Source organism: Acetobacter lambici, assembly GCF_011516885.1.
In the GTDB taxonomy this organism is placed as follows: domain Bacteria; phylum Pseudomonadota; class Alphaproteobacteria; order Acetobacterales; family Acetobacteraceae; genus Acetobacter; species Acetobacter lambici.
In genome coordinates this window covers 1-112,951 of the sequence record NZ_WOTD01000001.1, presented here as the reverse complement: position 1 = coordinate 112,951, position 112,951 = coordinate 1, and the positions used below count along the sequence as shown (strand labels likewise).

At 56.8% G+C, this 112,951-nt stretch carries 112 protein-coding genes and 1 tRNA gene; 54 read left to right on the top strand and 59 right to left on the bottom strand.

What is annotated here, in order from left to right; translation table 11 throughout:
• Positions 1–38 precede the first annotated feature (38 nt).
• The 8 genes from GOB86_RS00565 (at position 39) to GOB86_RS00530 (ending at position 7,842) form a co-directional block, all read left to right on the top strand.
• Positions 39–1,019, top strand: coding sequence for a lytic murein transglycosylase (locus GOB86_RS00565; protein WP_165990462.1), 981 nt, complete (start codon positions 39–41; stop codon positions 1,017–1,019).
• An 80-nt stretch (positions 1,020–1,099) separates the two neighbouring features.
• Positions 1,100–1,867 carry a septal ring lytic transglycosylase RlpA family protein gene (locus GOB86_RS00560; RefSeq protein ID WP_338421498.1) on the top strand — a complete coding sequence of 256 codons (768 nt, stop codon included), beginning with the start codon at positions 1,100–1,102 and terminating at the stop codon, positions 1,865–1,867.
• 9 nt (positions 1,868–1,876) lie between these two features.
• Positions 1,877–3,088: a D-alanyl-D-alanine carboxypeptidase family protein gene (locus tag GOB86_RS00555; protein ID WP_165990460.1), complete on the top strand. Its 1,212-nt coding sequence runs from the start codon at positions 1,877–1,879 to the stop codon at positions 3,086–3,088.
• A 3-nt stretch (positions 3,089–3,091) separates the two neighbouring features.
• On the top strand, positions 3,092–3,730 hold the full coding sequence (gene tmk / locus GOB86_RS00550; RefSeq protein ID WP_194300995.1) for a dTMP kinase: 639 nt from the start codon (positions 3,092–3,094) through the stop codon (positions 3,728–3,730).
• On the top strand, positions 3,723–4,682 hold the full coding sequence (locus tag GOB86_RS00545; RefSeq protein ID WP_165990459.1) for a DNA polymerase III subunit delta': 960 nt from the start codon (positions 3,723–3,725) through the stop codon (positions 4,680–4,682). Before tmk ends, GOB86_RS00545 begins: the two co-directional genes overlap by 8 nt.
• A complete protein-coding gene (metG, locus tag GOB86_RS00540; protein WP_165990458.1) occupies positions 4,679–6,217 on the top strand; it encodes a methionine--tRNA ligase in 1,539 nt (512 codons plus the stop codon). The genes GOB86_RS00545 and metG overlap by 4 nt, the downstream gene beginning before the upstream one ends.
• Positions 6,218–6,228: 11 nt before the next feature.
• On the top strand, positions 6,229–7,017 hold the full coding sequence (locus tag GOB86_RS00535; protein ID WP_165990706.1) for a TatD family hydrolase: 789 nt from the start codon (positions 6,229–6,231) through the stop codon (positions 7,015–7,017).
• Positions 7,018–7,035: 18 nt separating this feature from the next.
• The gene (locus tag GOB86_RS00530) at positions 7,036–7,842 is read left to right on the top strand and encodes an MBL fold metallo-hydrolase (protein WP_165990457.1); all 807 of its coding nucleotides are present in this window, start codon (positions 7,036–7,038) and stop codon (positions 7,840–7,842) included.
• 38 nt (positions 7,843–7,880) lie between these two features.
• On the opposite strand, the gene GOB86_RS00525 is transcribed toward GOB86_RS00530, so the two are convergent.
• A complete protein-coding gene (locus GOB86_RS00525) occupies positions 7,881–8,759 on the bottom strand; it encodes a universal stress protein (protein ID WP_165990456.1) in 879 nt (292 codons plus the stop codon).
• Between the two features lie 64 nt (positions 8,760–8,823).
• Entirely contained in the window at positions 8,824–9,462 is a 639-nt protein-coding gene (pdxH, locus tag GOB86_RS00520; RefSeq protein ID WP_165990455.1) for a pyridoxamine 5'-phosphate oxidase, read from the bottom strand.
• Positions 9,463–9,652: 190 nt separating this feature from the next.
• Here pdxH and fabI point away from each other — a divergent pair, with 190 nt between their 5' ends.
• Together fabI and aroC are read left to right on the top strand one after the other, a co-directional pair.
• A complete protein-coding gene (gene fabI, locus GOB86_RS00515) occupies positions 9,653–10,492 on the top strand; it encodes an enoyl-ACP reductase FabI (protein WP_165990454.1) in 840 nt (279 codons plus the stop codon).
• 8 nt (positions 10,493–10,500) lie between these two features.
• A complete protein-coding gene (gene aroC / locus GOB86_RS00510) occupies positions 10,501–11,574 on the top strand; it encodes a chorismate synthase (protein ID WP_165990453.1) in 1,074 nt (357 codons plus the stop codon).
• A 3-nt stretch (positions 11,575–11,577) separates the two neighbouring features.
• Here aroC and GOB86_RS00505 read toward each other — a convergent pair whose 3' ends face one another.
• The gene (locus GOB86_RS00505; RefSeq protein ID WP_165990452.1) at positions 11,578–12,012 is read right to left on the bottom strand and encodes an OsmC family protein; all 435 of its coding nucleotides are present in this window, start codon (positions 12,010–12,012) and stop codon (positions 11,578–11,580) included.
• Positions 12,013–12,288: 276 nt separating this feature from the next.
• Here GOB86_RS00505 and GOB86_RS00500 point away from each other — a divergent pair, with 276 nt between their 5' ends.
• Positions 12,289–13,788: a malate:quinone oxidoreductase gene (locus tag GOB86_RS00500; RefSeq protein WP_338421502.1), complete on the top strand. Its 1,500-nt coding sequence runs from the start codon at positions 12,289–12,291 to the stop codon at positions 13,786–13,788.
• 48 nt (positions 13,789–13,836) lie between these two features.
• Here the strand turns inward: GOB86_RS00500 and GOB86_RS00495 are convergent, their stop codons facing one another.
• Genes GOB86_RS00495 through bioB form a run of 4 tightly spaced genes read right to left on the bottom strand, consistent with a single transcriptional unit; the run spans position 13,837 to position 16,736 of the window.
• Entirely contained in the window at positions 13,837–14,361 is a 525-nt protein-coding gene (locus GOB86_RS00495; protein ID WP_165990450.1) for a 6-pyruvoyl trahydropterin synthase family protein, read from the bottom strand.
• On the bottom strand, positions 14,354–15,082 hold the full coding sequence (gene queC, locus GOB86_RS00490; protein WP_165990449.1) for a 7-cyano-7-deazaguanine synthase QueC: 729 nt from the start codon (positions 15,080–15,082) through the stop codon (positions 14,354–14,356). Before queC ends, GOB86_RS00495 begins: the two co-directional genes overlap by 8 nt.
• Before the next feature lie 2 nt (positions 15,083–15,084).
• Positions 15,085–15,729, bottom strand: a complete 645-nt coding sequence (gene queE / locus GOB86_RS00485) for a 7-carboxy-7-deazaguanine synthase (RefSeq protein WP_165990448.1) — start codon at positions 15,727–15,729, stop codon at positions 15,085–15,087.
• A gap of 8 nt (positions 15,730–15,737) precedes the next feature.
• Positions 15,738–16,736 carry a biotin synthase BioB gene (bioB, locus tag GOB86_RS00480; RefSeq protein ID WP_165990447.1) on the bottom strand — a complete coding sequence of 333 codons (999 nt, stop codon included), beginning with the start codon at positions 16,734–16,736 and terminating at the stop codon, positions 15,738–15,740.
• A gap of 184 nt (positions 16,737–16,920) precedes the next feature.
• Here bioB and GOB86_RS00475 point away from each other — a divergent pair, with 184 nt between their 5' ends.
• Positions 16,921–17,199 (top strand): putative hemolysin, encoded by a 279-nt coding sequence (locus GOB86_RS00475; protein WP_242012361.1) that lies wholly within the window; start codon positions 16,921–16,923, stop codon positions 17,197–17,199.
• 64 nt (positions 17,200–17,263) lie between these two features.
• Positions 17,264–17,371 carry a DUF1348 family protein gene (locus GOB86_RS16490; protein ID WP_338421501.1) on the top strand — a complete coding sequence of 36 codons (108 nt, stop codon included), beginning with the start codon at positions 17,264–17,266 and terminating at the stop codon, positions 17,369–17,371.
• A 188-nt stretch (positions 17,372–17,559) separates the two neighbouring features.
• On the opposite strand, the gene GOB86_RS00465 is transcribed toward GOB86_RS16490, so the two are convergent.
• Entirely contained in the window at positions 17,560–17,754 is a 195-nt protein-coding gene (locus GOB86_RS00465) for a hypothetical protein (protein WP_165990446.1), read from the bottom strand.
• A gap of 249 nt (positions 17,755–18,003) precedes the next feature.
• Between GOB86_RS00465 and GOB86_RS00460 the strand changes: the two genes are divergently transcribed.
• The 15 genes from GOB86_RS00460 (at position 18,004) to GOB86_RS00390 (ending at position 34,114) form a co-directional block, all read left to right on the top strand.
• Positions 18,004–18,963, top strand: a complete 960-nt coding sequence (locus GOB86_RS00460; RefSeq protein ID WP_165990445.1) for a threo-3-hydroxy-L-aspartate ammonia-lyase — start codon at positions 18,004–18,006, stop codon at positions 18,961–18,963.
• Between the two features lie 441 nt (positions 18,964–19,404).
• Positions 19,405–20,103 (top strand): phosphoadenylyl-sulfate reductase, encoded by a 699-nt coding sequence (locus GOB86_RS00455; protein WP_408737264.1) that lies wholly within the window; start codon positions 19,405–19,407, stop codon positions 20,101–20,103.
• 59 nt (positions 20,104–20,162) lie between these two features.
• Positions 20,163–20,957 carry a sulfate adenylyltransferase subunit CysD gene (gene cysD / locus GOB86_RS00450; protein ID WP_165990443.1) on the top strand — a complete coding sequence of 265 codons (795 nt, stop codon included), beginning with the start codon at positions 20,163–20,165 and terminating at the stop codon, positions 20,955–20,957.
• 26 nt (positions 20,958–20,983) lie between these two features.
• Positions 20,984–22,864, top strand: coding sequence for an adenylyl-sulfate kinase (cysC, locus tag GOB86_RS00445; RefSeq protein ID WP_165990442.1), 1,881 nt, complete (start codon positions 20,984–20,986; stop codon positions 22,862–22,864).
• A 122-nt stretch (positions 22,865–22,986) separates the two neighbouring features.
• Positions 22,987–23,838, top strand: a complete 852-nt coding sequence (gene cysT / locus GOB86_RS00440; protein WP_165990441.1) for a sulfate ABC transporter permease subunit CysT — start codon at positions 22,987–22,989, stop codon at positions 23,836–23,838.
• Positions 23,835–24,638 carry a sulfate ABC transporter permease gene (locus tag GOB86_RS00435; protein ID WP_165990440.1) on the top strand — a complete coding sequence of 268 codons (804 nt, stop codon included), beginning with the start codon at positions 23,835–23,837 and terminating at the stop codon, positions 24,636–24,638. The genes cysT and GOB86_RS00435 overlap by 4 nt, the downstream gene beginning before the upstream one ends.
• Complete coding sequence (locus GOB86_RS00430) at positions 24,635–25,699, top strand: ATP-binding cassette domain-containing protein (RefSeq protein ID WP_165990439.1); 1,065 nt, start codon at positions 24,635–24,637, stop codon at positions 25,697–25,699. Before GOB86_RS00435 ends, GOB86_RS00430 begins: the two co-directional genes overlap by 4 nt.
• An 81-nt stretch (positions 25,700–25,780) precedes the next feature.
• The gene (locus tag GOB86_RS00425; RefSeq protein WP_165990704.1) at positions 25,781–26,128 is read left to right on the top strand and encodes a DUF2849 domain-containing protein; all 348 of its coding nucleotides are present in this window, start codon (positions 25,781–25,783) and stop codon (positions 26,126–26,128) included.
• Between the two features lie 23 nt (positions 26,129–26,151).
• Positions 26,152–27,846 carry a nitrite/sulfite reductase gene (locus tag GOB86_RS00420; protein WP_165990438.1) on the top strand — a complete coding sequence of 565 codons (1,695 nt, stop codon included), beginning with the start codon at positions 26,152–26,154 and terminating at the stop codon, positions 27,844–27,846.
• On the top strand, positions 27,833–28,324 hold the full coding sequence (locus GOB86_RS00415) for a DUF934 domain-containing protein (RefSeq protein WP_165990437.1): 492 nt from the start codon (positions 27,833–27,835) through the stop codon (positions 28,322–28,324). Before GOB86_RS00420 ends, GOB86_RS00415 begins: the two co-directional genes overlap by 14 nt.
• A gap of 4 nt (positions 28,325–28,328) precedes the next feature.
• Positions 28,329–30,326: a glycosyltransferase N-terminal domain-containing protein gene (locus tag GOB86_RS00410; protein ID WP_165990436.1), complete on the top strand. Its 1,998-nt coding sequence runs from the start codon at positions 28,329–28,331 to the stop codon at positions 30,324–30,326.
• Positions 30,320–31,306, top strand: a complete 987-nt coding sequence (lpxK, locus tag GOB86_RS00405; RefSeq protein ID WP_165990435.1) for a tetraacyldisaccharide 4'-kinase — start codon at positions 30,320–30,322, stop codon at positions 31,304–31,306. Before GOB86_RS00410 ends, lpxK begins: the two co-directional genes overlap by 7 nt.
• Positions 31,303–32,214 carry a lysophospholipid acyltransferase family protein gene (locus tag GOB86_RS00400; RefSeq protein WP_165990434.1) on the top strand — a complete coding sequence of 304 codons (912 nt, stop codon included), beginning with the start codon at positions 31,303–31,305 and terminating at the stop codon, positions 32,212–32,214. Before lpxK ends, GOB86_RS00400 begins: the two co-directional genes overlap by 4 nt.
• A 172-nt stretch (positions 32,215–32,386) precedes the next feature.
• A complete protein-coding gene (locus GOB86_RS00395) occupies positions 32,387–33,187 on the top strand; it encodes an inositol monophosphatase family protein (RefSeq protein WP_165990433.1) in 801 nt (266 codons plus the stop codon).
• A gap of 87 nt (positions 33,188–33,274) precedes the next feature.
• On the top strand, positions 33,275–34,114 hold the full coding sequence (locus GOB86_RS00390; RefSeq protein WP_165990432.1) for a lipid-binding SYLF domain-containing protein: 840 nt from the start codon (positions 33,275–33,277) through the stop codon (positions 34,112–34,114).
• A gap of 45 nt (positions 34,115–34,159) precedes the next feature.
• Here GOB86_RS00390 and mltG read toward each other — a convergent pair whose 3' ends face one another.
• The 9 genes from mltG to GOB86_RS00345 all read right to left on the bottom strand — a co-directional run bounded on the left by mltG (position 34,160) and on the right by GOB86_RS00345 (position 42,049).
• Entirely contained in the window at positions 34,160–35,194 is a 1,035-nt protein-coding gene (gene mltG, locus GOB86_RS00385) for an endolytic transglycosylase MltG (RefSeq protein ID WP_165990431.1), read from the bottom strand.
• Positions 35,184–36,452, bottom strand: a complete 1,269-nt coding sequence (fabF, locus tag GOB86_RS00380; protein WP_165990430.1) for a beta-ketoacyl-ACP synthase II — start codon at positions 36,450–36,452, stop codon at positions 35,184–35,186. The genes mltG and fabF overlap by 11 nt, the downstream gene beginning before the upstream one ends.
• A 105-nt stretch (positions 36,453–36,557) precedes the next feature.
• Positions 36,558–36,797: an acyl carrier protein gene (locus tag GOB86_RS00375; RefSeq protein ID WP_025825175.1), complete on the bottom strand. Its 240-nt coding sequence runs from the start codon at positions 36,795–36,797 to the stop codon at positions 36,558–36,560.
• Between the two features lie 289 nt (positions 36,798–37,086).
• Positions 37,087–37,827, bottom strand: coding sequence for a 3-oxoacyl-[acyl-carrier-protein] reductase (gene fabG / locus GOB86_RS00370; RefSeq protein ID WP_165990429.1), 741 nt, complete (start codon positions 37,825–37,827; stop codon positions 37,087–37,089).
• A gap of 16 nt (positions 37,828–37,843) precedes the next feature.
• Positions 37,844–38,788, bottom strand: coding sequence for an ACP S-malonyltransferase (fabD, locus tag GOB86_RS00365; RefSeq protein ID WP_165990428.1), 945 nt, complete (start codon positions 38,786–38,788; stop codon positions 37,844–37,846).
• A 144-nt stretch (positions 38,789–38,932) separates the two neighbouring features.
• Positions 38,933–39,466 carry a YdcF family protein gene (locus tag GOB86_RS00360; protein ID WP_165990427.1) on the bottom strand — a complete coding sequence of 178 codons (534 nt, stop codon included), beginning with the start codon at positions 39,464–39,466 and terminating at the stop codon, positions 38,933–38,935.
• A 6-nt stretch (positions 39,467–39,472) separates the two neighbouring features.
• Positions 39,473–40,732: a class I SAM-dependent methyltransferase gene (locus tag GOB86_RS00355; protein ID WP_165990426.1), complete on the bottom strand. Its 1,260-nt coding sequence runs from the start codon at positions 40,730–40,732 to the stop codon at positions 39,473–39,475.
• A gap of 15 nt (positions 40,733–40,747) precedes the next feature.
• Positions 40,748–41,500, bottom strand: a complete 753-nt coding sequence (locus GOB86_RS00350) for a glycine betaine ABC transporter substrate-binding protein (RefSeq protein WP_165990425.1) — start codon at positions 41,498–41,500, stop codon at positions 40,748–40,750.
• 192 nt (positions 41,501–41,692) lie between these two features.
• Positions 41,693–42,049 (bottom strand): hypothetical protein, encoded by a 357-nt coding sequence (locus GOB86_RS00345; protein ID WP_165990424.1) that lies wholly within the window; start codon positions 42,047–42,049, stop codon positions 41,693–41,695.
• Positions 42,050–42,972: 923 nt separating this feature from the next.
• Between GOB86_RS00345 and GOB86_RS16305 the strand changes: the two genes are divergently transcribed.
• On the top strand, positions 42,973–43,665 hold the full coding sequence (locus tag GOB86_RS16305) for a cold shock domain-containing protein (RefSeq protein WP_165990423.1): 693 nt from the start codon (positions 42,973–42,975) through the stop codon (positions 43,663–43,665).
• A gap of 118 nt (positions 43,666–43,783) precedes the next feature.
• Here the strand turns inward: GOB86_RS16305 and smpB are convergent, their stop codons facing one another.
• From smpB to GOB86_RS00320, 4 genes are read right to left on the bottom strand one after another with little or no spacing between them, the layout of a single operon-like run.
• A complete protein-coding gene (smpB, locus tag GOB86_RS00335) occupies positions 43,784–44,281 on the bottom strand; it encodes an SsrA-binding protein SmpB (RefSeq protein WP_165990422.1) in 498 nt (165 codons plus the stop codon).
• Positions 44,282–44,283: 2 nt separating this feature from the next.
• Complete coding sequence (dapA, locus tag GOB86_RS00330) at positions 44,284–45,174, bottom strand: 4-hydroxy-tetrahydrodipicolinate synthase (RefSeq protein ID WP_165990421.1); 891 nt, start codon at positions 45,172–45,174, stop codon at positions 44,284–44,286.
• Positions 45,175–45,185: 11 nt separating this feature from the next.
• Positions 45,186–46,082, bottom strand: coding sequence for a prephenate dehydratase (locus GOB86_RS00325; protein WP_165990420.1), 897 nt, complete (start codon positions 46,080–46,082; stop codon positions 45,186–45,188).
• 6 nt (positions 46,083–46,088) lie between these two features.
• On the bottom strand, positions 46,089–46,823 hold the full coding sequence (locus tag GOB86_RS00320) for a 3-deoxy-manno-octulosonate cytidylyltransferase (protein WP_253543658.1): 735 nt from the start codon (positions 46,821–46,823) through the stop codon (positions 46,089–46,091).
• 107 nt (positions 46,824–46,930) lie between these two features.
• Here GOB86_RS00320 and GOB86_RS00315 point away from each other — a divergent pair, with 107 nt between their 5' ends.
• The 4 genes from GOB86_RS00315 (at position 46,931) to GOB86_RS00300 (ending at position 51,114) form a co-directional block, all read left to right on the top strand.
• Complete coding sequence (locus GOB86_RS00315) at positions 46,931–47,440, top strand: c-type cytochrome (RefSeq protein WP_165990418.1); 510 nt, start codon at positions 46,931–46,933, stop codon at positions 47,438–47,440.
• On the top strand, positions 47,437–48,234 hold the full coding sequence (locus tag GOB86_RS00310) for an inositol monophosphatase family protein (protein ID WP_165990417.1): 798 nt from the start codon (positions 47,437–47,439) through the stop codon (positions 48,232–48,234). The genes GOB86_RS00315 and GOB86_RS00310 overlap by 4 nt, the downstream gene beginning before the upstream one ends.
• 104 nt (positions 48,235–48,338) lie before the next feature.
• Positions 48,339–49,598 (top strand): phosphoglycerate dehydrogenase, encoded by a 1,260-nt coding sequence (gene serA, locus GOB86_RS00305; RefSeq protein WP_165990416.1) that lies wholly within the window; start codon positions 48,339–48,341, stop codon positions 49,596–49,598.
• A 22-nt stretch (positions 49,599–49,620) separates the two neighbouring features.
• Positions 49,621–51,114, top strand: coding sequence for a YifB family Mg chelatase-like AAA ATPase (locus GOB86_RS00300; protein ID WP_165990415.1), 1,494 nt, complete (start codon positions 49,621–49,623; stop codon positions 51,112–51,114).
• On the opposite strand, the gene metC is transcribed toward GOB86_RS00300, so the two are convergent.
• Together metC and GOB86_RS00290 are read right to left on the bottom strand one after the other, a co-directional pair.
• Positions 51,111–52,331 (bottom strand): cystathionine beta-lyase, encoded by a 1,221-nt coding sequence (gene metC / locus GOB86_RS00295; RefSeq protein WP_165990414.1) that lies wholly within the window; start codon positions 52,329–52,331, stop codon positions 51,111–51,113. The two genes, GOB86_RS00300 and metC, sit on opposite strands and share 4 nt — an antisense overlap.
• Entirely contained in the window at positions 52,324–53,175 is an 852-nt protein-coding gene (locus GOB86_RS00290) for a sulfurtransferase (RefSeq protein WP_165990413.1), read from the bottom strand. The genes metC and GOB86_RS00290 overlap by 8 nt, the downstream gene beginning before the upstream one ends.
• A gap of 219 nt (positions 53,176–53,394) precedes the next feature.
• On the opposite strand from GOB86_RS00290, the gene GOB86_RS00285 reads away from it, so the two are divergent.
• Both GOB86_RS00285 and GOB86_RS00280 read left to right on the top strand, forming a co-directional pair.
• A complete protein-coding gene (locus tag GOB86_RS00285; protein ID WP_165990412.1) occupies positions 53,395–54,483 on the top strand; it encodes an AI-2E family transporter in 1,089 nt (362 codons plus the stop codon).
• The gene (locus GOB86_RS00280) at positions 54,480–55,187 is read left to right on the top strand and encodes an endonuclease/exonuclease/phosphatase family protein (RefSeq protein ID WP_165990411.1); all 708 of its coding nucleotides are present in this window, start codon (positions 54,480–54,482) and stop codon (positions 55,185–55,187) included. Before GOB86_RS00285 ends, GOB86_RS00280 begins: the two co-directional genes overlap by 4 nt.
• Here the strand turns inward: GOB86_RS00280 and cls are convergent.
• On the bottom strand, positions 55,178–56,605 hold the full coding sequence (gene cls, locus GOB86_RS00275) for a cardiolipin synthase (protein WP_165990410.1): 1,428 nt from the start codon (positions 56,603–56,605) through the stop codon (positions 55,178–55,180). The genes GOB86_RS00280 and cls overlap by 10 nt on opposite strands.
• Between cls and GOB86_RS00270 the strand changes: the two genes are divergently transcribed.
• Positions 56,487–57,056, top strand: a complete 570-nt coding sequence (locus GOB86_RS00270) for a YraN family protein (RefSeq protein ID WP_242012360.1) — start codon at positions 56,487–56,489, stop codon at positions 57,054–57,056. The genes cls and GOB86_RS00270 overlap by 119 nt on opposite strands.
• Positions 57,057–57,105: 49 nt before the next feature.
• Here GOB86_RS00270 and GOB86_RS00265 read toward each other — a convergent pair whose 3' ends face one another.
• From GOB86_RS00265 to purB, 9 genes are all read right to left on the bottom strand, one after another.
• Complete coding sequence (locus tag GOB86_RS00265) at positions 57,106–57,423, bottom strand: hypothetical protein (protein ID WP_165990409.1); 318 nt, start codon at positions 57,421–57,423, stop codon at positions 57,106–57,108.
• Positions 57,424–57,493: 70 nt separating this feature from the next.
• Positions 57,494–57,832, bottom strand: coding sequence for a Grx4 family monothiol glutaredoxin (gene grxD / locus GOB86_RS00260; RefSeq protein ID WP_165990408.1), 339 nt, complete (start codon positions 57,830–57,832; stop codon positions 57,494–57,496).
• Positions 57,833–57,869: 37 nt separating this feature from the next.
• Positions 57,870–58,100: a BolA/IbaG family iron-sulfur metabolism protein gene (locus GOB86_RS00255; RefSeq protein WP_165990407.1), complete on the bottom strand. Its 231-nt coding sequence runs from the start codon at positions 58,098–58,100 to the stop codon at positions 57,870–57,872.
• Between the two features lie 15 nt (positions 58,101–58,115).
• Positions 58,116–60,320: a phosphoribosylformylglycinamidine synthase subunit PurL gene (gene purL / locus GOB86_RS00250; RefSeq protein ID WP_165990406.1), complete on the bottom strand. Its 2,205-nt coding sequence runs from the start codon at positions 60,318–60,320 to the stop codon at positions 58,116–58,118.
• The gene (gene purQ / locus GOB86_RS00245) at positions 60,317–61,018 is read right to left on the bottom strand and encodes a phosphoribosylformylglycinamidine synthase subunit PurQ (RefSeq protein WP_165990405.1); all 702 of its coding nucleotides are present in this window, start codon (positions 61,016–61,018) and stop codon (positions 60,317–60,319) included. The genes purL and purQ overlap by 4 nt, the downstream gene beginning before the upstream one ends.
• Positions 61,015–61,386 (bottom strand): Rap1a/Tai family immunity protein, encoded by a 372-nt coding sequence (locus GOB86_RS00240; protein ID WP_165990404.1) that lies wholly within the window; start codon positions 61,384–61,386, stop codon positions 61,015–61,017. Before GOB86_RS00240 ends, purQ begins: the two co-directional genes overlap by 4 nt.
• On the bottom strand, positions 61,383–61,625 hold the full coding sequence (purS, locus tag GOB86_RS00235; RefSeq protein ID WP_165990403.1) for a phosphoribosylformylglycinamidine synthase subunit PurS: 243 nt from the start codon (positions 61,623–61,625) through the stop codon (positions 61,383–61,385). Before purS ends, GOB86_RS00240 begins: the two co-directional genes overlap by 4 nt.
• Before the next feature lie 28 nt (positions 61,626–61,653).
• On the bottom strand, positions 61,654–62,421 hold the full coding sequence (purC, locus tag GOB86_RS00230) for a phosphoribosylaminoimidazolesuccinocarboxamide synthase (protein WP_165990402.1): 768 nt from the start codon (positions 62,419–62,421) through the stop codon (positions 61,654–61,656).
• 151 nt (positions 62,422–62,572) lie between these two features.
• Positions 62,573–63,922, bottom strand: a complete 1,350-nt coding sequence (purB, locus tag GOB86_RS00225) for an adenylosuccinate lyase (RefSeq protein ID WP_165990401.1) — start codon at positions 63,920–63,922, stop codon at positions 62,573–62,575.
• Positions 63,923–64,085: 163 nt separating this feature from the next.
• Between purB and GOB86_RS00220 the strand changes: the two genes are divergently transcribed.
• From GOB86_RS00220 to GOB86_RS00205, 4 genes are all read left to right on the top strand, one after another.
• Positions 64,086–64,694: a YjbE family putative metal transport protein gene (locus GOB86_RS00220; RefSeq protein ID WP_253543610.1), complete on the top strand. Its 609-nt coding sequence runs from the start codon at positions 64,086–64,088 to the stop codon at positions 64,692–64,694.
• Positions 64,695–64,777: 83 nt separating this feature from the next.
• Positions 64,778–66,754, top strand: a complete 1,977-nt coding sequence (locus GOB86_RS00215) for a lytic transglycosylase domain-containing protein (RefSeq protein WP_165990400.1) — start codon at positions 64,778–64,780, stop codon at positions 66,752–66,754.
• The gene (locus tag GOB86_RS00210) at positions 66,751–67,233 is read left to right on the top strand and encodes a phosphatidylglycerophosphatase A family protein (protein ID WP_165990399.1); all 483 of its coding nucleotides are present in this window, start codon (positions 66,751–66,753) and stop codon (positions 67,231–67,233) included. The genes GOB86_RS00215 and GOB86_RS00210 overlap by 4 nt, the downstream gene beginning before the upstream one ends.
• Positions 67,234–67,245: 12 nt before the next feature.
• Entirely contained in the window at positions 67,246–67,752 is a 507-nt protein-coding gene (locus tag GOB86_RS00205) for a CinA family protein (protein ID WP_165990398.1), read from the top strand.
• An 18-nt stretch (positions 67,753–67,770) separates the two neighbouring features.
• On the opposite strand, the gene GOB86_RS00200 is transcribed toward GOB86_RS00205, so the two are convergent.
• From GOB86_RS00200 to GOB86_RS00140, 13 genes are all read right to left on the bottom strand, one after another.
• On the bottom strand, positions 67,771–68,088 hold the full coding sequence (locus tag GOB86_RS00200; RefSeq protein WP_165990397.1) for a hypothetical protein: 318 nt from the start codon (positions 68,086–68,088) through the stop codon (positions 67,771–67,773).
• A 61-nt stretch (positions 68,089–68,149) separates the two neighbouring features.
• Positions 68,150–68,644 carry a type II toxin-antitoxin system RatA family toxin gene (locus GOB86_RS00195; protein WP_165990396.1) on the bottom strand — a complete coding sequence of 165 codons (495 nt, stop codon included), beginning with the start codon at positions 68,642–68,644 and terminating at the stop codon, positions 68,150–68,152.
• The gene (gene lipA / locus GOB86_RS00190) at positions 68,644–69,618 is read right to left on the bottom strand and encodes a lipoyl synthase (protein ID WP_165990395.1); all 975 of its coding nucleotides are present in this window, start codon (positions 69,616–69,618) and stop codon (positions 68,644–68,646) included. Before lipA ends, GOB86_RS00195 begins: the two co-directional genes overlap by 1 nt.
• A 140-nt stretch (positions 69,619–69,758) precedes the next feature.
• The gene (gene lpdA / locus GOB86_RS00185) at positions 69,759–71,171 is read right to left on the bottom strand and encodes a dihydrolipoyl dehydrogenase (RefSeq protein ID WP_165990394.1); all 1,413 of its coding nucleotides are present in this window, start codon (positions 71,169–71,171) and stop codon (positions 69,759–69,761) included.
• Between the two features lie 30 nt (positions 71,172–71,201).
• Positions 71,202–72,452, bottom strand: coding sequence for a pyruvate dehydrogenase complex dihydrolipoamide acetyltransferase (locus GOB86_RS00180; RefSeq protein WP_165990393.1), 1,251 nt, complete (start codon positions 72,450–72,452; stop codon positions 71,202–71,204).
• An 11-nt stretch (positions 72,453–72,463) separates the two neighbouring features.
• Positions 72,464–73,825, bottom strand: a complete 1,362-nt coding sequence (locus GOB86_RS00175) for a pyruvate dehydrogenase complex E1 component subunit beta (RefSeq protein WP_165990392.1) — start codon at positions 73,823–73,825, stop codon at positions 72,464–72,466.
• 6 nt (positions 73,826–73,831) lie between these two features.
• Positions 73,832–74,842 carry a pyruvate dehydrogenase (acetyl-transferring) E1 component subunit alpha gene (gene pdhA, locus GOB86_RS00170; RefSeq protein WP_165990391.1) on the bottom strand — a complete coding sequence of 337 codons (1,011 nt, stop codon included), beginning with the start codon at positions 74,840–74,842 and terminating at the stop codon, positions 73,832–73,834.
• A gap of 130 nt (positions 74,843–74,972) precedes the next feature.
• A complete protein-coding gene (moaC, locus tag GOB86_RS00165; protein WP_165990390.1) occupies positions 74,973–75,449 on the bottom strand; it encodes a cyclic pyranopterin monophosphate synthase MoaC in 477 nt (158 codons plus the stop codon).
• Between the two features lie 5 nt (positions 75,450–75,454).
• A complete protein-coding gene (gene trpC / locus GOB86_RS00160; protein ID WP_165990389.1) occupies positions 75,455–76,318 on the bottom strand; it encodes an indole-3-glycerol phosphate synthase TrpC in 864 nt (287 codons plus the stop codon).
• A 17-nt stretch (positions 76,319–76,335) separates the two neighbouring features.
• Complete coding sequence (gene trpD / locus GOB86_RS00155) at positions 76,336–77,445, bottom strand: anthranilate phosphoribosyltransferase (protein WP_165990388.1); 1,110 nt, start codon at positions 77,443–77,445, stop codon at positions 76,336–76,338.
• On the bottom strand, positions 77,438–78,034 hold the full coding sequence (locus GOB86_RS00150; protein ID WP_165990387.1) for an anthranilate synthase component II: 597 nt from the start codon (positions 78,032–78,034) through the stop codon (positions 77,438–77,440). Before GOB86_RS00150 ends, trpD begins: the two co-directional genes overlap by 8 nt.
• 58 nt (positions 78,035–78,092) lie before the next feature.
• Complete coding sequence (gene trpE / locus GOB86_RS00145; protein WP_165990386.1) at positions 78,093–79,625, bottom strand: anthranilate synthase component I; 1,533 nt, start codon at positions 79,623–79,625, stop codon at positions 78,093–78,095.
• An 8-nt stretch (positions 79,626–79,633) separates the two neighbouring features.
• Positions 79,634–81,550 carry a peptidylprolyl isomerase gene (locus tag GOB86_RS00140; protein WP_165990385.1) on the bottom strand — a complete coding sequence of 639 codons (1,917 nt, stop codon included), beginning with the start codon at positions 81,548–81,550 and terminating at the stop codon, positions 79,634–79,636.
• A 232-nt stretch (positions 81,551–81,782) separates the two neighbouring features.
• On the opposite strand from GOB86_RS00140, the gene tpiA reads away from it, so the two are divergent.
• From tpiA to kdsA, 4 genes are all read left to right on the top strand, one after another.
• Positions 81,783–82,523, top strand: a complete 741-nt coding sequence (gene tpiA, locus GOB86_RS00135) for a triose-phosphate isomerase (protein WP_165990384.1) — start codon at positions 81,783–81,785, stop codon at positions 82,521–82,523.
• 27 nt (positions 82,524–82,550) lie between these two features.
• Positions 82,551–82,895, top strand: a complete 345-nt coding sequence (gene secG, locus GOB86_RS00130) for a preprotein translocase subunit SecG (protein WP_165990383.1) — start codon at positions 82,551–82,553, stop codon at positions 82,893–82,895.
• Between the two features lie 143 nt (positions 82,896–83,038).
• Positions 83,039–84,673: a CTP synthase gene (locus tag GOB86_RS00125; RefSeq protein ID WP_165990382.1), complete on the top strand. Its 1,635-nt coding sequence runs from the start codon at positions 83,039–83,041 to the stop codon at positions 84,671–84,673.
• Positions 84,670–85,506, top strand: coding sequence for a 3-deoxy-8-phosphooctulonate synthase (kdsA, locus tag GOB86_RS00120; protein ID WP_165990381.1), 837 nt, complete (start codon positions 84,670–84,672; stop codon positions 85,504–85,506). Before GOB86_RS00125 ends, kdsA begins: the two co-directional genes overlap by 4 nt.
• A gap of 92 nt (positions 85,507–85,598) precedes the next feature.
• Here kdsA and gyrB read toward each other — a convergent pair whose 3' ends face one another.
• The 6 genes from gyrB to mutM form a co-directional block, all read right to left on the bottom strand.
• On the bottom strand, positions 85,599–88,037 hold the full coding sequence (gene gyrB / locus GOB86_RS00115; RefSeq protein WP_165990380.1) for a DNA topoisomerase (ATP-hydrolyzing) subunit B: 2,439 nt from the start codon (positions 88,035–88,037) through the stop codon (positions 85,599–85,601).
• Positions 88,038–88,130: 93 nt separating this feature from the next.
• A complete protein-coding gene (recF, locus tag GOB86_RS00110) occupies positions 88,131–89,243 on the bottom strand; it encodes a DNA replication/repair protein RecF (protein WP_165990701.1) in 1,113 nt (370 codons plus the stop codon).
• Positions 89,244–89,314: 71 nt separating this feature from the next.
• Positions 89,315–90,439, bottom strand: coding sequence for a DNA polymerase III subunit beta (gene dnaN / locus GOB86_RS00105; RefSeq protein ID WP_165990379.1), 1,125 nt, complete (start codon positions 90,437–90,439; stop codon positions 89,315–89,317).
• Between the two features lie 114 nt (positions 90,440–90,553).
• Entirely contained in the window at positions 90,554–91,990 is a 1,437-nt protein-coding gene (gene dnaA, locus GOB86_RS00100; protein WP_165990378.1) for a chromosomal replication initiator protein DnaA, read from the bottom strand.
• A 341-nt stretch (positions 91,991–92,331) separates the two neighbouring features.
• Positions 92,332–92,601 carry a 30S ribosomal protein S20 gene (gene rpsT / locus GOB86_RS00095; protein ID WP_165990377.1) on the bottom strand — a complete coding sequence of 90 codons (270 nt, stop codon included), beginning with the start codon at positions 92,599–92,601 and terminating at the stop codon, positions 92,332–92,334.
• A 138-nt stretch (positions 92,602–92,739) separates the two neighbouring features.
• Positions 92,740–93,579, bottom strand: a complete 840-nt coding sequence (mutM, locus tag GOB86_RS00090) for a bifunctional DNA-formamidopyrimidine glycosylase/DNA-(apurinic or apyrimidinic site) lyase (protein WP_165990376.1) — start codon at positions 93,577–93,579, stop codon at positions 92,740–92,742.
• A 29-nt stretch (positions 93,580–93,608) separates the two neighbouring features.
• Between mutM and GOB86_RS00085 the strand changes: the two genes are divergently transcribed.
• From GOB86_RS00085 to GOB86_RS00065, 5 genes are read left to right on the top strand one after another with little or no spacing between them, the layout of a single operon-like run.
• The gene (locus GOB86_RS00085) at positions 93,609–94,391 is read left to right on the top strand and encodes a class I SAM-dependent methyltransferase (protein ID WP_165990375.1); all 783 of its coding nucleotides are present in this window, start codon (positions 93,609–93,611) and stop codon (positions 94,389–94,391) included.
• A 6-nt stretch (positions 94,392–94,397) separates the two neighbouring features.
• On the top strand, positions 94,398–95,624 hold the full coding sequence (coaBC, locus tag GOB86_RS00080) for a bifunctional phosphopantothenoylcysteine decarboxylase/phosphopantothenate--cysteine ligase CoaBC (RefSeq protein ID WP_165990374.1): 1,227 nt from the start codon (positions 94,398–94,400) through the stop codon (positions 95,622–95,624).
• A gap of 39 nt (positions 95,625–95,663) precedes the next feature.
• Entirely contained in the window at positions 95,664–96,143 is a 480-nt protein-coding gene (gene dut, locus GOB86_RS00075) for a dUTP diphosphatase (protein WP_165990373.1), read from the top strand.
• Positions 96,140–97,885: an ABC transporter permease subunit gene (locus GOB86_RS00070; protein WP_165990372.1), complete on the top strand. Its 1,746-nt coding sequence runs from the start codon at positions 96,140–96,142 to the stop codon at positions 97,883–97,885. Before dut ends, GOB86_RS00070 begins: the two co-directional genes overlap by 4 nt.
• Before the next feature lie 15 nt (positions 97,886–97,900).
• A complete protein-coding gene (locus GOB86_RS00065) occupies positions 97,901–99,256 on the top strand; it encodes an ABC transporter ATP-binding protein (RefSeq protein ID WP_165990371.1) in 1,356 nt (451 codons plus the stop codon).
• Here GOB86_RS00065 and msrA read toward each other — a convergent pair whose 3' ends face one another.
• The 5 genes from msrA to GOB86_RS00040 all read right to left on the bottom strand — a co-directional run bounded on the left by msrA (position 99,257) and on the right by GOB86_RS00040 (position 105,579).
• Positions 99,257–99,796, bottom strand: a complete 540-nt coding sequence (gene msrA, locus GOB86_RS00060; protein ID WP_165990370.1) for a peptide-methionine (S)-S-oxide reductase MsrA — start codon at positions 99,794–99,796, stop codon at positions 99,257–99,259. It abuts the gene before it with no gap.
• Between the two features lie 59 nt (positions 99,797–99,855).
• On the bottom strand, positions 99,856–102,552 hold the full coding sequence (locus tag GOB86_RS00055) for a valine--tRNA ligase (protein ID WP_165990369.1): 2,697 nt from the start codon (positions 102,550–102,552) through the stop codon (positions 99,856–99,858).
• A gap of 137 nt (positions 102,553–102,689) precedes the next feature.
• The gene (locus GOB86_RS00050; protein WP_165990368.1) at positions 102,690–103,316 is read right to left on the bottom strand and encodes a DUF2497 domain-containing protein; all 627 of its coding nucleotides are present in this window, start codon (positions 103,314–103,316) and stop codon (positions 102,690–102,692) included.
• 30 nt (positions 103,317–103,346) lie between these two features.
• On the bottom strand, positions 103,347–104,786 hold the full coding sequence (locus GOB86_RS00045; RefSeq protein ID WP_165990367.1) for a TolC family outer membrane protein: 1,440 nt from the start codon (positions 104,784–104,786) through the stop codon (positions 103,347–103,349).
• Between the two features lie 124 nt (positions 104,787–104,910).
• The gene (locus GOB86_RS00040) at positions 104,911–105,579 is read right to left on the bottom strand and encodes a protein-L-isoaspartate O-methyltransferase family protein (RefSeq protein ID WP_165990366.1); all 669 of its coding nucleotides are present in this window, start codon (positions 105,577–105,579) and stop codon (positions 104,911–104,913) included.
• A 195-nt stretch (positions 105,580–105,774) separates the two neighbouring features.
• Here GOB86_RS00040 and GOB86_RS00035 point away from each other — a divergent pair.
• Together GOB86_RS00035 and GOB86_RS00030 are read left to right on the top strand one after the other, a co-directional pair.
• Positions 105,775–105,848: transfer RNA gene (locus tag GOB86_RS00035), tRNA-Cys, on the top strand.
• Between the two features lie 166 nt (positions 105,849–106,014).
• Positions 106,015–107,217, top strand: coding sequence for a tyrosine-type recombinase/integrase (locus GOB86_RS00030; protein WP_165990365.1), 1,203 nt, complete (start codon positions 106,015–106,017; stop codon positions 107,215–107,217).
• 8 nt (positions 107,218–107,225) lie between these two features.
• Here the strand turns inward: GOB86_RS00030 and GOB86_RS00025 are convergent, their stop codons facing one another.
• On the bottom strand, positions 107,226–108,041 hold the full coding sequence (locus tag GOB86_RS00025; protein WP_165990364.1) for a DNA adenine methylase: 816 nt from the start codon (positions 108,039–108,041) through the stop codon (positions 107,226–107,228).
• Between the two features lie 74 nt (positions 108,042–108,115).
• Between GOB86_RS00025 and GOB86_RS00020 the strand changes: the two genes are divergently transcribed.
• Both GOB86_RS00020 and GOB86_RS00015 read left to right on the top strand, forming a co-directional pair.
• Positions 108,116–108,499, top strand: a complete 384-nt coding sequence (locus tag GOB86_RS00020; protein ID WP_165990363.1) for a LexA family protein — start codon at positions 108,116–108,118, stop codon at positions 108,497–108,499.
• Positions 108,499–109,761: a Y-family DNA polymerase gene (locus tag GOB86_RS00015; protein ID WP_242012358.1), complete on the top strand. Its 1,263-nt coding sequence runs from the start codon at positions 108,499–108,501 to the stop codon at positions 109,759–109,761. Before GOB86_RS00020 ends, GOB86_RS00015 begins: the two co-directional genes overlap by 1 nt.
• A gap of 560 nt (positions 109,762–110,321) precedes the next feature.
• Here the strand turns inward: GOB86_RS00015 and GOB86_RS00010 are convergent.
• On the bottom strand, positions 110,322–111,641 hold the full coding sequence (locus GOB86_RS00010) for an RES family NAD+ phosphorylase (RefSeq protein ID WP_165990362.1): 1,320 nt from the start codon (positions 111,639–111,641) through the stop codon (positions 110,322–110,324).
• Positions 111,642–112,045: 404 nt separating this feature from the next.
• Here GOB86_RS00010 and GOB86_RS00005 point away from each other — a divergent pair.
• A partial coding sequence (locus GOB86_RS00005) for an IS1380 family transposase (RefSeq protein ID WP_165990361.1) occupies positions 112,046–112,951 on the top strand: 906 nt, incomplete at its 3' end.

The window sequence follows — 112,951 nt, the reverse complement described above, 5'->3', positions numbered from 1 at the left end:
GTAATTGCCTGTGTCGTCTGCAAAGCGGATCGTGCCTCATGTTACGTAGAAAATTTTTGTCCGGGGGCGGCACTCTGCTGGTGGCCCTGCCTGTTTGTGCGCGCAACGCGGCACATGGGGCGAGTGGCAGTTACACCGCATTTCTGTCCGGGGTCCGGCGGGAGGCACTGGCGCAGGGTGTGTCTTCCTCCGTGGTTGCGCAGGCATTTGCGCATGTGTCTGCTCCCAACCCTAAAGTGTTGCAGGCGGATCGGCATCAGCCTGAATTCACCCTGACATGGGCACAGTATAAAGATCGCGTTCTGAGCGAGAAAAAACTGAACGATGGCCTGTCCGCCATTCAGCAGCGGGCAGACCTGTTGGGGCAGATCAGCGGGCTGTATGGTGTTGGCGGGGGCGCCATTGCGGGCATATGGGGGCTGGAATCCGCTTACGGCACCCGCATGGGCACGTTTTCGGTCATCGATGCGCTGGCAACCCTTGCCTATGACGGCAGACGGGCCAGCTTTTTCCGCACGGAATTGCTCAAAGCGCTCCATGTGGCCGAGCAGGCGGGGGTGCCGCCAGCCCATATGCTGGGCAGTTATGCGGGGGCCATGGGGCAACCGCAGTTCATGCCCAGTGCGTATATGCGCTACGCCGCCAGTTACCCTGCGGGCGGGCGGGCGGATATCTGGCATAATGAGGGTGATGTCTTTGCCTCCATAGCCAATTATCTGGCCCGGTGTGGCTGGCAGGCCGGACAGCCTTGGGGGGAGGGCGTTGTACTGCCCGATTCACTGGAGCAGTCCCTTCTTGGTCGCGGCCATGTCAGGCCGCTTGCGTGGTGGGTGCAGCAGGGGGTAAGGCCCCGTGCTGGTGAGTTTGATATGTCCGTGGGTGAAGGTGCGGTTATCCGTCCCGATGGACCGGGCGGCGAGGCCTTTATTGTTTACCATAATTTCAACGTGATCCGACGGTACAATCCATCAGATTTTTATGCATTGGCCGTAGGGCTTCTGGGTGATGCCATAACGTGAAAAAAGTCGTTTTCTGGGGTTGTCTGCTGTTGGCGTCGTGTTCTCCCGCACCGTCATCCCATCCAGACGTGCATTATACCGTGGGTACCGCATGGCAGGTGCAGGGCCAGTGGTTCTACCCGCGTGAGGAATTTGCCTGGCAGGGAACTGGTCTTGCCGTGCGCCAGAATGGGCGGGAGGGGGAACTGACCGCCGATGGTGAGGTGCATAGCATGGCCACGATGACGGCAAGCCACCCCACACTGCAGTTGCCAGCCATTGTGACCGTGACAAATCTGGAAAACGGGCGGCAGGTGCGTGTAAGGGTGAATGACCGTGGGCCAGCACAGTCTGGCCGTGCGCTGGCCTTGTCCACGCAGGCGGCCAATCTGCTTGGCATGGGGCCTGACCCGGCTCAGGTCAGGATTGTGGAGGACGAATCCGCAAGCCGTCAGTTGGCTGAAATCCTGCCCGGAGGAGTTGCCTTGCAGATTGATGCCGCACCAAGGGAGCAGGTCGTTCAGTCCAGTCTTGGTGGGGCTGGTGGTGTTTCGGTCGTGGCGGTTGGTGGTGGGGCGGAGGCTCCCCCAACAGCATCAGGCGTAAGGCTGGCTGATATGCCGGTTGCCTATGCGCAGGGCTATGCGGCTCCGGGTATGCTGTGGGTGGAAACCATGGATTTTACCTCCCGCTCCGCCGCGATGATGCAGGCTGGCAGCCATGGTGGCGTGGTCAGGCCGGTAATGTCGGGCCAAAGCATGATGTGGGCTGTCCGGCAGGGACCGTTTGCGACTATAAGTGCCGCAGACGCAGCCCTTAAACGGGCATTGGCTAATGGTTTAAATGGTTCTCACATCGTCGTCGAATAGGGAATAGCTTTGCAGACTCGACGGTTTTTACTCGCAGGGGGCGCGGCCCTTTTCTCTGGTGGGCTGGGGGGGGCGGTAGCGCGTCCCCGGCATGGTGCGGCGTCTTCCGCCGTGCCTGCGGCTCCCGCGCCAGTTGGGGGCATTGTGCCCGAAACCCCTGCCTCCACTCCGGTGGGGCCAGTGGACACAATGGCGCGCTGGGCCTGTATTCTGGATTATGGCAGTGGCGCTGCCTTACTGGAAAAAAATGCGGATGAGCGCATGCCGCCATCCTCCCTGACCAAGATGATGACGGCCTATGTCACATTTGGCATGTTGCGGGCCGTGCGGCTCAAGCTTGACCAGATGTTGCCGGTCAGCGAGCGCGCATGGCGTATGCAGGGCTCCAAAATGTTTGTCCCGCTGGGGCAGAGCGTTGCCGTGCAGGACCTGATTCAGGGCATGGTCATCCAGTCCGGCAATGACGCATGTATTGTGCTTTCCGAAGGGATTTCGGGCTCTCAGGAGCAGTTTGTCGCGCTGATGAACGATACGGCGGCCAAGCTGGGTCTGACCAATTCGCACTTCATGAATGCAACGGGTTGGCCTGCGGACAACCACTATATGTCCGCGCGGGACGTGGCGTATCTGGCGTTGCGCCTGATCCATGACTTTCCCGAATATTACCATTTCTTTTCTGAAAAAGAGTTTGTTTTTAACAAAATCCATCAGGAAAACCGCAATATTCTGGTGGTCAAGGGACTGGCGGATGGCCTGAAGACTGGCCACACGGACGCTGGCGGGTTTGGTCTGTGCGCGTCCTCCGAGCGGGATGGGCGGCGTGTTGTCATGGCCATTAACGGTCTGCCGAGCGATGGTGCGCGTGGGCGTGAGGGTGAGCGTCTGATGGGGTGGGCGTTTGCTAATTTTGAAACCGCCCAGATCATTAACAAAGGTGAGATCGTGGAGCAGGCTCCTGTATGGATGGGGGCCAGCCAGACCGTACCTCTGGTTGCCGCGCAGGAGTTCAGAATGCTGCTGCCCCATGGGTGGAAAAACAGCACGCATGTGGCCATCGATTATGACAGCCCGCTGATTGCGCCAGTAAGCGAGGGACAGGTTGTGGGGCAGTTGAGCGTGGTTTTGCCCGGCGGTAGAAAAGCCAGTATTCCACTTGTGGCGGGGCAGGGCGTGCCAGCCCTCGGCCTGCTTGGGCGGGCCGCCAGACGGCTGCACCTTTAAGCCATGATGTCTGGTCTGTTCATAACGCTGGAAGGGGGGGAGGGCGTTGGCAAGTCCACGCAACTCCGCCTGCTCAGGGACGCCCTTCAATCGCAGGGGCACAAGGTGCTGGCTACGCGGGAGCCTGGTGGGTCCCCCGGAGCGGAGGACCTGCGGCAGTTACTGCTGTTCGGCAAAAATCCGCTCTCCCTCCGTGCGGAAATTCTTACGCATTTTGCCGCCCGTTTTGATCATGTGGACAAGGTTATACGTCCGGCACTGGCCGAGGGGCGGATTGTGCTGTGTGACCGGTTTACGGATTCCACCATGGCGTATCAGGGCTATGGGCGGGCGGAGGGTGACCCGGCCATTCTGGACCTGATTGCGGTGTTGCAGAACCAGTTGGGCCTGACACCGGACATGACTTTTCTGTTACAGGCGCCAAGGGATGTCACACGCCACAGGCTGGCCGTGCGCGGGGTGCCAACAGATCGCTACGAACAGGCGGATGAGGGCTTCCATGCCCGTATTGCCGCAGGGTTCAGGGCCATAGCCGAGCAGCAGACCGAACGCGTACAGAGTATTACAACAGCGAATTGCAGCGAAGAGGCTGTGAACAGCCTGATCATGAAGGAAATTTTGTCCAGATTATCCCATGTCTGATGCCCTCAGCCTGTCCCCTCGCATGGCATCGCTCCAGTTGCACGGGCATGGTGCGGAACTGGCGTTGTTTGTGGAAGCACTCGCCAAAGGCCGTATGCCCCATGCCTGGCTGGTGATTGGCCCGCCGGGTATTGGCAAGGCCACGTTTGCATTTGCGCTGGCGCGTATTCTGCTTGGCGGGGAGGCGGAGGAACACCCTGTTGGCCGCCGTATTTCCGCTGCAACCCATGCTGATCTGCTGGTGGTTGAGCGTGGTTATGATGAAAAAAAACAGCGCTACCGACAGGAAATCGTTGCTGATGATGTGCGGCCCATCAACGCCTTTTTGCGCCGTACGGCGGCAGAAGGTGGCTGGCGCGTGGTTATTGTGGATGGCGCGGAGTGGATGAACCGCAGTGCGGCCAATGCGGTGCTTAAAATTCTGGAAGAGCCGCCTCCGGCCACTGTTCTGGTGTTGACCAGCTCTGCACCGGGGCGTCTGCTACCCACCATACGGAGCCGTTGCCGCAGGCTCGAACTGGCCCCTTTGCCAGAGGCGGATATGCGCAGAGTGCTGCACACATTATGGCCAGACCTGCCCGAGCAGGATTTTCTGCGTATTTTGTCACAATCACATGGAGCGCCGGGTAAGGCTGTGGCATTGTTGGCCGATTCAGGTGGTGGTGTGGCCGCTCTGGTTGCCGAGGTCCTGCAGGGTGTTCCCGCCCTGCGCGGATACGAAATTGCCGAAACCGTCCTGCGTAAGGATTACGATTTTGGCCTCTTTTTTGCCCTGCTGGCGGACCAGTTGCAAAGCACGGCGCGGCAGGCCGCAAAGGCAGGCAGCAGCCAGTGCATAGCCCTTGCCGCTGCATGGGAGCAGATTATGCGCGTTCATACCGAGACGGAACGCTTTAATCTGGATAAACAAGAAGCACTTATTGAAGCCATGACGATTGCGAGCCCAGAATGACCCGTCGTTTCTATGTGACTACCCCCATTTATTACGTGAACGGAGCACCGCATATCGGCCACGCCTACACGTCCATTGCAGCGGATGTTATGGCGCGCTTCCATCGTCTGGCGGGGGATGATGTTTTTTTTCTGACAGGTACGGACGAACACGGGCAAAAGGTGGAGCAGGCAGCGCAGGCTGCTGGTGTGGCCCCGAAGGAATTTGCGGATAGTGTTTCGGCCAACTTCCGCTCCATGGCCGACGCCATGGCTATTTCGTACGATGATTTTATTCGCACAACGGAGCCGCGGCATATTGCCAGCGCACAGGCCCTTTGGCGCAAGGTGGCCGATAACGGTGCCATCTATCTGGACGCGTACGAAGGCTGGTACGCTCTGCGTGATGAATGTTTTTATGGCGAAGATGAACTGGTCACAGGCCCGGATGGCAAAAAAGTAGCCCCCACAGGTGCGCCTGTGGAGTGGGTTAAGGAGCCATCCTACTTTTTTCGTCTTGCCGATTATCAGGACCGCCTGCTCGAACTGTACGAGCAGCATCCGGAATTCCTTGGTCCCCATGGTACGCGCAACGAAATTATCAGCTTTGTCAAACAGGGGTTAAGGAACCTCTCCATCAGCCGTACGAGCTTTAAGTGGGGCATTCCCGTACCGGGGGATGACCAGCACGTTATGTATGTGTGGTTTGATGCGCTGGCCAATTACCTGAGCGCGCTCGGTTACCCCGATACAGATGCGCCACGTATGGCCTACTGGCCTGCCAGCCTGCACCTTGTGGGCAAGGATATTGCCCGTTTCCATGCCATTTACTGGCCTGCCTTCCTTATGGCTGCGGGCATTGACCTGCCCAAAAAGGTTTTTGCCAACGGCTGGTGGACCATTGAGGGCCAGAAGATGAGCAAATCCGTGGGCAATGTGGTGGACCCCAGGGAACTGGTTGCGGATTTTGGGTTGGATGCTGTTCGGTTCTTCGTGCTGCGTGAGGTGCCCTTTGGCGGGGATAGTGACCTGTCACGTAAAGCGCTGATCACGCGTAACAACGTGGAGCTTGCCAACGATCTGGGCAATCTGGCGCAGCGGACCCTCTCTCTGGTCGCGCGCAACTGTGGAGGCATTCTGCCCGAACGGCGGACGCTGACAGAAGAAGACCAGAAGCTGCTGGGGCAGGTGAGCGTTTTGCCGCAGCTTCTGGCCGCGCAGTTTGAACGGTGCGCACTGACCGATGCGCTCGAAGATGTGTGGAAGGTGATCCGCGCCTGTAACGCCTATATTGATCATCAGGCACCGTGGGCGCTGCGTAAGACCGATGCAGAGCGTATGGCCGATGTGCTGCGTGTTCTGCTGGATGCTCTGCGTGGGATAGCTACCATGCTTCAGCCCTTTATGCCGCATAGCATGGCGCGCATGCTGGACCAGCTTGGTGTGGGCGAAAACGAGCGGACATTTGCAGCTCTTGAGGTTGTTTTGCCCGGTGGGCGGCAACTGCCTGCGCCACAGGGTATTTTCCCCCGTTATGTTGAACCGGAGCCGTCATGACTGATGCAACCATGCCCGGACTGATCGACTCCCACTGCCATCTCGACCATTTTTCGGACGAGGAACTGCCGGTTCTGCTCAACGCCGCCAAAGAGGCGGGGCTGAGTGGCATGGTCACTATTGGTACGCGTCTGGCCCATGCGGCGGAGCAAAAGCGCCTGACCGGCTTCAGCCGCCCGGAGATGCGGGTATGGTGCACGGTTGGCACGCACCCCGACCATGTGGAGGAAACCCCGGTACCGCAGTTGCAGGATATTGTGGCGCTGGCAGATGCCCCGGAGGTGATTGGGATAGGGGAGACGGGTCTGGATTATTTCCATGGTCAGGACAATGTACGCCCGCTCCAGCAGGAAAGCTTCCGCAGGCATATTCAGGCCTCACGGGAGATGGATATTCCCGTCATCATCCATGCTCGGCAGGCGGATGAGGATGTAGCCGCTATTTTGGAGGATGAATCCGCCAAAGGCACGTTTCCTATTCTGCTGCACTGCTTTGCCTCTGGCCCTGATCTGGCCCGGAGGGTGGTGGCCCTTGGTGGGTATGTCAGTTTTTCAGGCATTGCGACATTTCCCAAATGTGAGGAAATCCGCACTGTTGCCCGGGAGTTGCCCATAGACCGTATTCTGGTCGAAACAGATGCCCCTTATCTGGCTCCCGTGCCACAGCGCGGCAAACGGAACCAGCCAGCCTTTGTTGCACACACGGCAGGCCGTATTGCGCGCGAGCGTGATCTGGATGTGGCGGTGTTTGCCGAGCACACAACACGTAATTTCCAGCGGTTGTTCCGCAAGGCGCGCTAGAGCGGGAGAGAGCGGGGTATGAAGGTTAATGTGCTCGGATGTGGCGGCTCATCTGGCGTGCCTGCCCTGGGTGGGGCGGATGGCTATGGCCAGTGGGGAGCGTGCGATCCAACCGAACCCCGGAACAGGCGCTCCCGTGCATCCATTTTTTTAAGGATGGATAATGGGGCGGGTATTCTGATTGATACAGGACCAGACCTGCGCGCCCAGTTGCTTGGGCAGGGCATCAGTACGTTTGAAAGCGTGATCTATACCCATGCCCATGCCGACCACGTTGCCGGAATTGATGAGCTAAGGGGCATTAACCGCCAGATTGGCAAAGCTATTAACGCCTACGGTACGTCCGAGGTGCTGGGCGAGTTGCAGGAGCGGTTTGGTTATGTCTTCAAGCCAAACACAACGCCCTATTTTTTTCGGGCCGCACTGGATGCCCAGCCTGTTGTGCTGAGGCAGTCGGTCAATATAGGGGGTTACGCGTTTACCCTGTTTGAGCAGAATCACGGCTATGTCACGTCCACGGGTATTCGTTGTGGCGCGTTTGCCTACAGCACGGATGTTGTGGAACTCCCTGAAGAGTCTGTGGAATGCCTGCGGGGGTTGCATACATGGATGGTGGACTGTTTTCAAAAAACGCCACACGGAGCCCATGCTTGGCTGGACCGGGTGCTGGAGTGGAAAGCTCTGATCCAGCCTGAGCGCATTATTCTGACCCATATGGGGGCTGATATGGACTGGGGCTGGATGCAGCACAATCTTCCACAGGGAATGGAAGCGGCGTGGGATGGTATGAGCTTTGAACTCCCCGATCCCCTTCATGCTTTGTAAATGAAGAGGGACGGGGAGTTTTATTCCCCAAATGGTATTTAGCGGCTCATCAGCACTGTAATGCTTGCGGTTTCCAGCACGTGGCGGGTTACACCACCCAGAATAAGCTGCCGCAGGCGGGAGTGTGAATACGCCCCCATGGCCAGCATGTCAGCCTCGAACTCCCGGCAGGCGGCCAGCAGGCCTTTGCCCACGTCGCGCTCAACTGGCTGAAACTCGACCGCATCCGCTTTAATGCCATGCGCGGCCAGGTATTCCACCACGTCTTTGGCGCTGGGACCACGGCGCTGGTAGTCGCCGCAGTGTAAAACCCGCACGGCTTCGGCTGTCTGGGCCCATGCCAGCGCGCCACGCAGGGCGGAGGAGGATTCCGCCGTGCCATTCCAGCCAATGCAGACACGTTTGATCAGCCCCACCGGCGCGGTGCGTGGAGCCATGACTACGGGGCGTCCGCTATCAAACAGAACCGCATGCAGCGTTTCGGAGGAGGAGACCTCATCCCCGGAATCGGGGTGGGGCACCAGAGTAAAGTCAGACAGGCGGGCCTGAGCGGGAATAATTTCGCTTTCGGGGCCACGCGCCACGGTAAAGCTTATGCTCGGGGCATCATCGGGGTAGGCGCTGTGCAACGGCACAACCTTGATGTCGGGGTTTTCGGCGGCATAGCGCTCGAACAGCGTATGGACGTCATGGGCATGGCGAGCACTTTCGTGATCAGCCGAGCGCATAAGGTCTTCCACCATGGCGCCGGACATGCCCTCGCCAGCGAGTGGGGCAATGTCGCGCCCATCGGGGCGAACGTGCAGAACGGCAAGATGCGCGCCAAAACGGCGGGCAAAGTTGCCACCACGCACCAGAGCGGCCTCGGCATTGGACGTGCTGGGGAGTGGAAGCAGAATTTTGCGGACATCTTTCATTGTGTCGCTCCTTTAATATCTGTGCGCGCGGCGCGCGGAATGGCGGAAGATATGGCCTGATCGCTTATGGATATAACCGTGTGACGTCCCAGCCGTTCCCTTGCTGTTCCCATATGGCTCTGTCATGCAGGCGGTATGGGCGCTCCTGCCAGAACTCAAAATGCTGCGGGCAGACCCGGTAGCCCGACCAGTTTTTGGGGCGGGGGATCGGGCCGTTGCCAAATTCTGCTTCCGCGTTTTTAAGGCGTTGCTCAAAAATATCACGGTCGGCAAGCGGGCGGGACTGGTCGGAGGCAATGGCCCCTAGGCGGGATATGCGGCTCCGACTCGCAAAATAGGCATCTGCCTCCTCGTTGGAGACTTCGGATATGGTCCCTTCGATTCGAATCTGGCGGCGCAGGCTCTTCCAGTAAAAGAGCAGGGATGCGCATGGATTGGCCTCGAGTTCGCGGCCTTTGCGGCTGAACATGTTGGTGTAAAAGACAAAACCCCTCCGGTCATGGCCCTTGAGCAGAACAACGCGCGCGGAGGGGCGGCCTTCTGCCGTGGCCGTGGCCAGCACCATGGCGTTGGGGTCACAGGGTTCCGCTTTTTCGGCGTCCTGCATCCATGCGTCAAAAAGCGTGAACGGATCCGCGCTCAGGTCGATCAGGGGGTGATCGGTAAAGGGAACGGAGGGGGCGGCTGTGTCTGTTTCCGGCATGGTTCGGACTCTTGTCTAAATGTCATGGAAAGGGGCGTTGCTCGCTTTCCTGTGTGATTCCATACTCCTGCCCGATGCGAGTTTAAAGCACGTCCATGCGTCTTTGGGCTTGTTTCACGCGCCGGTGTATGCGACCACGCCTACAGAAAACCCAGAATTTTTTCCGAAACAAGTAGGTTGAGGTTCCCACATGTCTTCTCCCAACGCCGAGCTGCCCGCAAAAGGTACGCTGATGAAGGGCAAAAAAGGTCTGGTGATGGGTGTTGCCAATGACCGCTCTCTCGCATGGGGCATTGCATCCGCAGTGGCCGCGCAGGGGGGCGAACTGGCATTTACCTATCAGGGCGAGGCGTTGGGCAAGCGCGTGCAGCCTCTGGCGGAAAGTGTTGGTGCCAAGCTGGTTCTGCCATGCGACGTAACCGATGATGCCGCCATAGACGAAACATTTGCCACGATTGAACGCGAATGGGGTGAACTGGACTTTGTTGTTCACGCCATTGGCTGGGCCGACAAGCAGTTCCTGCGCGGACGGTACGTGGATACCCCGCGTGATGCGTTCCTGACCGCACTGGATATTTCGTGCTATTCCTTTACGGCTGTTGCACGCCGTGCCGCAGGACTGATGAAAAACGGCGGTTCGCTGCTGACGCTCAGCTATCTGGGAGCCGAGCGCGTTATGCCCCATTATAATGTGATGGGCGTTGCCAAGGCAGCTCTTGAGGCGTCCGTGCGTTATATGGCCGCAGACCTTGGGTCTGAGGGTATTCGTGTGAATGCGGTTTCCGCCGGACCGGTCAAAACGCTGGCTGCCAGCGGTATTGGTGACTTCCGCTATATTCTGAAGTGGAACCAGTATAACGCACCACTCGAACGCAATGTGATGCTGGAAGAAGTGGGTGGGGCAGGGCTGTATATGCTCTCCGACCTGTCCTCTGGTGTTACGGGGGAAGTGCATCATGTGGACTGCGGGTACCATATGGTCGGCATGAAAAACCCGACCGCGCCCGATATCTCTGTTGCTGGAGACTAATCTCAGCCGTGTCCTACAATACTTTCGGGCATATGTTCCGGGTTACAACGTGGGGCGAAAGCCATGGCCCCGCGATTGGCTGTGTTATTGACGGCTGTCCGCCGCGCATTGCGTTGAGCGAGGCTGATATTCAGCCTTTTCTCGACCGCAGGCGGCCGGGGCAGTCGGCGTTTACCACGCAGCGGCAGGAGCCTGATCAGGTTCGCATTCTGTCCGGCGTGTTTGAGGGGCAGACGACAGGCACCCCCATCTCCCTCGTAATCGAGAACACGGATCAGCGGTCGCGCGATTATGGCGCTATTGCCCAGACCTATCGCCCCGGCCACGCTGACCTTGTTTATGACCTGAAATACGGTATCCGCGACTATCGTGGCGGTGGGCGCTCCTCCGCACGGGAGACGGCCTGCCGCGTTGCCGCCGGTGCTGTGGCCCGTAAGGTGCTGGGGAGTGGTGTGCGGGTGCGTGGTGCCCTTGTCCAGCTTGGCCCCAAGGATATTGACCGGACCCGCTGGGACTGGGCCGAGGTGGAGCGCAACCCGTTCTTTGTCCCGGATGCCGGTGTGGTAGAGGACTGGGCGGAGTATCTGGCTGGTATCCGCAAGGATGGTTCGTCCATTGGTGCGGTGATCGAGATTGTCGCCGATGGGGTGCCCGCAGGGCTGGGCGCTCCCATTTACGGCAAGCTTGATGCAGACATTGCTGCGGCGTTTATGAGCATTAACGCCGTAAAAGGGGTGGAAATTGGCGATGGCTTTGCCTCGGCCTCCCTGACCGGCCCGGAAAATGCCGATGCCCTGTTCATGCGTAATGGCGCGCTTGAGTTTGGCTCCAACCACGCGGGGGGTGTTCTGGGGGGTATTTCCAGCGGGCAGCCCGTGGTGGCCCGCTTTGCGGTCAAGCCGACCAGCTCCATGCTCACTCCCGTGCCGTCCATTACCAAGGATGGGGTGGAAACACAGGTCATTACCAAAGGGCGGCATGACCCATGCGTGGGCATTCGGGCAGTACCCGTTGGTGAAGCCATGATGGCCTGCGTGCTGGCCGACCATCTGCTCCGCCACCGTGGGCAGGTAGGGGGCTAACCCCTACCCGAGCAGGGTTGCATCCAGCGTAATCGGTGCCCTGAACAGCTTGGACACAGGGCACCCTTCCTTGGCTTTGTTGGCCAGTTCCAAAAACTGCGGTTGCGTTGCATTGGGTATTCTGGCCTTCAGGGTCAGGGCAATGGATGCAATTTCAAAGCCCCCATCCGTTTTGTTCAGACTAACATCCGCCTGCGTATCAATGGAGGTTGCGGTTAGCCCCGCATCCCCCAGAATGAGCGACAGGGCCATGGAAAAACAGGCGGCGTGCGCGGCTCCCAGAAGTTCTTCGGGGTTGGTGCCGGGTTGCCCTTCAAAACGGGTATTAAAGCCATAGGGCTGCTGGTTTAATGCCCCACTCTGGGTGGAAACGGTCCCTTTGCCAGTTTTAATGGCACCTTCCCAATGGGCGCTGCCATGTTTGGTAATGTGGCTCATACTGGCTGTATCCTTTGTCCGTTCGCCCATATATTTTCACAGGCATCCTATAGGGGAGCAACGCCTTGGTGGGTGATAAAGTTCACACCGGGTGCGCTGCTCTCGCAGAGATGAAAAGGTGTTTGGGTCAGAATGTGCCTATACTGCGTTCAATAATATGGTCGTGAACGCTCTGTAAAACCTTGCAAGCAGGCAGGAGTAGGGGCATTCCGGCTTATATCTTTGGCCCCGTTTCCATGCGCAGGCGCGGCGGGCGGGGCTGATAACGCGGAGACCATAATGAGTTCCACCACGACCGATACCGCTTCTTCCGTTGATGTCGTCCTGATCGGCGGCGGCGTCATGAGTGCTACGTTGGGGACATTGCTGCGGCAGCTCCAGCCTGACTGGAGCATCAGCGTTTTTGAGCGTCTGGGCAGCGTTGCGGAAGAAAGCTCCAATGCGTGGAATAATGCAGGGACCGGGCATTCCGCTCTGTGTGAACTGAATTACACCCCCCAAGGGTCGGACGGCACGGTGGATATTACCAAGGCCGTGGGGGTGAACGAACAGTTCCAGATTTCTCGCCAGTTCTGGTCCTATCTGGTGGAAAACCAGATTATTGTCTCGGCCAAAAACTTTTTAACGCCTGTCCCGCATATGAGCTTTGTCTGGGGGGACGACAACGTGGCGTTCCTGCGTAAACGTTACGAAGCACTCTCCCAGCACCCGCTGTTTTCGGGCATGGAATATACGGAAGATACAGCCCAGATCACGCAGTGGGCACCGTTGATCATGCGTGATCGGCCTGCCGGACAAAAACTGGCCCTGACCCGCAGCCTTAAGGGTACGGATGTCAATTTTGGCGCGCTTACCCGCCTTTTGTTCACCTACCTAGCCAGCACTCCGGCCTGCACACTGCACACCCAGCACGAGGTGAGTGATATTGCCCGTAATGGCAGCGATGGCTGGAAGCTGAAAGTACGCGACCTGCGCCAGAACACCCAGCGCGAGGTTAATGCCCGGTTTGTCTTTATTGGGAGTGGTGGTGGGGCTCTTTCCCTGCTGCAAAAAACAGGCATACCCGAGGCTCGTGGTATTGGTGGTTTTCCGGTGAGCGGGCAGTTCCTGCGTTGCACCAACCCGGACCTGATTGCTCAGCACCACGCCAAGATTTACGGCAAGGCATCTGTGGGTGCGCCCCCGATGTCCGTGCCGCACCTTGATACGCGTATGATCGATGGCAATCCCGCATTGCTCTTTGGCCCTTATGCTGGTTTTTCCACACGCTTTTTAAAGCAGGGCTCCCTTATGGATCTGCCGCTTTCTGTTCGGGCGGATAACATTGGCCCCATGCTGGCCGTTGCGCGTGACAACTGGGCCCTGACCAAATACCTGATCGAGCAGGTCATGCAGAGGCAGGGGGCGCGGATTAAGGCTTTGCAGGACTTCATCCCCAACGCGCAGGCCAAGGATTGGGAACTGGTTGTGGCAGGTCAGCGCGTGCAGATTATTAAGAAGGATGCCGCCAAAGGTGGTGTGCTGCAATTTGGCACGGAAGTGATCGCTAGCGAGGATGGTTCGGTCGCGGCTCTGCTGGGGGCATCGCCCGGTGCGTCTACTGCGGCACCGATCATGCTGAACGTTTTACAGAAATGCTTCCCGACCAAAATGCCGGAATGGACGGACAAGCTGTGCCAGATTATTCCATCCTTCGGGCAAAAGCTCTCGCGCCACCCCGATATGTGCGAAGAAATTTTTGATAAAACAACGCAGGTTCTTGGTCTTACCCAGTAATCTGCCTGCCCTCCGTATTCTGGCTATACGGGGGGCAAAAGCCTGATTTCAGTCGGACACGCTCATATCCGCGCGGTTCCACCAGTGGGTCTGCTGCGTGGCGGTGTGGGGAATAAAATCTGCCGGGTCGCCCTCAAAGCTGACTGTATTGGTGGGCGTTTCCTCAATGCTCAGTTCAGAGCAGTGTAAAACCCCACCCTCGGCTAGCAGAAAGGCGTTGACCTTGGCCATGAGCAGGCAGGTCATCAGTTCGGTTGTCGGGTCGCCGGGGGTGACCACAATGCGGGCCGCCCGTGCGGGTTCGTGTGCTTTAAACCACGCCAGAAGCGCGTCATCCCCCGCAAGCTGGAGTGCGTGGTCCAGCCGTTCATCCACAAAGCGGTGCCAGGTCTGTTTGGCTTTTTGGAAAGAGACCGGCATGTTCCCAGCCCCGTCCAGCCGGGTGAGGCTGGTGGGTTTAAGCCGAACGGTTACAAATTCGTTGTGTCCGTGGGGCAGGGCGCAGTTCTCGCTGGCACCGTGAATAAGGCGGTGTCCCATGGAAAAACGGCGTGTAAAAATAAGGTCAGGCATGCTGGTTTTCTGCTTTATAGGCTTCCCACCCCGTGCGTCGGAGTTGGCAGGCAGGGCAGGTGCCACAACCGTACCCCCATGCGTGGCGCACATTGCGTTCGCCCATATAGCACGTATGGCTTTCGTGGTTGATCAGCTTTACCAGAGGAGCTCCCCCCAGTTCTTCCGCCATGACCCATGTTTCGGCCTTATCCAGCCACATCAGGGGGGTATGCAGGACGTAGCGGCTTTCCATGCCCAGATTAAGGGCGACCTGCAGGGCTTTTATGGTGTCGTCCCGGCAGTCGGGGTAGCCGGAATAGTCGGTTTCACACACACCCGTTACAATGTGGCGTATGCTCCGGCGTGCAGCGAGTGCTGCTGAAAATGTTAAGAAAATCAGGTTGCGACCGGGCACAAACGTGTTGGGCAGGCCGCCCTGAGTCATTGCAATTTCGGCATCACGCGTGAGCGCTGTGTCAGAAATATCGTTCAGCGCATGCAGGGGCAGGGTGTGGTCTGGCCCCAGACGTTCTTTCCATTGCGGGTTCTGGGCTGCCAGCCCGTCCCGTATGCTCTGGCGGCATTCCAGTTCAATGGCATGGCGCTGGCCGTAGTCAAATCCCACGGTTTCCACATGTTTAAAGCGCGATAACGCCCATGCCAGACATGTTGCGGAATCCTGACCGCCGGAAAAAAGTACAAGAGCGGATTCGGTCTGTTCCTTGGAGGACAGGGGCATGATCAGGGTATTCCCGTCAACTTATGGGTTTGCAGGGACAGTGCCCATTGGGGGTTTTGCAGGCAGTAGGCAATAGCGGCCTGTGTATTGGCCGCCTGTGCAGGGCCATCCATGGGTTGGAGCCAGAAATGTGTAAAATCCAGCCCTGCCACATCAGCCGGGGCCAGCCCAGACTGAGGGTAGACCAGTTTGAGTTCAGCACCGTGGGTCTGTACGAGTGGTACCCCGGCTTTGGGGCTGACACACAGCCAGTCTATGCCTTTCGGGGCATGTATGGTGCCGTTACTTTCCACCGCGATAAAAAAACCTCTGTCATGCATGGCTGCAATCAGCGGTTCGTCAAGCTGGAGCAGGGGTTCTCCGCCTGTAAACACGACCAGACGGCGGGAAAGAGGAGTGGCGGCAGATTCAGGCCAGAACCCGGCAATGCGGTCCGCCAGTTCCCCAGCGGTGAGGAACCGGCCTCCGTTGCTACCATCGGTGCCAACAAAGTCGGTGTCGCAAAACTGGCAGGCGGCCTGTGCTCTGTCCTCTTCCCGGCCGGACCAGAGGTTGCAGCCAGTAAAGCGGCAGAACACGGCCACGCGCCCTGCCTGCCCGCCTTCGCCCTGCAGGGTCAGAAAAATTTCTTTAACAGAGTAAACCATTTAAAGTCTTACAGGCCGATCCCGGTCGTGTGCATGCCCAGACTGTCCAGCAAGGCCCGGTCGCGCTGGGCTTGCGGGTTGGGGGTGGTCAGCAGCCGTTCGCCATAGAAAATGGAGTTCGCACCGGCCAGAAAACACAGGGTCTGCGTTTCGTCATTCATGTTTTCACGCCCGGCGGCAAGGCGTACGCGGCTTTTGGGCATGGTAATCCGGGCTGCCGCAATCATGCGCACGAAGTCCAGAGGCCGTACTTCATCCGCTTTGGCAAGTGGCGTGCCTTCCACGCGTACCAGCAGGTTGATCGGCACGCTTTCAGGGTGGGCAGGCATGTTGGCCAGTGCGGCAATCAGGCCAGCACGGTCGGTTTCATTCTCGCCCATGCCGACAATGCCGCCACAGCAGACATTGATCCCCGCATCACGAACGTTGGAGAGTGTGTCCAGCCGTTCCTGATACGTGCGGGTGGTAATGATCTGGCCATAATATTCGGGGGAGGTATCGATATTATGGTTATAAAAGTCCAGACCGGCCTGTTTTAGCCTTTGGGCCTGTGCGTCATCCAGCATGCCAAGGGTTACGCAGGTTTCCATCCCCAGTTCTTTAACGCCTTCGATCATGGCGCAGACTGTTTCCATGTCCCGTTCTTTGGGGGTGCGCCACGCGGCTCCCATGCAAAAACGGCTAGCCCCGGCGGCTTTGGCTTTTTTTGCTTCGATCAGCACGTTTTCGACCGCCATGAGCTTTTCAGCTTTTACGCCGTCTTCATGCAAAGCGCTCTGGGGGCAGTAGGCGCAATCCTCCGGGCAGCCACCTGTCTTGATCGACAGAAGGGTGGAGATTTGAATTTCGGTCGGATCAAATGTTGCGCGGTGAATCGCTTGCGCCTGAAACATCAGTTCAGGGAACGGAAGATCAAGTAGCGCCTGCACTTCGGCAACGCTCCAGTCATGGCGGATGTCCAGAGCAGGAGAGGCAGGGCGGGAAAAGGAGGGCGAACCATCAGGCATGGAATATCAACCGAACCAGATATACTAGAGGAAAGAGCGGTCAGCATATCGTGTTTGCACCGTCAAAGCCAGTTTTTAGCGGACGCATGAAGGTGTGGCATCTGCACGCCCTGCCTTCACAACGGGCGCAAAGTGTTTGAATACTGGTGCCACGCTAAATCGAATATAAAAACTTAAGGTGGGTATGATGATAAAAACAAAATCGGTGCTGGGTGTGGTGCTGGCCATGGGCGCACTTGGCTCGCTTGCTGCATGTGACCATCAACCGCAGGAACGGTCGGGGCGTGGTGTGGGGCTTTTGCGCATGCCCAACCCTGCTTCGGTTTACTGCGTTAAAAAAGGCGGGGAGCTGAAGATGGAAACAACGGATAAGGGGCAGGTCGGTTATTGCCATCTCCCCGATGGTAGCGTGATGGAGGAATGGGCGCTGTTCCGGCAGGATAATCCCCGGCAGGGTAACTGACCTTTTGGGGGAGACGCAGGATTACAGGCAGGTCAAGGAGATTTCGGCATTCAGGTAAGATCGTATTATATTACGTTTTGCCTATGAATGGCGTAATGCGGCAGGCCTGTGGTTTCGCTTCTATGGGTACGAGAACAGGGAGCTTGATGCTGCCGGGTTCATGCCCCGGTAGCCGCTTCCATTAATGATCTGGCCGTTAGCTGTGCGGACAGGTGGTTTCTCTCTGGTCCAGGGGCCCCAGATCGGACGACCATCCGGGTCTGACCGCACGGGGGCTTGTAACTGGCAGAGGAGGCATAACGTGCCCGCCTTATGGTTATTGCCCCCAGCGCAAGCTGGACCAGATGTGGGCTGGCCCAATCAATCCAAGCCGGGAAAAAAGCATGGTAAGGGCAAACGTCCTGCCTGCACACCGGTGCGTAGGTCTACGTTCAGGTCAAGTGTAGACGTGTCTATAATGGCAAAGTTACCGCAAGCGAGCAGCAGGAGTTGCTGCATAGGTAGCTCGGTTATGCGGCCGACCAGCATGGTAAAAACAATGCTGAACGAGACCATGGCCATAACGCCCAGACGCAAATATGGACACGCGCAAAAAACGGCATGGAGGTTTGCCTTGCGGACGCTTGTTGAGCAGCAAAAACACGGATTGGGATGAACGCAGTGCCAGAGAACGGTTTTGGGTAAAATCTGCCGCCAAAAACCTGTCGTGGGGCATAACGTCAGGGGCATATTTGTGTTACGTAACCGCATTGGTCCAACTGAGCCCACATGCAAAATGCGGTGGATAAAACCGGAAAATTGAAGATGACAGTTCTGCCGACTTTCAGCGATGTGGTTGCGGCTTCTGCCAGAATAAAAGGGCAGGCCCATCGCACGCCAGTCCTGAGGTCCCGCTACTTCAATGCGCTGAGTGGTGTTGAACTGTTCTTCAAGGCGGAAAATTTTCAGCGGGTTGGGGCGTTCAAATTCCGGGGTGCGACCAATGCGATTCTGGCATTGCCAGAAGCTATACGGCGGAAAGGAATTGTGGCTTTTTCGTCTGGTAATCACGCACAGGCCATTGCCTGCGCCGCACGTGCTGCCGGAGTGCCCGCTGTTATTGTGATGCCAGCAGACGCACCAGCCATGAAGCTTGCCGCAACGCGTGGATACGGGGCGGAAGTGGTCACCTATGACCGGTATTCTCAGGACCGGGAGGAGATTGCGGCACGCCTTGTCGTCCAGCGCGGTGGAACATTGCTACCGTCTTTCAACCATCCGGATATTATTGCAGGGCAGGGAACCGCAGCACTGGAACTGCTGGAGGAAACCGGCCCACTTGATGCACTGTTTGTGCCGGTTGGTGGTGGTGGTCTGGTCTCCGGCTGCGCACTGGTTGCGCAGAAAGTGGCACCTGATTGCGCGGTTATAGGTGTTGAACCCGAAGCAGGGGATGATGCAAGGCAGTCCATGGAGGCTGGGCGCATCATAAAAATTGCCGCGCCACGCACAATTGCCGACGGTGCACAGACCACAAGCGTGGGGAGCATTACGTTTGCGATCATGCAGCAATATGTGCGCGGCATTGTTACGGTTGATGACGCCGCTCTGGTCGCTACAATGCGCCTTCTGGCTGAACGGATGAAGATTATTGTGGAGCCCACGGGCTGCCTGGCTCCTGCGGCGGCACTTGCGGCGGCCTCACAATGGCAGGGGCGACGTGTTGGTGTTCTTTTATCCGGTGGGAATATCGATCTGACGACATTCTCCCGGCTGGTTGGCTAAATCCATTCGACAGGCGGTGGTGTGCTTGCGGGTATGGGGTGGTTATGTGGCCTCCTCATGAGGCCGGATGCGCACACTCAAATATCGCATAAGATATATTATGCCAACAAAATGCAGCCATCATAAGGTCGGAGTGTGGTGCGTGCTTGCGGGGCAAATAGCTACCCATATCCACTTCGATTTATGAAGAAAATGATGCTCCTCTTCGGCAGCGCAGGCTCTGGATTGAACGCTGGAGCCTGCGCTGCCATCAATAATGAGAAATTGTGTCATCCCCCGGCCTTGCCTCGATTGGTATCCTGCTTTCCAAGCAATGCACATAATTAAATCGTGCAATGCGGGGTGCGGTTGGGAGGATTGTCTATTTTTATGTGTTGTTATTACCCGAATATATCTATAAGGGGTCGTTAAATAAGCTTCTGTCATTCACTGTGGTGGGTTGTGGATATTTTGTCTTCTGACAATACAGGTGTTGTAGAACAGTTACGCGCCGTGCAGGACGACCCCGTTCGTCTGCTGCGCAAGGCGCACGAACTGCTTGGGAACAGGCTGGCGATTATGTCGTCTTTTGGTGCGGAATCTGCCCTTCTGCTCGCCTTTGTGGCGGAAGCAGACCCGGATATGAAGGTTCTTTTCCTCAATACAGGCAAGCACTTCCCCCAGACACTCACATATCGCCGCGAACTGGCGGATGTTCTGGGACTGACAAATGTTGAGGATATAGGCCCCTCTCCAGAGCAGGTCAGCGACCGTGACCCCACGGGGGAACTCTGGGCCTTTGACCCCGATGCCTGCTGCAACCTGCGTAAGGTGGAGCCGTTACGCGTTGCATCCTTGCCGTATGACGTGCTGGTCACCGGCCGCAAGCGTGGGCAGGCCGCCACACGCGCCACAATGACCATTGTGGAAGAGCGTGATGACGGCCAGTTGCGGATTAACCCGCTTGCATTCTGGAGTGCGCAGGATATTGCGGCGGAAATGCAGCGCCGGTCCTTGCCGCCCCATCCACTTGTGGCAGAAGGATACTTGTCCATCGGGTGCGCGCCATGCACACGTCCGGTGGATGGGCGCGAAGATGCCCGGTCGGGCCGCTGGTCCGGCCTGAACAAAACCGAGTGCGGAATTCATATAGCGGGCTGACCTGCTATGCCGTGCTTGAGGAATTAGCCTTACCCGTCAAAACTACAGGGTCGTGGAACATGGATCATCTTGATCAACTGGAAGCTCAGAGCGTTTTTATTCTGCGGGAGGCTTATCGTAAGCTGAAGCCGCTAGCCATGCTGTGGTCATTGGGTAAAGATTCCAATGTTATGGTCTGGCTTGCCAAAAAGGCGTTCCTTGGGCGCGTCCCCTTCCCTGTTATGCATGTAGATACGGGGAAGAAGTTCCCCGAAATGTACCAGTTCCGCGATGAATACACCAAAAAATGGGAACTGGATTTGCTGCTGGGCGACTGCCCGCCAGTAGAGGAAATGGATCCCTCCCTGCCGCCCGCCGCCCGCTCTGCCGCGCGTAAGACCGCAGGTCTTGCCGCCATGATCGAAAAGCACAAATTGCAGGGTGTTATTGCCGGAATCCGGCGTGACGAGCAGGGTACCCGCGCCAAGGAGCGCGTATTCAGCCCGCGGGGTGCGAGCCACAAATGGGACATCCGCAACCAGCCGCCCGAATTCTGGGACCAGTATGCCACCCCGCATGAAGAGGGTATGCATATTCGTGTGCATCCGCTTCTGTCCTGGCGTGAGATTGATATCTGGCGTTACATCGAGCGCGAAGGCATTCCGCTGGTTGACCTGTATTTTGCCAAAAATGGCAAGCGGTACCGCTCCTTGGGGGATTCGGACATTACCTCTCCTGTGGAAAGTAATGCCGCTACTCTGGCGGAAGTGATCGCGGAGTTGGAAACAACCAAAACGTCTGAACGCTCGGGCCGGGCCATGGATCATGAATCCGAAGATGCCTTTGAACGCCTGCGTGTTGCTGGTTATCTCTGATAGAGCGTGGATCGGAAAAAACGAAAATGAGTGATACGATTTCTTCTTCTCAGGATGCCGCAACACCGATTGTAATCGTGGGGCATGTTGATCATGGTAAATCCACGCTTATCGGGCGTCTTTTGCATGACACGGATAACCTGCAGGACGGCAAGGTCGCCCAGATTATTGAGTCGTCCAAAAAGCGCGGCCTGAAGATCGAGTGGAGCTTTCTGCTCGACTCTCTCCAGATCGAACGCGATCAGGGCGTGACCGTTGATTCGACCCGCATTCCCTTCAAATTGGGTTCGCGCGAATATGTTATTGTCGATGCTCCCGGCCATCGTCAGTTCCTGCGTAACATGATCACAGGTGCTGCTGACGCAGAGGCCGCCGTGCTGGTGGTGGATGCGGTGGAAGGTGCGCGTGAGCAGACCCGTCGTCATGCCATGCTGCTGCATCTGATCGGGATCCGGCACGTTATTGTGCTGCTCAACAAGGTCGATCTTCTGGATTTTGATCAGGCCAAAATTGAGGCTGTTGAGGTCTCGGTTAACGAGCTTCTGGGCAAGCTGGGGCTGGAAGCCGCCTATTTTGTTCCGGCCTCCGCCCGTGATGGTGATAATATTGCCAGCCGCTCCGACCGTATGGCGTGGTACAAAGGTCCAACCCTGACCGAAGCACTGGCGCGTGTGCCAACACCCGCATCCCGCTCGGAACTGGCGCTGCGTTTTCCCGTGCAGGATGTGTACCGCTTTGGTGACAAGCGTTACGTGGCTGGCCGTATCGAGCGTGGCCGGGTACGTGTGGGTGACACTGTTGTCATTGGCACACAAAAGACCCCTGCCCGTATCGCCTCGATCGAAAGCTGGCATACGGCCCCACATGTCAGTGCTTCGGCTGGCCAGTCCATTGCGGTCACGCTTGAGCCCGATGTTATTCCCGACCGTGGCGATCTGCTGCACCACGTGGATACCCCGCCCACACAGGCATCACGCGTACGTGCCCGCCTGTTCTGGCTGCGGCAGGAGCCCCTTCGTGTGGGTGAGAGCTTCCGCCTGCGTCTGGCAACGGCAGAACATGCGGTGACCGTAACCAGCATTGAGTCCGTTGTTAATCTTGACGACCTGACCATGTATCCGGGCACGGAAGTACCCCCCGAAGGCTTTGCGGAAATTACGCTGGCCGCAGCGGAGAACATTCAGTTCGATGCATTCGCACCGGGTACGCCAGATGGGCGTGGTGTTCTGGTTGACCTGCAGCAGCGTATTGTGGGGGGCGCACCCCTTATTGGTCCGGCTGAAATTGCTGTGGGTGAAAAAGCCATTCATCCGAGTGCCAGCGCTGTTAGTACACAGGACCGCCAGCGTGTTAAAGGCCACAAGGGCAGCGTGTTTTGGCTGACTGGCCTGTCGGGTGCGGGGAAAAGCACACTGGCTCGCGCGGCAGAAAATGCTCTGTTTGCCGCAGGTGTGGACGTAAGCGTACTCGATGGTGATACGCTGCGTGCTGGGCTGTGCAAGGACCTTGGCTTTGCCGAGGCCGACCGGACCGAAAACGTGCGCCGGGCGGCCGAAGTGGCGCGTATTCTGCGCGATGCCGGACAGGTTGTGCTGGTAGCCCTGATCTCCCCCTTACGTTCGGACCGCGAACTGGCCCGCCAGATTATTGGTGAAGGGTTTGAGGAAGTGTTTGTAGATGCCGATCTGGGCACCTGCGAGCAGCGTGACCCCAAAGGCCTGTATGCAGCAGCCCGTGCAGGCAAGATTAGCGGCTTTACAGGGATTGATGCTCCCTATGAGGCGCCTCAGGCTCCGGCCCTGCGTGTAGCGACTGATAACGGAAGCGTGGAAAAAGCTGTCTCTCAGCTTGTGTCCTTCGTGGAAGGCAGTGTGCGCACAGGTGGCAACGCCCGCGTGCGTTCCTGACATGACAGCAAAAGTGGCTGTCAGGGGCTAAAGCGCCAGGCAGCCACTTTTCAGGTCGCGTTGTTCGCCTGTAAGGTATGATTTTCTAAAAGGTGGGCAGGCAGATATATGAGTGCTGTGTCATGACACTGTCACGTCTTGCTTTTTTTAAAGCTGGTGGTTCCGCCCTGCCCGGTTACAGGCTGTCATTAACGCTTACACTGGCGTGGACAGGCTTTTTTATTATCCTGCCATTGTCGACCCTGCTGGTTTATCCTTGGCAGGGTGGCCCTGCCGCCATGCTGGGTGCCTTGCATGACAGCCGCATGCTGGCGGCCTTGTGGACAAGCTTTTCCTGCGCCGCCATTGCCGCGGCCTGCAATATTCCCTGTGGGCTTTTGCTGGCATGGGCACTGGCGCGGGGGAACCTGCCGGGGCACCGTCTGGCGGATGCACTGATCGACCTGCCCCTTGCTCTGCCCACGGCTGTTTCTGGTATTACGCTGGCAACGCTGTATGGACCGCATGGGTGGCTTGGGTCCTTGCTGGCGGTATTTGGTGTCAGTGTTTCCTACAACAAGGCCGGTATTGTGCTGGCGCTCATGTTCGTTGGTCTGCCTTTTGTGGTGCGCGCGGTGGAGCCGGTTTTGCGCAATTTACCGCAGGATCTGGAAGAGGCTGCCCACCTGCTGGGGGCACGGCCATGGCAGATTTTTTTGCGGATTATTGCAGCCCCCATCCTGCCCGCCCTCATAACCGGGTTTGGTCTGGCGTTTGCCCGTGGCATCGGGGAATATGGGTCCGTTATTTTTATTGCGGGAAATCAGCCGTTTAAAAGCGAAATCGCGCCGTTGCTGATTGTGGTCAGGTTGCAGGAGTTTGATTATCCGGGTGCCACCGCCATTGCTCTGGTGCTGTTGTGTGTTTCGCTTCTGTCACTCGCATTGATTGGTGGATTTCGCCGTCGTTTTGCTTTGTGGAGTGAGCCAGCATGACCCGTTACGTTGTGTGGGTTGCAAGCTGGCTTTTTATTCTTGTTGTGCTGGTAACCCCCCCGGCACTGGTTTTGACAGAAGCACTCAAGGACGGTCTGGTGGCATCGCTTGCCACATTGTCCGACCCGGATGCGCAGTCAGCCATCTGGCTGACGCTCCGGGTCAGTGCCGTAGCCGTTACACTTAATACCGTTTTTGGTATTCTGGCGGCGTGGGTGCTGGTTAAATTCCGGTTTCCGGGGCGGCAGTTCCTGCAAATTCTGGTGGAATTGCCGCTGAGCATTTCCCCCGTTGTTTCTGGTCTTGTCTGGCTTTTGCTGTTTGGCGCGCAAGGCTGGTTTGGCCCCATGCTGGAGCGGTGGAATATCCATATTGCCTTTGCCGTGCCGGGTATTATTCTGGCCACGTTGTTTGTAACGCTGCCTTACGTCGTGCGCACGGTCATGCCGGTCATGGAGGTGCAGGGGCGCGACGCGGAGGAAGCTGCCGTATTGGCCGGGGCCGGGTTCTGGCAGGTTTTGTGGCACGTAACCCTGCCCGGCGTGCGCGGTGCCCTGCTGTCTGGTGTGCTGCTGACAACTGCCCGCGCACTGGGGGAGTTCGGGGCCGTTTCCGTTGTGTCTGGGCATATTCCGGGCGAGACGGAGACCATGCCGCTACATATTGAAAATCTGTACAACGGGTATCAGTCGGTAGCGGCCTTTACCATGGCAGCCCTGTTGGCCCTTATGGCCATGAGTGCTGTTCTGCTGAGGTCGGCACCAGAGTGGATTGCAAGATTGCAGGAGAAAAAGGCGTGAGTATTGAGGTCTGCAATCTGGTCCGTCTGGCACCGGGCGCCCAGCAGCGACTGCTGGATGACGTGTCGCTCAAGGTGCCCGATGGCGCCTTTGTTGCACTGGTCGGGCCTTCGGGGGCTGGTAAAACCACCCTGCTGCGCGCCATAGCCGGGCTGGATAACTGCAACAGCGGTTCCGTGCTGCTCGATGACAGACCCATGACCAGTGTAAAAGACCGTGCCGGCCGGATGGGGTTTGTATTCCAGAATTACGCCCTGTTCCCGCATATGACGGTTGCGCGCAATATTGCCTTTGGGCTGGACGTGCAACCTCGTGCAGAGCGCCCTGCCCGCGCCCAGATTGCCAAACGGGTGGAAGAGTTGCTGGAGCTTATGCAGTTGCAGGGCATGGGCGGCAAACACCCTGCAAAGCTGTCTGGCGGTCAGCGGCAGCGTGTAGCACTGGCCCGCGCACTGGCTACCGGGCCGCGTGTTCTGCTGCTCGACGAACCCTTTGGTGCTCTGGACCCTATTGTTCGTCGCTCCATTCGTTCGTGGCTGCGAGAGCTGCATGATACGCTGGGCCTGACTACCATTTTGGTTACCCATGATCAGGAAGAGGCGCTGGAGGTGGCGGACCGTATTGTGGTCATGCAGTCGGGCAGAATTGTGCAAGATGCCTCCCCCATGGATCTGGATGAGCAGCCCGCGACTGAATTTGTTATGGAATTTCTGGGTGAGGCGGTATCCTTTGCCGGAGAGGTCCGGCACGGCCGCATGATCCCCGATGATGCACTGGTGATCCCATTTGTAGTGCCCGAAGGTGTGACGGACGGGCCGGTTGTGGCCATGATCCGCCCCTACGAAATGGCCATACAAAAACCCAGTTCCGAGCAGGATGTGCTGAGCATTTATGCCGCCCCACGAGGTACGCGCAACGGCTACAGGCATTATACGCTCCAGCTTGGAGAACGGATTATTCCGTTCTATCGACCGGTTGATGAGGCCGATGTGCAGGTACAGGGGGTTGCGCTTGATATCAGTCGCTCCCGCCTGTTCCGGCAGGGGCTCTTGTGTGCATGATACGCCTCTGATGCGTGATATGTTGATAAAGACGAAAATTTATGTAATTTTCTGTCGTGGAATACGCGGAAAGGTATGAGCGTGGATCGCAGGAATAATCGTCGTGATACTGAGGGCTGTAGCGTTGTTACGGCTAACCGTCTGCTTGATGGCCGGATTGTCTGGCTGGACGCGCAGGGCAAGTGGCAATTGACCATTGCTCAGGCCTGCCTGTTCCCTAATGATGGAATGGAAGCCGTTCTACGCTCCCAGAATGCCCGCGCAGGCGCGGATAACGTTGTGGGTGTTTATGGCGTTCAGGTAGAACAGACCCGGCACGGGCCATGCCCCCGCACCACGCGCGAACGTATTCGTGCCGATGGACCCAGTGTTCATGCTGAATTTACGCCCCTATGGCAGCCCGCCCCCGCTGCTGTAAGTGGTTCTTGAATAAAACCGACGGACCCCAGACCATGCCCCACTCTTCCCAGCCCCCAGCAGACGTCGGCCGGTATGCATATGACACGGTTGACCGTACTTTCCTCAAACAGCGGGTCGAACAGTTCCGTGATCAAGTGCAACGTCGGATTTCCGGTGCTCTGAGCGAGGATGAGTTTAAACCCCTGCGGCTGATGAACGGCCTTTACCTGCAACTGCATGCCTACATGCTGCGGGTGGCTATTCCCTACGGTATTGTCAGCGCTGCCCAGATGCGGACGTTGGCCCTTATTGCTCGTCGGTATGACCGTGATTATGGGCATTTTACCACGCGGCAGAACATCCAGTTCAACTGGATCAGGCTGGAAGATACTCCCGATATCCTGAATATTCTGGCTGATGCGGAAATGCACGCTATCCAGACCAGCGGGAACTGCATTCGCAACGTGACATCCGACCAGTTTGCCGGTGCCGCGCGGGACGAGGTGCTGGACCCACGCGTGCATGCTGAAATCCTGCGTCAGTGGTCCACCTTGCACCCGGAATTTACGTTTTTGCCGCGTAAGTTCAAAATTGCCATCTCTGGCAGTGCGCAGGACCGGGTTGCTGCCCGTTTTCATGATATCGGGCTGCTTGCGCGCAAGGGTGACAACGGGCGTGCGGTGTTTGAGGTGTATGTTGGCGGCGGTCTGGGGCGTACCCCGATTATTGGCGTAAAACTGCGCGATGACCTGCCCGAAGAAGACCTGATTGCATATCTGGAAGCCGTTCTGCGTGTGTATAACGCGTATGGACGCAGGGATAATATTTACAAGGCCCGCATTAAAATCCTTGTGCAGGCTCTGGGGCTTGGGGCTTTCCGGGATCAGGTCAATGCCGAGTTCATGGCCATGGACCGCAGCCGTTATCGCCTGCAACCTCAGGTGGTGGCTGCCATTCGTGCACGTTTTGCAACTCCCGTGTTCGCGGCGGATGCGGCCGCGTCCTCTGCCCAACTGGCAACACAGACAAAAGCTGATCCGGCTTTTGCCGCGTGGGTTGGCACCAACACACACCCGCATCAGCAGGATGGGTATTGCAGTGTTACGATCTCCTGCAAACCATCAGGTGGTATTCCGGGGGATGTCACATCCGCCCAGATGGACCTGCTGGCCGATCTGGCGGAACAGTACAGCTTTGGTGAACTGCGCATAACCCATTTGCAGAATGTTGTGTTCGGGCATGTGCGCAAGGACCAGTTGTTCGCACTGTGGCAGGTATTGACCGCTCATGGTCTGGGGACAGCCAACGTCGGCATGATTACCGATATTATTGCCTGCCCTGGTCTGGATTACTGCGCACTGGCCAATGCACGGTCCATTCCCATCGCCCAAAAGCTGAGCCAGCGTTTTTCCAACGCGGCCTTGCAGCACGAAATAGGGGCGCTGCGCCTGAATATTTCGGGCTGCATCAATGCCTGCGGTCATCATCATGCCGGACATATTGGTATTCTCGGCGTTGATAAACGTGGGGAGGAAGCCTTCCAGATCACTCTGGGGGGGAATAGTGGGGAAGATGCCTCCATTGGCCAGATTATTGGTTCGGCCATGTCGGAAGATGAAACGGTTGATGCAATCGCCAGAATTGTTGATACCTATCTGGTCCAGCGCAAGCCGGGCGAACGTTTTATAGAAACCTGCCGCCGCCTAGGCGCCGCGCCATTCAAGGACGCAGCTTATGCCACTGCTTGAGAACGGTCAGATTGTACAGGACGGATGGACGCTGGTTCAGGACGATCAGCCATTGCCAGATGGTGACATTCTGCTCCCTCTTTCCCGGTTGTCCGAAGGGCTGGGGTGCAATGGCAACGGGCGTTTAGGCGTTGTTCTTAAGCCGGATGAGCAGGTGGATGCGCTTAAGGAAGCCCTGCCCCGTCTTGCTCTGGTCAGTCTGCATTTCCCTATTTTTCGGGATGGCCGGGCGTTTACGCAGGCCCGCTCACTGCGTGAGCACCTGCACTTCACTGGCGATGTGCGCGTAACCGGGCATTTTTTGCCTGACCAGTATGAGTTCCTGCTCCGATGTGGTGTTAGCCAGCTTGTTCTTCCCGATCAGAGCGATCTGGCGGTATGGCACAAGGCGCATGAGCGGATTACCATAGCCTATCAGCCCTCTGTTCTGACCGAGCGGGCGGAAGGATTTGCATTCAGGCGGTTCCTGTCTCCCTGAGTGCATGGTGGTGCCCAGAGTCTGGAAGAGCGTAAACGGGCTTATTCGTTCAGTCGCCGTGTGTTCCATACGGACTTATCTTGGGTTCGCATTGCGGACTACACGCTGGACATTCAGAATTGACCCGCAATCCTACCTCTACCTGACCAGTCAGGAGGGGCGCACCGCTGTTGTGGCTTTCTGGCATGAGGTGCTGCCCCTTACTCCGGCATTGTGGTGGTGGGCAGAGCGCCAGAACCCCGCCGTAAGCCTGCGCGTGCTGGTGAGCCGTAATAGCGATGGCCGGGTCATTGCCGATGTGGTGGCACCATGGCGGATATGGTCCATAGCCGGTTCTTCGGACACACGAGGAAAAAGCAAAGGCGGGGCTGCTGCCATGCGGCGCATGCGCGCCAGCCTGCTGCATGGTTGTCTGGTTGCCATTACGCCCGATGGCCCTTGTGGGCCACGCCGCCAGACCCGACGGGGGGCCGAGGCTCTGGCGCGTTTTGCTGGCAGGCCGGTTATTCCCATGGGAGCATCCTGTAGTGGCATACGCCTGAAATCATGGGATAAGATGGTGCTCCCACTCCCCTTTGGCCGTGGAGTGTTTGTAAGTGGCGCGCCAGTATGGCCTGCGGCTGTTACAGATCCTGAGCAGGAAACAGCCGTAAGCCTGCAAACACACCTGAACACACTGATGGATCAGGCGGCCCGGGAGGAACAACCCCGTACAGGCGAGCACTCTGTTGTTCTCAGGCCGCGTGCAACATGTCCTTCCCGCGTGTGGAAAGGGCTGGGAGTGCTATTGGCTCCTGTTCTGCCTCTCTATCTGCGTTGGCGGCAGGTCAAGGGAAAAGAGGTTGCCGGGCATGTACGTGAAAAAATGGGTTTCCCCTCTTGTCCTCGTCCGCGTGGAAAACTGTTGTGGTTCCACGCGGCCAGTGTGGGGGAGGCTTTGTCCATCCTGCCGCTGGTGCAGGCCTGTTTACGGCAAAAAGCAGATATAAATGTGCTGGTTACAACTGGCACGGTTACGGCCAGCCAGATTGTGGCGCAACGCTTTGTCCACGACCGGGTGGTGCACCAGTTTATGCCGCTCGATGTGCCAAGGTGGAGCCAGCGCTTTTTGGACCATTGGGCACCGCAGGTCGCAATTTTTACAGAGAGTGAATTATGGCCCACGGTGCTCGGGGCTTGTCACGCGCGCAATCTGCCAGTTGTGCTGGTTAATGGCCGTATGTCGGCATCTTCCTTCCGGCTATGGTGCCATTTACCCGGTGTTGCGCGGCGGATGCTGGAACCTTTTGCGTGGGTTTCCGCCCGGACGGAAGAAGATGCTCTGCGCCTGCGCTCCCTGGGCGCGGTTACCCAGTTCATGCCCGGTGATCTGAAAACCGCGGCCCCCGCCCTGCCTGTGGACGAACCCGAACTGGCGCGACTGCGGGCCATGATAGGTGCACGTCCCGTTTTTGTGGCCGCATCCACGCACGCGGGGGAGGAAGAGCAGGTTGCGCGTGCTGCGGATATTGTGCGCCAGATACACCCGGATCTGCTGACCATTATCGTGCCACGTCACCCAGAGCGGGGGGCAGATATTGCGAACGGGTTAAATGCCGCACCAAGGCGTGCCCAAAATGCGGTGCCAACCCCTGATGATGCCTTTTGGGTATGCGATACTCTGGGCGAGCTTGGGCTTTTTTTCAGGTTAGCGAGTTGTGTTTTTATTGGCAACAGCCTGCCCGGTTGCCATGGTGGGGGGCATAATCCGTTTGAACCCGCGCGGATGGACTGTGCCATGGCGACCGGCCCGCTCATTCATAATTTTGAGGAAGCTTTTCAGGCCCTGCGCGGTAGCGTTCAGGTTGTGCATGATGACCGTGCCATGGCGGCATGGGTCGGGCAGATGCTTGCCAGCCCCGAGGAGCGGATACGCATGGGCCAGCAGGCACAAAAAGTCGCAACGGTGAATGAGACTTTGCCCGATGATCTGGCAAAGCAGGTTCTCGCACTCGTATGGTAAGGCTGTCTCCACCGGCGTTCTGGGCTAACCCACAGGCCAGATTATGGCCAACTCTTCTCGCTCCCATTGCGTGGGGCGTTGGTGTTGTCGCGCGGCGCAGAATGCGTAGGTCCGGGTGGCGGGCTCCCGTGCCAGTGCTGTGCTGCGGCAATGTAACGGTGGGGGGAACAGGCAAAACCACTGTGGTGATTGATCTGGTGCAACGCCTGATTGCACGCGGGTGCTGCCCTCATGTTCTGACGCGTGGTTACGGTGGGCGGGAGGCAGGTGGTATCCGGGTTGATCCTGCCATTCATACAGCGCGGCAAGTGGGAGACGAACCCTTGCTGCTGGCGGGTTACTGCCCGGTATGGGTTGGGGGGGATCGCGCCGCAACTGCGCGGCAGGCCGTGCAAGCTGGGGCGGACTGTCTGATCATGGATGACGGGTTGCAAAATTCATCCTTGCAGAAAACGTTTTCGCTTCTGGTCGTCGATGGTGCGGTGGGGTTTGGCAATGGGCATGTTCTGCCCGCAGGCCCATTGCGGGAGCGGGTTGAAGATGCTCAGGCCCGGGTGGATGCGGTGCTGATGATCGGAGAGGACCAGACGGATGTCATCAGGCGGAGTGTCTCCCTGCCCGTATTATGGGCTGATCTGGAACAGGTTGGGCTCCCCCAGCGGATTACTGAACGCCCCTGTGTGGCCTTTGCCGGAATAGGACGGCCGGATAAATTTTTTGATGGGCTGCGTGCCGCCGGGCTGGTTCTGGCCCAAACGCTTCCTTTCCCCGACCATTATGCGTATAACCCGCGCGATATAAAACGGCTTCAGGCACTGGCCGATGGGCTGGGCGCACAACTTGTTACAACCCCCAAGGATGCCATGCGCCTGCCCCGCGGTTTTCGTCTTAATGTTGTAGAGGTGGGTGTGCGGCTTGTCTGGCAGAACCCGGAAGAGCGAGAACGCCTGCTGGATATGTTTTTGGCCACGTCGGTATGAGCCGCCGGATTGTTACCCTGCGCTACAGGTTGGAAGCTATGGTGGCCACTGGGTTGGTGCGCGTTCTGGAGCGCTTGCGCCCAGACCACTCTTCCAGCCTGCTCGGTCTTTTCTGCCGTGCTGTTGGGCCGCTTCTCCCGACGTCTCGGGTTATAGAACGTAATCTGGAACTGGCCATGCCGGAACTGGACCGCCCCGAACGCAGACGGATCGTACGGGGGGTCTGGGAAAATCTGGGCCGGACTTTGGGCGAATTACCCCATCTTGCCTCTCTTGAGGAAAATACCCTTACAGGGCCGGGGTTTGAGGTGCAGGGAGCCAAGTATCTGGAGCAACAGGCACTGTGTGATGGGCCTGTCCTGTTTGTTTCGGGCCATATCGGTAATTGGGAAATGCTGCCCCCAGCCGCAGCAAAGCATGGTGCGGCCTTTGCGTCCTTTTATCGTGCGGCCGGTAATCCGCTGGTGGATGCGCTGCTACGCACCCTGCGCAACAGGGCTATGGGGGGGATGTCTGTTCCGCTTTTTGCCAAAGGGGCCAGAGGTGCGCGGGAATCCTTGGCCTACATAGCTGCTGGTGGGCGTCTGGGCATGCTTGTTGACCAGAAAATGAATGATGGCATCGAGGCTACGTTTTTTAATCGTCCGAGCATGACGGCACCAGCCCTAGCCGCCATGGCGCTGCGGTATCGTTGCCCGGTTATTCCCGGTTATGTGGAGCGTTTGGGGCCAGCACGGCTGCGTATTGTTGTCGAACCCCCACTGGACCTGCCCAATACGGGAGATAAACGCAAGGATATGCATTTGTTGGTGCAAATGGTGAATGACCGGCTGGAGGTCTGGATCAGAAAAAACCCCTCAAGCTGGCTGTGGCTGCATCGGCGCTGGGCAAAAGACCTGTACCGGTAAGTGCGTATGCCAGCGTAACATCCGGCACCAACGCGGCTTTACGTCTGGTCCTAATTTTACTGGTTACAGAAATATCTGGCATGCGGAAGGATGCCGCATAAAGCGGGTCGCCCTGTAACGGGCTTGGCGGTATGGTGGCGGCGTTTGCATTTTTGTTGGAGTAGCCATTTCCATGTCAGCCCTCCCCAGCCCTGCCCTTGCCTACCGACTGGAAGCCGCGCGGGCTGTTGTGCATGACGCCGCCCGCATGGCCATGGCCATGCGGCCACCGCCGGGTGGACCGCAGGGGGAACTGAAGTCTGCTCAGGATTGGCTGACGGAAACAGATGGCGCGGTGGAAGCATTTATTGCACAGCGGATGCAGGCTCTCTTTCCTGAAGATGGCTTTCAGGGGGAAGAAGGTGGCGTAAGTCGCACAGGTAGCCTGCGCTGGGTTGTGGATCCTATTGATGGCACATCCAATTATGCCCGTGGCCGGTGCCGGTGGTGTGTATCGCTCGGTCTGATGGACGGGGATGAACCCGTAGCCGGTGTGATTGATGCTCCGGCATTGGGCGAGGTCTATACGGCCCTACGTGGGTATGGGGCTTTTTTGAACGGAAAACCTATCAAGGCATCCCCCATAAAGGACCCGGCCCGATCCATGATTGAAATGGGCTGGAGTGGGCGCGTGCCCAAGTCTGTTTTTATGGATAAAATGGACGCCATTATGGAGCTTGGCACAATGCCCCGCTCGGGCGGGTGTGGAGCACTGGCTCTGGCGGATGTGGCCAGTGGTCGGCTTGATGGCTATATTGAAATTGTTATCAACCTGTGGGACGTGGCCGCAGCCCTGCCGCTACTGGCCGAAGCCGGGGCTGTTGTTTCTCCATTCCTGCAAAATGGCGGGTTGACCGGAGGCGCTACCATTCTGGCCGCTAACCCGCACATTGGACCCGTTTTGGCCAAAGCGGTTTCCATTCCACTGGAATAAAAACAAAACAAAGACAGGCCTTTCTCGCGCCACAAAAGCATGCTTTTTTAAACGCCAATTTACCGGCTTATCGTGGAGAAACCCGGAATGCATTTCTTTAAACGGCTGTCTTCAGTTTCTCTGGTCCTTGCCGCGACCATGCTGGCATCTGGCGCACATGCGCAGACAGCTGACAGTGCGCAATCCACCGTTGATAAAGCGGCATTGAGCGTGCAGGACATTTTTCTTGGTGCAAATGGCCAGAGCCCGTTGGTGAGCAATCTGGCCAAGGCGCGTGCTGTGATGGTCTGCCCGGCCATGTTCCGGATGTCTATCGCTTTTGGTGGCGCGCATGGAGAATGCGTGCTGCTGGCAAAAGATGCCCGAGGCTCATGGTCTGATCCTGCGTTTTACAAGCTGAGTTCTGCTTCCTTTGGCATCCAGTTTGGTGTGCAGAGTTCCCAGATTGTTTTTTTCATCATGACCGATCGTGGTCTTCAGGCGCTGCTGGATAGCCAGTTCCAGTTTGGCTCCAATGCGGGTGCGTCCTTTGCCAATATGAGCACGGCCGTGGCCAGCTCCAATGCCGGTGCGAGCAATACGGATATTCTGGTCGCCCAGAAATCTCAGGGTGTGTTTGCGGGTGCGTCACTCGGCGGCAGCAAGCTGACAGTCTACAGTGACGAAAACCGAGCTTACTACAAACAGAGCGTTGGCCCGGAAGATATTGTTGTGAGCATGCGGGTCAATAATCCGGACGCTGACCCCTTGCGTAGTGTTCTCATGCGCTATGCCCGCAGAGCCCAGACATCAGCCACAACGGCTCCTCGCGTAGGTGGAAGTGCAGCCACGACTGATGCGATTGATAGCGATAGCACGGGCGTGACGGCCCCAAGTGGCGGAATCCAGCAGGAAAGCCTGTCCCCTGCCCGCTCCGGTACGCGCTAGAATACTCAGGGCCAGATCGTACCAGCCACCTAATGCCTTATGGTCTTAGTGGCTGGTTTTTTGTTTGCGTAAGAGCTGAACATTATGGTTGTGGTCCACTAATGTGGCCGCAAAATTATGCCCCCCAGTACCATTGGCTACAAAATACAGCATATCCCCTTTGGTGGGGTGAGCGGCTGCTTCCAGCGCGGCGCTGCCGGGGGAGCATATTGGTCCCGGCGGCAGCCCCGTATTGACATACGTATTGTACGGGTTGGGGGTTTGAAGGTCTACATGGGTTAGCGGCCTGTCCAGTGGTGGCCTACCCTGCGTAAGGGCGTAAATAACAGTGGGGTCAGTCTGCAAGCGCATGCCTTTTTGCAGACGATTGTAAAACACGCGGGCAACCGATGGACGCTCATCCGGTTGGGCGGTTTCTTTTTCAATAACGGAAGCCAGAGTCAGAAGGTCTTGTGGGCTTGTAAGTGGCAAACCGCTTTCTCTTTCCGCCCAGATATTTTTTAATGTCTGCTCCATACTCGCCTGCATGTGGGTGAGCAGGTCCTTACGTGTGCTGTTGCGCAGGTAGGTGTAAGTTTGCGGCAGTGTGCTGCCTTCGGCTGGCAGAGGAGTATCCCCCGTAAGCAATGGTGCGGCCTGAACCAGAGCCTGAATTTGCCAAGCCGCCAGCCCCTCGGGGATAGTCAGCTTATGCTGTACTGGTTTGCCATGCCGCAAGATCCATAATGCCTGTTGAATGGAAGCATAGGCTGGAAAGTGCAGTTCCGCAGCATGGAGTTGTCCATCCGCACGAGTGAGTGCAACCGCGCTTAAAAAGACGCGGCTACTCCACCAGTCTGCTGGAATAACACCTGCATTTTGTAATGTGGTTAAAGTGGTTGCGTAATTGCCATGAGGGACCACTATATCCTGCTCGGAGGATAATGGGCCGGGCGATGTGTAGCTCTGCCAGCCTAAAAAGGCGGCGAGGCCAACGCCTGCAAAAAGAGCAAAAACGCCTCCTCCAGACCATTTGAGAAAACAGGAAAGTTTACTATGGCCTGAAGGAGATGAGGGTCGTTTTTTACGTTTAGACGCCACGCACGATCAGGCTGGCATTTGTTCCGCCAAACCCAAAGCTGTTGGACAGGGCAATATTGATCGGACGCTGCTGCGCGGTGTGCGCTACGCGGTCGATCACGCTTTCGCGCGATGGGCTGTCCAGGTTGAGCGTAGGGGGTGCCACATTATCCCGGATGGCAAGAATGGAGAAAATAGCTTCCACCGCTCCTGCCGCCCCGAGCAGATGGCCCGTAGCGGATTTGGTGGAGGACATGGCTAGCTTTTTGGCGTCATCGCCAAACAGGCGTTCCACGGCTTCCAGTTCAAGGTCATCGGCCATGGTGGATGTGCCATGAGCGTTAACATAGTTAATGTCGGCCGTTGTCAGGCCAGCACTCTGCAATGCCGAACGCATGGCGCGGTATGCGCCATAATGACCTTCTGATGGTGCCGTAATATGGTAGGCATCGCCGGACATGCCGTAGCCGATAACCTCGCCATAAATTTTGGCCCCACGCGCTTTGGCGTGTTCGTATTCTTCCAGCACAACAATGCCAGAGCCTTCCCCCATGACAAAACCATCACGGTCCTTGTCCCATGGGCGGGAAGCCTGCTGTGGTGTTGCATTAAACCCGGTGGACAGGGCGCGCGCGGAGCAGAACCCGGCAATACCCAGTGGGCAGACCGTAGCTTCAGCACCACCGGCAACCATAACATCGGCATCGCCAAACATAATCAGGCGTGCTGCGTCACCAATGGCATGCACACCTGTTGCGCAGGCAGTTACAACCGAATGGTTAGGGCCCTGAAAACCGTATTTGATGGACACGTGCCCAGATACAAGGTTGATCAGGGCAGAAGGGATGAAAAAGGGCGAGAGCCGCTTTGCACGTCCTTCATGCACCGTAATAGAGGCGTCATAAATGGTTTGCAGGCCGCCAATACCAGAACCGATCATCACACCGGTGCGGCATTTTTCTTCTTCGGTTTGAGGTTTCCATCCGGAGTCCTCTACCGCTTCCGTTGCCGCGACCAGCCCCATATGGATAAAGCGATCCATTTTACGCTGGTCTTTGGTGGGGACCCACTCAGAAAGCGTGAGTTTCCCTTCCTCGCGCGGTCCGTTCGGGACTTCGCCCGCAACCTGCGCAGGCAGATCACTCGCATCGAACTGCGAGATTGTACCAATCCCGCTCTCGCCTGCGATCAGACGTGACCATACGTTTTCAACACCGAGGCCGAGAGGCCCGACGATGCCCATGCCGGTGACGACAACGCGTCTCCGTCCAGAATTCATTCCGGCCGAAAGCAACAAACCAGCCCGCTCCCCATTTGACACATATCTGGTCCCTCAGCCATCTGAGGGACCATAGTCCTGTAATTTAAGGCAGATGGCCCGAAATCAGGCGGCTTTCTGCTTTTCGATATAGTCGATGGCGTCTTTCACCGTGGTGATTTTTTCTGCGGCATCTTCGGGAATTTCGACATTGAAGGCTTCTTCAAACGCCATCACCAGCTCAACGGTATCAAGGCTGTCAGCGCCCAGATCGTCAATGAAAGACGCTTCCGGTGTGACCTTGCTTTCCTCAACGCCGAGATGCTCGACCACGATTTTTTTAACCTTATCAGCGATTTCGCTCATCTGTCTTTCTATCCCATATGCCTGCCTACCGAAAATGGCAGGTTGTTCAGGTGTTTAATCTGCGACGGACCTTGATGCTGGCAGAGATCAGGGTGGACAAGCGCCCGCCCGGTTCCGGCCCAGCAGTAAGGTGTTGCGCGCGATTAGCACGTTTTATCTCTCCCCGCCAAGGCAAACCAGACAAATACATCTGCGGTAAGCCCAAAACAGCGAGGTTGCGCTGCATGTGTGGCACATCTTAAAGCATTTTGCACCACCTGTTCTAGCTGCGCATATGCTTTTCATGTGCTCAGGCCATGACCATGCCGCCATTAACATGCAACGTAGCGCCAGTGACCCAGCGGGCTTCGTCCGATGCCAGATACAGCACGGCCGATGCAACGTCATCAGGCTGACCAAGGCGGGCAAGCGGAATGGAGGACAGAAGTTTTTCCTTCTGCGCGTCGGCCAGCACGTCGGTCATCGGGGTGACAATAAACCCGGGAGCGACAACGTTAACCGTAACGCCGCGTGGTCCGGCCTCCTGCGCTAAGGACTTGCTCATGCCCACCATGCCAGCTTTGGCTGCGGCATAGTTGGCCTGCCCGGCATTGCCGGTTGTCCCAATGACTGAGGCAATGTTGACAATGCGGCCCGCACGGCGGCGCAACATGCCTTTAAGTGCTGCACGGCACAGGCGGAACGGGGCGGCAAGGTCAACATTGAGAACCTGATTCCAGTCCTCGTCCTTCATGCGTATGGCGAGCATGTCGCGCGTAAGGCCTGCGTTGTTGACCAGAATATCCAGTGGCGCTCCGGCAACGTCCTCGGCCTTGGTGATCAGGGCTTCGGCCTCTGATGGTTCGCTCAGGTTTGCGGCGGCATAGAATGCCCCCTCCCCCAACTCTTCCGCCAGTTCGCGAATAACAGCCTCACGCGTGCCAGACAGAACTACTCTGGCGCCCTGAGCATGCAGTGTTCTGGCAATGGCGCTGCCAATACCACCCGAAGCACCCGTAACGAGTGCGGTTTTTCCATCCAGTCGGAACATGTTGTGCAAACCTGTTTTAGAGGGATTTGAGAAAGGTTTCGATATCCGCCGGGGTGCCGATGGAAAGGGTCGAAACTTCGGGGTCAATACGGCGGACCAGACCGGACAGGACCTTGCCCGCCCCGATTTCCACAAACGTATCAACGCCCATACCGGTCATGGTGGCTACACTCTCACGCCACCGCACGCGGCCGGTTACCTGCTGGACCAGATTGGAGCGAATCGTATCGGCGTCGGTTTCACGCTCGGCGCTCACGTTGGCAATAACGGGCACAACCGGTGCGGCAATATCCGCCTTGGCCAGTGCTTCGGCCATCGCGTCTTCCGCGGGTTTCATGAGTGAGGAATGGAATGGGGCGGAAACCGGCAGTTTGACCGCGCGCTTGATCCCCATTTCCTTTGCGATGGCGATGGCTGCATCAATTCCAGCCATTTTGCCTGAAATAACAATCTGGCCGCCACCATTGTCGTTGGCAATTTCCGTGCAGCCGCTAGCACTTGCGCGGGTGCAGACATCCTCTGCCTGAGCCAGAGTTACACCAATGAGTGCTGCCATGCCGCCTTCGCCCGCAGGTACGGCGCGCTGCATGGCCTGCCCACGCAGGCGCAGGAGCCTGGCGGCCTGTGCAACATCAAATGCCCGACCAGCGGCCAGCGCTGCGTACTCGCCCAGTGAATGCCCGGCAAGCAGGGTAACCCGGCCAGCCAGATCAAGCCCGCCATCCTGTTCCAGAACACGGATAACCGCCATGGAAACAGCCATAAGGGCGGGCTGGGCGTTTTCGGTGCTGGTGAGAGTTTCTATCGGGCCTTCAAAAATCGTTTTTGACAGATGTTCGCCCAGAGCATCGTCAACTTCCTGAAAAACCGCGCGTGCGGCGGGAAAAGCTTCTGCAAGCTCCTGCCCCATGCCAACGGACTGGCTACCTTGTCCGGGAAAAGTAAATGCGTAAACGGCCATGATACTCACTGTCTCAAAAAAACGACGCCCGGAGGCGGATAGATTGCAAGGAGTGGAAGGAAAGAACCCTCGGGCCGCAAACACATACCGCCCAATGGTTCCGCCCTTCCGGCTGGCAAAAACGGGGGCAGAATAGGGCCTGCGTTAGCGCGGCACAATACGCCAGACCAGAACGAGGAGCGCATCCCACGGGATTGCAAGGCATTCGTGTGCAATGCCGCGCAGTTTTACGCGCAAGGGTATGGATGAATGCGCTGTGTGGGCAAGTTGCAGGGAATGTACCCGCCAGTCCGCCATGCGAAGGAGTAAAACGCAGCGTGGGGTGTGCAACGGACTTGTGACCATTGCTATCGGAGTATGCCCGGTCACACCGAGCCGTGTGAGAATATGCGAACACAGCACAATGGAATCAAACGTATCCGTGGCGTTGTGTTCCATAATGATCTGCTGAGCAGGCACACCAGCCCGGGCCAGAAGATGCGCCATAACAGCGGCCTCAGTTAGCCCATTTTGTGCGACACCGCCTGTTACAATGTAGGTGACCGGGCGTGTTGCACCATAAACCAGTGCGGCCTGAACCCTTGCCACAAGTGCCGGGGTTGGTTTGCCATTGGGGTACAGGGCCGCCCCAAAAACAATCAGGGGTTCGGGGCGGCTTGCCTGTAGGGTGTGCTGCAAACGTAATCAGGCTGGCGGGCGAAGCAGAACACGGTTCAGCCGTTCCAGAATGCCAAAACTTTCCTGCCAGACATGTCGGAATTTTTCTGCGTTGACCCCGCGTGTCGCCAGAATGTCCGCTAGGTCTCCTACGGTTCTTTCTCCATCAATAAGAGGGAGAATGCCGCGTGTCTGGGGGGGGAGCGGGATAGGGACAACCAGAGTGCCAAAATGGAATGGCAACATGTTATCCGGCGTCATCTGTTTGGCCAGTTCCGCTCCCGGAATTTCGCGCATGATTGGAACGGCGTCAGGGGCCAGTGGATCGGGTTTTGGGGGGGATGCGTGTTTGCGCACAACATAGGCAACATGGGTCGCCATGTTGCCGACCAGATCTTCGGCAATGGCTGCCTGCGTCTGCCACGGCAGCTTCGTCAGACGCGCGCGCAGGCGTGGGTCAGGCAAAAAGAGTGCAGGATCGTACCGTGCTGGTTCCATAAGTGCGGTGGGTTCCAGCCCGGCCTGATCCAGCAGGGCTAGAAAATCGGTAATGGTGTAAGAGCGGTCTCTGGGGTTGAGTAGCAGATCATATAGCCCGGCATCTCCACCGGAGAGATGGTCGCCAAAGTTACCATTCTGGTGCAGCCATGCCGTTGCGGGCAGGTTGCGCATGACGCGGCGGGCAACATCCAGCCGTTCCTCTGGCTGCTGCGTGAGTGGCGCCAGTTTTTCCAGCGCATCTTGCAGCATGTAAACGCCTGTTCGGCCATAAGGCGCGTACACCATCAGGCCCATGCCGCCGTGTGGGGCAAGGTGGTGTTCCAGAGTTTGGAGCGCGGCTGCCGGGTCGGGCAGATGGTGCAGTACCCCGCAGCAGTCAATATAGTCGAACAGTCCCAGACCAAGCGTATCCAGTTCGGTCAGGGAGCCCTGAACAAAGCGGATATTCTCCAATGCGCGGGTTTTTGCCCGTGCCTGCGCAATTGAAAGAGCCTTGACCGAACGGTCCAGGCAGACAATTTCCGCCGGGCGCGCAACCCGTGCAAGCTGCGTTGCCAGCATGATCGCGCCATCACCTGTTCCGCACCCTGCCACCAGAACGCGCAATGCCTGACTGCGGGGCCGCTGGGCCCCAAAAACCCAGTAGTCCACCTCGCGCAGATGACTGGGGCTGCCAATGAACAGGCGGTGATTTTCGTCCTGCGGATTGCGCTCGGGGTATGGGTAGGCCTCGTACTGGGCTGCAAGCCCGGCATCGCGGTCGTCGGCTGCGGGGGACTGTGTCATGCGCCATTACACCTTTTAGCGGGGAAGGAGCTTTCCGCGCTGCCACGCTTCGGCAGCTTCATCCGCACTCATGCCTTCCACACGCATGGCGTAATCCATGGCGCTGATGATTTTGGCGCTCAACATCAACTCGTCCAGTTCGTCCACAAGGTCCGTCTCCAACTCGTTGCGTAGACCGTCGCGGAGCAGAAGCGTTGCCTCCATTTCTTTCCCCATTGCTTTTTTGGGGTCATCGAGGATACGCAACCCGCCCTGATGGAACAGAAAGCAGGGCTGGAACAAAGGCAGAATGCTAGGTGTTTCCGCGCCAAGGGCGACGTTCAGCCTTGCAAGCGCTTCCTCATCAGGCAGCACGTCAAGGCTAAAGCCTGCTTCTGCCAGATGGTAGGCGCTTAGTGCCTGCTCCATGCGTTTTGCCAGAGATTGCGGGGTGACAATAACACGGCAGACACCCTGCCCGGCCGCTCCAGCCAGATCGCTCAAAGACGTGAGCGGACTGTTCTCATCGGATATGCAGCAGCATGCTTCTGGCCGGAACAGGCTGCCCAACTGCGTGATACCGGGGGAAAGCAGGGCGGAATCCTCATCTGGCAGCCATGCGGCAACATAGATGTCAATTTCCCCTTTGCGCAGGAGATCAGCCAGCGCCTGTTTGGGGCCGGTTACAATTTCGGGCTCTACGTCGTTGGCTTCGAGAACCCGAATGATTGTGGCTGCCGTCGCCTCATGAATGGTGGACTCAGGATAGGCGAGTGTCAGGGATGTCATTTCGGGTTCCTCTGGATCGGTCGGGACTGCAAGACGTCTGCCCTGTCCTTGCCGCACCGCAAAGTGCAGTGGCAATCCCTCAAATGGAAATATCTGCATCCATCAGGAATTTTATGAGCCTCAGGGCAAAGAAAAACCGCCACCCCAGCGGGGAGTGGCGGCTGAAAAGCACCAGATAAAGTGGGCCGGGGGTCAGGCTGCAACAATATCCTGTTTGACCGGCAGAACTGGGCGGATCATGTTCAGGGCATCGGCAAAAGAGCCAAACTGGCCTAGAGTGTTGTCGCGGACTGCATCCATAACAATCCAGCGGTTGCCACGGGAATAAACCTTATAGGCAGGGTTTGATGTTTCGCGCACCCACACCAGAACATAGCCGGAGGAAACGCCTGCCTGTTTTTCTTCTGCGGGAAAAATATCTGCATCGCAAATACCCATGGGCTGGCTGGCGGCAATCCAGCGGTCCAGATAATCGCGGTGGCGACACATGATTTCCATCTGGAACGGGATGATCTGGCAGATGTTCTGTGTTTCCGACTGGTGCAGCATAAGTTCTGTATCCCTACATCAAAACCCGGTGGCTTTTTCTGATTTTGAGAGTAAGGGCGAAACCCGATGCCGCGCTACAGGAAAGAACGTCATTTCGCCTCATAAAAGGGCAGGTTGAGAGGGTAGTGACGAAAAAAACACAGAAACGCCAAACCGGACGCCAATTAATGCACAAAAAATACACTTATGATTAAAAAATAGGCATAAAATACGGTCTTAGAATGGCTGAGAGTGAGTTCTAATTAAACACTTGGCTTTGTTGCTGGAGTGTTCAATCCGGGTCCATGGGACATGAATCCTAGGAAACAGACCAAAGACGGATGTGCGTGGCGTTTGTCCATGAACGATTTTTGGCTGCGTGCGGTATTGTGTCTGGAGGTCGTTTTCCCCGGCTCGTCTGTATAATGCAAGCCGGATGGATCTGGGGCGGCGTGGCTGGTTAATAAGGTCGAAGCCGATTCTTTAGAATTTGCATCTGATCGTTTCCTTACTCTGAACTGGTGCTTATTGCCTTATGCTCGTAAGGGTGTTGGCGGCGTGTGGCCGGATATGTTTGGGCCAGATTGGCTCTGGACCACAGATTAACTCATTTTTCAGACGGATTATGGTGCGTTCTGAGTGGTAATGTCCTTGCCGCGCATGGAGTGCAGCGGAACATATCCCGACTGCCTTCTGAGGGGCTGGTATCACAAATTTGTGATATAAAGAAAAGTGCGTGAAGCGGGCGCGGTTTTCATGCTTTGCTGTAGCAGCACACTCATGACTGTGCTACGCATGCGTTGGGCATGTTTGCAGTATTCAGGAGGGGGAATGATGGGCTTTTTGTTCAAAGCACGTAAACCTGTCAACCCTTTCTGGCAGTTTGCCCGTTTTTCAATATCCGGAGAAGCTTCCGCCTTCTCCGCACTCCAGGATCAAGACCGTTGAAAAGTAACAGGACCGACCGCAGCCCCCGTTCTCCTCGCCGCGGCGGATTTGATGACGACAATTATATGTCGATGCCTTCTTTCGGTGAACGCCCCGCTTATGGTGGCGGCGGCGACCGTGGTGGGTTTGCTCCGCGTCGGCCCGCTGGTGGTCCGCAGGTTATCGCTTCCGGCCCGGAAGTGGGTGCAGCCGTCAAGTGGTTCAATGGCGAAAAAGGCTTCGGCTTTGTCGAACTCGCTGATGGATCAGGCGATGTGTTCCTGCACGCCAATGCGCTGTCTCAGGCTGGTGTGCAGGGTGTAAACCCCGGCGCCACTCTGGTTGTGCGTATCGGTCAGGGCCCGAAGGGTCGTCAGGTCGCCGAAGTCATCTCTGTTGATGAAAGCACGGCTCAGCCGGAACGTCCGCGTAGCCCCGCTGGTGGTCGCCCGGGCTTTGGTGCTCGCCCTGCGGCGCGCCCCGCTCCTGACCTGTCCGACGCTGAAGACACGCGCGGTACCGTTAAGTGGTACAACGCTGTTAAAGGCTTTGGCTTCATCACGCCTGAAGGCGGTGGCAAGGACATCTTCATCCACGCTTCTGCTCTTGAACGCTCCGGTCTGCCCGGCCTGAACGAAGGTCAGGGTGTGAACGTTAAGGTTGTTCAGGGCCAGAAAGGTCCGGAAGCTGCTGAAGTGACCTCTGCCTGAGGCACTGCTTTTTAGCGGTAAGTAAGAAAAAAGCCTCGGTTTTTGATCGAGGCTTTTTTTTGTGACCAGTTTCTGGCCGACTAATTTTTAGGCCCGTAGGTGCGCGGGCAAATAAGGGCTAGTAGTCGCCCTTCCCCTTGTTGCGTATCAGGCGGGCTTTGTCGCGCTGCCAGTCGCGGTCTGCGACTGTCTGGCGTTTGTCCACGCTTTTTTTGCCAACACCCAGACCAAGGGTGACCTTGGCTAGCCCCCGGTCGTTAAAGTGAATGTCCAGTGGCACAAGGGTGGCCCCCTGCTTCGCGATGGCGCCCATGAACTTTTGCGCCTGTTTGCGGTGCATGAGCAGTTTACGCGGTGCGCGCGAATCAAAGCGGGAAAGAACTCCGCCCTGATATTCGGGAATGTAGCTATTAAACAGCCAGAGTTCGCCGTTACGCTCGCCAGCAAAGGCTTCGCCTATTGTTGCCCGGCCCAGACGCAGGCTTTTGACTTCCGGCCCCTTAAGCACCAGCCCTGCTTCAACTGTTTCTTTTATGGCGTAGTTGAAGCGCGCCTTGCGGTTTTGCGCGACCATGCCGTGGGAGATCGTGGTGCTTTTGCTCGATTTTCCAGACATGATCAGCCTAGAAGCCCGACTTCAACCAGTGCCTGCCGTACTTTATGGCGTGATTCATCGCTTAAAGGTGCTAATGGCAGGCGGCAGGTCTCCCCGGCAAGGCCGAGCAGGCTTGCTGCATACTTGGCTGGGGCCGGATTGCTCTCGCAAAAAAGTGTGTCATGCAAGGGCGTCAGGCGGTCCTGAATGGCAATGGCCTCCTGCGTCTGTCCTGCTTTCCATGCAGCCTGAACAGCGGCGCACAGGGCCGGAGCAATGTTGGAGGTCACGCTGATGCAGCCATCTCCCCCGGCTGCAAGGAAAGCCACAGCCGTGCCGTCTTCGCCAGAAAGCTGGTTAAAGGGTTTGTCCACCGCGCGACGTACCTGAAGCGGGCGGAACAGGTTGGCCGTTGCGTCCTTTACCCCAACAATATTGCCGTGCTTTGCCAGACGGGCTGTTGTTTCCACGCTGATGTCAATAATCGAGCGGCCCGGAATATTGTACAGAATGACCGGGATGGACACTGCGTCAGCCACCGCCATGAAGTGCCGGTAAAGCCCCTCCTGCGTAGGCTTGTTATAATAGGGGGCCACCACAAGTGCGGCAGCGGCTCCAGCCTGTTCGGCGTGGCGGGCAAGGTCCACGGCTTCGGATGTGCTGTTGGAGCCTGCACCTGCAATAACCGGCACGCGGGCATTGGCAATTTTAATGGTGCGTTCAACAACGGCGTGGTGCTCGGTGTGTGACAGGGTCGGGCTTTCCCCCGTTGTGCCGACTGCGCACAGGCCTGCCGTGCCTTCCTTGATCTGCCAGTCCACCAGTTTTTCAAACGAGTCAAAATCCAGGCTACCGTCCCGGTTCATCGGGGTGATGAGTGCAGTGATGGAGCCGGAGAAGAATGTATGAGGCATGGAGCAGTCACTTATCCTGGAATGGCATCTGCGGGGGCGGTGCGTGGTGTATCCTGCCCGTTGGCTGGTGCATGGCGCCGGAAGGGCGATTGTTGATAGACGCCTAGAATTGTGGCGTTTTTGGAGAAAAATTCAAGTTCCGCCAAGGCTTTGCCCAGATGGGAATCGCCGGGGTGGCCTTCTACATCCATCAAAAACCGTGTGGCGGCAAATGTTTCGCCCGACATATAGCTTTCCAGCCGGGTCATGTTAACGCCGTTGGTGGCAAAGCCACCAAGCACCTTGTAGAGCGCGCCGGGGCTGTTTTGCACACTAAAGAGCAGCGTGGTCATGACATGGGGCGTATGGGGGGCGGGTTCATGCGGTGTGCGGGCCGTTATATAAAAGCGGGTGGTGTTGTGGGAGGCATCTTCCACATTACGCTGCAAAATTTCCAGCCCGTATAGTTCTGCGGCAAGGGCCGAGGCCACTGCCGCGTCTTCGGGGTTTTGCCACAAGGCGACCAGTTCAGCCGCACCGGCGGTATCAAACTCGGTAACCGGGGTTAGATTATGGTTTTTGATCAGATTGCGGATCTGGGCCATGGCGACGGGGTGCGTATGCACGCGGCGGATCTGCTCCATGCGTGTGCCGGGCACAACCAGCAGGCAGTGCTCTACACGCTGGAAGTGTTCGCCAATAATATGCAGCCCAGCAGCGGGTAGAAGTGAGTGAATGTCTGGCACACGGCCTGCCAGACTGTTCTCGCACGCCAGCATGGCCTGTTCCGCCTTGCCTGCGTGTACGGCATCTATGGCATCGGCAAAGCTATGGCATGGTAGGGTTGTCCAGCCGGGCCGGGCTGCGCGGCAGGCCATATCGGAATACGCACCATGCATGCCCTGAAAGGCGATAACTTTGTCCATCATGGCCTTTTAAGCTCCAAGCAGGCGGCGTGCCCGTTCCAGATCCTGTGGTGTATCAACCCCAAACGGTGCGATTGCAATACGTGCACAGCCAATACGCATACCATCTTCCAACGCTCGAAGCTGCTCCAGACTTTCACGCTTTTCCAGTCCCGAAGGAGGGAGTTGGACAAAGCGCGCAAGGGCGGTCCGCCGCCAGCCATAAATGCCCACGTGGTGCCACAATGGTCCTTGACCCCACGGGATAGGCAGGCGGGAAAAATAGAGTGCAGCCGCCTGTTCGGTGGTCTGGCCAAAATGGCATGCGACCTTGACAACAGATGAGGCTGTCGCTTCCTCTTCCGAGGTAATGGGGGCGACGAGCGTTCCGATATCAAATGCAGGGTTATCCATAACAGCAAGTACTGCGCGGAGTGTGCCGGGCTCAAGGGTGGGTAGGTCACCTTGCAGGTTGATAATGGTGTTGTACTGTCCGTGTGGATCAAGGGTCTGCACGGCCTGCCAGACCCGGTCTGAGCCGGAGGGCAGGTTGGCATCGGTCAGCACGGCAGTGCCTCCTGCATTGGTCACCACGTCGCAGATTTCTGGCTCGGCGGCGGCAACAACAACAGGGCCAATATCCGCCTTGAGTGCTGCGTCAAGCACATGCAGGATCATGGGGCGGCCGGCAATGTCGGCCAGCGGCTTGCCGGGGAGCCTTGTGGAGGCCAGTCTGGCGGGGATGACAACAAGGGGTGGCATGATCAACTTGCTCCAAAGAACCACGCGGCTTATAGGCGTGGAAAAGCGCCGCGCAGTCTAGGAAAGCTGCAATGCAAACGCAACCAGTGATAAACAGGGCAGAAATGCGGATGGATGGCAGGTTCCTGAACAGGGTGGCGGTTTCGGTCCTGCTGAGCGTTGTGGCTATGGGGGGGGCACTTGTAATTGCCCGTTCCGTTGTGCCGGACACAGCGCCGGTGACACCTGTTTTTCGTCTCCCTTCCCTGCAGGCCGTGGCTATTGCGCCGTATATGCAGCATGCGAGCGTGGTGCATGGTGGCCAACTGGTTGGGCATATCTGCGCCCAGTGCCACGGGCTTGTTGTTGGGGGCGAGAGTGCTGGCCCGGTTCTGGCCGATGTTGTGGGGCGCAGTATTGCCTCCCTGCCCGGCTATGCCTATTCCACCGCATTGCGCCAGCATGCCGGGCAGGTATGGGACGACCAGCGGTTGTCCGACTGGCTTATGTCCCCTGCCCGTTACGTTGTGGGTACGCGCATGTCTTTTGCTGGCTTGTCAGACCCGCAGGACAGGGCCGATGCGATAAGTTACCTGCACACTCTGCACACCCCTACCCCGATAACAGGAGCCTCCCGATGAGCCAGCAGCAGACGATCGACCAGTTTGTGGAAGTAGCGAGCATGTTGGCGGATACAGCGCGGAGCGTGGTGCGCCCATGGTTCCGTCGCGGTGTGGATGTGGACAGCAAAAAGGACGCAAGCCCGGTTACGGTTGCCGACCGGACAGCAGAGCGGGTCATGCGGGCCATTCTGGCTGAACGCCTGCCCGATCATGGTGTGTTTGGCGAGGAGTTCGGTCAGAACAATGCGGGCGCCGACTACCAGTGGCTGCTGGACCCGGTTGATGGCACCCGTGCCTTTGTGACCGGACGTCCGCTGTTTGGCACGTTGATCGCCCTGTTTTACAAAGGTGAGCCGATACTGGGCATTCTGGATCAGCCTGTTCTGGCCGAGCGCTGGGTTGGTGTTAAAGGGCGCAAAACGGTGTTTGCTTCCACTCTGGGCGGGCAGGCCTGCACCCGGCAGGGCGTGGCGCTGGAGAGTGCGGAAATGTCCTGCACATCGCCCGAGATGCTCGAGCTGGCCCCGCATGATCACTGGAAGCTGCTCAAGCAGCAGGCCCGCCGCATGACATGGGGTGGGGACTGTTACGCCTACGGGCTGCTTGCACTGGGGCAGATTGATCTGATTGCCGAATGTGACATGAACCCATGGGACTGGGGCGCGCTGGTGCCTATTGTGCAGGGGGCTGGTGGGGTCATGAGTGCATGGGATGGTTCGCCTTTGCGCATGGACGGAGATCGCACGGTGCTGGCCGCAGGTTCGGCCTCCCTACACAGTGAGGCTGTGAGGATTCTGCGCGCGGGTCCATAAGATTTATTAAGGGCAATATCGGCAAATTTGGTGGCTCAGACTATGCATTGGCCCAGTTTTGCGATAGGTCTGCGCTTCGGTACAACAGCGATGGTCAGTCCAATATGAGCACGAGCACGCACCTGTCCCTCTCCAAGGACAAGATCCGTATTCTTCTTCTGGAGGGTATCCACGATAGTGCCGTCGCCCTTCTGAAGGCCTGTGGTTACGAGAACGTCGTACGCCACAAAGGCGCGCTTGAAGGCGATGCGCTCAAAAAAGCGCTTGAAGGCGTGCATATTGTTGGCATCCGCTCCCGTACGCAGTTGACCAAAGAGGTCATTGAAGGTGCGGATCGCCTTATGGCCATCGGCTGTTTCTGCATCGGCACCAATCAGGTTGATCTGGAAGCCGCACGCCTGAACGGGATTCCTGTTTTTAACGCTCCGTACAGCAACACACGCTCCGTGGCCGAACTGGTTATGGGCGAAATTGTTATGCTGATGCGCCGCATTTTCCCCCGTTCGGTTGAGTGCCACAAAGGTGCGTGGACCAAATCCGCCGCCAATAGCTGGGAAGTGCGTGGCAAAACCCTTGGTATTGTGGGTTATGGCTCCATTGGTTCGCAGCTTTCCGTGCTGGCGGAAGCCTTTGGCATGCGTGTTGCCTACTACGATGTGGTGGACAAGCTTGGCCATGGTAACGCCCTGCCGGTAGATACGCTTGATGACCTGCTGGCCCAGAGTGATGTTGTCAGCCTGCATGTGCCCCAGTTGCCGACCACGGCAAACCTGATGGGCGCTGAGCAGATTGCCAAGATGAAGAAGGGTTCGTTCCTCATCAACAATGCGCGCGGCAATGTTGTTGATCTGGACGCACTGGCCAAGGCGCTGGAAAGTGGCCACCTGCTGGGTGCGGCCATTGACGTGTACCCCAAGGAGCCCAAGGGGCCGGGTGATCTGCTTTCCACCCCCATCATGGGGCTGGATAACGTTATTCTCACCCCGCATATTGGTGGTTCCACGGCAGAAGCACAGGAACGCATTGGCGTGGAAGTGGCCCGCAAGCTGGTCGAATATTCGGACGTGGGTTCCACGTTCGGTGCGGTCAACTTCCCCGGTGTTCAACTGCCACAAAGCCCGCGTGGCACGCGCTTCATGCACGCACATCATAACATCCCCGGTGTTATGATGAAGCTGAATGAAATTTTCCTGCGTGAAACCTGCAACGTGACCGCCCAGTTCCTCCAGACTGATGGGGAAATTGGTTATGTGGTGATCGAAGCCGATACAGGAGGCGACACCGATCTGGATGATCGTCTGCTCAAGGCCCTGCGTGAACTTGATGGCACGGTACGTGCCCGCCTGATTTACAAAGGTCGCTAAGCATGGACTGCGGAGAGCGGGAATGATTTATTCCCGTATCCGCAGCTTTGCATTTTCGGGTATTGAGGCCCGACCCGTCTGGGTTGAGGTACAAATATCTTCTGGCTTGCCTGCATTTCTGGTTGTGGGGCTGCCAGACAAGGCCGTCGCCGAAGCGCGAGAGCGCGTACGTGCCGCCTTGACCGCCATTGGGCTAGCGCTCCCTGCCAAGCGCATTCTTGTTAATCTGGTGCCAGCGGACCTCCCCAAGGAAGGCTCGCATTTTGATCTGCCTATTGCGCTGGCCCTGCTGGCTGCCATGGGGGTGATCCCCGCTGAGGAAGTGGGTCGCTACGCAGCCCTTGGTGAACTCTCGCTTGATGGGCGGCTGAATCCTGTTTCTGGCGTGCTGTCCGCATCGCTGGAGGCGGCTTCCATGGAACTCGGTATTGCGTGTCCTGCCCAACAGGGGGAAGAAGCCCTGTGTGGTGGAGATATCGCCATTCTTGCGGCACCGGACCTGCTGGCGTTAATCAACCATTTTACCGGCCTGCAAATTCTTTCCAGCCCTGTTTTTTCCAGTAACGTATCTCCTCCCGATACTTCAGAACCTGACCTTGCAGACATCAAGGGCATGGAAACGGGGCGTAGAGCGTTGGAGATAGCCGCGGCTGGTGGACATTCCCTTTTGCTCTCCGGGCCCCCGGGGGCGGGCAAATCCATGCTGGCGGCACGGTTGCGCGGGTTGCTGCCAGACCTGCTGCCATCAGAAAGTCTGGCTGTTTCACGCATCTACAGTGCGGCGGGGTTATTGAAGGATGGCAGGCCCATGCGCCGTCCACCTGTCAGGGACCCGCACCATTCAGCCAGCCTGCCCGCGCTGGTTGGTGGTGGCGCGCGCGCCAGACCCGGAGAGATCAGTCTCGCACACCATGGTGTACTGTTCTTGGACGAACTGCCCGAATTCTCGCGCGCAGCCCTTGAGGCCCTGCGCCAGCCGCTGGAAACCGGGCAGGTCAGTATTGCGCGTGCTGCCGTGCATGTAACCTACCCTGCCCGCTTCCAGCTTATAGCCGCCATGAACCCCTGCCGTTGCGGGTATATGGGCGATGCAACGCGGGAATGTAGCAAAGCGCCCCGTTGTGGGGCGGATTATCTGGCCCGTCTGTCTGGCCCGCTTATGGACCGTATTGACCTGCACGTTGCCATGCAGCCGTATGAACCCCTTGGATATATGATACAGCCTGATGGGGAGAAAACCGCAACGGTCGCCCTGCGCGTAGCAAACGCCAGAGCACGCCAGACACACCGGCAGGGTGCGCAGAAGAATGCCGAGGCCGCGTTGAATGTTCTCTCACTGACCAAGGATGGGCAGGATCTGGCTCAGGCCATTGCCGAGCGGTTCCGGTTTTCTGCCCGGGGGTATACGCGCCTGTTACGCGTAGCCAGAACGATTGCCGATCTGGCCGATGCACCAGACGTAGAAGCCCCGCATATTGCCGAGGCCGCCACATTCCGGGCCCGTTCTACCCCTTAGGCCGATGACGCGCTGTGATGCAGGGCGTTGAACGCCTGCTCCAGATCAGCAATCAGATCCTGTGTGTTTTCCAGACCAATCTGTAGCCTGAACGCGGGGGATTCTGGTTGTTCCGTGCCAAAATTTCGCGTTATACCGCCCGTGGTCGGGAGCACGAGGCTTTCGTACCCACCCCATGAGGCACCAATACCAAACAGGCTCATGGCGTTGACCATACGCTCCATGTTCTGTCGTGTGTATGGGGTGTTCAGCACAACGCCAAACAGGCTACCTGCCCCAGTAAAATCCCGTTTCCAGAATTTATGACCGGGGCAGTCTGGTAGCGCGGGGTGCAGCACCTGTGCGACCTCTGGGCGCTGCTGTAGCCATGTTGCAACCTGCAAGGCCGTGCGAGCCTGCTGTGCCAGCCGGACCCCCATGGTCCGCAGGCCACGCAGGGTCAACCAGCAGTCATCGGGTCCTGCAAGCTGTCCGAGCTGGATGGAGGCGTCACGCAGGATGTGCCAGCTTGCCTGATCGGCCACGGTTACAGCCCCGGCAATAACATCCGAGTGGCCGGAGGGGTATTTGGTCAGAGCCTGAATGGAAACATCCACGCCATGCTCAAACGGGGCAAAAATGCCAAACCCCCATGTGTTGTCCAGAAAAAGCCGGGCACCATGCTGGTGTGCAACATCTGCCAGCATGTGAACATCCTGCACTTCAAACGTGTGGCTCCCCGGGCTTTCTGTAAAAATGATGCGGGTGTTGGGCTGAACATACTCTTCCACTTCGGACCTGCTGGCACAGGGCGGGAAGTAAGAAATTTCCACCCCAAAGCGCCTGAGCATGTTCTCGGCAAAGCGACGGGTTGGGCCATAAACACTATCGGCCAGCAGGCAGTGGTCCCCTGCTTTTAAAAAAGCCAGCAAGGGAGTGGTGCATGCAGCAAGGCCGGAACTGACAATCTGGCAATCCGTGCCCCCTTCTATGTGGGCAATCAGTTTTTCCAGTTCATGTTGGGTAGGAGAGCCCATGGCGCCATAGATGCTGGCGTGGTCATAACGTTCCTGCCCCTTACGGTTCATGCTCTTGAGCGAGGGAAAGAGCACGGTGGAGCCACGCTCTAGCGGTGGGTTGACGTATGTCCCACCTTCGGGCGGGGCGGCCCGGCCTGTGTGGGTCAGGGCCGTGCCGAGTTTTTGCCATCCGGCATCAACACTGTTGCGCTCAGTCATGTGTTTTGTCCGTTGTAATGGGCATGTCGGGCGTGCTGCCCCATTCCGCCCACGATCCATCATACAGGGCGTTGGATGTGAATCCTGCCAACTCCAGTGCAACACTCAGAACGGCCGCCGTCATGCCAGAACCACAGGTGGTTATGGGGTGGGTTGTTGCAGAGACCCCCGCTTGCAAGAACAGGTCCTGCAGTTGTGCTGAAGGTAGGAAAAAGCCGTTTTCATCCAGAACAGTTTTGTAGGGAATATTGCGCGCACCCGGCATGTGCCCCGATTTTACGCCCGCACGGGGCTCGGGGGCTGTGCCGTAAAAACGCGCGGCACTTCGGGCATCCAGTATGGGGCGGTTTTGCAACCGGACATGTTCAAGCATATCCCCCAGTCCGGCTATGCGCGAATATTCTGTTCTTGGATGGTAGGCCTGTGCGGCATGCTGCGCCCCATCCCCCTGCTCTACGGGAAGGTTCTGTTGCTGCCACGCGTTTAGGCCACCGTGGATGATCTGGGTTTTTTCATGCCCGAACAGGCGTGTCATCCACCAGGCCCGGCAGGCGGAAGCCACATTGCCCTGATCGTAAAAGACCACATGGGTCTGGGACGTTATGCCCAGTTCGCCAAACAGGTGCGCAAAGCGTGCGGCAGATGGCACGGTATGAGGCAAAGAGCTTTGTGGGTCGGAAAAAACATTGATGTCAAAATACTGGCTACCCGGAATGTGGCAGGCTTTAAAATTTTCCTGCGGGTCAAATGTCTCCCCGGGCAGCGTTGTTGTCGCGTCCAGAAAACGGACAGTGGCGTCCTTGGCAAGTGTTGGTAGAAAAGCACCGGGAATGAGAGGAGACATGACCAAAGGCCTTATGGAATTTTCAAAACAGAACACGCACGTTCACATAGTCCGTGGCAACTGGCAAACGTGTTTATTGGATTTGCGAGGGGGTGCACAAAGCCTTTATCGGAACCGACTGGAAAGTCGGTGCGGAATGCGCCATACCATTAAACCGATACGCCATGGTCTTGTAAGAAAGACCCAGAGTTTTAAGGCGTTCCGTGGTTTGTAGCGCGCATGACAGATGGTCACACATTGACGGCTGAACGTATTCTCCGGTTTTTACTGCTGGCAGGGATCGCATACGGTTGCATAGCCGTTCTGGTGCCCTTTTCCTCCGCCCTGCTCTGGGCGGGTGTGCTGACCTACACCACATGGCCTCTTTTCCAGTATTTGCGTCGGAGCATGGGGGCTAATGCTGCCAGCCTGATCATGACCGTGCTGTGTGCCGTTTGTGTGGTGTTTCCCATAGCGCTTCTGGCATCGGCCTGTGTGGCTTCTGGCCCACGCTGGGCGCTCCAGCTGACAACCCTGTTCGGGCAGGTCAACCAGTTGCCTCCCCTGCCCCGGTGGTTGGATAACCTGCCTGTTTTTGGGCCGGACATTCATCATCGATGGGCGTTGTGGAGCCGTAACCTCGGGCTTGCGGCAGCAGAACTGCGGCCTTACGCGGGGGGGATCATCCAGTCGGTTCTGAGCGTGCTGATGCAGATGGCCAATGGTGCGCTGCATCTTGTAACGGCACTGTTTATCTCCTTCTTCTTCTGGATCAGCGGTTCCATTCTGTGGGACACGTTACAGGCTGTTATTCTGCGTATTGCCGGGCTTCAGGCCGGGCGGCATCTTTCCATTATTGCCAGTACGGTGCGTGGCACGGTTTACGGTATTCTGGGCACCGCTATTATTCAGGGTATCCTGACCGGGTTGGGGTTATGGATGTTTGGCGTGGCAGAGCCGGTTATTCTGGGCGGGATTGCCGCATTTCTGGCGGTTTTTCCGGTTGGTGCGCCCTTGGTGTGGATACCGGCTGCCGTGTGGCTGTTTGTGACCCACCATCAGCTCAAGGGTATCCTGCTTATTTTGTATGGTGTGATTTTTATTTCTGGCGCGGATCATCTGATCCGTCCGCTGTTTATTGCACGTGGGTCAAAGCTGCCTTATCTGCTGACCGTACTTGGGGTTATTGGTGGACTGCTGGCATTTGGCGGCGTGGGCATTTTTCTGGGGCCTGTCCTCCTTGCTATCGGATTTACGCTCACCATGGAGTTTGCGCAGGGCGAGCAAGCACGACCACCACTGGATGACACAAGGAATATTGCGCCATGAGACGCCGTCTGGCCCGTTTTGTTGAGCTCGCATCCAAGAGACGGCGCAAACATCTGATCGCCAATGATGCTCCGGGTGTGAAGATCATAAGCTGGAACTTGCTGCGCCGTACGGGCGCCACAGTGCATGATGTGGCCGCTCTGATAGAGGCGGAACAGCCGGATATTCTGCTTATGCAGGAAGCCACGGTGGAAATAGACGTTCTGCCTGATGTGATCGGCGGGCACTATGCGCGCTCGCCCCTGCCAGGGCGTATTCATGGCGTGGCATGCTGGAGCCGCCTGCCTTTTGCACGGCCACCGCGGGCATGCACCATTCCCTCGGGGCCAATCGTTAAACGCCATGCCCAGATCATAGATTATGCCCAGTTTTCTCTGGCCAATGTGCATCTCTCCCATGGGCAGATGCTCAACCGCAGGCAGTTGCGGCGGATTGCCTCTCTGCTATCCGCGCCATGCGCCATTCTGGGGGATTTTAATCTGGTTGGGCCGACCCTTGTGCCGGGCTTTGCCGATGTGGGGCCAAAAGCGCCAACACACCGTATGGTTGACCTGCTTCCTATCCGTCTGGATCGCTGCCTTGTGGAAGGCATGGTCTGTTCGGATGCGCAGGTCCTGCCGGTTTTTGCATCGGATCACCGGCCAATAGCCGTTACACTCAGGCCAGAAATCGGCCGGCGGGTGGCGCTGGCCGCTTACAGGTAAGGCATGAACAGTCTGGCAAAGGAATCCCGTATACGGGTCAGGTTGTTCCGCTTGTCCAGATCATAATGCGTGAGCCGATGGTTGCGGTGCTGGCATATGAAGTCATCCATGATTTCCGCCATGGTCACGTCATATGTCTCCATATTGATTTCAAAGTTCAGGCGTAAACTACGGATATCAAGGTTGGAACTGCCAACAAAAGACCACGCCTTGTCCACAACCATGAGCTTGGAATGGTTAAATGGTGGGTTGGCGTGCCAGACTCTTACCCCTGTATCCAGCAACGGCGAGATATTGGCAGCACAGGCCCAGTCCAGCGGGCGATGATTGCTGCGGAGCGGGATAATAATATCCACCTGTACGCCACGCAGGGCGGCCAACCCAAGTTCGGATAAAAAACGCGCACCGGGTAAAAAATACGGCGTCATCAACCGTATGCTTTTGCGTGAGAGCGTAATGGCCTGCAACATGGTGTATTCGATTTTTTCGAGATCCGTATCCGGGCCAGCCGTAACAATGCGGGCCAGAGACGCGCCCTTGCCTGCATGCTCTTGCAAGAACAGGTCCCGGTTCAGTCGTTCCCCAGTTGTAAAAAACCAGTCCCATGCAGCAACCTGCGCCAACTGATGCACAACCGGTCCTTCGATCCGGAAATGTGTGTCGGATACGGGGTGGGGTGGCTTGCGCGTAACCAGATTATTGTCGGCAATATTAAGTCCACCCATAAAGCCGATACTACCATCCACGACCAGAATCTTGCGGTGGTTCCGCAAATTGAGGAACGGCATGCGCCACGGCAGAAGGGAGTGCATGAACCGCGCGCAGGGAACCCCTTCCCTTTTTAAGTAACGGTAGATGGGGGATAAAAAATACCCACTGCCAATGCCATCCACCAGAACACGCACATTGACGCCTCTTTTATGGGCGGCAATGAGCCTGTCTGCAAACATCTGCCCGCTGCTGTCGTGCCGAAAGATATAGGAACACAGGAGAATGCTCTTGGTCGCTTTTTCTATGGCGTCCAGCATATGCGGGTAAGCGCCATCTCCATCGTGCAAACAGGTTATGCTGTTATTGCCGACAACGGGGCGGGTTGTCAGTTTGCCCACCATCAAGGCCAGAGGCGCAAACTGGCCCTCCAACTCCCTGTTCCATGAGGAAAGGTCTGCGCCATCCTGCCTGTATGCCGTTCGGTCCCCGACCAGTTTTTTGGCAAGCCGAGTAACACGGTTGATCCCGAACATAAGGTAGAGAACGGTACCCAAAAATGGCATGAGAACACATATGCCAATCCATCCGATGGCAGATGACGTGTTCCGTTTGGTCAGAAGAATATGCAAACTGACGCTGCCAACCAGAGTCAGGCGCGTACACGCAATAATAAAGGCTGTTGTGGAAAACTGGAGATCAAAAAACATGGTGGAGAGAAAGCTTTCACAACAAGCGGCTGACGTCCACAGCATAGCGAATAAGTGTTCTGCAAAACAGGTGCGTATCTCTACCGCAAAGCGGACCAGAGGTCTTGCATCTTACCAGAGTGGACTGGCGGCGGAGGACGCTGTTTGCCAAAAACTGCGGAGTGCAGGTTGGAACATTCTGCTGCAAAGAGCCAGAACACGCCGGGGTGAGATTGATATTGTCGCACAACATGGCGCAACGATCTGTTTTGTTGAAGTCAAACAGCGGCGGACCTTGCAAGAGGCTGCGGAATGTCTTTCCGCATCACAGTCTGGCAGATTGTATAGAGCCGCAGAGTGCCTGCTACAGAGCTATCCACAATGGCAGTATGATGAACCGCGTTTTGACCTGTTTATGCTCGACGCCAAAGGTCAGATGGAATGGCTGAAAGATATTATTCGTCAGATGTAAAAGAACTGGCAAATAACCGGAGTAACCTGTGTAGGGGTAAAGACCGTTATCAGGTACGATGATGGTGCTTGCTGCTATGGACCACAGTATGCGCGGTCGGGTGGTAGCTAACCAGATGCACCATTTTACCATGTGCAGAGGCTAGAAGAACTTTGTGGGAGGCCCGACCTGTTGTTGTTGATGCGTGACGTACAGCATGGCGCGCACGGATAACAGGTGGCGGGGCAGTCAGGGAGGCAAAGGTTAACTTGCTGGCTTCCAGATCGGAAAGAACGCGTTCCGCATGCACTGAAGAACTGGTGGCTAATACACTCAGGCCGATACTGGCCAGAGCAAAAAGCCCGCGTACAAACGGAACTCGCGTCATTAACCTTAGCCCCCTGAACTTATGTCTGCCTGAAACTATACAAAGCAATTGCAGGCTGACAACCTATAATTCAGGCGGATGCCTTGCAGGCGATATTTTTTTCCTGCAGCAATTTCTGTAGTTCGCCGGTCTGGTACATTTCGGTCACAATGTCGCACCCACCGACAAACTCACCCTTGACGTAAAGCTGGGGGATTGTTGGCCAGTTGGAATAGTCCTTAATGCCCTGACGCAGTTCGGAATCTGCCAGAACATTGGCGGCTTTGAACGGCACGCCAATATGCTGGAGAATCTGCACAACACGGGCAGAAAAGCCACACTGTGGGAAATCAGCATCCCCCTTCATGAAAAGCATGACGGGGTTGGAATCAATGTCCTGCTGGATGGTCTGCTTGATGGAATCAGTCATGGTCAGTAGTCCTTGATCGTGTGGAAGACGGCCTTGGTCAGGGAGCGGACGTACGGAGGGCAAGCGCATGCAGCTTGCCTCCCATATGCCCTTCAAGCGCATTATAAACGAGTTGATGCTGCCTTACACGCGGAACATCACGGAAGGCCTCGCTTACAATCGAACAGGAATAGTGATCCCCGTCTCCCGCCAAATCGTCAATCTTGATCTGGGCATCGGGGAACGCCTTCAGAATATAAGTCTCAAGTTCTGTGGCAGACATAGCCATGGTGCTGTCTCTTCCCTATTGGTCCATCAACGCAGGAAAAAAGCTTTCGTGCGCGGATTTAAGGCGTGCAGCAGATATGGTGACACCGCTGGGTAGAATCAAATCATTTCCACCTGAGCGGCCCATCAGGCGTGCAGGCACCCCTGCCTGTGCGGCTTTGGCGCAGAAAGATGCAGCATCGGCTACACAGACCAGATAGCGGGCCTGATCCTCACCAAACCAGAAGGCTTCTGGGCGGATGCCGGAATCCGGGCTTTCCAGTTCGCAACCGGTGCCTGACGCCATAACCATTTCGGCTGCGGCAACCAGAATGCCGCCATCCGCAATGTCATGGCATGCGCTAATCTGCCCGGCCTTAATTTCGGCACGGACAAAATCCCCGTTCCGTTTTTCCGCCGCCAGATCCACCGCTGGTGGTGCGCCTTCTTCACGACCCAGAATTTCACGCAGCCAGATAGACTGGCCGAGTTGCCCTTTGGTCGCGCCAATCAGCACCAGATCGCTGTCGGCCTGCATGCCAAGACCAACAGCCTTGGACACATCCTCCAGAACACCAAGCCCACCAATAGCCGGGGTGGGCAGAATGGCCTGTGTTGAGCCGTCGGGCATCCGGGTTTCGTTGTACAGGGAGACGTTACCGCTCACGATGGGGAAGTCGAGAACCTTGCAGGCCTCTCCCATACCCTCAAGGGCTGCGATGAACTGCCCCATGATCTCCGGCTTTTCGGGATTGCCAAAGTTGAGGTTGTCCGTCACGGCCAGAGGGCGTGCACCGGTCGCGGTAATGTTCCGCCATGCTTCTGCTACGGCCTGTGCCCCGCCTGTGCGCGGGTCCGCCTGACAGTAGCGTGGTGTGCAGTCTGTAGTCAGTGCCAGAGCGATCTGCGTGTCGTCTATTTTAACAATGGCGGCATCGGCTGCACCGGGGCGGCGTACCGTCTGCCCACCTACCGTACTGTCATACTGGTTCCACACCCATGCGCGGGAGGCCAGGTCGGGCGAGGCCACAAGCTGGAGCAGCATGGCGTCGAGCGAGAGAGGTGCGTGAACACTCCCCAGTTCTTCCGGCTTTGTTGGCGCGATGGAAGGGCGATCATAGACCGGAGCCTCGTCCGCCAGAGGTTCGAGCGGAATATCAGCCTCAAGCTGGCCTTTGTGCTTGATGACAATATGCCCGGTTTCGGTCAGGTGACCAATAATGGCAAAGTCCAGCTCCCACTTTTCAAAAATCTTGCGGGCAAGCTCTGTCCGGTCGGGGCGCAGGACCATGAGCATGCGTTCCTGACTTTCGGAAAGCATCATCTCATACGCGGTCATGTTGGGCTCGCGCTGGGGCACGGCATCAAGGTTCAACTCAATGCCCACGCCACCTTTCCCGGCCATTTCTACGGCCGACGAGGTCAGGCCAGCAGCACCCATATCCTGAATGGCAACAATGGCGTCTGTCGCCATCAGTTCCAGGCAGGCCTCAATGAGCAGTTTTTCAATGAAGGGGTCACCCACCTGCACTGTTGGCCGCTTGGAAAGTGCGTCCTCGTCAAACTCGGCGGAGGACATGGTGGCACCATGAATGCCATCCCGCCCTGTCCGGGAGCCAACATAGACAACAGGGTTACCAACACCGGCAGCAGCGGACAGGAAGATGCGGTCCTGACGGGCAATGCCCACCGTCATGGCGTTAACAAGCGGGTTGCCGTCATACGCGGGGTGAAAGTTGATTTCGCCCCCCACAGTTGGCACACCTACGCAGTTGCCGTAGCCGCCAATACCGCGCACCACACCATCCACGATACGGCGGGTAACAGGGTTTTCCGGGCTACCAAAACGCAGGGCGTTCAGGTTGGCAACGGGGCGCGCTCCCATGGTGAACACGTCACGCAGAATGCCGCCCACACCAGTGGCCGCACCCTGATAGGGTTCGATAAAGGAGGGGTGGTTATGGCTTTCCATCTTGAAGATGGCGGCATAGCCCTGCCCGATATCCACAACGCCGGCGTTTTCGCCCGGCCCATGGATAACCCATGGCGCTTTGGTGGGCAGGCCACGCAGCCATTTGCGGGAGGATTTGTAGGAGCAGTGTTCCGACCACATGACCGAAAATACGCCGAGTTCCGTCAGGCTGGGCGTACGGCCCATGATCGACAGAACACGACCGTATTCCTCGCCCGTCAGGCCGAATTCACGTGCTAGGGATTCATCAACGGTTACAGGCTTATTCACCGGACAAGAGCCTCCACCAGACCTTCAAACAGCGGCAGACCATCCTCTCCCCCCATCAGTGGATCAACCAGATCCTCGGGGTGGGGCATCATGCCGCAGATACGCTTGTTTTCGCTCAGAATACCGGCAATGCTGTTCACGCTGCCGTTCGGGTTGCTGGCTCTGTCATCCGCCTGCACGCGGCCTTTGACATCGGCATAGCGGAAGGCAACACGTCCCTCCCCTTCGAGTGCCGCAAGGGTCTGGGCATCGGCGGTATAGTTGCCATCACCATGCGCCAGCGGCGTGCGGAAGATGTCTCCCTTTTTCCAGCGCCGGGTGAAGGGGGTGCCTTCAACCTCCACCCGCAGGTGGCAATCCTGCGAGAGGAACCGCAGGTCCGCATTGCGTAGCAGAGCGCCGGGGAGCAGATTGCTTTCCGTCAGGATCTGGAAGCCATTGCAGACACCCAGAATATGCCCGCCCTTGGCGGCAAAGTCGCGCACAGCCCCCATGATGGGGGAATGTGCGGCCATGGCGCCGCAACGCAGATAGTCACCATAGCTAAAGCCACCGGGCAGCACGACCAGATCAATACCACTCAGATCTGTCTCATGGTGCCAGATCATACGAGGGGCTTGCCCGGTCACGCGCCGCAGGGCAATGGCCATATCTCGTTCCCGGTTCGTGCCGGGAAATACGACAATCGCTGCTTTCATTTTTTTACGTCACACGGGTAAGAGTCATGCAGGGCCGTGAACACACTCTCGCCCACTGGTTTGGTCAGAGAATCAGTGTGTGCTTTCAGCCAGGTCAGCACCTTGGCGCGCATGGTACCAATGTCTTCCGATGCGGGAACACAAAAGCCCGTGGGGGCTGTGGCATCACCTGTATTGTGGGCATTGATCTGGGCGAGGGTTACGCCATCGGTCAGGCCGCTCAGATAGGCATCGCATGCCGTGCGGGTGGTGGAACTGGAGCACATTTTGCCCAGAGCGCCCGCCTTCATGGGGGCCAGCCGCTGGGCGTGCGCCAGACCGGGAACTGCCAGTGCGCCAGCAAGGGCGATCAGGGCAAGGCGCTTCATGCCACAACCTCGACCGAGTAGTCCTCGATTACCAGATTGGCCAGCAGGTTACGGGCCATTTCCCCCGCTTTTTCATGCGCTTCCTCGGCCTTAACACCGTGCAGGTCCAACTCTATGACCTTGCCAACGCGCACGTCCTGCACACCATCAAAGCCCAGTGTTTGCAGTGCGTGGCCAATGGCCTTTCCCTGCGGGTCCAGAACGCCGTCCTTAAGCATGACGGTTACACGTACTTTCATTCTCAAACTCCCAAAGTACCCGTAGGGGTTACTGAACTGTTTCTGGGCCTTTCATGTCGCCCGCGGCACCGTTTTCGGGCAGAATGCCCATGCGGCGCGCCACTTCCTGATACGCTTCCTTCACATTGCCCAGATCGCGGCGGAAGCGGTCCTTGTCGAGCTTTTCGTTTGTGCGAAGGTCCCACAGGCGGCAGTTGTCGGGCGAAATTTCGTCGGCCAGAACAATGCGCATGTCCTCACCTTCCCAGCAGCGGCCGAACTCAAGCTTGAAGTCCACCAACTGGATGCCAATGCCGCTGAACAGACCGCACAGAAAGTCGTTTACGCGCATGGCCATGCCCGTAATGTCTTCCAAGTCATGGGGGCAGGCCCAGCCAAATGCAATAATATGGTCTTCCGATACCAGCGGGTCGCCTAGTTCGTCATTCTTGTAATAGAATTCGACAATCGGGCGCGGCAGCCGTTGGCCTTCAGGAATATTGAAGCGTTTGGAAATGCTGCCAGCGGCAACATTGCGGATCACCACTTCAAGCGGGATGATCTCCACTTCCTTTACCAACTGCTCACGCATGTTGATCCGGCGGATAAAGTGCGTGGGGATGCCAATTTCGTGCAAGCGGAGCATCAGATGCTCGCTAATGCGGTTGTTGAGCACGCCCTTGCCGGTAATCACACCGCTTTTGGCACCATTGCCAGCCGTGGCATCGTCCTTGAAGTATTGCACAAGGGTCCCCGGTTCTGGACCTTCAAAGAGGATTTTGGCTTTACCTTCATAAAGCTGGCGGCGACGGGCCATGATGATCCTTACCTGTCGAAATGTGTAAGGGCGGCTGGGCGACCGCCCCAAAAACCGGGGGAACCGAGTGCGTGGTTCACCCCTTTACTGACCCAATGTTCATAGCAGGCTTCCCGCATGGAGGATACAGCCTGTAAAGGACGGGCAGGCCTTACTGCTTGGGGCCTGCCTCGCCAAAGATTTTTTCAAACTGGAAATCCAGCGCTTTCAGGTGCTGGCGGCCGTCCATGGCGGCGTCAAGCACATCGACGGGAATGCGGCCTGAGATTTCGGTATCATCCGCCAGATTTTCACGGAAGGTCTTACCTTCGGGCGTGCCCAGTTTGGTCCATGTGGCCATCGCATTGCGCTGGACAATACGGTAGGCATCCTCGCGCGACATCCCTGCTTTGGCCAGTGCAAGCAGGACCTCGCCCGAGTGTACGACCCCGCCAAGGCTTTCGATATTCGCGGCCATGCGGTCGGGATAGACCACAAGTTTGGAAATCATGCCGGACAGGCGGGCAAGGGCAAAGTCCAGCCCGATGGTGGCATCGGGGCAGATGTTACGCTCAACCGAGGAGTGGCTGATGTCGCGCTCATGCCACAGGGCTACGTTTTCCAGTGCGGGAATAACGGCTGCGCGCACCAGACGGGCAAGGCCGGTCAGGTTTTCGGTCAGCACGGGGTTGCGTTTGTGGGGCATGGCGGAAGACCCCTTCTGCCCCGGATGGAAGAATTCCTCCGCCTCGCGTACTTCCGAGCGCTGAAGGTGGCGGACTTCTGTTGCAAGCCGTTCAATGCCGCTGGCGATCACGGCCAGAGCACAGAAGAATGCAGCATGGCGATCACGCGGGATAACCTGCGTGGAAACAGCCTCAGCCTGAAGGCCAAGACGTTCGGCCACATAGGCTTCCACCCGCGGGTCCAGATGGGCATAGGTGCCGACCGCGCCGGAAATGGCGCATGTGGCAATTTCGGCCCGTGCGGTTTCAAGGCGGGTTCTGTTCCGGGCGAACTCGGCATAATGGCCAGCAATCTTGAGACCAAAAGACGTGGGTTCGGCATGAATGCCGTGGCTGCGGCCAATGGTCAGCGTGTGTTTGTGTTCAAACGCACGGGCCTTCAGCGCGGCCAGAGTATCGTCCAGGTCCTTGAGCAGCAGGTCCGTGGCCTGCACAAGCTGCACGGCAAGGCAGGTGTCCAGCACGTCCGAGGAGGTCATGCCCAAGTGGACAAAGCGGCTTTCGGGGCCAACCTTCTCTGCAAGCCATGTCAGGAACGCAATGACGTCATGCCGGGTTTCGGCTTCGATTTCATCAATTCTGGCAAGATCTGCATCGGAAAAAGCGGCCATGGCGGCATCACCTTTTTCACGCACGATCCTGGCGGCTTCCTTGGGGACTGTCCCGTATTCGGCCATGGCCTCACAGGCCAGAGCTTCGATCTCGAACCAGATTCGATAGCGGTTTTCAGGGGACCAGATTGCGGCCATGACGGGGCGGGTATAGCGCGGCACCATAACGCGAATTCCTTAACCAGAACAGTTAGAACGTCAGAACAGGTGGCGCCTCTCTAGCGGATTTCGCGCATGTCGTCTGCCCGCAATATGGAAAACTTTGACATTTTCTGCCATGTGCCAGAAATTCCCGCCATTCAATGCTTGTTTTGGAATCGGAGTTATTGTGGCCAACCTATTTGATTCTGCCAGTTTTCCGGCAGTAGCCGCCCTCCTGCAGGTTGTGCTGATCGATGTTACTCTGGCCGGAGACAACGCAGTTGTCATTGGCATGGCCGTGCGCTCGCTCAGTGGGGCGCAGCGGCGCAAGGCCATTTGGGCCGGTGTGGGGCTGGCGGCTGTTATCCGGGTGCTGCTGGCGCTGGTTGCGGTCAAACTGCTTGCAATTGTTGGTCTTACACTGGCGGGCGGTCTGCTGTTGCTGTGGGTCTGCTGGCGTATGTACCGCGAGATGCAGCATAGTCAGGCGGCTGATGGGGATGGTACGGCTGCACCGGGCAGCCTGCGTTCGGCCATTATCAAAATTCTGATCGCCGATCTGTCCATGAGCTTAGATAACGTGCTGGCGGTTGCGGGGGCTGCGCGTGAACACCCCGGTATTCTGGTCATGGGTCTTGCCCTGTCCGTGGTGCTTATGGGGCTTGCGGCATCACTGATTGCGCGTCTGCTTGAGCGTTACAAATGGATTTCGTGGGTGGGGCTGCTGGTTGTTCTCGCCGTCGCTGTGGAACTGATCGTGAGCGGTGGTGGGGAGGTCTGGGGCCACCTGTCCTGAGCCTGACGCAGGTGTGACAGGCAGGCTCTTTTCATCCAACAAAAGAGCTTGCCAAATTATAAGAAACCCGTTGAATCTCGGGTATGATCCGTTTTTATCCTTCATGGCGGCGGCAGCTTGTCGCTGCGGTCTCTCTGGTCGGTTTTTCGCTGACCGCCTGTTCCGGCCCCTCTGCACAGCAGGTGTCTGCAACTGGGGAGGACGCGCCAGCAGGGAGTGCTGCGTCCACACAGGGGGCACCGTTTACAGGGAGCCTGAACGACCGGTTGGATGTGTGGCTCCGTCTTGTTGGACCAACACATGCCAGCGCTCAGGATTACGCGGACTTTTTGCAATCCGGCAGTATATGGCCGCGCTGGTCGGTTCTGGTCCTGCGTATGCAGCAGGCCCTGGCGAACGAGACAGATGCACAGGTTCTGGCCCGTTTGTGCCAGAGCCAAAAGCTGACTTATGCGCCAGCACTCGCACAGTGTGCGACGCAACTGGCGGATAATAAGCCACTCCAGCAACAACTGGCAGGCGAGGCCCTGACAGCATGGACGGATGGTAACGATACACCAACTGCTGCCAGTGCTCTGGCTACGACATTTGGTGCGGTTCTTACGCCCCAAAGCTCATGGTTGCGTTTTGACCGGCAGGAACGCACGGGACTGGTAAGTGCTGCCCAGCAGACCCTGCCTTATCTTTCCACCGCCAGGCAGCCGTTAGCTCAAGCGCGTCTGGCGTTACGGAACAATGACGCAACTGCGCAATCCCTGTTTGACGCCCTTCCCTCTTCCTCACGCACGGATCCGTGGCTTGTGCTGGATCTGGCCCGCTGGCTACGCAAACGGCAGCGATATGATGATGCTGTTGCCTTGTGGAAGGCCGGAGCGGTTGAGGCGGAAAGAACGACACGCTCCAAACTGTTCTGGCGGGAACGCGATGGGTTGGCGCGTGAACTGATCCAGCAGAATCGGGCAGAGGATGCTTTTGCTGTAGCGAATGACACGGTCGCTGATGGTGAAAGTCGGCTGGATGCCGTGTTCCTGAGCGGCTGGATCGCGCTGCGTATGCAGCATGATACGGTAACGGCGGAAGACTTCTTTCGCCAGCTTACAAGCTCTTCGTCTCTTATTACCTGTAGCCGAGGGTTCTACTGGCTTGGACGTGCCCGTGCCGCCGGGGGTAACATGGCCTCCGCACAGGCAGACTGGACCCGTGCAGCAGCATACCCTGGTACCTATTATGGTCAGATGGCCGCGGCAACACTGGCTGGTCCGGGTAATGCGCTGCTAGCACCCGAGCAGGTGCCAGCGTTGATCGTGCAAAATCTCCTGTCAGCCAACAATGCATCTCCTTCATCTTCTGAGGAGAGCCTGCCTGCGGACAATGACCTGCTTCTGGCTGCCCTCAGGCTGGCGTCCATGGGGGATAAGGACCATACGCGCGATTTTTTGAATCTGTTTGAAAAACAGGTTACGCAGACACCGCAGCGTCAGGCTCTCTCCTCTCTGGCCTTGCGGCTAGGAGTGCCTGATATTGCCGTGACCATTGCCCGGCATGCTGGGCGTGACGGTGTGTTTATGCTGCGCTCAGGCTGGCCGCTGCCCTACACACCGCCACAGAGCAATCTGCCCCGGGATTTTGTTATGGGCCTGATGCGGCAGGAGAGCAGCTTCACCCCGGATGCCATAAGCCCTTCCAACGCGATCGGACTTATGCAGCTCAAACCCTCCACAGCAGCGGACATGGTGCGCGCCGCAGGGGTGCCCCAGTCAGCCGCCACGGCTCTGGGGCTGCGGAACCCGCAGAATAACATGCAACTGGGCACAGCCTACCTGCTCCACATGCAGGATCGGTTTGGCCCTATCGTTCCCTATATGGCTGCTGCGTATAATGGTGGCCCCACCCGGCTGGCCAGATGGCTGAGCACAGCCGGAGACCCCGCCCGCACCGGGGGGGATATGGAGCAGATGATCGACTGGGTGGAAAATATACCCTACGCCGAGACACGGAATTACGTGCAGCGTGTGTGGGAAAACATGATTGTTTATAAAGCACTGGAAACACCACGATGACCCCTGCCCGTCTGATAGCAACTTTTGGAGGCTGTGGTCTGGCACCCCGTGCCCCCGGTACCGTTGGGTCGGCAGCGGCGTTACTGGTAGGGTTGCCTTTGCTAAGGCGGCCTCGCGCGCTGGTTTGCGCCGCAGTTGCAGCGACACTTGTGGGCTGGTGGGCCACGGCCCGCGCGGGGGAAGGTGAAGATCACAGCTGGATTGTGATTGATGAAGTGGCGGGCATGTGGATCGCCCTGCTGGCCTGTTTGCCCGACAGCAATACTAATGAAACCGCCGCCAGAACCACGCATCGGCTGTTATGGCCAATTGTGGCGTTTGGCCTGTTCCGCGCATTCGATATTACCAAACCCGGCCCCATTGGCACGTTGGACAAGCGGCATGATGCTTTGGGTGTTATGGGGGATGACGTACTGGCCGGTGCTGCCAGTGCAGGTTGTGTGCTGGCACTGCGTAAAATATGGGCTTTGCGGTCGTAAAAGGGGCGAAACATGAGTGATCAGGCGGTGCTTTTTGGTCCTGCGGTTTTGGCTGAGGCGGCCCGTGCTCTGGAGCTGTTACGCCTTGCCGGGATAAGGGTTGTTACGGCGGAAAGCTGTACAGGTGGATTGGTAGCTGGGGCGTTAACACATTTTGCCGGATCGTCAGATGTGACGGAAGGTGGGTTTGTAACCTATTCCAACAGCATGAAGCAGGCTGTGCTTGGCGTACAGGCGGGTACTTTAGCGGCCTATGGTGCGGTGAGTGCTCAAACGGTCGAGCAAATGGCCGAGGGGGCGCTTAATGCCTGCTGCACGGCAGGTATTGCTATTTCCATTTCTGGTATTGCAGGCCCCGGTGGTGGCAGTGAAGACAAACCTGTTGGTCTGGTCTGGTTTGCGACTGCGTTGCGGGGTGGAGCAACCCGAACAAGCAGACAGATATTTTCTGGCGATCGGGCGAGTGTGCGTGAACAGGCCGTATTGCATGCCCTGACACTTATTTGCGCCCGGTTGTAATCGGTCTGTAGGGCCGGGTTATCGCCTGTCTGCCGGATTATAAACAGGGGCTTCCAGTAACTCAGGGGCCATAACGCCAGTACCACTGGCTATGGTGCCATCGGGTAAAATGGGCATAGCTACGGGCTTTGCTGGTTCTACAGGCTTGGGTTGCTGGGCATGGGCCAGACTGCGGGCATTGAGCGTATCCGTGGCGTCCGGGCTGTTGGGCTCTGCACGTGGATGCGCTGTCTGTGCCACGTGTTGTGCCATTTGTGGTGGCGCACTGTCTGCCAGAGCGTATGCTACAGGCGTTAGCAGTTCCAAAAGTGCGAGCAGATAAAACAGTCTGGGCATGATCTGCTCCCTTTTGGTCATGGGCTGAACTCTGTCCTCTAAGCGGCTATTGCCGCGCAGTTTAGCTTACCGTCTTCTGGCCCGAAATGGCAGGGTTGGTTGTTGTGGAACCCGCCTGCATGGTTGGTGGCCCATAAACTTCTTTGGCACGCTTGATAAAAGCAGAGACCATAAGGCGGGTTGCCTCGGTAAAGACCACTCCGATTGCTGCTTGGAGAATGCGGGAGTTGAACTCAAAGTCGACAAAAAAATCGACCTGACAGCCGCTGGCATGTGGTGTGAACTTCCACACATTGCGCAGGTAGCGGAATGGCCCGCGTTCATAGCGAACGGTAATTGTGCTTGGCCGATCCAATGTGACGCGGGAGGTAAAGCTTTCACGGAACGGGCCAAAACCTATGGTCAGGTCGGCTACAAGCTCTGTTTCGGTGCGTGTGCGCAAGCGTGCGGCAACGCACCAGGGTAAAAAGGCCGGGTAGTGTGCAACGTCCGCGACCAGATCAAAAATCTGGTCAGGGCGATAGGGCAGAACACGCGTCTCTGCGTGTTTGGGCATTACAGAGCCTCCTTCAGGCGTTTGTTGCGTGCTTCGCGGAGTTGCGCAAAGTCTGTATCAGCATGGTAGGAAGACCGCGTAAGGGGGCTCGCGCTTACCTGTAAAAAGCCTTTTACGCGTGCCATGGTGCCGTAGTCCTCGAATTCCTGTGGTGTGACAAAGCACGCAACGGCAGCATGCTTGACCGTGGGCTGCAAATACTGTCCCATTGTAATAAAATCCACATCAGCAATGCGCAGATCATCCATGACCTGAGCGATTTCCATTTTTTCCTCTCCCAGCCCGAGCATCAGTCCGGACTTGGTGAAAATGGATGGATCAAGCTGTTTGACCCGGTCCAGCAGGCGCATGGACTGGTAATAGCGCGCTCCCGGCCGAATGGTTGGGTACAGGCGTGGCACGGTTTCCAGATTATGGTTGAACACGTCTGGGCGGGCTTTAACAACCACCTCCAACGCCTTGTCCTTACGCAAAAAATCCGGGGTCAGGATTTCAATTGTCGTGGTGGGGGATATGGCGCGAATGGCCTGAATAACATGGGCAAAATGCAGTGCGCCGCCATCGGGCAGGTCATCACGGTCCACGGAGGTAATGACTACATGCCGCAGGCCCAGCTTGGCTACGGCTTCGGCCACGCGTTCTGGCTCACCCTCATCCAGCGGTTTGGGCAGACCGGTGCTGACATTGCAGAACGCACAGGCACGGGTGCAGATTTCCCCCATGATCATCATGGTGGCATGGCGCTGGGACCAGCATTCCCCAATATTGGGGCAGGCGGCCTCCTCACACACGGTAATAAGCTTGTTGTCACGCATGAGAGCGCGGGTTTCGTGGTATGTCGGGTGGTTTGGCGCTCTAACGCGTATCCACTCCGGTTTGCGGGCAATGGGATTGTCCGGCCGATGGGCTTTTTCCGGATGCCTTATCCGGCTTGTCCCACCTTTTCGATGATCAATCTCGACACGAGTAGACATGACTTCGCCCATTTATACCCAAAGAGTGCAGATAGAACTGGAATGCCCTCGCCTGCCCGTCAAGGCGTGAAGAGGTGATGAAAGGGGGATGAGACATCAAACCCTAGAGATTGATGCCTCTTCCCTTTGGTAAACAGGGGCTAGAAGTGCAAAGCGCCATCATAGGCAGCAAGAACTGCTTCATGCATGGATTCAGAAATGGTCGGGTGTGGGAAAATGGTTTCCGCCAGTTCCGCTTCTGTCAATTCACCCGTGCGGGCAATGACGTACCCCTGAATCATTTCAGTCACTTCAGCGCCAATCATGTGGGCGCCAAGCAGTTCGCCCGTCTGGGCGTCAAAAACAGTTTTGATCAACCCATCTGGCTCACCCATGGCAAGGGCCTTGCCGTTTGCAAGGAGCGGGAACCTGCCAATGCGTACCTTATAGCCAGCGTCACGGGCTTTGGCTTCCGTGTAGCCAACGGAGGCAATCTGTGGGCGGCAATAGGTGCAACCGGGCACCTTGGTTGGATCAATGGGGTGGACTTTCCGGCCTGCAATGGCTTCCACACACATAACGGCCTCATGGCTGGCCTTGTGGGCAAGCCATGGTGCGCCTGCCAGATCGCCAATGGCATAAACGCCGGGTTCGCCCGTACGGCACAGGGTGTCTGTGACCACATGCGTCCGATCGACCTGAATTTTGGTACCTTCCAGCCCGATATTTTCCACATTGCCGACAATGCCAACGGCAGAGATTACCCGTTCGGCAACCAGTGTGTCGGTTTTGCCATTGTGCGTAACGGGAATGCTGACCTCTGTCGCCGTTTTTTGCAGCGCGCCAATTTTGGCGCCGGTCATTACGCGAATGCCCTGTTTTTCAAACGCCTTGCGCGCAAGCTGGCTGATCTCTTCGTCTTCAACAGGCAGGATGCGATCGGCAACTTCTACCAACGTTACATCCGCACCCATATTGCGGTAAAAGGATGCAAACTCGGTTCCAATGGCACCGGAGCCAATGACAACAAGGCTCTTGGGCATTGTTTCTGGCACAAGGGCTTCCTTGTAGGACCAGACGAATTGACCGTCTGGTTCCAGCCCGGGCAGAACGCGTGCGCGTGCACCGGTTGCCAGAATAACATGCTGGGCGGTCAGGGTTGCCGGGGGAGCGCCGTCCTTGGTCACAAGGACCTTACGCCGCCCATTGGCCACGGTGCCATCCAGTTTGCCATAGCCATTAAAAACCGGAACCTTGGCTTTTTTGAGCAGATGCGCAACGCCGGCGGACAGTTGCTTGGAAACCGCCCGTGAACGGCCAACAATTTTTTTAAAATCAAAGCTTACACCCTCGGCCTTGAACCCGTAGGCAGGCAGATCGTGCAGCAGATGATTGATTTCTGACGCCCGGAGCAGCGCCTTGGTGGGAATGCACCCCCAGTTAAGGCAGATGCCGCCAAGGTGTTGGGCCTCCACTACCGCTACCGAGAGTTTAAGCTGGGTGGCGCGCAGGGCGGCAACATAACCACCCGGCCCACCACCAATGACGATAACGTCAAAATCTGTCTGGCTCATGGTGCCAAATTTCTCCCGCAAAAGGCTGCGTTACAGAACAAGAGCCAGAGGTGCCTGGACAATGGAGCGGAAAGCCGAGAGCCATCTGGCCGCCAGCGCTCCGTCCACTGCACGATGATCAACCGAGAGGGTAACGGTCATGACCGTTGCTATTCTAATCTCATCCCCACTCACCACAGGTTGCCGCTTGCCTGCGGCAATAGCCAGAATGGCGGCCTGTGGTGGGTTAACAATGGCCGCAAATTCCTTGACGCCAAACATACCCATGTTGGAAATGGAGAACGTGCCGCCCTGAAATTCCTCGGGTTTGAGCTTGCCAGCCCGTGCACGCGTAACCAGAGACTTGGCTTCCTGACTGATCTGCTTCAGGCTTTTGCGGTCTGCTGCGCGCACAATGGGCGTGATCAGGCCATCATCAAGGGAAACCGCCACCGAAATATCCGCATCCTCATGCAAGATCATGGCGTCTTCCGTAAAGGAGGCGTTGACCTCTGGCACCTGTTTAAGCGCCAGAGCAGCCGCTTTGATCAGCATATCATTGACCGACAGCTTGAACGCATCTGGCCCGTTATCGCCGGACAGAGCGTTCAGTTGCGACCGGAGCGCCATAAGCGCGTCCAGTTCCACATCCATGGAGACATAGAAGTGTGGAATGGTTGCCTTGGATTCACTCAACCGCCGGGCAATGACCTTGCGCATGGTGGAATGCGGCACTGTACGGCTGCCGCCTGTAGGGAGTGGTGCTGTGCCCTGTGTGTAAGGCTGCGGTGCTGCGGTCTGCTGGGTGCCCGCAGCCTCCACATCGCGTTTGACAATGCGGCCATTGGGGCCTGTGCCTTTGAGCGTGGCAAGGTCCACACCTTTTGCGGCGGCAATCCGCTTGGCCAGAGGTGATGCCACAATGCGGTTGGTTGGACGCGCTGCCTGCTGCGTTGCCGCAGCGGGTGCTGGCGCGTTGGCGGTTAGGGCGGGTGCAAGGGATGCTACCGGCGCCGTGCTGGCCGCAGCGGAAGGCGTGGCGGCTTCAGGCACCGCTTCGCCTTCCTCCACCATAATCGCGATCGGGGTATTGACCGCAACCCCCTCGGTCCCTTCGGGAACAAGGATACGGCCAAAAATGCCATCTTCTATGGCTTCCACTTCCATGGTGGCCTTGTCGGTTTCGATCTCGGCCAGAACATCGCCATTGCTGACCGTATCGCCCTCCTTTTTCAGCCAGCGGGCAATTTTGCCCTCTGTCATGGTAGGGGAAAGGGCGGGCATCAGAATTTCAATTGCCATCTTGCAACACCTCAGATCAGGCTGCGCACGGCTTTAACCACGTGCTCAGGCTGCGGGAGAGCCAGTTTTTCCAGATTGGCGGCAAACGGCATGGGAACATCCACGCCCGCCACGCGCACTGGCGGCGCATCCAGCCAGTCAAAGGCATGCTCGATAACCTGCATGGCAACTTCGGAGCCAATGCCTGCAAACGGCCAGCCTTCTTCCACCGTAACAAGGCGGCTGGTCTTTTTAACGCTGTTGACAATGGTGGCTGTGTCCAACGGACGAATGCTCCGCAGGTTGATCACCTCGGCCTCAATGCCTTGTTTGGCAAGTTCGGCCGCAGCATCAAGGGCCGTACCGACTGCAATGGAGAAGGCAACGATGGTTACGTCCGTACCTGCCCGTTCGATTTTGGCCTTGCCAATGGGGAGAATAAAATCCTCATCAACCGGGCAAGGGAATTTCTGCCCGTAAAGAATTTCGTTTTCCAGAACAATGACCGGGTTGGGGTCGCGGATTGCCGCGCGCAAAAGCCCCTTGGCATCTGCCGCGGACCATGGTGCAACAACTTTAAGGCCGGGAACATGCCCGTACCAGCTTGCATAACACTGCGAATGCTGGGCACCCACGCGTGCGGCAGCACCATTGGGGCCACGGAAAACAATGGGGCAACCCATCTGCCCGCCAGACATGTAAAGCGTTTTGGCGGCGGAGTTAATAATGTGGTCAATGGCCTGCATGGCAAAGTTCATGGTCATGAACTCAACAATAGGCTTAAGCCCGGTCAGGGCAGCGCCCACTGCCATGCCTGTAAAACCATGTTCGGTAATGGGCATGTCCAGAACGCGCTTTTCGCCAAACTCCTGCAACAACCCCTGCGAAATTTTGTAAGCGCCCTGATATTCGGCGACTTCCTCACCAAGCAGGAACACGTCCGGATCACGGCGCAATTCTGCTGCCATGGCATCCCGAAGGGCTTCGCGCACAGTAATGTCATGCGTCTCACCCCAATCGCGTTCTGGTTCTGGGGTCGTGTCCGTTATTGGGGCGGCAGGTACACTGGCCTGCGCGGGGGCATCTGCCACCGGAGTGCTGGCCGGTGTGTTTGTGCCCGGCTGGCTGGCCACGGTATCGGGCACGGCCTCGCCATCTTCCACGACAATGGCGATCGGGGTGTTGACGGCAATCCCCTCTACGCCTTCGGCAATGAGTACACGGCCAAGAATACCATCTTCAATGGCTTCAATTTCCATTGTGGCCTTGTCGGTCTCGATTTCGGCCAGAACATCCCCAGCCGTAATGGTTTCCCCTTCCTTTTTCAGCCAGCGGGCAATTTTGCCTTCTGTCATGGTGGGGGAAAGGGCGGGCATTAAAATTTCAGTCGCCATAATTACTCAGGCCTCCAGCACAACGTCCGTATAGAGTTCAGAAGGATCAGGTTCCGGGCTCGTCTGTGCGAATTCGGCTGAGTCGTTCACGACGGCTTTAATTTCGGTTTCCATGGCTTTTAGCGTGGCCTCTTCCACCCCGGCATCAAGCAGGATGTGTTTGACGTGCTCAATCGGGTCACGCGTTTTGCGTACCTGATCGACCTCATCACGCGTCCGGTATTTTGCCGGATCGGACATGGAGTGACCACGGTAGCGGTAGGTCATCATTTCCAGAATGTATGGGCCTTTTCCCGCCCGGCAGTGTGCAACGGCCTGAGCCGCGGCGGCATGCACGGCTGCTACGTCCATGCCATCGACCTGCAGACTGGGAATGCCCCAGGGTTCGCCATTTTTATACAGATTGTGAGAAGCCGAAGCCCGCTCGATTGCCGTGCCCATGCCGTACTTGTTGTTTTCAATGACAAAAATACAGGGGAGTTTGTGCAGGGCCGCCAGATTAAAGCTTTCGTAAACCTGCCCCTGCCCTGCCGCGCCATCACCAAAATAGGCTACGGAGACTTCATCCGTGCCACGGTATTTGTTGGCGAACGCCAGACCAATGCCAAGTGCGACCTGTGCGCCCACAATTCCATGTCCGCCGTAGAAATTTTTCTCGCGCGAGAACATGTGCATGGAGCCGCCCTTGCCATGCGAGTAGCCGGTAGCACGGCCGGTCAGTTCGGCCATAACGCCGCGTGGGGTCATACCTGCAACAAGCATCTGGCCATGGTCGCGGTAGGATGTGATGAGTTTATCACCGTCCTTCAGGCACATCTGTATGCCCACCACAACAGCTTCCTGCCCGATGTAAAGGTGGCAGAACCCCCCGATCAGGCCCATGCCATAAAGCTGCCCGGCTTTTTCTTCAAACCGGCGGATCAGCAGCATGTCGTGGTAAGCGGTTAAAAACTGCTCGCGGGTCAGTGATGGGCCGTTGCCACCGACTGCGCCGACCTGCTCAGATGTTGTTTCCATGTATGGACCCTCTACGATACATAGGTAAATGCGTCTTAACGTAATGTCTTGGCGGCCAGAGGACTGGTCGGTCGGAGCATTTTATCCTGTTTTTTGTATAAAAAAATGCTGTCTGATCAGGGCACCTTGGTCATTTGGCGTTATATTCTCCTGATCTGCCACCGCTTTTGTGCTGTAACCGGGTATTGTCTATGCGCATGCCGCGATCAACGGCCTTGCACATATCGTAAAGCGTCAGAGCCGCGGCGGACACCGCAGTCAACGCCTCCATTTCCACTCCGGTTGCGTCTTTTGTTGTAACAGTCGCGCTGATCTCGATTTTGTCATCGGCGGGAACCAGATCGACCGTTACGGATGTCAGGCGCAAAGGGTGGCACAAAGGAATAATATCAGCCGTTTTTTTTGCGGCCATAATCCCCGCGATCCGTGCCGTTGCCAGCACATCCCCTTTTGGCATGGAGCCCGAGACAATAAGGTCCAGCGTCTGGCGGCGCATATGCACCTCTGCCGTGGCAATGGCCTTACGGAATGTCTCATCCTTGCCGGATACATCCACCATCCGGGCATGCCCGGATGAATCCAGATGGGTCAGGGGCTGCTCGCTCACGATTATTAAGACCCAAGCAGCGCGCGTGCGGCCGCACCCGGGTCGGGCTGGCGGAGCAGGGTTTCCCCGATCAGAAAGCCGGTTACGCCAATGGCGGCAAGCTGCGCAATTTCCTCGTGTGTTTTAATCCCGCTTTCGGAGATGATGATCCGGTCAGGCGGCACCAGAGGAGCAAGTTGGCTGGTCGTGTTGATGTCCGTGGTCAGGGTTTTGAGATTACGGTTGTTAATCCCGATCAAAAACGTGTCCAGTGCCAGGGCACGGTTCAGTTCGTCCTCATCATGGACTTCAACCAGAACATCCATGTCCAGACCTTTGGCATGGTCAACCAGCTCGAGTGCCATTTCGTCCGTTAGGATGGACATGATCAGCAAAATGCAGTCAGCACCGATCATCCGGCTTTCATAGACCTGCCAAGGGTCCAGAATAAAATCCTTGCGCAGGACAGGCAATGCGCAGGCCGCGCGAGCTGTTGCCAGATCCTCGTTCGCACCATGAAAGCACGAGCTTTCGGTCAGCACGGAAATGCACGCAGCCCCGGCCTGTTCGTAAGCAAGGGCAATACGCGCTGGGTCGTAGTCTTCTTGCAAAATACCGGCCGATGGAGATGCTTTTTTGATCTCGGCAATCAGTCCCACGGCGCGGTCAGCGGCTTTTTCCTTCAGCGCGCGGCCAAAGCCACGGGGGGCTTCCTTGGTTTCCTGCGCTTTGGCCACAACTTCCTTCAGCGGGTGCAGCGTGGAGCGATGTTCCACTTCCAGCCGTGTCCGCGCACAGATGCGGGAGAGAACATCTGGTAGTTCATCTACTTTGCTGTCTGGTGTGACGGCAGAGGCAGCTACAGTGGACGTGGAGGATGTATCGTTCATGATTGTCCTGTCATGTCTCAGGCGTGTGCATCGGGGAGCGATGCACGTAAACCATTGAGCACTGCAAGGGCAGTGCCATTGTCGAGCGAGCGTGCGGCGGTAGCCACACTGGTCTTGAGGCTGGCCGGGTCAATCCGGCCATTCTGCAAGATGGTCTGTTGACCGGCGACATGCAGCGCAAATGCCGCGTTCAACAGAACAGTATCACGGTATGCACCATGCGCGCCACGCAGGAGTGCTTCAAGCGCCTGCGCATTGTGCTGTGCATCGCCTCCTTTAATGGCGGAGACGGGGGCATAGGGCAAACCCGCCATGTCGGGTTCGATCTGGTAGGACTGGATCTGCCCCTTTTCAAGCGCCACAGCCTGCGTGGGGCCTGCCAGTGTTATCTCGTCTATACCACCCTGCCCGTCCTGAGGCTGGCCACAGACCGTCCACACACATTCCGACCCAAGACGGGCCAGAACCTCTGTAACGGGACGGAGCCACTGGGTGGAAAAAACGCCCATGAGTTGCCGCTTGACACCCGCAGGGTTGACCATCGGTCCAACCAGATTGAACAGCGTGGGCAGGGCCAGCACTTTTCGCGCACCCGCAGCGTGCCGCATGGCGGGGTGGTGGTGCGGCGCAGCCATGAACACAACATGGTGGCGGGCAAGCTGCTCGGCAAGAACCTCTGCCTTGGAAGACAGAGGAACGCTCAGGGCCGCCAGCACATCGGATGCGCCGGAAAGGGAGGAAATGGCCCGGTTCCCATGTTTGGCCACAGGCACCCCAAGGGCTGCAAGAACAAAAGCCACTGCGGTGGAAACATTCAGGGTGCCGTAATTATCCCCCCCCGTACCACACACATCAATCGTGTTTTCGGGGGCATTGGGCACAGGGTACATTCTTTGGCGCAGAGCGGTCACCGCGCCAAAAAGTTCGTCCTGTGTTTCCCCCCGCACGCGCAGCGCCATCAGAAAAGCAGCAATTCGTTCGGGTGGCACATTGCCATCCATAATGCTGCCAAAGGCGGCCTCGGCCTGCGCGGCACTCAAGGTCTTGCGTTGTGCAAGGCTGGCCAGAACAGTGGAAAAAAAAGCCGGGTCCTGCGGGGCAGTCGCAGCAATCGTGGGGTCAGGCATCGACCAGACCTGCTTTCCATGCCCGTGCGTGGGTCAGAAAATTACGAAGCAGGTCGTGCCCGTGCTCCGATGCAATGCTCTCGGGGTGGAACTGCACGCCGGAAATGGGGTGCAGTTTGTGCCGGATCCCCATGATCACACCATCGGCCGTCCATGCCGTAACCTCAAGGTCATCGGGGATGCTGGAGGGTTCAAGCGTCAGGCTATGGTAGCGGGTTGCGTTGAACGGGCTTGGAAGGCCGGTAAACACATCTGTTCCGTTATGGAAGACGGGGCTGATTTTGCCGTGCATGGGCGTTGGGGAGCGCACAACCTGTGCCCCGAAGACCTGACCGATTGACTGGTGGCCAAGGCATACGCCAAATACCGGTATCTTGCCTGCGGCTGCGGCAATCAGCTCACAGCAGATACCCGCCTCGTTAGGGGAGCATGGGCCGGGGGACAGGACGATGGACTCAGGGGACAGGGCCATGGCCTCTGTCACACTTAATGTATCGTTACGGCGGACGTCGCACTCCTCACCCAACTCACCAAGATAGTGAACAAGGTTAAAGGTAAAGCTGTCATAATTGTCGATCAGTAGGATCATGGCGGAATGATGACCTTTTCGTGCGCACGGGTCAAATGACGTGAAGGAAAGGCGGGACTTAAACCCGGCCTGCCCGCGCCATGACCAGAGCTTCCTCGGCTGCGCGGAAGACGGCCCGCGCCTTATGCTGTGTTTCCTCGTACTCGGATTCCGGCACGCTGTCCGCCACCACGCCACAGCCTGCCTGCACATGCATGGTGCCGTCTTTAACAACGGCCATGCGCAGGCCAATGCAGGTATCCATATCCCCGCCCGCACCAAAATAACCTATGCAGCCAGCATAGGTGGCGCGGCGGGTGCGCTCGACTTCGTCAATAATTTCCATGGCGCGGATTTTGGGTGCCCCGGTCAGGGTTCCTGCGGGAAAAGCAGCAACCAGTGCATCCAATGCCTCCAGATCAGGCTTGAGCATGCCCTCCACATTGGAGGAAATGTGCATGACATGGCTGAAACGTTCGATCACAAACCGTTCGGTCACCTTGACCGATCCGGGGGTGCAGACGCGGCCCACATCGTTGCGGCCCAGATCAATTAACATCAGATGCTCGGCAATTTCCTTCTGGTCGGCCAGAAGGTCCTGTTCCAGCGCCAGATCCTCAGCCGCGGTCTTGCCGCGTGGGCGGGTGCCCGCCAATGGGCGGACAGTCATTTGGCCATCTCTGAGCCGAACCAGAATTTCGGGGGATGAACCTACGAGTGAGAAGGCCCCAAAGTCCAGATGGAACAGGAAGGGGGCAGGATTGATGCGCCTGAGAGCGCGGTAGAGAGAAAGCGATGGCAGCGCGAAAGCCGTTGAAAAACGCTGGCTGGGCACAACCTGAAAAGCATCCCCCGCCGCAATGTAGTCCTGAATACGGGTAACTGCTGCGCAGAAATCCTGATGACTGAACGTGGATGTAGGTTCGGTAAAGGCCGGGATGTCTGTCTGTGTGGAGGACTGGGGGAGTGCGCCACTCAGGCAGGTTCTGGCACGCTGGAGCAGCGCCTGCGCACGTTCCCATGCGTCTTCAGCGCTATCGGCCGCATTGGGGCGGACCGGTGTTGCCAGAATGAGTTCATCCGTCACCGTATCAAACACGGCAAACAGGCCGGGGCGCATCAGAATGGATTCAGGCAGATTCAGATCGTCGGGAGGGGCATCAGGTAGATGCTCCATCTGACGCACCATATCATAACCCAGATAGCCGAACAGGCCACCAATCATGGGCGGAAGTTCTGGTGGCAGGTCCATGCGGGAGGCATGGATAAGGGCACGCAGGCTTGCCAGTGGTGTGGTCGCGTCCGGCTCTGCGTGTGTTGGAAGGCCATTCTGGCAGGTGCTGGTACTGACCTTGCCATTATGGCAGGTCCAGACAAGGTCGGGTCTGAGCGCAATAACAGAATAGCGCCCACGGGTGGTGCCGCCTTCCACACTTTCCAGCAGCAGGGTGTACTGGCCGCTGCCGCCATCCAGATGGGCCAGCCGCATATAGGCGGATACCGGGGTCAGCAGGTCTGCGGGCTCAACAGAGTAGATAATCGTACCCCTGCCCTCTTGCCATGCCGTGGCACAAGCCTCCTGACTGGGGGAGGCTGCGGTGTGTGCCTTCATGCCAGCATTCACTGCGCGTTCCCCCCAAATCCGGCGGCAGACAGCGCTGCCTGAATGGCGGCATTGTTAATATGTGCGGGTAACCGTTTGTTCAACGCCTGCACATAGCTGGCGGCGAGGTCGTCGCCATAAGCCTGAGCCAGATTGTTCCGCAGTTTTTGCATAACATCAGCCGAGGCCGGTGGGTTGGGTACAAAGACCTTGGTGACCACGGCAACAAAAAATGTATCCGTGTTTTCGGCCATGACTGCCTGGCCCGAATTCATGTGCGGAATATAGCTGGCAATCTCGGACGGCAGGGCCTTGTTGGGGTTGGCAAAAGAGAAAGGAATGTCGCGCGCAATCTGAATGCCGGAAGCGTTCTGGCCTGCAATGCTTCCCTTCTGGCGGGCTGCCAGAAAGAGAGCCGTCGCCTGCTGGTCGGCTGTGTGGTGGCGGGTATCGGCCTGCCATGCGGCCAGCACGTCGGTTTTTGCCTGTTCAAACGTGCGGGGGGTGGCGGGGGTTATGGAATCAACCTCTACTGCGAACCAGCTATTGTCTGGCCCTTCGATCAGGTTCGGGTTGTCCCCGGCTTTCTGGATAAAGATCTGGTGCACAATGGCGTCACGCAGTTTGCCAGACGCCGGAATCGGTGCAGGCTGTTTTTCTGCGGTATTACCCTGAGCATCCAGTGAGCCGGAAATAGCTGCGGCCCCCACTGTATCGGGAATGGCATCCAGCCCCTTGCCTGCAATGGCATCCTGTAGCTGCCGACGGCGCTCGGTCACAACAGACGGTGCGGCAGCCGTGCGGTACTGTTGCAGAATGTCCTGTTTGGCGTCCGCGAAGGGTGTGCTGTGCGCAGGCAGAATTTTGGTGACCCGGAAAACAGACCTGCCCATTTCTGTTTTAACCGGCCCCATAATCTGGCCCTGAGGAGCCTGAAACAGGGCCAGTTTGAGCACGTCCGAGGGAATGGTGGCTGGGCGTGCACCGGGCATTTCCACCGATGCCGCACCTTTGACCGTGCTCTGCGCCGTCTGCCAGTTCCCCTTGAGCTTCCACGCATCGGCAATCTTCTGGGCGTCTGCTTCGGACGGAGCCGTTACAAGCTGGATGTCGCGGGTTTCTGGCACGTTGTAGTGGCTGCTCTGCTCATCGTACACGCGCTTGAGCTGTGCATCATCCATTGTAATCGTATCCGCCACAGTTTTGGGGGACAGGACAACAATACGGGCGTGCCGCAGTTCGGGGGTGCCAAACTGCCACAGGTGGTTTGCATAATAACGCTGCAAGGTTGCGTTGTCCGGCGCCGGCGGGGCCGGTTGTGCTGCAACGGGAATGCTGATCAGATCAACCATACGGGTGGTTGCGCCGTAATTGACCAGAGTATTGAACATGGTGCTGGAAACCGTACCGCCCTGCGCCATGGGCTGGAGCAGGCTGCGTACAGTCAGGTCATCACGGATCATGTCCAGTACCTGCTGTTCGCTCAGCCCCTGCGCGCTAAGGCGCTGGTTGAACACACTCCGGTCAAACTGGCCCGTAGGCCCTTTGAAGTAAGGGAGTGCGAACACCTCTTCCCTTATAGCGGAATCCGGAACAATAATTTTAAGCTGCCGGGCAGCTTCGAGCAGTTCGGCCTGCGCAATAAGGCGCTGAAGAACCTGGCGTGCGATCTGCCCTTGCATAATGGGGGACATGGCAGAGGGGTCCTTGACCCCCATCTGCTGGGTAATTGTCGGCATTTCCGAGCGCAGGGCCATGGCCAGATCACGCGTGGGTATGCGGTGCTGGCCAACCCGGGCCACCACATCGGTTTCTTCGCTAATGAAGCCAATAACGTCGCCTATGCCCCAGCCGACAAAGGCCAGAAAAACAACAATGGCAACAACGCGGCCCAGCCACGATTCAACAAGTACTCGGCGCAGGTAGGAAATCATGACCCTATGGATCCACAGCTCATCATAAATGGTTTATGCTGATTGCAGCACATCTTGGGGCGGCACCATAAGCGGAGGTGTGCCGCTTGACCAGACATAACCGTTGTGGGGCAGCAATAAGGTATTGACCCTCTCTTGCCCCCGGGTGTGAGTGTATGGTTTAGCCTGTTGCCAGCAGCGCCATGGTAGACGCACAGGCCGCACCTGGCAGCACAGGAACTGGAGGAAGGGTATGAGCAGACAGATTATTGTCGGCAACTGGAAAATGAATGGCACACGCCAGGACGCGCAGGCGCTGGTGCAGGCACTTGTTGGTGGTCTGCCCGCATCCGCGCCGGATGTGGTCGTCTGCCCGCCCTTTACGCAGCTTGCGCTTGTCCAGCCCGCACTGGCTACGTCCCCCATTGGTCTTGGTGCGCAGGATTGCCATAAGGATGTTGCCGGAGCGCATACGGGTGATATTTCTCCGGTCATGCTTACGGACCTTGGTGTGAGTTATGTGATTCTCGGCCATTCCGAACGGCGGCAGGAGCATGGCGAACTTGACGAGACGGTGCGTGAAAAAGCCGTAGCCGCCACCAAGGCTGGCCTGACCCCCATTGTCTGTATTGGTGAGACGGAAGACCAGCGTGACAGTGGTGAATATGAAGATGTGCTCGGTTGGCAGATCAAGGGCTCGCTTCCCGATGGTTTTGCCGGTATTGTGGCCTACGAGCCCGTCTGGGCCATTGGAACGGGGCTTGCCGCGACAACCGACCAGATCGCCCAAACCATGTCTTTTCTGCGTGCGGAATTGGTCCGACAGTTTGGAGAGGCTGGAAAAGCTATCAAAATCCTGTATGGAGGGTCCGTAAACGCTGGTAATGCTGTTTCCGTTCTTTCCATTCCCGAGGTTGCGGGCGCACTGGTTGGTGGCGCGAGCCTTAAGGCGGATGCATTTCTTTCTATCGTCAACGCAGCATCCGCTGCCTGACATCGCTGCTTTGATCTGGAACCCGACATGACGACAGCCCTGCTGATCCTGCATTTCTGTGTCACTATTGCTCTGATTGGCGTTGTGCTGATCCAGCGGAGCGAAGGTGGCGGCCTTGGTATTGGTAACAGTCAGGGTATGGGAGCCTTCATGTCCGGTCGCGGGACGGCAAACCTGCTGACCCGCACCACTGCCGTGCTGGCAGGCCTGTTCATGCTGCTCTCGCTCCTGCTCGCCATGCTTTATAAAGGCGGTGTGAGTGGCGCTGGGCATGATATTCTGGCCCAGCCGCCGGTGGAAAGCGCTCCAGTAACCACCTCTGCCCCGCCCGCGGTGCAGACACAGGCGCCCCCTGCGGCTACCAAGCCCTGAAAAATGCTGACATCCTTCTCTGATATCCGTCTGATACACAGAGAAGGCCATGAATTTTTGTCCCCCGCATGCAGCAATGCATGCGGTGGACTGTGTTTGTTTATCTCTCTCCACCCGCTCCAGTCCGTGTAGGAATTCTGCTCATGACACGCTTTGTCTTTATTACTGGTGGTGTGGTGTCCTCTCTAGGCAAGGGCATTGCTTCAGCCGCTCTCGCAGCGCTTTTGCAGGCGCGTGGCTATAAGGTCCGCCTGCGCAAGCTGGACCCCTACCTGAACGTGGACCCCGGCACCATGAGCCCTTACCAGCATGGTGAGGTGTTCGTAACAGATGACGGAGCGGAGACAGACCTCGACCTAGGGCATTACGAACGTTTTACCGGCGTAAACGCCAGTAAGGAAGATAATGCGACAACGGGGCGTATTTATTCCGATGTCATCGTGCGGGAACGACGTGGGGATTATCTGGGGGCGACCGTGCAGGTTATCCCCCATATTACAGACGCCATTAAGGACGTTGTGGTCGCCAACACGGATGATCTGGATTTTGTTCTGGTCGAAATTGGCGGCACTGTGGGGGATATTGAAAGCCTGCCTTTCCTTGAGGCCATCCGTCAGTTGCGCAACGACCTTGGCATGGACCAGACCATGGTGGTCCATTTAACACTGCTGCCGTGGATTCCTTCCGCCGGGGAGTTGAAAACAAAGCCAACCCAGCATTCGGTCAAGGAATTGCAGAATGTTGGCATTCAGCCGCAAATTCTGCTTTGCCGCTGTGACCGGCCGATCCCCCCGACCGAGCGCCGCAAGATTGCAAACTTCTGTAACGTGCGCCCAGAAGCGGTTATTGCCGCGCGGGACGTGGATACGATTTACGCCTGCCCCCTTTCCTACCATGCGGAAGGGATGGACACGGAAGTTCTGCGGTATTTTGGTCTTCCCTATACCGAAGAACCAGACCTTTCCAACTGGCAGAATATTGTGGATGCCCTGCGCCATCCGGTCAGTGAGGTTCGGGTGGCTGTGGTGGGCAAGTACACAGCATTGCTCGACAGCTACAAATCGCTGAACGAGGCCATGCTCCATGGTGGCATTGCCCACCGTGTTAAAGTGACGCTCGACTGGATTGATTCGGAGCAGTTCGAAAAAAATCCCTCCACGTTGGAAGAAAAACTGGGGGGGGTGGATGCTATTCTAGTACCTGGTGGTTTTGGTGAGCGTGGGTCGCAGGGTAAAATTGAAGCCATTCGTTATGCGCGCGAAAAGGGAATCCCTTTCCTGGGCATATGCTTTGGCATGCAGATGGCGGTTATTGAATGCGCCCGTAATCTGGCCGGGCTGAGTGATGCATCTTCCACCGAATTCGGCCGTACGGAAGAACCTCTTGTTGGCCTGATGACGGAATGGGCGCGTGGGAACGAACGTTTGCGCCGTAGCGAAGGTGGAGAGCTTGGGGGAACCATGCGCCTTGGGGCCTACCCGGCAACACTGGTCGCAGGTTCACGCGTGGCGGAGGCTTATGGCACCACCACTATTCGCGAGCGCCACCGGCATCGCTACGAAGTGAATATCCATTACAAGGACCAGTTGGAAAAAGCGGGTCTTCGTTTTTCGGGGTTGTCGCCGGATGGTATTCTGCCTGAGGTGGTGGAATATACCGACCACCCTTGGTTTATTGCCGTGCAGTATCACCCTGAACTCAAGTCACGTCCCTTTGCGCCACATCCTTTGTTCGCTGGATTTGTCGGTGCGGCTGTGGCCAAAGCAAAGTTGGCATGACCTCCCCTTCTGGCGCGCCAGTTGACATTGGCGGACTGGCGATCGGCAATGATTTGCCTTTTGTTTTGATCGCGGGTCCATGCCAGATTGAATCAGCCGCCCATGCCAGGGAAACAGCGGCAGCTCTGAAGGAAATATGCCACGCTGCGGGTGTGGGCCTGATCTATAAAAGCTCTTTTGATAAGGCTAATCGCACCAGCCTTTCCAGCACACGCGGTGTCGGGCTAAAAGAAGGCGTAGCTATTCTGGCAGATATTCGTCAGACATATGGCGTGCCGGTATTGACCGATGTGCATACGGTTGAGCAATGCGCTCCGGTGGCGGAAGCGGTGGATGTGCTACAGATCCCCGCATTCTTGTGCCGTCAGACAGATATGCTTTTGGCAGCAGGTCGGACCGGGGCCGCGGTAAATGTTAAAAAAGGGCAGTTTCTTGCACCGTGGGATATGTCGCACGTTGCAGCCAAGGTCGCCTCGACCGGTAACCGCCGTGTTTTATTGTGTGAGCGTGGTACCAGCTTTGGTTACAACACGCTGGTGAACGATATGCGCGGTCTGCCCATTATGGCCCAGAGCGGTTTTCCGGTTGTTTTCGATGCAACACATTCCGTGCAGCAGCCCGGTGGGCTTGGTGGAGCAAGTGGCGGGCAGCGGGAGTTTGCCCCCATCCTATCCCGTGCTGCATTGGCAATTGGTGTGGCCGCGTTGTTCATTGAAACACATGAGGACCCGGACAAGGCACCGAGTGATGGGCCGAATATGTTGCCCATTCACAGTCTGCCTGCCCTACTCAAACAGTTTCGGGCCATAGATTGTCTGATCAAGGGCCTGTGACTGGTCGTTTTCCAGTTTTGTGCTGAGCATAAAAAAGACGCCACGGACAAAATGCCGTGGCGTCTTTTTTATTCGTCAGTATCGGAATGTTTTTACACGTCCAGATTGGCAACTTTAAGGGCATTCCCAACAATAAAGTCACGTCGTGGTTCAACCACATCGCCCATCAGGGTTGTAAATACATCGCCAGCTTCTTCCACGTCCCCAACACGGACCTGCAACAAGGTACGCATGGCTGGGTCTAGCGTGGTTTCCCAGAGCTGCGCATCGTTCATTTCGCCAAGACCTTTAAAACGGTTAATGGCAAGCCCTCGGCGCCCCTGTGCAAGCAGGCGTGTGAACAGATCAGACGGTCCATTCAGGTGGTGTTCTGCTGTTTCAAACTTCAGCACAACACCGGTTTCAAAGTCCTTTTGCAGGCGGACAAGCTGGGATGTCAGCCAGCGCGCATCTGCCCCGGCTAATGTGGTGGGGTCAATACGGTAGACCTCTCCAACGCCGCGTACATTCCGTGCGAGTTCCACACCATCCACGCTGGCAGCGGCTTTCCAGCCCCGCTCAGTTGCGGGGGATGCCGCGTCCAGTCGTTGCTGAAGGGTAGGCATGCGCTGCTGGAGTTGATCCAGATCCGCACTTAATGCGCCTGCAAGGGCAACCTGCTCAACAATCCATGCCGGAATACGTGTGGAAATGCGTGAGATCGCCTGACATGCCTGCCGAATAAATGGCAGGTCGGCTTCCAGTTCCATGCTGCTGACCGTGCGGCCATCGGCATAAACAAAGCTTGCATTGTTGAGGGCTTTATCCAGCAGGTACTGCTCCAGTGCAGCGTCGTCCTTCAGATAGGTTTCCTCGTTCCCACGCTTGGCCCGGTAAAGCGGGGGCTGGGCAATGTAGAGGTAACCGCGCTCAATCAGTTCTGGCATCTGGCGGAAAAAGAACGTCAGAAGCAGGGTACGGATGTGGGAGCCGTCCACGTCAGCATCGGTCATGATGACAATGCGGTGGTAACGGAGCTTTTCAATTGAAAAACCGCCCTGATCAACTTCCCCACGGCCGATGCCCGTGCCGAGTGCTGTAATCAGTGTGCCAATTTCAGCCGAGCCAAGCATGCGGTCAAACCGCGCACGCTCCACGTTCAGGATTTTACCCTTGAGTGGCAGAATGGCCTGAAAACGCCTGTCCCTGCCCTGCTTTGCCGTGCCGCCTGCGGAATCCCCTTCCACAATAAACAGTTCAGCTTTTGCGGGATCACGCGCCTGACAGTCTGCAAGCTTACCCGGAAGGGATGAAACGTCCAGAATACCTTTACGGCGCGTCAGTTCACGCGCTTTACGCGCGGCCTCACGGGCAGAAGCGGCATCCAGTACCTTGGAGACAACAACTTTGGCTTCCTTGGGGTGGGTTTCAAACCAGTGGGCAATAATATCCGCAGCCGCCGCATGGACGACGGGCTGCACTTCGGAGGATACAAGCTTATCCTTGGTCTGGGACGAAAACTTGGGGTCCGGCACTTTAACCGATAGAACTGCGGTCAGGCCTTCGCGCATATCTTCGCCCTGAAGGGAATGCGCATCCTTTTTGGCAATGCTTTCAGCGTATTTACCCACAACGCGGGTCAGAGCCTGCCGGAAACCAGCCAGATGCGCGCCGCCATCCCTTTGCGGAATATTGTTGGTAAAGCACAGCATGGTTTCGTGGAAACTGTCGTTCCAACTGAGCGCGAATTCAACCTTGATCCCGTTGTCTGGGTTTTCCAGACTGCCGGTAATCGGTGGGGTAATTAGGGATGTGCGCGAACGGTCCAGCCAGTTTACAAAGGCTTCCAGCCCGCCTTCATAATAAAACTTTTCTTCCCGTACCGGAGTGGTGCGGGCATCGCGCAGAATGATTTCCAGACCGGAGTTCAAAAACGCCAGCTCACGCAGCCTGCGTTCAAGAATGGTAAAATCAAACTCGATCCGCGGGAAGGTCTGCAAGCTGGGCTTGAAGGTGACCTGTGTGCCAGCCTCTTCTGCCGATGGACCGACAACTTCCAGCGGCGCGTCACGCTCGCCATCATGGAAGCGGATGCAGTGCTCGGTGCCATTGCGCCAGATGCGCACTTCCATCCATTCCGAAAGTGCGTTCACAACAGCCGCACCCACACCATGCAGCCCGCCAGAAACCTTGTAGGAATTTTGGTTGAACTTGCCGCCAGCATGTAGGCGGGTCAGCACCACTTCGGCGGCACTAATGCCTTCCTCGTGGTGCATATCGGTTGGAATGCCGCGTCCGTTGTCCCGGACGGTCACACTGCCGTCCGCATTGAGGGTGAGAACACAGCGCGATGCAAACCCGGCTTGCGCCTCGTCCACCGCGTTATCAATGATCTCGAATGCCATGTGATGCAGGCCGGAACCATCATCAGTATCACCGATGTACATTCCGGGCCGTTTGCGGACAGCATCAAGCCCCTTCAGCACAGAGATAGACGCGGCATCATACTCTTCGGTACCAGCAGATGGCGTAGGCTGAGAGAGGTCTGTCATAAGAATGCTGCACTCCGCAAAAAAAGAATGGAAGCCATCCCAGCCTTATACTCTGCCCATGGCATTGCGACCAGCGCCCGAAGCTGCCTTTTGTCAGCAGATCGACAAAAAAGCGTCCTGTCTGAGTGTTGCAAACTGGGCATGGCCCTGCAATGGCGCAAAAGGTGCCCGGTCCGTACCGGTTATAAGCACAGTACTTTGAAAATTTTGCAGAATTTTTTGCAAAGATAACCGGCGCTGCTCATCCAGATGGACCAGAGGTTCATCCAGTAGCAACAGGGGAGCAGTTCCCCTGTGGTCCCTGACCAGACGGGCATGGGCCAGAATAAGCCCGATGAGCAGGGATTTCTGCTGCCCGGTGCTGGCCAGCGCGGCGGGAAGATTTTTTTTCACGTCGGTAAGCTGGAAATCACTTTTATGCACACCAAAGCTGGTGCGCCCTTTCTCACGGTCCACCATGCGTGAGGACGCCAGTTGTTCCTTAAGCCAGTCTTCCACCTGGAGTGCGGGGGCACCATCAAGTCTGTCTGCTATGCCGCAAAGCAGGCGAACCTGCACTGCGGGAAATGCATCCATATCCTGCTGGGCATAAAGGTTGATCTGTCGAACTGTCTCATTACGCGCGGCTGCAACCGATACGCCGTGGCGCGCCATGGCGGCCTCCAGCCCGGAAAGCCAGACCCGCTCATTGGAGCGGGTCTGTAGCAGGCGGTTTCTCTGGCTCATGGCGCGGTCATAGGCTGCCAGTTCGCGGGCATGATGGGGGTAAGCCGCCATGACCAGCCGGTCCAGAAAACGGCGGCGGCCAGAAGCACTCTCACTGAACAGCCGGTCCATTTGTGGGGTTAGCCAGACTGCCGCCAAAGGGTTTTCCCACGCATTCTGGTTGCGGAGGGGGTTACCATTAAGCAGGAATATACGGCGCGGTGTGTCGGTTCCGGGTTGCAGGCCCGTGCCAAGTTCCATGGGTTCGCCATCAACCAGTATATGGGAGGCAATACCCCAATGAGTGCTGCCATTTTGGCCAAACTGGCCCAATGGAGCGCTGCGCAACCCGCGACCGGGTGTCAGGAGTGATACGGCTTCGAGCAGATTGGTTTTGCCGCTACCATTCTCCCCGGTCAGGACAACAATGGGGGCTTGCGGGCAAAGGGTGATCTGGTCGTAGTTACGAAAGCGGCAGAGGGAAAGTCTGGTCAGTTGCAGTCGTGTAGAAGGTTCCTCCCCCCTGCCAGAAAACAGGGAGGGGGATATATGATGATGCTGTGTGAGCGTTGTCACACGCGCATCGGCATTAGAACATACAGAGCGGATGGGCTGTCCACATCCCGGACAATGGTGGGGGATGCGCTATCGGCAAAGCAGAATTCGACTTCTTTTTCCACCTGATCGGTAATGTCGTTCAGGTAACGGGCCTGAAAGCCGATTTCGAGCGCTTCGGCATCGTAGGAAATTCGGTTATCGTCGAGCTCTTCCTTGGCTGTTCCCTGCTCTGCGCTACTGGCTGAGAGGGTAAGAAGGCCGGGCTCGAGCATAAGTTTGACCGGACGGGAACGTTCCTGACTGATGGCGGCAACACGTGCCACCGCATCGGAAAAGTCTTTTTTGCCTACACGTAGAATACGGGTGTTGTTGCGCGGAATAACGCGTTCGTATTCGGGGAATGTGCCATCAATCAGTTTGGAGGTCAGGGTAATCGGACCAACGGTGAACTGAATTCTGGTTTCGGAAAGGGCGACGGCAATCTCTTCGGGTGCTTCATCAATAAGCTTGCGCAGTTCAGCCACGGTTTTGCGCGGGATAATCACGCCGGGCATGCCTGCGGCCCCTGCGGGCATTTCAGCTTCCACGCGCGCAAGGCGGTGGCCATCCGTTGCAACAGCGCGCAGCAGTGGCTTACCGTCTATGTCTGCTGCATGCAGATAAATGCCGTTCAGGTAGTAACGTGTTTCCTCGGTGGAGATGGCAAATCGTGTGCGGTCGATCAGGGAACGCAGTATGCTGCCATTCAACTGGAACCGGTGTGGGAACTCCCCTGCCCCCATGGATGGAAAATCATCCACGCTCAGCACGTTCAGGTGTGTTGCATAGCGTCCTGCACGCAGGTGGAGTTGGCCATCGCTATCCGTCTGGTCGAGTTCAACCACGACACCATCGGGCAGTTTACGCACGATTTCGTACAGCACGGAGGCAGGTGCGGTTGTCGCTCCTTCCCGCGTTATGGAGGCGGGAACGTTCTCAACGACCTCGATCTCCATGTCGGTGGCCTTGAGGGACAACTGCCCGTTCGTGGCCTGCATGAGCACGTTGGCGAGAATGGGAATGGTGTTGCGTTTTTCCGCCACGCTCTGGATATGAGCCAACGCCTTGAGGAGCGTTGCGCGCTCTGCCGAAAATTTCATTGATCCCTCTTTCCTGCACAGCAAGTCCTGCACTCCTTAGCGGAGCTGGAACCCGTCTTATCCATAACTAACAGGCCGCGCTTATCCGTCAATCCTTTTGGATATGCTGGTTTTTCAGCTTTCCAGCATGCGCCGCATGAGTTCCACGTCTTCTGCAAAAGCCGCGTCACGTTCCATCAGTTCTGTCACGCGGTTTACCGCGTGCATGACGGTTGTGTGGTCACGGTTGCCAAATTTGCGGCCGATCTCGGGGAGTGAGCGGCTGGTCAACTGCTTGGCCAGATACATGGCCACCTGCCGGGGGCGCGCCACATTGCGGGCACGACGGGCGGAGGACATGTCAGTCAGGCGGATGTTCCAGTGCTCGGCCACTTTTTTCTGAATTTCCTCAATGGTCACACGCCGGTCATGGGCCTTGAGAATATCGTGCAACACATCCTGCGTGGCTTCCAGTGTAACCGGACGACCAAACAGATTGGCGTGGGCGATCAGGCGATTGAGTGCCCCTTCGAGTTCGCGCACATTGGACGTGATCTTGTGTGCCAGAAATTCCAGCACTTTTGCCGGGACAACTACCCCGGATGCGGCTGCCTTGGCTTCCAGAATGGAAATGCGCAGTTCAAAGGTCGTGGCGTGGATATCGGCCACCATGCCGCAGCCCAGACGGGTACGCAGCCTGTCTTCCAACCCGGATAGATCCGAGGGGGATTTGTCGGCCGAAACCACAATCTGCCGACCGGCATCCACCAGTGCGTTAAAGGTGTGGAAGAACTCTTCCTGCGTATTGTCCTTGCCGATCAGGAACTGAAGGTCATCGATCATCAGAACATCCACGGAGCGGAGTTGCTCCTTGAATTCGATCGTGGACTGGGAGCGAATGGCGGCAATAAAGCGATACATGAATTTTTCGGCGGACATGTAGGCCACCGATACATTGCCGCTCTTAACCAGTTCAGCACCAATGGCATGCATAAGATGCGTTTTGCCCAGACCAACGCCACCATACAGAAAAAGCGGGTTAAAGCCGACGCTGGAAGGTTTTTCCGCAACCCGGCGTGCGCAGGCATAGGCGAATTCGTTGGGTTTACCCACCACGAATGTATCAAACGTAAACCGGCTGTCCAGCGCGGTCACAAGGTCGCTGCGCACTTCGGCAACGGGTCGGCTAGCCGGACTACTTTCTTCCGTTGCGGGAGCGCTGGCTGTGGGCGTGGGGGTTACTTCAGCCAACTGGAGGGGGGCTGGGTCTCCGGGGCGAGCTACCTGTAGCTCTACGCGCCGGAGTGCTGGAACCTCATTATGCCACAACTCGTTCAGCCGGTCTCCGTACTGGCTGCGGACCCAGTCGCGTAGAAAGCGGGTTGGCAAAAGGAGCGTAATTTCATCACCATCAATCGGGCCAAGGGCAATCTGGGTAAGCCAGGTGCGGTATTCAACCTCCCCGACCTCACCTTTCAGGCGGCCACAGATACGCAGCCACGATTCCGCAAGCCCCTTGTTGTCTTCCAGTCGGGAAAAGGCGCTTTCGTCATCGTCCACTCCGATTGTCATTTTTGCTCCCGAGCGGTCATTAAAAAGCGCATATGCTGCGCGAAAAACTCAACGGTGCCTGTGCGTTACGCCCAAGCCACCGATGCCAATTTGTCCTGATGCATGGACCTTGTCTCAGCGCGACCGTGGATACTCTTTTTGGTCAGGCTTGCTCAAGGGGCATTCTCACCAGAATAAAGCAGTGTCATGCCTGCGGGCAATGAAAAAGCATTTCCGGGTTGCAGGGCAGGACTGTGGGGGAACGGACCCCACAAAAAGCAAAGCCGAACCATCGGCACGATGATTCGGCTTTGCTGCAAACAATCACCTAGGCAACCCTTGCAGGCTGCCTGATCGCTTGATTACGCTGCTGCCAGCGCCTTGATGCGGGCGGACAGACGGGAAATCTTACGTGCAATCGTGTTGTGGTGAGCAACGCCCTTGCTGGCTGCACGCTGGATTTCCGGCTGTGCAACGCGCAGAGCTTCACGAGCGGCTGCCTGATCCCCGGATTCAATTGCGGTTTCCACTTTCTTGATGAAAGTGCGCATGCGGGATTTGCGGGCCGTGTTACGGGCAGTCCGCTTTGCGGTCTGCCGGATGCGCTTACGCGCCGAAGCGATATTCGCCATGAGTTTCTATTCTGTCCAGCACTAAGAAAAAAGTAAGGTGCCGACGCGCCGGATAGCCCGTCAGCACAAAGAGTAAGCGGTGCTGTAATGCACGCATACGCTTTCAGTCAAGCATGTTCCGGTCCGAACGCTCGAATTTTACCCGTTTTTCTGATGCTGCGGGCAGAAAAAAGTGGTGCGTCCGGCTTGTGTCATATGCTGTACGCCCGCGCATTTGGGGGTGCCGGGGCACTTGGGGCAAGGTTGCCCTTTTTTACCATAAACCTGCCATGCATGTTGAAAATAGCCGAGCCCGCCCTCTGGTCGGGCATAATCCTTCAGGCTGGAGCCTCCTGCCGCAATAGCCTCGAGCAAGACAGAGCGAATGGCGCGAACCAGAACGCCAGCAGCCCGTGGCCTGAGGTCACATGCTGGCATGGTTGGGGCAATGGAGGCCCGGAACAGGGCCTCGCATACATAAATATTGCCCAGCCCCGCCACGACATGCTGGTCCAGCAGGAAGGGTTTTATGGGAGTGCGCCGCCCCTTGCAGGCATCCAGCAGCGTTTGCGGGCTAAACGTGTTGCCCAATGGTTCGGGCCCCATTTTGGCAAAAGCACGGTAAGTATTTTCCGCGTGGGTGGGTGTAAGGTCCATCATGCCAAAGCGGCGCGGGTCTATGTACGCGCAGCGTTTGCCGTCATCGGTCACAAAGACCACATGTTCATGAGCCTGTGGCGTTTGTGGAGAATCGAGTAGCACCCGCCCGGACATGCCCAGATGCAGTATAATCGACTGCCCGCAGGACAGGCGGATAAGAATATATTTGCCACGCCGATAAAAGCTCTGGATTGTCGAGCCTGTAACCTGCTGCGAAAAATCGGCAGGAATCCGCCATCTCAAGTCGTGCCGACGGATAATGGTCTGCACAATGGCGCGATCTTGCAGGGCTATCTGCATGCCGCGCATCACGGTTTCTACTTCGGGGAGTTCCGGCATGGCTATAAAGCAGGGTATAGAGGAAACCCATGACCGACAACTCTTTTGCGCCCTCCCCCGCTCCTTCTGACGTAACAGTGGAAGAAACGGATTTTGGCTTCCGTTCCGTCAGGAAGGAAGAAAAGAAAAACCTCGTCCGCGGCGTGTTCGACAGCGTGGCCGGGCAGTATGATGTGATGAACGACATCATGTCGCTGGGAATCCACCGAATATGGAAGCGCATATTCGTGACCGAACTAGGCCCCCAGCCCGGCCTGACGCTGCTCGACCTTGCCGGTGGCACGGGCGATATTTCATTCGGCTGGCTTAAAGCAGGCGGTGGCCCGGCCGTTATGACCGATATTAATCGCAGCATGCTCTCCGTTGGGCGTGATCGCGCTCTCAATCGCGGGCTTGTATCCGACCTCTCCTTTTGCGTTGTGGACGCGGAGGCCATACCCGTGCGGGACATGTCCGTAGACCGGGTATCCATTGCCTTTGGTTTGCGCAACTGCACGGACAAGCTCGCGGTTATTCGGGAAGCACGGCGTGTGCTCAAGCCCGGTGGACGCTTTTTGTGTCTGGAGTTTTCCCGCGTGCAGGTTGCCGCACTCGCACCTATTTATGATGCGTGGTCCTTCAAGGTACTTCCCGCCATGGGCGGAATTGTTGCCAAGGACCGGGAGAGCTACCAGTATCTGGCAGAAAGCATCCGTATGTTCCCGGATCAGGAAGCGCTGGCGGATATGTTCCGTGAGGCGGGGCTGTCCCATGTCCGGTATCAGTCCCTGTCGGGCGGGATTGCTGCAATCCATTCTGGCTGGCGTATCTGATCTGGTATGTCCGCAGCCTCCCCTTCCCGCTCGGTATTGCTGATTGTTGGCGGTAGTATAGCCGCCTTCAAGGCTCCGGAACTGGTGCGTCTTTTGCAAGCGGAAGGCATGCAGGTCCGGTGTGTGCTGACCGAGGGGGGGCAACAGTTTGTAACCCCCCTTACATTACAGGCCCTGAGCGGTCAGCCCGTGCATACTGACCTGTTCTCCCTGACCGCCGAGCAGGAAATGGGGCACATTGCCCTTTCGCGCTCGGCGGATGTTCTGCTGGTTTGCCCGGCATCAGCCAACCTGCTGGCGCGCATGGCTGGCGGCATGGCGGATGATCTGGCAGGGGCACTGCTTTTGGCGACTGATGCGCCGGTTATGGCCGTGCCCGCTATGAATGTGCGTATGTGGGAGCACCCCGCAACACAGGCCAACGTAGCGTTGCTGGCTGAGCGCGGAGTGCGGATACTCCCCCCGGCATGTGGTCCCATGGCCTGTGGGGAGTTTGGGCCAGGGCGTATGCCTGAGCCTGTGGAAATCAAGAATGCAGTGCTGGCTTTTTTTCGCCAGCAGCAAAGCAAGGTTGGGCCTTTGGCCGGACGGCGCGCTCTGGTTACGGCAGGACCAACGCATGAGCCACTGGATCCTGTGCGCTATCTTGCCAATAGGTCATCGGGCCAGCAGGGGTTTGCCCTTGCTGCGGCGCTGGCCGATCTGGGAGCCGACGTAACGCTTGTCAGCGGACCAGTCTCCCTCCCTCCCCCCGCAGGCGTGACATATCTTGCGTGTGAAACCGCGCGCGAGATGCATGCCCTAGCCATGGGGAGCGGGCACTTTGATGTGGCGGTCTGCACCGCGGCCGTTGCCGACTGGAGGCCCGAACATGAGGCGGGGCAAAAAATAAAAAAAACCGGCGCGCCTGATGCCGCTCCTCCCATAAAACTGGTACCTAATCCGGATATTCTGGCAGAGCTTGCCGCCCCGGGGCCGGGCAGGCCTAAACTGGTGGTTGGCTTTGCCGCCGAAACTGAAAATGTGATCGCTCATGCCACAGCCAAACGGCAGCGCAAACAGTGCGACTGGATTGTGGCGAATGATGTAAGCCCCCAGACTGGCATAATGGGTGGGCAGGAAAATCAGGTCGTGCTGATAACGGCTGACAGTGTTGAGGCGTGGCCAAGAATGAGTAAGGCAGACGTGGCAAATCAGCTTGCCGAGCGTATAACTGTCTGGCTTTCTGAATAGCGTTGATACAATATCTGGTTGAAATCCAAGGAGCAGTGTATGTCCGCCTCTGAAAAACCGTCCGGCACCGTTGGTATAAAGGTTCGGCGACTTTCTCATGGGCTGGGTTTGCCCCTGCCAGCATATGCCACAAGTGGCGCGGCAGGCATGGACCTTCTGGCAGCGCTTGAGGCTCCCATGCGCCTTGAGCCGGGACAGAGAGGACTGGTCCCGACCGGATTGAGCATTGCTCTGCCCGCCGGGTACGAATTGCAGGTGCGCCCCCGTTCGGGGTTGGCACTCAAACACGGCATTGTTCTGCCAAATGCTCCGGGCACTATTGATGAAGATTACCGCGGCGAGGTTGGCGTTATCGTCATGAACGCCGGGCAGGACGCTTTTGTTATAGAACCCGGAATGCGCATTGCACAGGCAGTCATTGCGCCCGTTGTTCGTGCAACGTGGATCGAGTGCGATGATCTGGACGAAACCGAGCGTGGCGCGGGAGGGTTTGGCAGTACAGGAACGGGAGCATCATGAGGGACCGGCAGCAGGAATTTCCGTTCTCACCAGAGTTATGCTCCTCGCTTCCCGCGCCTTGTCGTGAACAACATGGAAGCTGGCTGGCCGGGTTAATTGTTTTTTCTGTTATTCTGCTCTGTGTTTCCTGCCTTCCCTCTACTATTCCGGCGTTTTCTGGCGTTGTGGAGGCCTTGCCGCTGGGGTTGGTGTACCTGCCTGATTACGCAGTACAGACCATAGGTCGTATGCTGCTCGGGTTGGGCTTGTCGCTTTTGTCTGCCCTTTTTTGCGTGGCGTTTATCTTCAGGAGCCGCTGGGCGGCAAAGTGCCTGCTCCCTCTGCTGGATGTTGGGCAGTCTTTTCCCGTGTTGGCCATTCCTCTGCTTGTTCTGCCATTTGTACGTGTCCAGATGCCCACACAGGCTGGTGGTGCGGAAGTGGTGGTTATTGTCACCATCTGGTGCAGCCAGTTCTGGGGGATGGTGCAGGTGTTGTGCCAGCGGTTTTATGGCGTTCCTGCTGAACTGGAGGATGTCGTATGCTGTTTTGGGCTGACGTCGTGGCAAAAGTTCTGGCAGTTGGAAGTGCCGTTTGCCATTCCCGCACTGGTGCGCAAAACCATGCTGTCCATGGGCGGGAGCTGGTTTGCCGCGCTCTATGCGGAAAGCGTGGTGCTGGACGGTCATAACTGGCTTTTTGCGGGTATTGGCTCTTATGTCCGGCAAGCTGCAAGCGAGCGCAATGTGGGTGCGCTGCTAACGGCACTGGCTTGTATGCTGGCCATTATTGTTCTTTTTGACCAGTTTCTGTTCCGGCCTCTTTCTGCCTGGGCTGTGCGTTTCCAGCCTGGCAAAGTCGGGGAGCCTCATCTTGCGGAGCCTTGGTTTCTCAGGCTTTTGCGGCGTACGCATGTATTCCGCCTGTGTGTTCTGATGTGTGTAAAAGCCGCGCGCAGGTTCAGTCGCCTGCCGATCGGGTCGCGCTATGTGCAGAAGCATACGGTTGGTGGTGCTAAAAGTCGGTATGGCAAGGTTGTGGGGGGGATGGGTCTTCTGGCGGTTGCGCTTGCCAGTGTTCTGGCATGGCCACACCTGCATGCGGCGTATGGGTTGCCTGTTCTGTTAACCGTCCTGTTTTGTGGCGGCATGACCGGCATGCGTGTTTTTATCATGGTTGGCCTTGTGTCCTTGATCTGGATACCTCTAGGCGTCTGGCTTGGGCTTAAGTCATCCTATGCCGGACGCATGCAACGGTTTATCCAGTACTGCACGGTTTTCCCGGCTAATCTGTTTTTTCCATTATGGGCGGCCGGTTTGGTCGCCTGCCCGTTTGTGCCGACATTCTGGCAATCGCCACTGATTGTACTGGGTGCGCAGTGGTATATTGCCCTTGGGGTTCTGGCTGGTGCCAGTGCTTACCCATCCGACCTTCTTGAAGCCGCACGTAACCTGAATGTTAAAGGTGGGCTGTGGTGGCGCAGGGTACTTTTGCCCGGAATTTTACCATATTATCTGGCGGGTCTTGTGGCTGCGACCAGTAGTGCATGGAATGCGGCAATTGCTGTGGAGTGGCTCCAGTGGGGGCAGACAACGCTGAGCGTGCATGGTCTTGGTAGTTTTATGGCTAAGGCTTCCGCTCGTGGCGATGTGGCCTCCGTGGCGCTGGGTGCTGTAGCCATGTGCCTGTTTATGATGTTTTTGAACGCTTTTTTATGGCGTCCCTTATCTGATTATGTCTCCCGCCGTCTGAAACTGAATTGAACGGATTAACCTGAAATGGTGTTTCCCTCTCAAACTGGGCGTAATGCGTCACAACAGACAGTTCTGGCGGAACTGCGCAATGTCCGGCAATTTTATCATAAAGACAGCACGGCTGATGTGCAGGTGCTGGACGATGTGAATCTGACCATCCATGCAGGCGAGATTGTTGGACTTCTGGGGCGTTCGGGGTCAGGAAAATCCACCCTTTTGCGGATTATTGCAGGGTTGCTACCGCCGACATCGGGCGAGGTGCTGTGGAAGGGCGAGCCTCTTAAAGGCCCAACGCAGGATGTCGCCATTGTCTTCCAGTCCTTTGCACTTTTCCCTTGGATGACGATTGAAGAAAACGTAGCCCTTGGTCTGGACGCCAAGGGCGTTCTCGCCGCAGAACGTGATACATTGGTGGAAAGTGCGATCGATCTGATCGGTCTTGGTGGTTATGAGAACGCATGGCCCAAGGAACTTTCGGGCGGGATGCAGCAGCGCGTGGGGCTTGCACGGGCACTGGTTGTTAATCCTGCGCTCCTGTTGATGGACGAGCCATTTTCCGCGCTGGATGTGCTGACAGCGGAGAACCTGAGAACCGACCTGGTCGAGCTTTGGTCGGACAATAAACTTCCCGTACAGAGTATGTTAATTGTGACGCACAACATCGAAGAAGCGGTGTTGATGTGTGACCGGATTGTGATTTCCTCCTCCAATCCGGGGCGTATTGCCCATGTTCTGCCAGTCCCCTTCCCTCATCCACGTAATCGTGAGGACACAGCTTTTCGTCAACTGGTCGATCATATTTATGCCTTGATGACGCAGCGTGCTCCGATTATCTCGGAAGCAGATCTGATGCACCGTGCCACAGCGGCGTCTTCCATGGCGCCGGGCTTCAGGGCGTTGGTTCCAGTGTCGATCACCATGATGATCGGTATGATGGAGGCTCTGGCCGGACCACCGCTGAACGGTCGGGCGGATCTGCCGGTTCTTGCGGAAAAACTTCAACTCGAACTGGATGATCTGTTCCCGTTAGGGGAATCTCTGGAACTGCTGGCTCTGGCGGAACTGGAGGATGGAGACATTCTTCTGACCAACGAAGGCGTTCATTTTGTATTGAGTGATCTGGATGAGCGCAAAGCCATAATGGGGCATGCGCTCCGGCACCATGTGCCGCTGGTTAAAATGATCTGCGCCCTGCTGGATGAGCGCCCCACACATAGCGTTAAAGCTGAACGCTTCAGGGACGAACTGGAGGCCAGTATGTCGCCCGATTATGCCAGACAGACACTCCAGACCATTATTGGTTGGACCCGCTTTGCGGAACTGTTCGACTATGATGAAGAAAGCGATCGTTTTTTTCTGCCAGACGATAGCCGAGAATAATTATGCCTCTGGCTGTAGCCATGCACCGAGCGCCTGCCGTGCCTTTGCAAGCTTTGGTGCAATAACTGCCTGACAATACCCCGCATTGGGGTGTTGGGCATAGTAGTTGTGATGTTCAGGTTCCGCAGGCCAGAACTTATCCAGCGGTAAAAGCTGGGTTACAGGTCTGGCTCCCCACACATTGGTATCGGTTATGGTCTGGATGACCTCTTGGGCAATATCGCGCTGATGTTCTGAGGTATAAAAAATAACAGATCGGTACTGAGTTCCAACATCATGCCCCTGTCTGTTCAGGGTTGTTGGGTCATGTAGTACAAAAAAGCTTTCCAGAATTTGCCGGTAGTCCAGTATGGCTGGGTCGTATTCCAGCAGAACAACCTCGGCATGTCCCGTCTGCCCTGAACAGACCTGCTGGTATGTTGGGTGCGTAGTCGCACCGCCTGCATAACCGGGGGTGGAGGAGATTATGCCGCGCATCTGGCGGTAAACGGCATCGAGGCACCAGAAGCAACCCCCACCCAGTACTGCTGTTTCCGCCATGCGTATCTTCCTTTAATCAGGCGGCCCCGCCTTTGTGCGTTTAAGGCGGGCCGGTTTGCTCAGGCTATACGGGACAAGGCGGCTTTTAACCGCACACATTCACCTTGCTGGCTTTCCAGACGATCCCGCATCTCCTGCACGATTTCTGGTTTAGCGCGACTGACAAAGTTTTCGTTCCCAAGTTTCTTTTCTGTCTTGGCGACCTCATCCTCAGCTTTGGAGAGTTCTTTTTTAAGGCGTTCACGTTCAACCGTCAGATCAATCAGCCCTTCGAGCGGAATGATCACGGTGGCTTCATCGACAACAGCCTGAGCGGAACCTTTGGGAATATCGCCCGCGAGTGAACTGGTCTGTGTTACGCGGGCCATACGGCAGATGGCTTCCTGCCACCGTCCGATACGCTCCAGCGTTAAGGGGGCTGCATCCTTGAGCAGAACCGGAGCTGTCTGCGATGGTGGAACGTTCATTTCCGCCCGGACGGTACGGATTTCCGTAATCAGGCGAATAATCTGTTCGCATTCCGCCATGGCCTCGTCAGCACCTGTGGGGGCTATGGGGAGTGGCCATTCCGCAGCTATCAGGCTCCCTTCCTCACCAAAGCCGAATTCATGCCACAGCGTATCGGTTACAAATGGCACAACAGGCTGGAGCAGGCGCAGGATCACGCCAAGTACATAGCCTGCAACGGCGCGGATTTCCGCCGCCTCCTGAGCGTTGTCGGAGTTGAAGACCGGCTTGGCGAATTCAAGGAACCAGTCACAATAGCGGTTCCACACAAAGCGGTAGCAGGTCAGTGCGTATTCATCAAAACGATACGCGTCCAACGCACGGGTTGCATCTGCAATAGCTGTTGCCGCTTCGGCCAAAATCCAGCGGCCCAGTGGGGAACTGACCTGAGTGGGGTCAAAATTGACAGGTGCGCGCACACCGTTCATTTCGCAAAAGCGTGCCGCGTTCCAGAGCTTGGTAATAAAGGATCGATAGTCCTCGACCCGCTTGCGACCGAGTTTGACGTCCCGCCCGATGCCAGTGAGTGCGCAAATGGTAAAGCGCATGGCATCAGCGCCGTAATCTTCGATCAGTTCGAGCGGATCAATCCCATTGCCCTTGCTTTTGGACATTTTCTGCCCGTGCTCGTCGCGCACCAGACCGTGGATGAAGATGTTGCGGAATGGCACATCATGCATGAAGTGCTGACCCATCATCATCATTCTGGCGACCCAGAAGAAGATAATGTCGAAGCCTGTTACCAGAACATCCGTTGGGTAATATCGGTCCAGTTCGGGTGTTTTGTCCGGCCAGCCAAGGGTAGAAAATGGCCATAGGGCGGACGAAAACCACGTGTCCAGCACGTCTTCGTCCTGCGTAATGGGCTCGGCTTTGCCGTAATGAGCCTGAGCCTGCTTTTGTGCATCGTCTGCGTCATGGGCGACAAACACGTGCCCATCCGGGCCATACCATGCTGGAATACGATGTCCCCACCACAACTGGCGGGAGATGCACCAGGGCTGGATATCACGCATCCATGCAAAGAAAGTGTTTTCCCACTGTTTGGGAATAAAGCTTGCCCGACCAGATGTAATGGCTTCGATGGCGGGCCCTGCAAGTTTGCCTGCATCGCAATACCACTGGGTGGTCAGGCGGGGTTCAATAACCGCTCCACCCCGTTCCGCATGGGGAACCTGATGGCGATGAGGTTCAATTTTTTCCAGCCAGCCGGTTTCTTCCAGCTTGGCTACAATGGCCTTGCGGGCCTCCTCACGCGTGGTGCCAGCAAGTGCGTGAACAAAAGCGGGGTCAGCCAGCCCCTCATGCGCGCTCAGTTCTTCTGCGATTTCGTCCAGTACAATGCGGGCCTGCTCGTCCAGAACACTGAGCATGGGCAATTGGTGGCGGCGGCCGACTTCAAAGTCATTAAAGTCGTGGGCAGGCGTAATTTTGACAGCACCTGTCCCTTTTTCCGGGTCGGAGTGTTCATCCGCTACAATGGGGATCAGGCGTCCAGTCAGTGGCAGGCGGACGAATTGACCAATCAGGTTCTTGTAACGTTCGTCTTCGGGGTGAACGGCAACTGCCGTGTCGCCCAGCATGGTTTCCGGTCGGGTTGTGGCAACGGTAATGGTTGCATCGCCCTGCCCTTCAACCGGGTAGCGGATGTACCACAGATTGCCAGCAACATCCTTGCTCTCGACTTCCAGATCGGAAATGGCGGAGCGGAAGGCCGGGTCCCAGTTAACAAGCCGTCTGTCCCTGTAGATCAGGCCGTCCTTGTAGAGGGAGACAAAAACTTCTTTCACCGCGCGGGACAGGCCCTCGTCCATGGTAAAGCGTTCACGTGGCCAATCCAGCGATGCGCCAAGGCGGCGTAGCTGGCGGGTAATGCCGCCACCCGATTCCTCTTTCCACTGCCACACGCGTTCAATAAAGGCATCACGGCCCATATCCTGCCGGGTGGTTTTACCTTCTGCCGCCAATGTGCGCTCAACAACCATCTGCGTGGCAATGCCCGCGTGGTCAGTTCCGGGCTGCCACAGGGTGTCAAACCCCTGCATGCGTTTCCAGCGGATCAGGGTATCCTGCAAGGTCATGGTCAACGCATGGCCCATATGGAGTGTGCCAGTAACGTTGGGTGGCGGGATCATGATGGTAAAAGGTTTTTTGCCGCTTGCTGGCTGGGCAGAGAAAGCCTTCTTGCTTTCCCATAGTTCGTACAGCCGTTTTTCTGTTTGTGCAGGCTCAAAAGTCTTGTTCAGCATATTTATCCAACCACGCCACGTAAAAAAGGCGGCAGGCATCTAGCCCCCGCCTTTGCAGAGCAATTAACAGACCACAGGATTCCATTCCGCCTGCGGGTGATACCCGTGGGAACACGCAGGCGGAATGGAAGAAAACCTTACAGACCGCGCTGCGTCAGGCGTTCAACTTCCTTGCGTACAGCAGCCTGCACAATGTTCGCCAGATGGGCATCAAGCCATTTTTTGAGGAAAACGCGCACTTCCTGGCGCACGATGTCTTCAACCGTCAGAGACCCTTCATGCGTGACAGCCACTTTTCTCTCCTCATGTTCTCTAAGATATTTTTCCTGCAGGTTTTTCTGCAGAACAGCAAACGAGTTGGCGGTATCGGAAACCGTTTCGTCATTCAAGGGGATGGGCAATGGACCAGACATGGTATGTTCAGCCTTTTTGTTGAGTTCGATCTGCCTGAGATCCGTTACAGATAATACTTCATCATGATCCACGGCCCGCGGTTGCACAAGATCGGCTTTGCTGCCTGCTTTGGCTGCATCCGTGGTGCTGGTGGGGGCAGCGGGAGCGTCTTTTTCTCCCGGCTGCGCAGAGTCCATCATGGATGGGGACAGGACAAGCACATCCTCGTCCTCGTCCGGATCATCCTGTGGCTCCGAGGCATGCTCTGCTGTAGCCGAAAGGTGCTCATCATGCAGTACCTGCCGAATGGAAGAGAGGGTATCCGCTACTGATTTACCTGTCTCTTCAGATGAGTCCTGAGGCGACACCATACAAACATCCCTGTTACTTCTGGCTTAACATTATCGACCCGGCTGGTTGAGCGCATAGTCGCTCAACCCCCATAACCGATCCTTTACCGCGTTATAGTATGCCTTGTCATCATAAAGGGGAACATTCAGCTTTAGATCGGCTGCGGTCAAGCGGCCAATGGCTGCGGCCACGTTGTAAGAGGCAATGACCATGTTGCTCAGGCTCTGCACAAGAGCGACCTGCGCCTGCAAAAGAGTCTCCTGCTGCTGGAGCACGGCTAGCGTTGTGCTGGTGCCAACCATGGCCTGCCGTTCCACACCGCCCAGCGCGACTGTTCCCGCCTTGATCGCGATCCGGTTGCTGGCGATGGATGCCTGATAAGTGACCAGTTTCTGCCAGTTGGAAACAGCATCCTGCGCGGCTGCGCGGCGCTCGACGTCCACCTCGCGGTGCGCTTCCTGCGCCAGTTGCTTGGCCTGACGGACGGCAGCATATTCCGACCCACCCTGATAAATAGGGATATTAAAATTGAGGGCGGCATATTTGCTGTCGTTGATCTGATTGTTCAGGGCCTGATTGACCTGATGCTGGTAGCCCACTGTTGCTGAGACTTTAGGCAAGATGGTGGACATGGCAACGCCTACGGAATCCTTGTGGGAGGCTTCGGTAAAAAGCGCGTGAATGACGTCCGGGTTATTCTTGACCGCCAGTGCTGCTGCGGTCTGTTCGTTTTTAACCGGTAGTATCAGGGGTTGTGGTGGCACAAGGTTGGGCGGTGGTGCCATGCCAATAACCTGCATGTAGGTTGCCTGCGCGGTCTGCAATGTTCCTTCGGATTGTTGCCGCGTGGCCTGTGCGGAGGCGTAGGCTGCCTCTGCCTGCGCAACATCGGTCCTTGTGATTTCCCCCACCCTGTAACGCTCATTTGTCGCGCGCAACTGCTGTTGCAGAACCTGTTCGTTATTAATGTTCAGTTGCAGGAGCTGTTCGTCTTCAATCACGCCTACATAGGCGCTGACCACTTGCCGGAACACCTGCTGCTCGACCGAAATAAGGTGGGCACGCGCCGCCATGACCTGATTAACGGCTGCGTGGGTCGCGGCGGTGGTTTTGCCCCCGCTATAGATGGGCTGATTGATTGCAACACCCGCCGAATACCCCGGTGTATCGTAACGCCGCAGGGACTCGTGTGTGCGGGGGTGGCCGACCCCCTGATAATCATTGATCCCGTTGTAGTACGAAAGCCCGACCTGACTGGTTATTGTGGGGTGCCAGCCAGCAAGTGCTGTCGGAACCTCTTCATCCGTGGCGCGGAGTGTGGCGCGTGCGGCCTGTAAGGTCGGGTTGGTCAGATACGCGGCGGCCAGAGATTCCTGCAACGTATGCGGGATAAAAGAAGGAGAGCCGCTTCCATCGTATTTTTGCGCCCATGCGGTTGTGCCGCACAGTATGACCGCCATGCTCAGGCCGGTTTCGCAAATACGCCGCATAAGGCTGCTCCTGCTTGCCAGTTACCGCAATGTGCTTGCGGCACCGTTCAATGCCATGATGTGAGATTAAATTCCAATTTATAGTTTATGAGGGTCAGAAATGTGGCGACCTTCTGGGCGGGTTTTAAAAGGAAAAAGCATGTTCGGGGCTCATGCCCGGCAGCAGGGGAGCCTGTGCTTCGAACAGAAAGCGCACTCTGAATGGTTTGGAATATCCCGGCTCCCTAACCGCGCTAAAGGCTTCGGGGAGGGACAGGCCGGTCTGTAGCAATCCTACAATGCAGCCATTGGCGGCAAGCTGGCTGTCGCAAAAGTCGGGTAATGCGGCAATGCAGCCGTCAAAATAGATCAGGTCGTACGGTGCTGTGTCTGTAAATCCCATGCTTAGCGGACCATTCTGCCAGACAACGGCTGGTGCCTGTGCATGACAGAATACCTGTCCAATCCGTGCCAGATCTGGGTTGGATTCGAGGGCTGTAACATCCAGACCACGCTGAGCAAAAAGAGCGGCTGTGTACCCGGTGGAGGCTCCAACAACCAGAACATGCTGCCCGGGCATAGGGTTGGCTGCCTGCACAAGCCGTGCGGTCAACAGGGGTTGTGCCAGTACACGCCCCTGTGTCAGCGGCAGGCTTGTATCCGCGTAGGCCGCATTGTGCAGGTCGGGCCGCATGCACTGCTCACGAGGGAGGTGGCGCATGATCTCCAAAATACGCGAATCGGTAATTTCTGACGGACGAAGCTGGTCGTCCACCATCAGGTTACGCGCTTCAGTGTACATGGCTGCATCCATTGACTGTTTTCCTTGAGGCATGGCCGTGGCCGCATGGACATTCATGTTGCGTAATCTCCTGATGAAGCATCGACCCGATTGACCCGTGCCGACCATAGACGAGAGTCTGTCTGACATACTGCTTTCAAATTGGCACAACACAACGGCTTGACCAATTTGAAAGAAAAGGACATAAGGCTTGCACCATACACCGTTGGTCCGGTGGCAGAATGGTGATGTAGCGGACTGCAAATCCGCGTATGTGGGTTCGATTCCCGCCCGGACCTCCACTTCCCCTTGAAAATAAATGACGCCTGTTGACATTCCTCGCGGAAAACTGCGCTTTGTCACTCCGTGCCTTATGACATGGAATGATGCCGGGAGACGGGGAATGACAGGTATTCTGGGGGTATATTTGGGGGTAGCATCTCCATGCCGGGGGTATCGGGGGTATTCATGCTGACTGATGCCGCTGCCCGTAAAGCAAAACCACAGGAAAAGCCTTACAAACTGGCCGACTCTGAAGGGCTGTATTTGTTGGTCCAGCCTAATGGTAGCCGACTGTGGAGAATGAAGTATCGCATTGGAGGGAAAGAGAAGCTTCTCTCCTTTGGGAAATACCCCGAGGTTTCTCTGGCTGGAGCCAGAAAAGCTCGGGATGATGCAAAAGCAGAAATTCGCTTATCCAGAGACCCTTCCCTCACGCGTAAGCAACGTCGCGCGGAAGCCGCGTGCGCTCAGAACCATTTACAATCTGTAGGTGAAAGCTGGTTGAACATGAACCGCTCCAACTGGAGTGCCGTTCATCTTGAGCAAGTTCAGAGAAGCCTAGAAAGGTTCATCTGGCCATCTTTAGGCAATATTCCGATTACAGAGATCACGCCGCCAATGGTTTTGGCAGTCATTGAAGGTATTGAGCGTAGCAATGCCAAAGAAACAGCGCGGCGCGTAAGGCAGAGGTTATCTGCTATTTTTACATACGGTATTGCCCGCGGCCTTGGCGATGCAGATCCAGCAGCCGTAATTAAGGGAGCACTGGCGCCTTTGAAAAAGGGGCGCATGCCGGCAATCACTAACTTAGCCGAATTACAAGAGATGTTGCGGATAGCAGAAAGTCTTCCCGCTCATCCGGTGACAGTGCTTGCCCTGCGGTTTCTGGCGCTTACGGCTGTCCGCCCAGGAGAAGTCCATGCAATGCCTTGGACAGAATTGGAAGGTGATACCTGGACGATCCCGGCAGACAGAATGAAAATGCGTCGTCCGCATGTTGTGCCGCTCTCTCGTCAGGCACTGGAGGTATTAGAGGCAGTGAGGACCCTGAGTGGCCGAGGCCCCATGGTTTTCCCCAATGCGCGGTGGGCTCATAGGGCCATGTCAGAAAATGCTTTGGGCTATTTTCTGAACAGAGCGGGCTATGCAGGAAGGCACGTGCCGCATGGTTTCCGGTCTTCCTTTTCATCGATCATGAATGAACGGCACCCAGAAGATCGTGCCGTTATTGACCAAATGCTTGCGCATACAACGCGGAACCAAGTCGAGGCAGCATACAACCGGGCTGAACATAGAGAGAGAAAACGGGAGTTGGCTCAGGAATGGGCGGACATTTTATTCGATAATTTTCCCGACCCGATAGAACTTCTGGGTAAAAGTAGACGGTAAGTCTGCATTTAATTCGTGATAATTACCTCGCCACGTCGCCCCCTGCCCTTTTCACTTCGACTGATTGAATAGTTCACCTCTACCGCCTCTACGTGAAACGCAGAGAATATGTCCCTTACTTCTGGTCTGTCGTTCAATGACAGCACAAAACGCCCCCTGATCTGGGCCAGTTGCTCCGCCATCGCCACGAACTCGGAGCGAGCAAACGGCGCATTGTAGTCCTTTTCGTTCCCATAGTAGGGCGGGTCCAGATAGAAAAGCGTGTCCGGGCGGTCATACCGGGTAATTACGTCTGTATACGGCAGGCACTCGACCACCACCCGGCTTAACCTCTGGTGGGCCTCATCCAGTATCTGCCCCAGCTTATGCACATCAAAGCGCGCTGGATTGATAGCCACCCCGAATGCCCCATTGACCTTCCCGCCAAACGCTAAGCGCTGAAGGTAAAGAAAGCGGGCCGCCTTGTGCAGGTCCGTCAGCATGATGGGGTCGCTCTTTCGCAGGCGTTCAAAGTCTTCCCTGCTGGTGACCTGCCACCGCAACACATCCATCAGCGGTACGTAATGCCACTTCAACACCCGGAACAGATTGGCCACATCCCCATTCAGGTCATTGATCACCTCACAGGGTGACACAAAATTCCGGCGGAAAAACACACCACCCATCCCCACAAATGGCTCCACGTAAGCCCGGTGCGGGATGCCCCTGAGCAATGGAACAATCTTTTTGGCTAGCAGTTTCTTGCCGCCCAAGTATGGGGCGACGGGCGAGACAGGTATGCAGTCTCTCAGATCGCTCTCATTCCCATTGAAACTCTCATCCATACTCCTTGCCCTCCAATAATCTTGACTCTCACGCCTCGTATGTTCTCTATACGTTCTCAATGGAGGGTACAAGCATGAGCGCACGCTATGCAGGAGATCGCACGACCGGCTTTGCCAGCCCGGCAGCTGATGCTGTTGAAGGGCCAATTGACCTCTCCCAGATTCTGGACCTCAAAAACCCTAGTCGCTACCCAGTGCGCGTGCGTGGCGCGACCTTTATGGGGCGTGGCATTCTGGATGGGGATATTCTGATAGCCGATACCGCAGGCTCTCCACAGGTAGGGCAACTGGTCATTGCCTGGGCGGCCGGGCGTGTGCTGCTGGCGGAGTTGCAGAAGCGCGACAAGGCATGGTGGTTGATCTCGGGCGATGACACGCACCCACCACTTCAGGTTGATCCTGCGCGTGATGTGGAGATCTGGGCCAACGTCACCAGTGTGGTGCGCGAGAAAGCCTGATGCTGTACGGACTGATCGACTGCAACAGCTTCTATTGCTCCTGCCAGCGCTCCTTTGACCCGGAGTTGAAGCACAGGCCAGTTGTCGTGCTGTCCAACAACGATGGGTGCGCCATAGCCCGCACAGCGGAAGCCAAGCAGCTCGGCATCAAAATGGGAGAAGCATGGCACCTGGTCCGCCATGAACGAAAGCTCTCAGACGTCCGTTGGTTCTCCAGCAACTATCCGCTCTATGCCGATATGAGCCGCCGCGTCTATCAGGTTTTGCTGGATTACAGCCCGAGGGTTGAGCCGTATTCCATTGATGAGATGTTCCTCGACCTCTCCGGCTTTGCCGTGGAGCTACATGCCCATTGCGGGGCCATGCGCCAGGCCGTTCAGCAGATCACCAAGGTGCCGACCTGCGTTGGCTGGGGACCGACCAAGACCATAGCCAAACTGGCCAACGGGCTGGCCAAGGACAGGCCGGAGTTGGAGGGGCTGTGCGATCTGACGGATTCGCAGACGCGCCAGAAATTTTACCGCAACGTGTCTGTGGGGGAAGTCTGGGGCATTGGCCGCCGCCTTCTCCCCAAACTGCACGATGCCGGAATGCGCACCATAGAGCAGTTTGTGGAGGCAAAGCCTGCGCATATCCGCAAGATCATGGCCATCACTGGCGTAAGGCTGCAAGCCGAATTACAGGGGGAAAGCTGCCTCCAGATAGCGGAAATAGCAGAGGCCCGCAAAGGCATGGCCTGCACCCGCTCCTTTGGCCGCCCCATTACCACTTATGAGGAAATGCATGAGGCCGTAACCGGATTCGCAGCCAAGGCAGCCGAAAAACTGAGGGCAGAGGATCAGGATGCCGCCCACATCGCTGTGTTCATTCAGACCAATCGACACAGGCGGGACGAAGGCTGGTACGCCAACCAGTTCAGCATCAGTTGCGAGCCGACCAATGATACTTTTGCCATTTGCCAACACGCCTCCCGCCTACTAAAGCGGATATGGCTCAATGGCTACCGCTATGCCAAGGCGGGTGTCATGCTGAATGATCTGGCACCTCATGGACAACAGAGCACCCTGTTCAGCACAGTCAGCACAAAACCAGAGCAAGAGAGCCTTCTGGCCGCCATGGACGGGATCAACCAGAAGTTTGGCAGCGGTACACTGTTCCCGCTCTCGGCAGGCATCAAGCGGGACTGGAAGCCCCGGCAAGCGATGCTCTCAGCACACTATACCACACGATTAGAGGAAATCATGGAAGCTCAGGCATGGTAGTATGTCTGCTTTCGCCTCATGTTGGTCGTCAATGTGGTCTCAAAAAACTTCCGTAAGCGGACATTACTTCGGCTCCAGGGTAGAATCCGAAATGCGTGAATACCAAGAGTATGAATAACTCTCTGTTTCATTTATTTTTCTGAAGCTAGGCAAAAGATGGATCAATCATCCCAAGTATAAAAGTCGATCTGCACATTGAGTATCTGGCAAGCAAAAGCTCTCTTCCCAGAATATTTTTGAAAGGTTACAATCTGTTTAAATAATGAATAGACACGGCAAAGTTTATGGCAAAATATTCAGACAAATTATTAAAAGCACTTGGTGGGTGGCAAAACGTTAAGATTTTTTATATTTTAGTGATATTGTTCGCACGCTTTGTCGCCGATGAGCATTCTATCAGTGGACTGCTTTCGCCGTCACATATAATACTGCCTTTCGATCGGTACGACATAATAAGCAGGCACTTAGTGTGGTGATATCTGACGGAAGAAGAGGCCCTCTTGGCCGCCTCTTCTCGCCATAAATGTCCAATTTTCATCTGGATAACTTAATGTGGAAGTTTAAGCGTCAGAAACATCCTTCCAACGTGGTTCGATACTCAAAGATGAATAAGATATCTCAGAAACATTTATAATATTAATCTCTCTGCTCTTTAATTCTAAAGAAGGGTCTCGATACAATTCTTGTTTCTTAGTTACAATACCGCGATAAACGACATAATTACCGATGTCGTCTTCTTTCCAAGGCTCTTCAAATTCAACCTTTGAGGTGGCCAAATGATCGTCATCTATTTTTATCGTAAGTGCATGTTGAAAAAGCACTATATTTCGTCCCCCTTTTTTCATGGCGGAAGAGCAGATAAAACCGTCCAATTTTAGCGTGGGTGAGTTTGCTAGATAATCTGCAACACATTGAGTGGGCAGATAGTCAATAGACTCGGATTGGGGGTTTACAGGACGAGCAAGTAGTTTGGAAAAATATTGCAAAAAAAACTGTCTATCCAGTTTGTCTCTGACATCTGGATCAAACGGTGACACATCTATTTCATAGTCCCCTAATGAAGTGAGGTCTAACAATTTGAGGTCGCGAAGAGGAGCCAAACTAGCAATAACAACTGTGGCACCAAGATGTGGGCGAACCTCTGCGCAAGCAGTTTCTGGTTCTAGCGCTGTGTAAAGTACAGGTATACCGACAGGGTTCATCCGTCCGCCGAAAATATTTCCTAAAGGCGGTGGGCCAAACTGCTCTGCGGGATATTTTAACATCTCGCATGCATGCGTTTCACTGTTCGCAACCCTAGCTCGATAAAGACGGGTCTCATTGTCACTGCCAAAAAATCTAATTGCAGTTTGAGGTAAATTATCAAATATTGAGTCGAGTAATTTCTTTATTTCTTCATTGAAAAAGCGAGACTCTCCTTTTAGACTTTGGCATGCACTGTCCCAGTCTATTTCCCGTAGACTAAAAAAAGGTATTCTAAAATGATATAAATAGTTGGGATCGAAAATATCCCACTTCCACGGCTCAATGTGATCTTGTCTGTGCTTTTGCTTCATAATTTGCAAGACAGCGTCCGCCACGGACTGACTACTCTGAAGCATTTTGGAAACTGCCACATCAAGACTGACGCCCGATTGGTCATCACTTGAAGACGTGTCGGCTGTCACGCAATCCATGAATGGGAAGAATGACCGATCCGCCAATGCGTCTACCGTTAAAGCTGGCTTCAAAGCACCGCAGAAGGAACATTCGTGAGGTGGTTCATTTTCCTGAATATTTTTTTTTAGAAATTGATCGCCAATACAAGAAGAACAAACCCAAGATTCGCTTTTATTGGTAGAGCCTTGGTCTGGCAATGAATGGGAGAAATTTTCCAACATTTTTTGACAATACTCCATACTGAATGTTTTGACGAATTTTTATATTTACAATTTCATTATTGCAATTCTGATTACATCGCACAATCAATGAATGGCCGATATCACTTATTTTCGACCGATATTGAACCTTCCGTTCTTTCGCCCAAAGTGCGAATAAGCGTTCAGTCGATAGAGTCGGAAAGGCTTCATCTGCTTCGTTCAGTGGAAGGGCGCGCATGAAGGAAAGCAAAGCACGAGTGGAGTTGGGTGATGGGCTCGTGCAATACATGACGATGGCCGATGACACCATGCGCGAGCTGCGGGCAGTCGACGCGGAAATCTCACAGAAGGGTTGTACATCGGGTTAGATTATGAAAAAGTCTGTTTTGCACAAAAGAAATTTTCGTAAGCTATAAGAAAACCCGATGCAGACAGAGTGTAGCGCAGGCGCGTATGAGTTTCCAGCCTCCTGTGGACGGCGTGTTGTGGCCCGTTTTGACGGGGGTCGCATGAGTTCGGATGGGGGCGTCATTCTGGTGAAGCAGGCTGATGACATTCTGGGTCTCAGCCGCCGCTTTGCTGCCTGTTTTCGCGATAAGCGGCATCCCGGCTTTGTGGAACACCGGGTTGAAGACCTTGTCCGTCAGCGGATCATGGGCCTGGCACTGGGCTATGAAGACCTTAATGACCATGACGCTTTACGTCATGATCCTGTCATGGGTCTGGTATCGGGACGTCTGTCAGGAAGCCGGGCCAACTGTGCGGCACTGGCAGGAAAATCCACGCTGAACCGGCTAGAGCGCAGTGGGCAGCAGGCAGATCGTTACTGCCGCATCATTGCTGATCATGAGGCCCTGGCTACCCTGTTCGTGACGCTTTTCATGGACCAGCATGAGCGCGCACCCGCCCGGATCGTTCTGGATGTGGATGCCACCGATGACCGTATCCATGGCCATCAGGAAGGCCGGGCCTTTCATGGATATTACGGCCATAACTGCTATCTGCCGTTATACATCTTCTGCGGGGACCATCTCCTCAGCGCTACCCTGCGCACGGCAGACAGGGACCCGGGGAAGGAAGCACTGGCAGACATCCGCCGGATCGTGGAGCAGATCAGGAGCCGCTGGCCCCGGGTGCGTATCCTGGTGCGTGGGGACAGCGGTTTCGCCCGGGACAGTCTGATGACATGGTGCGAAGACAACCACGTTGACTTCCTGTTTGGGCTTGCAGGCAACACCCGCCTGTATGACCGGATTGCCTCTTTGTCCGCTGAGGTTCGTGACGAAGCCGCCACGACAGGCAGAGCTGCGCGCGGTTTCGCCTCCTTTGAC

Bases quoted from the DNA above. Each gene is read 5' to 3' on its own strand.
- GOB86_RS00565 (WP_165990462.1), top strand. From the start codon at position 39: ATGTTACGTAGAAAATTTTTGTCCGGGGGCGGCACTCTGCTGGTGGCC.
- tmk (WP_194300995.1), top strand. From the start codon at position 3,092: ATGATGTCTGGTCTGTTCATAACGCTGGAAGGGGGGGAGGGCGTTGGC.
- GOB86_RS00545 (WP_165990459.1), top strand. From the start codon at position 3,723: ATGTCTGATGCCCTCAGCCTGTCCCCTCGCATGGCATCGCTCCAGTTG.
- metG (WP_165990458.1), top strand. From the start codon at position 4,679: ATGACCCGTCGTTTCTATGTGACTACCCCCATTTATTACGTGAACGGA.
- GOB86_RS00535 (WP_165990706.1), top strand. From the start codon at position 6,229: ATGCCCGGACTGATCGACTCCCACTGCCATCTCGACCATTTTTCGGAC.
- GOB86_RS00530 (WP_165990457.1), top strand. From the start codon at position 7,036: ATGAAGGTTAATGTGCTCGGATGTGGCGGCTCATCTGGCGTGCCTGCC.
- GOB86_RS00525 (WP_165990456.1), bottom strand. From the start codon at position 8,759: ATGAAAGATGTCCGCAAAATTCTGCTTCCACTCCCCAGCACGTCCAAT.
- pdxH (WP_165990455.1), bottom strand. From the start codon at position 9,462: ATGCCGGAAACAGACACAGCCGCCCCCTCCGTTCCCTTTACCGATCAC.
- fabI (WP_165990454.1), top strand. From the start codon at position 9,653: ATGTCTTCTCCCAACGCCGAGCTGCCCGCAAAAGGTACGCTGATGAAG.
- GOB86_RS00505 (WP_165990452.1), bottom strand. From the start codon at position 12,012: ATGAGCCACATTACCAAACATGGCAGCGCCCATTGGGAAGGTGCCATT.
- GOB86_RS00495 (WP_165990450.1), bottom strand. From the start codon at position 14,361: ATGCCTGACCTTATTTTTACACGCCGTTTTTCCATGGGACACCGCCTT.
- queC (WP_165990449.1), bottom strand. From the start codon at position 15,082: ATGCCCCTGTCCTCCAAGGAACAGACCGAATCCGCTCTTGTACTTTTT.
- queE (WP_165990448.1), bottom strand. From the start codon at position 15,729: ATGGTTTACTCTGTTAAAGAAATTTTTCTGACCCTGCAGGGCGAAGGC.
- bioB (WP_165990447.1), bottom strand. From the start codon at position 16,736: ATGCCTGATGGTTCGCCCTCCTTTTCCCGCCCTGCCTCTCCTGCTCTG.
- GOB86_RS00475 (WP_242012361.1), top strand. From the start codon at position 16,921: ATGATGATAAAAACAAAATCGGTGCTGGGTGTGGTGCTGGCCATGGGC.
- GOB86_RS00465 (WP_165990446.1), bottom strand. From the start codon at position 17,754: ATGGTCTCGTTCAGCATTGTTTTTACCATGCTGGTCGGCCGCATAACC.
- GOB86_RS00460 (WP_165990445.1), top strand. From the start codon at position 18,004: ATGACAGTTCTGCCGACTTTCAGCGATGTGGTTGCGGCTTCTGCCAGA.
- cysD (WP_165990443.1), top strand. From the start codon at position 20,163: ATGGATCATCTTGATCAACTGGAAGCTCAGAGCGTTTTTATTCTGCGG.
- cysC (WP_165990442.1), top strand. From the start codon at position 20,984: ATGAGTGATACGATTTCTTCTTCTCAGGATGCCGCAACACCGATTGTA.
- cysT (WP_165990441.1), top strand. From the start codon at position 22,987: ATGACACTGTCACGTCTTGCTTTTTTTAAAGCTGGTGGTTCCGCCCTG.
- GOB86_RS00435 (WP_165990440.1), top strand. From the start codon at position 23,835: ATGACCCGTTACGTTGTGTGGGTTGCAAGCTGGCTTTTTATTCTTGTT.
- GOB86_RS00420 (WP_165990438.1), top strand. From the start codon at position 26,152: ATGCCCCACTCTTCCCAGCCCCCAGCAGACGTCGGCCGGTATGCATAT.
- GOB86_RS00415 (WP_165990437.1), top strand. From the start codon at position 27,833: ATGCCACTGCTTGAGAACGGTCAGATTGTACAGGACGGATGGACGCTG.
- GOB86_RS00410 (WP_165990436.1), top strand. From the start codon at position 28,329: ATGGTGGTGCCCAGAGTCTGGAAGAGCGTAAACGGGCTTATTCGTTCA.
- lpxK (WP_165990435.1), top strand. From the start codon at position 30,320: ATGGTAAGGCTGTCTCCACCGGCGTTCTGGGCTAACCCACAGGCCAGA.
- GOB86_RS00400 (WP_165990434.1), top strand. From the start codon at position 31,303: ATGAGCCGCCGGATTGTTACCCTGCGCTACAGGTTGGAAGCTATGGTG.
- GOB86_RS00395 (WP_165990433.1), top strand. From the start codon at position 32,387: ATGTCAGCCCTCCCCAGCCCTGCCCTTGCCTACCGACTGGAAGCCGCG.
- GOB86_RS00390 (WP_165990432.1), top strand. From the start codon at position 33,275: ATGCATTTCTTTAAACGGCTGTCTTCAGTTTCTCTGGTCCTTGCCGCG.
- fabF (WP_165990430.1), bottom strand. From the start codon at position 36,452: ATGAATTCTGGACGGAGACGCGTTGTCGTCACCGGCATGGGCATCGTC.
- GOB86_RS00375 (WP_025825175.1), bottom strand. From the start codon at position 36,797: ATGAGCGAAATCGCTGATAAGGTTAAAAAAATCGTGGTCGAGCATCTC.
- fabG (WP_165990429.1), bottom strand. From the start codon at position 37,827: ATGTTCCGACTGGATGGAAAAACCGCACTCGTTACGGGTGCTTCGGGT.
- fabD (WP_165990428.1), bottom strand. From the start codon at position 38,788: ATGGCCGTTTACGCATTTACTTTTCCCGGACAAGGTAGCCAGTCCGTT.
- GOB86_RS00355 (WP_165990426.1), bottom strand. From the start codon at position 40,732: ATGACACAGTCCCCCGCAGCCGACGACCGCGATGCCGGGCTTGCAGCC.
- GOB86_RS00350 (WP_165990425.1), bottom strand. From the start codon at position 41,500: ATGACATCCCTGACACTCGCCTATCCTGAGTCCACCATTCATGAGGCG.
- GOB86_RS00345 (WP_165990424.1), bottom strand. From the start codon at position 42,049: ATGCTGCACCAGTCGGAAACACAGAACATCTGCCAGATCATCCCGTTC.
- smpB (WP_165990422.1), bottom strand. From the start codon at position 44,281: ATGTCTGGAAAATCGAGCAAAAGCACCACGATCTCCCACGGCATGGTC.
- dapA (WP_165990421.1), bottom strand. From the start codon at position 45,174: ATGCCTCATACATTCTTCTCCGGCTCCATCACTGCACTCATCACCCCG.
- GOB86_RS00325 (WP_165990420.1), bottom strand. From the start codon at position 46,082: ATGATGGACAAAGTTATCGCCTTTCAGGGCATGCATGGTGCGTATTCC.
- GOB86_RS00315 (WP_165990418.1), top strand. From the start codon at position 46,931: ATGGATGGCAGGTTCCTGAACAGGGTGGCGGTTTCGGTCCTGCTGAGC.
- GOB86_RS00310 (WP_165990417.1), top strand. From the start codon at position 47,437: ATGAGCCAGCAGCAGACGATCGACCAGTTTGTGGAAGTAGCGAGCATG.
- serA (WP_165990416.1), top strand. From the start codon at position 48,339: ATGAGCACGAGCACGCACCTGTCCCTCTCCAAGGACAAGATCCGTATT.
- GOB86_RS00300 (WP_165990415.1), top strand. From the start codon at position 49,621: ATGATTTATTCCCGTATCCGCAGCTTTGCATTTTCGGGTATTGAGGCC.
- metC (WP_165990414.1), bottom strand. From the start codon at position 52,331: ATGACTGAGCGCAACAGTGTTGATGCCGGATGGCAAAAACTCGGCACG.
- GOB86_RS00290 (WP_165990413.1), bottom strand. From the start codon at position 53,175: ATGTCTCCTCTCATTCCCGGTGCTTTTCTACCAACACTTGCCAAGGAC.
- GOB86_RS00285 (WP_165990412.1), top strand. From the start codon at position 53,395: ATGACAGATGGTCACACATTGACGGCTGAACGTATTCTCCGGTTTTTA.
- GOB86_RS00280 (WP_165990411.1), top strand. From the start codon at position 54,480: ATGAGACGCCGTCTGGCCCGTTTTGTTGAGCTCGCATCCAAGAGACGG.
- GOB86_RS00270 (WP_242012360.1), top strand. From the start codon at position 56,487: ATGGCAGATGACGTGTTCCGTTTGGTCAGAAGAATATGCAAACTGACG.
- cls (WP_165990410.1), bottom strand. From the start codon at position 56,605: ATGTTTTTTGATCTCCAGTTTTCCACAACAGCCTTTATTATTGCGTGT.
- GOB86_RS00265 (WP_165990409.1), bottom strand. From the start codon at position 57,423: ATGACGCGAGTTCCGTTTGTACGCGGGCTTTTTGCTCTGGCCAGTATC.
- grxD (WP_165990408.1), bottom strand. From the start codon at position 57,832: ATGACTGATTCCATCAAGCAGACCATCCAGCAGGACATTGATTCCAAC.
- GOB86_RS00255 (WP_165990407.1), bottom strand. From the start codon at position 58,100: ATGGCTATGTCTGCCACAGAACTTGAGACTTATATTCTGAAGGCGTTC.
- purQ (WP_165990405.1), bottom strand. From the start codon at position 61,018: ATGAAAGCAGCGATTGTCGTATTTCCCGGCACGAACCGGGAACGAGAT.
- GOB86_RS00240 (WP_165990404.1), bottom strand. From the start codon at position 61,386: ATGAAGCGCCTTGCCCTGATCGCCCTTGCTGGCGCACTGGCAGTTCCC.
- purS (WP_165990403.1), bottom strand. From the start codon at position 61,625: ATGAAAGTACGTGTAACCGTCATGCTTAAGGACGGCGTTCTGGACCCG.
- purC (WP_165990402.1), bottom strand. From the start codon at position 62,421: ATGGCCCGTCGCCGCCAGCTTTATGAAGGTAAAGCCAAAATCCTCTTT.
- purB (WP_165990401.1), bottom strand. From the start codon at position 63,922: ATGGTGCCGCGCTATACCCGCCCCGTCATGGCCGCAATCTGGTCCCCT.
- GOB86_RS00215 (WP_165990400.1), top strand. From the start codon at position 64,778: ATGATCCGTTTTTATCCTTCATGGCGGCGGCAGCTTGTCGCTGCGGTC.
- GOB86_RS00210 (WP_165990399.1), top strand. From the start codon at position 66,751: ATGACCCCTGCCCGTCTGATAGCAACTTTTGGAGGCTGTGGTCTGGCA.
- GOB86_RS00205 (WP_165990398.1), top strand. From the start codon at position 67,246: ATGAGTGATCAGGCGGTGCTTTTTGGTCCTGCGGTTTTGGCTGAGGCG.
- GOB86_RS00200 (WP_165990397.1), bottom strand. From the start codon at position 68,088: ATGCCCAGACTGTTTTATCTGCTCGCACTTTTGGAACTGCTAACGCCT.
- GOB86_RS00195 (WP_165990396.1), bottom strand. From the start codon at position 68,644: ATGCCCAAACACGCAGAGACGCGTGTTCTGCCCTATCGCCCTGACCAG.
- lipA (WP_165990395.1), bottom strand. From the start codon at position 69,618: ATGTCTACTCGTGTCGAGATTGATCATCGAAAAGGTGGGACAAGCCGG.
- lpdA (WP_165990394.1), bottom strand. From the start codon at position 71,171: ATGAGCCAGACAGATTTTGACGTTATCGTCATTGGTGGTGGGCCGGGT.
- GOB86_RS00180 (WP_165990393.1), bottom strand. From the start codon at position 72,452: ATGGCAATTGAAATTCTGATGCCCGCCCTTTCCCCTACCATGACAGAG.
- GOB86_RS00175 (WP_165990392.1), bottom strand. From the start codon at position 73,825: ATGGCGACTGAAATTTTAATGCCCGCCCTTTCCCCCACCATGACAGAA.
- pdhA (WP_165990391.1), bottom strand. From the start codon at position 74,842: ATGGAAACAACATCTGAGCAGGTCGGCGCAGTCGGTGGCAACGGCCCA.
- trpC (WP_165990389.1), bottom strand. From the start codon at position 76,318: ATGAACGATACATCCTCCACGTCCACTGTAGCTGCCTCTGCCGTCACA.
- trpD (WP_165990388.1), bottom strand. From the start codon at position 77,445: ATGCCTGACCCCACGATTGCTGCGACTGCCCCGCAGGACCCGGCTTTT.
- GOB86_RS00150 (WP_165990387.1), bottom strand. From the start codon at position 78,034: ATGATCCTACTGATCGACAATTATGACAGCTTTACCTTTAACCTTGTT.
- trpE (WP_165990386.1), bottom strand. From the start codon at position 79,625: ATGAAGGCACACACCGCAGCCTCCCCCAGTCAGGAGGCTTGTGCCACG.
- GOB86_RS00140 (WP_165990385.1), bottom strand. From the start codon at position 81,550: ATGATTTCCTACCTGCGCCGAGTACTTGTTGAATCGTGGCTGGGCCGC.
- tpiA (WP_165990384.1), top strand. From the start codon at position 81,783: ATGAGCAGACAGATTATTGTCGGCAACTGGAAAATGAATGGCACACGC.
- secG (WP_165990383.1), top strand. From the start codon at position 82,551: ATGACGACAGCCCTGCTGATCCTGCATTTCTGTGTCACTATTGCTCTG.
- GOB86_RS00125 (WP_165990382.1), top strand. From the start codon at position 83,039: ATGACACGCTTTGTCTTTATTACTGGTGGTGTGGTGTCCTCTCTAGGC.
- kdsA (WP_165990381.1), top strand. From the start codon at position 84,670: ATGACCTCCCCTTCTGGCGCGCCAGTTGACATTGGCGGACTGGCGATC.
- gyrB (WP_165990380.1), bottom strand. From the start codon at position 88,037: ATGACAGACCTCTCTCAGCCTACGCCATCTGCTGGTACCGAAGAGTAT.
- dnaN (WP_165990379.1), bottom strand. From the start codon at position 90,439: ATGAAATTTTCGGCAGAGCGCGCAACGCTCCTCAAGGCGTTGGCTCAT.
- dnaA (WP_165990378.1), bottom strand. From the start codon at position 91,990: ATGACAATCGGAGTGGACGATGACGAAAGCGCCTTTTCCCGACTGGAA.
- rpsT (WP_165990377.1), bottom strand. From the start codon at position 92,601: ATGGCGAATATCGCTTCGGCGCGTAAGCGCATCCGGCAGACCGCAAAG.
- mutM (WP_165990376.1), bottom strand. From the start codon at position 93,579: ATGCCGGAACTCCCCGAAGTAGAAACCGTGATGCGCGGCATGCAGATA.
- GOB86_RS00085 (WP_165990375.1), top strand. From the start codon at position 93,609: ATGACCGACAACTCTTTTGCGCCCTCCCCCGCTCCTTCTGACGTAACA.
- coaBC (WP_165990374.1), top strand. From the start codon at position 94,398: ATGTCCGCAGCCTCCCCTTCCCGCTCGGTATTGCTGATTGTTGGCGGT.
- dut (WP_165990373.1), top strand. From the start codon at position 95,664: ATGTCCGCCTCTGAAAAACCGTCCGGCACCGTTGGTATAAAGGTTCGG.
- GOB86_RS00070 (WP_165990372.1), top strand. From the start codon at position 96,140: ATGAGGGACCGGCAGCAGGAATTTCCGTTCTCACCAGAGTTATGCTCC.
- GOB86_RS00065 (WP_165990371.1), top strand. From the start codon at position 97,901: ATGGTGTTTCCCTCTCAAACTGGGCGTAATGCGTCACAACAGACAGTT.
- msrA (WP_165990370.1), bottom strand. From the start codon at position 99,796: ATGGCGGAAACAGCAGTACTGGGTGGGGGTTGCTTCTGGTGCCTCGAT.
- GOB86_RS00055 (WP_165990369.1), bottom strand. From the start codon at position 102,552: ATGCTGAACAAGACTTTTGAGCCTGCACAAACAGAAAAACGGCTGTAC.
- GOB86_RS00050 (WP_165990368.1), bottom strand. From the start codon at position 103,316: ATGGTGTCGCCTCAGGACTCATCTGAAGAGACAGGTAAATCAGTAGCG.
- GOB86_RS00045 (WP_165990367.1), bottom strand. From the start codon at position 104,786: ATGCGGCGTATTTGCGAAACCGGCCTGAGCATGGCGGTCATACTGTGC.
- GOB86_RS00040 (WP_165990366.1), bottom strand. From the start codon at position 105,579: ATGGATGCAGCCATGTACACTGAAGCGCGTAACCTGATGGTGGACGAC.
- GOB86_RS00030 (WP_165990365.1), top strand. From the start codon at position 106,015: ATGCTGACTGATGCCGCTGCCCGTAAAGCAAAACCACAGGAAAAGCCT.
- GOB86_RS00025 (WP_165990364.1), bottom strand. From the start codon at position 108,041: ATGGATGAGAGTTTCAATGGGAATGAGAGCGATCTGAGAGACTGCATA.
- GOB86_RS00020 (WP_165990363.1), top strand. From the start codon at position 108,116: ATGAGCGCACGCTATGCAGGAGATCGCACGACCGGCTTTGCCAGCCCG.
- GOB86_RS00015 (WP_242012358.1), top strand. From the start codon at position 108,499: ATGCTGTACGGACTGATCGACTGCAACAGCTTCTATTGCTCCTGCCAG.
- GOB86_RS00010 (WP_165990362.1), bottom strand. From the start codon at position 111,641: ATGTTGGAAAATTTCTCCCATTCATTGCCAGACCAAGGCTCTACCAAT.